The organism is Mycobacterium sp. 012931 (genome assembly GCF_000419295.1).
GTDB lineage: Bacteria > Actinomycetota > Actinomycetes > Mycobacteriales > Mycobacteriaceae > Mycobacterium > Mycobacterium marinum.
This window is the reverse complement of sequence record NZ_AOPX01000001.1, coordinates 5,073,158-5,188,500: the sequence shown is the minus strand read 5'-3', so window position 1 is coordinate 5,188,500 and position 115,343 is coordinate 5,073,158. Positions and strand designations below refer to the sequence as shown.

The following is a 115,343-nucleotide window of genomic DNA, read 5'->3' as shown; positions in this document are numbered from 1 at the left end:
CCGAGATCGCCTCGCGGGCGCATCTGGAAGCCCTGGGACCGGCGATGCGCCGTGCGCTCACGACGGCAGGCATCGTGCGGCCCGACGTCGTCGCCACCACCATCGGGCCGGGGCTGGCGGGTGCGCTGCTGGTGGGGGTGGCCGCGGCCAAGGCGTATGCGGCTGCCTGGGGAGTGCCGTTCTACGCGGTCAACCATCTGGGCGGACACCTGGCCGCCGACGTGTACGAACACGGACCGCTGCCCGAGTGTGTGGCGTTGTTGGTCTCCGGCGGGCACACCCACTTGCTGCATGTGCGTTCGTTGGGCGAACCGATGGTCGAGCTGGGGGCCGCCGTCGACGACGCCGCGGGCGAGGCCTACGACAAGGTGGCGCGGCTGCTGGGGCTGGGCTATCCGGGCGGCAAGGTGCTCGACGACCTGGCGCGCTCCGGCGACCCCGATGCCATCGTGTTTCCGCGCGGCATGACCGGGCCGTCCGACGATCCATGCGCGTTCAGCTTCTCCGGTCTCAAGACCGCGGTGGCGCGCTACGTGGAGGCCCATCCAGATTTTCGGCCGGCCGATGTCGCGGCCGGTTTCCAGGAAGCCGTGGCCGACGTGCTGACTCGTAAGGCGGTGCGCGCGGCCACCGGCCTGGGGGTATCGACCCTCCTGATCGCCGGGGGTGTGGCGGCCAATTCACGATTGCGCGAGTTGGCAACCCAACGTTGTAGCGAGGCCGGCTTGACGCTGCGTATCCCCAGGCCGCGGCTGTGCACCGACAACGGCGCCATGATCGCCGCGTTCGCCGCGCATTTGGTGGCCGCGAAGGCGGCTCCCTCGCCGCTGGATGTGCCCAGCGACCCCGGCTTGCCGGTGGTCAAGGGCAAGGTCGGCTGATCCCGGTGCGGCCGCGGCGGCGGTGCGGAATACGCCGTGGGCGAACCGACACGCGAGAAGCACCGGGGCGCCCTTGAGTGCTAGCACTCTCATGTATAGAGTGCTAGGTGGCAGTCGGACGACCCCTGCGCCGGCACCCGCGACGACGACGCGAGGGCACGGACGGATGCCGAATCACCTGATAATTCGGACGGTTCGGGGCGCGCCCCGGACCGGCCGAAAACTCCGGTCCGGGCGAATAGTCCCGGATCCGAATCAAGATAATCCGGGGCGACAGCACCGGATCCGATCGAATTAGTGGAGGGCTCCAATCGTGGCGAAGGTGAACATCAAGCCACTCGAGGATAAGATTCTCGTGCAGGCCAACGAGGCCGAGACCACGACCGCGTCCGGTCTGGTCATTCCTGACACCGCCAAGGAGAAGCCCCAGGAGGGCACCGTCGTCGCAGTCGGCCCCGGCCGCTGGGACGAGGACGGCGAGAAGCGGATCCCGCTGGACGTGGCAGAGGGTGACACCGTCATCTACAGCAAGTACGGCGGCACCGAGATCAAGTACGGCGGCGAGGAGTACCTGATCCTGTCGGCGCGCGACGTGCTGGCTGTCGTTTCCAAGTAACCCCGTGTACCGCCCCGGCGATCCCCGTGTTCAAGCGCGGGTGATTTCCGGGGCGGCATGCGTTAGCGGACTAGCTGGGCATAAGGAGCCTGATGAGCAAGCTGATTGAGTACGACGAAACTGCGCGCCGCGCTATGGAGGCGGGCGTGGACAAGCTCGCCGACACGGTACGGGTGACGCTGGGCCCGCGTGGTCGGCATGTGGTGCTGGCCAAGTCGTTCGGTGGCCCCACCGTCACCAACGACGGCGTCACCGTGGCCCGTGACATCGACCTGGAAGACCCGTTCGAGAACCTGGGCGCCCAGCTGGTGAAGTCGGTGGCCACCAAGACCAACGATGTCGCCGGCGACGGCACCACCACCGCGACGGTGCTGGCCCAGGCGCTGGTCAAGACCGGCCTGCGGTTGGTCGCCGCCGGAATCAACCCGATCGCGCTGGGTTCGGGAATCGGCAAGGCCGCCGACGCGGTGTCGGAGGCCCTGCTTGCCTCGGCCACGCCGGTGTCGGGCAAGGACGCCATCGCGCAGGTCGCCACGGTCTCCTCGCGCGACCAGCTGATCGGTGATCTGGTCGGCGAGGCGATGAGCAAGGTCGGCCACGACGGTGTGGTCAGTGTCGAAGAATCCTCGACGCTGGGCACCGAGCTGGAGTTCACCGAGGGTGTCGGTTTCGACAAGGGATACCTCTCGGCCTACTTCGTCACCGACTTCGACGCTCAGCAGGCTGTTCTCGAAGACCCGCTGATCCTGCTGCACCAGGACAAGATCAGCTCGCTGCCCGACCTGCTGCCGTTGCTGGAGAAGGTCGCCGAATCGGGCAAGCCGTTGATGATCATCGCCGAGGACATCGAGGGCGAGGCGTTGGCGACCCTGGTCGTGAACTCCATTCGCAAGACGCTGAAGGCGATCGCGGTCAAGTCGCCCTACTTCGGCGACCGGCGCAAGGCCTTCCTGCAAGACCTGGCCGCGGTGACCGGCGCCGAGGTGGTCAACCCCGACGCCGGCCTGGTGCTGCGGGAGGTGGGCCTGGAGGTGATGGGCTCGGCGCGGCGCGTCGTGGTCAGCAAGGACGACACCATCATCGTCGACGGCGGCGGTGCCCCGGAAGCGGTCGAGGCGCGGGTGAATCTGCTGCGCTCCGAGATCGACAGAAGTGACTCCGAGTGGGACCGCGAGAAGCTGGGCGAGCGGCTGGCCAAGCTGGCCGGCGGCGTGGCCGTCATCAAGGTTGGTGCCGCCACCGAGACCGAGCTCAAGAAGCGCAAGGAAAGCGTCGAGGACGCGGTCGCGGCGGCCAAGGCTGCCGTCGAGGAGGGCATCGTGGCCGGGGGCGGGTCCGCCCTGATCCAGGCTCGCAACGCGCTCAAGGACTTGCGTGCGTCGTTGTCGGGCGATGAGGCGGTCGGCGTGGACGTGTTCTCCGAGGCACTGGCCGCGCCGCTGTACTGGATTGCCACCAACGCCGGTCTGGACGGTTCGGTCGTGGTCAACAAGGTCAGCGAGCTTCCGGCCGGACACGGTCTGAACGCGGCCACCCTGACCTACGGCGACTTGGCTGCCGACGGCATCGTCGACCCGGTCAAGGTGACCCGCTCGGCAGTGCTCAACGCGTCATCGGTGGCACGTATGGTGCTGACCACCGAGACGGCGATTGTCGACAAGCCGGCCGAGCCAGAAGACGATGGCCACGGCCATCACGGCCACGCGCACTAGCCGCAGGCATCCGAAACACCCCCGGTCCTTCGCGGCCGGGGGTGTTTTCGTGTCTGAGGCTGAAGGGGCGCTCACGCGAGATTGCCTCGGGCACGCGAGACTTAATCCCTTGCGAGCATCTACGGCGTGTTGTCGCGGAGGTTTAAGTGTCGCGGGCTGGCTGAACCGCGGCTAACCGGCCATGCACAAAACAGTCAAATCTAGGTGCTCGATGGTGCAGGAGTGTGCGCCCGCGGGCTACCGTGAGTGAGTGCTGTGGCAAGGTCCGTCCCCGCGGGTGGGTGAGCTGATCCGGCAGGGGGCGAAAGCCGTACTGGACGGTTCTCAGCAATGGTTGGACGAGTACGACCGGGTGACCATGGCGGCCAACCCCGCCATTGCCGATGATCCCGTCCTGGCCGAAGCGACCCGCCACAGCATCCGCTCCAGCCTGATTCACTGGGCCGCGGCCAACGTGAGCAACCCCGGTGCTCCGGTCGCGCCCAATCTCGGCCCCGAGCCGCTAAGCATTGCCCGCGACATGGTGCGCCGCGGCCTGGACCCGTTCACGTTTCGGATCGCGCAAACGGTGGGCTGGCGGTTGTGGATGGGCGTCGCCTTTGGGTTAACCAGCGATCCCGACGAACTGCGCGAGCTGTTCGAGGTGACCTACCGGTCGATCAGCGAGTTCGTCGAGGCCACCTCTGCCGGCATCGCCGCCCAGATGCAGCGCGAACGTGACGAACTGGCTCGCGGCACACACGCCGAACGACGAGAAGTCACCGCTTTGATCCTCGACGGTGCGCCGATCAGCCGCCAGCGCGCCGAGGCTCGATTGGGATACGCCCTCAACCGCACACATACCGCCGCCGTCATCTGGAGTGACGAGCCCGATGGCGACCTGAATCGGCTCGACCGGGTCGTCGACGCCTTCGGCCGCGCCGCCGATTTTGCGCGGCCGCTGACCGTGATCGCCGGCGCGGCCACCCGTTGGGTGTGGGTGGCCAATGCGGCTAACGCCACCCTTGACGTCGAACAGGTTGAGCAGGCGGTCCGAGACGTTCCCGGAGCGCGAATCGCCATCGGCGCCGCCGCGACGGGAATCGAGGGCTTCCGGCGCAGCCATCTGGAGGCGCTAACCACCCAGCGGATGGTGGCCGGGCTGAATTCTCGCCAGCGAGTCGCGTTGTTTGCCGATATCCAGTTGATCGCCTTGATTGCACAAAACCCCGAAGCCGCAAATGATTTCATCAAGAACACGCTCGAGGATTTCGAGTCGGCCGGTGCTGAGCTGCACAAGACGGTGCTGACCTTCGTCAATGAGCAGTGCAGCATCGGGCGCACCACCAAGGTGCTCTACACGCATCGCAACACCCTGCTGCGCCGACTCGACCGCGCTCAGCAACTGTTGCCACGGCCTTTGGGCCACAGCAGCGTGCATGTTGCCGTCGCCCTCGAAGCGCTGCAGTGGCGCGGCAATCCGCCCGCCTAGGCGATTCTGGTTTCGGGGGAGGGGGAGCCGGGACGACTAGTGTCGTCCCATCCCACCCATTCCGCCGATCCCGCCCATCCCGGCGTGCCCGCCGGCGGCGGTGGGTCCTGCGATTCCGCCGGGCCACCCCGGGGTTCCGGGCGCGCCAACTTGGGGCCCATACGGTCCATACGGTTCGCCGGGGGCGGGAGGTCCACCCGGTCCCCCGGGGCCACCCCATCCACCGGGTCCGTACACGCCGCCCGGGGTGCCTGGCGGCGGCGGCCCATTTTGGGCAGGCGCCGTGGTTGCGGGCACCGGGCTGATCACGCATTGTTGCGCCACGTTGTCCCAGGTCCACCCCGACATGCAGTTGTGGTCATCGGCCCGGCTGATCGCCGGTGCGCCGAGTCCGATCACCGGCGCCGCAGCGAATGCGAACGCGAATGCGGCGATCGCGGCGCCGCGTCGTTGAAAGTTCCTCATCGGGGTTCTCTTTCTGTCGCTATCTGGTCCGACCGGGTTCCGTCGCCCGGTGAAGTGCTTGATGCTCTCCATGATCAACGGCCCAGCGCCGCCTACCAAGGTGCAAAAACGACCAAATTGCGGGTATGGGTGGTGCAGAAGTGTGCGCGGCGGTGCCCGGTGATGTCGGCGGCTGCCGCCGGGTTATGCGCGTGCGTTGACGGCCGCCTGCCGCGATCTCGTCGAACCGAGGCGGGTGCGGGCTTCTAGCTACCCGGAACCGGGATCAGGACTTGATGGCCAGCTTGCTGAGGCTGAACAGGCCCGAGTTGGCGGTGCCCCAGTTGAAGAAGCCAGAGTTGAAGCCACTGACCTGACCCGCCGCGAAGGGGCCGATGGCCTCCGAGTAGCCGGTGTTGAAGAAGCCCGAACTGACGCCAACCTCGAATGCCGTTCCGACCGCGGTGTTTCCAAAGCCCGACACGCCGTGACCATAGCTGCTCTCGTCTGCCGCGTTTCCGAATCCTGAGACGCCGTAACCGGTGTTGAAGAATCCCGAGCTATCCGTTGCGGTGAGGCCGACCTCGCAGGCGTTGGTGGCGTTACCGATGCCGGTGTTGACATTGCCCGCGTTCAGGAATCCGGTGTTGATGTGGCCCGAGTTGCCGATGCCCGTGTTGACCTCGCCCGAGTTCAAGAAGCCCGTGTTGAGGTTGTTCCCGTTGAATCCACCGGTATTGATCGAGCCCGCGTTGCCGAAGCCGGTGTTGAGCAAGCCGCTGTTGCCGAAGCCGGCGTTTCCGCTGCCCGCGTTCCCGAACCCGAGGTTGCCGGTGCCGGAGTTGCCGACGCCAAAGCTGTTGAGCTGGCCCGGGAACACCGAATTGGTGCCCGAGCTGAAGGCGCCGATGTTGCCGTCGCCGGAGTTGAAGAAGCCGATGTTGTTACTGCCCGAGTTACCAATTCCGATGTTGCCGCTACCCGTGTTCAGGCCGTCGAAGTGGAACTGGCCGGCCGCCGTGTCGTAATACGCGCCCCCGACACCCAGGGTAGCGCGGCACCAAAGATCATCAACCCAGCTCACAAGCCTGCTAATCAACAACGCCGGAGCCCTGCCCCGACACTGACCAAATTGTTGCCATTGAGTCCGAACCCGATGTTGCCAATACCGGTATTGCCGCCGCCGATATTGCCGTCTCCGGTGTTGCCGAGGCCGAAGTTGCCGTTGCCGGTATTACCGATACCGATGTTGTTCTCGCCGGGCGTCACGTGGAAGGTGAACAGGTTGGGATTGGAGAGGTCTGCGGGGCCGGCGTTGCCGAAGCCGAAGTTACCGGTCCCGTTATTGCCGAAGCCAAAGTTGAAGTTGCCGATGTTTCCGGCGCCGAGGTTGTTGTTGCCGTTGTTTCCGCCGCCGATGTTGTAGTTCCCCGACTGCGGGGGCACCAGTGCGCTGTTTCCCTCGCCGCTGTTGCCGACGCCGATGTTGCCGATCCCGGTGTTGCCGCTACCGAGGTTCGCATTGCCCTTGTTGCCCAGCCCCAGGTTCGGCAGGCTCTGCAGTATCTGTTGCAACCCGCTCGGCAGGCTTGCCGCCGCGGATGACGCCCCGCCGTGGTAGCCGACCATCGCGGCGACATCCTGGGCCCACATCTGCTCGTACTGGCCCTCGGCGGCCATGATTGCGGGCGCATTGAGCCCGAACAAGTTGGTTCGAATCAGCTGGACGAACACGTTGCGGTTGGCCAACACCTCCAGCGGATGAATCATCGCGGCGCGCGCGACCTCAAACGCTCCGGCCACCGCTTTGGCCTGGGAGACCGCCCCTGCGGCTTGGGTTGACGCCGCGCTCAATAACTGCGCGTACGGGGTGGCCACGGCGTTCATCGCCGCCTTGGCCGCGCCGTGCCACGCGTCGCTGACTAAACCCGAGGTCACCGATGAGAACGATGATGCCGCCGTGCCGAGCTCGGAGGCCAGGCCCTCCCAGGCCGCGGCCGCATCAAGCATCGGGGCCGATCCGGCACCGGAGAACATTAAGGATGAATTGATCTCCGGCGGCAACATTGCAAAGTTCGTCATGGTAGACCCCTACCTGTAGCGTTTGCTGCTCTGGAAGCGACTGTGTCGCCGTGCAATCGAGCAATTCGCCACGAATGCTACGACGTTGTCTTCTTCGATATTGGCCTTTTGGCCAGAATTCCGATCAAGGTTGATCGGTCGATCTGGCACGTCAATTATGCTGAGCGCGCGCCCACAGGCGAGCAAATGGCACCCCTTGATGCGACGCCCACCTGAGGCTTCGCGGGGCGCCGGCCGGGTCGGCCCGGCCTTCGAGCGCTTCCGCGGATTTCCGGGTAACCCCTCGCGCCACAACATGACTCGTCGAGAGAGGGTGCTCCAGCCGGTCGCCGGGCAAGGGTGCGCAACAATGCGAGCGTGCGCGGCCGCGCCGGCGGGTTGTGCAGGGTGGGAGACGAAGTTCGTCCCGATACCGGCCGGGGTTGTCGTCCAAGTCCTCGCTGGAGATGCGCCTCCGGATGGGTTCCGCCGGCTAGACACGGCCAAGTTCGAAGATCTGCTCGCGGTGCAATGCGTGGGGGCGCAGTCCGGCGCCCGGGCCAATCCGATCATCGCGCCAGCTGACTGAGGCTGAATAAACCCGACACGGCGATGCCGGTATTGAAAATGCCCGAGTTGAAGCCGCTGAGCACACCGCTGGCAAAGGGGCCGATGGGGTCGGTGAGACCGGTATTGAAAAAGCCCGAGCTGACGCCGGTATAGCTGGAGCCGCCCGCGGCGGTGTTGAAGAAGCCCGACATGTCGCCGCTGCGGAAACCGCCCGTGGCCGTGTTTCCGAAGCCCGAGATTCCGACCTCGCCGGTGTTGCCGAACCCCGCGGTAGCCAGGCCGCTGTCGGTGGTGGCCCCGACGCCGGTGTTCACGTCGCCCGAATTCCAAAAGCCGGTGTTCTCGTGGCCGGAGTTCCCAAAGCCGGTGTTTGTCTTGCCCGAGTTCAAAAAGCCCGTGTTGAGGTTGTTCCCATTAAATGCGCCGGTATCAATCGAGCCGGCGTTCCCGACCCCGGTGTTCAGCAGGCCGGAGTTTCCGGCGCCGAAGTTTCCCGCGCCCGCGTTCCCGACGGCGAAGTTGCCGATGCCGGAGTTCCCGACGCCAAAGCTGTTGAGGTGACCCGGCAGAACGCTGTTGGTGCCCGAGCTGAAGGCGCCGATGTTGCCGTCGCCGGAGTTGAAGAAGCCGATGTTGTTGTTGCCCGAGTTCCCGATGCCGATGTTGCCGCTGCCCGTGTTCAGGCCGTCGAAATGGAACTGGCCGGCGGCCGTGTCGTAGTAGGCACCGCCGACGCCGACCAAATTGCTGCCCAGCAGGCCGAGCCCGATGTTGTTATTGCCGTAGTTGCCGCCGCCAATGTTGCCGTCGCCGAGGTTGCCCAGGCCGAAGTTGTTGTTGCCGGTGTTGCCCATGCCGACGTTGTTGTTGCCCGGCGCCGGTTGCAGGGCGAACGGGTTCAGTCTCGACAGGTTGGCCGGGCCGCCGTTGCTGAAGCCGATGTTCCCGTCGCCCTTGTTGCCGAAGCCGAAGTTGAAGTTGCCGTAGTTTCCGGCGCCGAGGTTGTTGTTGCCGTTGTTTCCGCCGCCGATGTTGTAGTTGCCCGCGATTCCAGGTGTGATCGGGGTGTTTCCCACACCGCTGTTTCCGGTGCCGATGTTTGCGGTGCCGATGTTTCCGTTGCCGATGTTTGCGTTGCCGATGTTTCCGATGCCCAGGTTGGGCAGGGTTTTCAGCAGCTGCTGCAGACCGCCGGGCAACGCGGCTGCCGCTGACGACACCCCGGCGTGGTAGCCGGCCATCGTGGCCACGTCCTGGGCCCACATCTGCTCGTAGTGGCCCTCGGTGGCCATGATGGCCGGTGCGTTGAGCCCCAGCCAATTTGACTGAACCAACTTGAGGAACGCGCTGCGGTTGGCCGCCACGGCCAACGGATGGACCATCGCCGCGCGCGTCCTCGAACACACCGGCCACCGCCTTGGCCTGGGTGGCCGCCGCGGCAGCTCGGGTCGAGGCCGCGCCCAACAATTTCGCATAGGAGCTGGCCGCGGCCGTCATCGCCGCGCTGGCCGCGCCTTGCCAGGCATCTCCGGCCAATCCGGAGGTCACCGACGAAAACGACGATGCCGCCACACCCAGCTCCGAGGCCATGCTGTCCCAGGCCGTCGCGGCGTCGAGCATCGGTGCCGATCCCGCACCGGTGAACATCCGCAACGAATTGACCTCGGGTGGCAACATCGCAAAGTTCGTCATGGTCGGCCCCTGCCCGTATCGTTTGCTGCTCTGGCGGCGACCAGGCCGCCGTGGAATCGCAATTCGCCAGGAATGCTAGGACCGCCACCGCGATGTCAACTCGGATTTTCGTCTTTGCGCCGGGCCGGACCCAGGTTGACGGCCAGCTCTAATGAGAGTTGTGGGTGCACGGTTTCCCCGAGTGTTGGTGGCGTCTCGGGGCGAGGTTGTCTGCCGGGTAATGCCTTGTGCCACAACATGGTCGGCCTTGACCGCTGGGCAGATGAAGCAACCGATGTTGCGCGTGTTGTTCGAGGTCGCAGTAGGATGACGGCAATCAAGAGGGGGTCTACGTGACCGGTGACGCCGATGCCATCTACACCAACGGTGACATCGTCACAGTTGACGATGAGCAGCCAATAGCCGAAGCGGTCGCGGTCAAGGATGGGCGCATCGTTGCGGTCGGGGCCCACGACGATGTGGTTCGCGAACATCTGGGGCCGCACACACGGCGCGTCGATCTTGCCGGAAATACCTTGCTACCGGGATTCATCGACCCGCACAGCCACTACATCAATGCACTGACGGTGGCCAACCAGGTCAACGTGTTCGCACCGCCAGCCGGCCCGGCGGCAGATGTCGAGGCGATTGTCGCGGAGCTCAAGAAGTTCCGGGACGCGCGCGACATCGCCGACGGCGAGATCATCATGGCCTACGGATATGACGAGACGGTCATGCCCGATGGACGCACACTGCATCGCGAAGACCTCGACGCGGACTTCCCGAACAACCCGGTGCTGGTCGGGCACGTATCCCTGCACGGGGCCGTGCTCAATTCCGCGGCGATGCAAAAGTTTGGCATCTCGGCGGACACCGAAACGCCGCCGGGCGGGGTGATCGTGCGCAAGGAAGGTTCCACCGAACCCGACGGCCTGATCGTGGAAACCGCGTTCCTGCCGATTTTCGCTTCGCTGCCCAAGCCCACGCCGGAGCAAGAGGTGCAATGGAGCATTGCCGGTCAACTGCTGTACGCGGCGGTCGGTATCACCACCGCGCACGAGGGATTGACCCACGCGGCCGACATTGCCTTGCTGCGGCGGGCGGCCGCCGGTGGCGCCGACCTCATTGACGTCATCGCGTACCCGTTCATCCTCGAACTCGACGAGGTACTGCCGGAAAATCCGGCCGACACATTCGGGACGTACCACAACCGGCTCAAGCTCGGCGGCGTGAAAATCACTCTCGACGGCTCGCCGCAGGGCCGAACCGCGTTCTTCACCACCCCCTACCTGGCCGATGGGCCCGGCGGCGAAAAGAACTTGTCCGGCGAGCTGCCCTTCTCACAGGAGACCGTCAACGGGTGGTTCAAACGGGTTTACGACCTCGGTTTGCCGCTGAACATCCACGCCAACGGAGATGGGGCGATTGACGTCCTGCTGGCCGCGCATGAGTACGCGGCCGCCGATGACCCCACCAAAGACCGCCACACCACGGTGATTCATTCCCAGTTCGTGCGGCGGGATCAGCTCGCGAAGTATGTCGAGTACAACCTGATTCCCTCACTGTTCACCGAGCACGCGTTCTACTTCGGCGACACCCACGTGCGGCTGCGCGGCAAGGAGCAGGCCCATTTCCTCAGCCCGATGCGGGCCGCCATCGACATGGGGCTACGTCCGACCAACCACACCGACTTCAACGTCACGCCCCTGGACCAGATGTTCGTGTTGTGGACGGCGGTCAATCGCGTCTCGCGCAGTGGGGAAGTCATTGGGGCGGATCAGCGCGTAACAGCGCTCGAGGCGCTGAAGGCGATCACCATCAACGCCGCATATCAGTACTCCGAGGAGCAGTCCAAGGGTTCGATCACGGTGGGCAAGCTCGCCGATCTGGTGATCGTGGACAACAATCCACTGACCGTGGATCCGATGAAGTTAAAGGACATCGCGGTCCTCGAGACCATCAAAGAGGGGCGCACGATCTATCGCGAGCCCGCGACGCAGTCGTCGTAGGCCCAGGCCGCGATAGCGGGCCAACCCGGGGGAGAGCCGGGACGATCAGGCAGTGCGGCGGATCCCCCGAGTGCGTCCGATGCCGCCCTTGAGCAGCAGGTCACGCTCGGACTCGGACAAACCGCCCCAAACGCCGTAGGGCTCGCCCACATCGAGTGCATGGGAGCGGCACTCTTCGATCACCGGGCAGCGCCGGCACATCTCTTTGGCGCGCTGTTCGCGTTGCATGCGGGCCCGGCCGCGCTCGCCGTCGGGGTGGAAGAACATCGATGAGTCGACACCGCGGCATAGGCCCTGCAACTGCCAGTTCCAGATGTCGGCGTTGGGCCCAGGTAGCTGCTCTGGCTGTGGCATTGCTGATTCCCTCTCTGCACGGCACACCCGAGGTTTTAGGTTCGCGACTCGCGAGTTGTGCACTGACTTTTCAGAGGCGTCAACGATGACTACCCGAACAAAGGTAAACGCTAGGGGCGTTGCCGAATTTCCGTCAATAGCCACCGTTGCCCGTGAAATACCTGGGCGTTGGATGAGAATTAACTCCGCGTTCATCTGCCTCGCATTTGTGGACGACAAAGCGTGCTAAGAAGACGACCTAGATATCCCGATTCCCCCAGGTCACTGGCCTACTGTGGGCTACCTGTAATTATTCTGAAGATAGCTGTGAGTAATACTGCCGTAACATGGAAAGCACAAACTTTTTACCATTGACGTCGAGTGGATGGTCGAATATCACAGTCTTGTTCGGCACTCGAGGCGTACCGCGTGCCTTTACCATATTCGCTCGAGCGCTTGTCATCCAGGTGAGTCGTGTTGCGCAGGTCGCGGACGCCGCCGGTCGCCCCGGGTGCCGGCATTGTCGGGGCGCCAACACCTCCGATAACTTCAAGGATCAATGGGCGCATGTGTGGGGCCCGGCATCACCGAGAGCGATGATCGAAACTTCGCGGTCGTCGCGTCGGCGATCGAGTCAACGCTCGACGATGCCGCGTTCGGAAGTAGGCCAGACCGCTGGCCGCTGCCTGCGGCGATCACGCCGCGTCAGCTGTGGCTGCGTGCCGTCGCCGCCGGCGGCCAGGGCCGCTACGGCAGTGCGTATAGCGATCTGGCGCTGCTGCGGCGCCGGGTGCCGGCCGATCGCTGGTCCTCGCTGGCACACAGCACGCACGCGTCATTTCTGCGCCAGCTGGGGTGGCACACGCGGGCGCGCCGTTGGGACGGTCGTGCCCTAGCGCTGGCCGGTGCCGATCCCGAGGCCGCAACCGATGCGCTGGTGGGCCTTGCTGCCGACGCGCTGGGTGTCGGCCGCTTCGCCGCGTCGGCGGCGCTGCTGAGTCGTGCCGACACCGTCGTCGTCGCGCAATTGCCGCCCCAGGTGGCCGACCGGCTGGCGGTGCGCCGCTGCTGGGTCGGGGCGGAGCTGGCCATGTTCTCCGGCGACGGCCGTACCGCGGTGGGTCTTGCCGAGCGGGGGGTCGAGCTGGCTCGCACCAGCGGCGGTGCGTCGGCCAGGCATCGGGTCAAAAGTGATGTGGTGCTGGCGGCGGCGTTATGCAGCGCCGGCGTCATCGATAAAGCGCGCGTGATCGGCGAGGCGGCCCTCGACGATGCCGGACGGCTGGGGCTGATCCCGCTGCGCTGGGCGCTGGCTTGCTTGCTGATCGATACCGAAAGCGTCACGCTTCCGGTAAGTCAGTTGCGCGAGATTCGCGATATCTGCGCAGATCAGGTGTGGCGCGCCGGTGGAACCTGGCGTCCCGCTTGAATTGCTTTTCGACCGTTATTGTCAATCCGTTAGCTAGCCCCGTTAGTTAGCCCGGGATGTGTCCGGTTCGTAACGTTGGAGATATCGCCGTCGATGACAATTGAAGGGGAACGTCTCGACGCTGTGGTTGCGGAGGCCGTGGCAGGAGACCGGAACGCGCTTCGGGAGGTGCTGGAGACCATTCGTCCGATCGTTGTGCGGTATTGCCGAGCTCGCGTCGGCACGGTCGAGCGCAGTGGCCTCTCAGCAGATGATGTGGCACAGGAGGTCTGTTTGGCCACCATTACGGCGTTGCCGCGCTATCGGGACCGAGGGCGCCCCTTCTTGGCCTTTCTGTACGGCATCGCGGCACACAAGGTTGCCGACGCGCATCGCGCCGCCGGGCGCGATCTTGCCTACCCGGCCGAATCGGTTCCAGAGCGCCGATCCGCCGATGCCGGTCCCGAGCAACTCGCCATCGAGGCCGATTCGGTCACCCGGATGAACGAATTGCTCGAGATACTGCCGGCCAAACAGCGTGAAATTCTGATTTTGCGCGTGGTTGTCGGTCTGTCCGCCGAGGAAACCGCGGCCGCTGTGGGTAGCACCACCGGGGCGGTCCGGGTGGCCCAGCACCGCGCACTTCAACGGCTCAAGGACGAAATCGTCGCGGCGGGTGACTATGCCTGAATCTGGATTTACTCTCGGCGACCAGCCGGGGTTGGACGAGGTGGCTCGCACCGATCTGCTTCTCGATGCGCTCGCCGGCCGCGAACGGTTCAGCCTCAACGATCCCGACGATGACGCGCTGGCCGCCCTGATGGGCGAATGGCGCGACGACCTGCGCTGGCCGCCGGCCAGCGCGCTGGTGTCGCAGAATGAGGCCGTTGATGCGCTGATCCTGGGGCTTTCCGAACGCCGCCGGTCGCGCCGCGCGTGGGCAGCGATCGGCTCGGTTGCGGCGACATTGCTGGCATTGAGCGGGCTTGGCGCCGTGGTGGCCGACGCCCGTCCCGGCGACCTGCTCTATGGCCTGCACGCGATGCTGTTCAACGAGCCGCGGGTCAGTGAAGACCAGATCATGTTGTCCGCCAAGGCCGATCTCGCCAAGGCCGAGCAGATGATCGCGCAGGGGCAATGGGACCAAGCCGAGAGCCAGCTGGCCGAGGTCAGCAGCACCCTGCAGACCGTCAACGACGGCAGCCGCCGACAGCACCTGCTAAACGAGCTGAATCAGCTCAACACCAAGGTCGAAAAGCGCGATCCGAATGCGACTCTGCCAGCTGGCGGGCCGCCAGAGTCCGGGCCCACCGGGGTGCTCGCACCGCAGGTTCCTCCGGGCAACTCGCTGACACCCCTGGCTCCGGAAACGGTGTCGCCCGTGCCGCCGAACGAATCGGGCGCACCGGAATCGGCACCGGCGCCCAGTGCGTCGCCAACCACGACGGGGGCCAAGCCGTCGGCATCGCTACCGCCCGCGGGCGCGACCGCGACCAGTCCGGCGCCCACGTCGGTCCCAACGCCGCCCGTTTCGGCGGTTGTCTCAGGCGAGACGCCCGCCGACACGTCTGTGGTGGCGCCTGGCTCGCCGGCGGCCGCCGGCGTTGCGGCACCGGGGCTGGCTAAGTCGGCAGCACCCGGCGACGCGACCAACCCGGGAAGTCCGGTGGTTCAAACGTCCGGACAGCCAGAACCGGTGGAACCCGCACCAGCAGGCCCAGTTTCCTGACGGGCTGGCGGGGGCGCTCAGTAGCGGATACGGCTCGCGTCCAGCCGTTGCAACACTCGCTCAGTGGCGGTGGTGGAACCCGTCCGCGTCGGATGTCGCTTCGTTGAGCGAGGCATCGGCGTAACCGCGGCAGTAATCCCAGGTGACGTAAGCGTCCGGCTCGGGGTCGTAGGCCGGCTCGTGTGGGCGGACGGTGCCGTCGATCAACAACTGCAGCAGGTTCGCGCGCAGCATGTCCCAGTCGTGATAGTGATCCTGTTGACACTCGTCGCAGCACACCACGAGTCCACGGATTCCCTTGTGGGCCAACAACGCCTCGTACACCGCGAGATCGGCCAGATCGGCCTCCACCGCCATCCGCTCTTGCTGATCCAGCGGCTGGCCGGGTTCTACGGCTTCCAGGGCTGCCGACGGATCGCAGGGGTCGTCGGCAAAGGGATCGGGCGGCAAACCCGGCGGGAGGTGGTCGCGCACCCCCCTAGCCTACGCAGGCAGGCAGCCATCGCGCCAGAAATTGCGTGGGCGCGCCTTGCGGTCTGTTTTGGACTCGCGCCACACCCCAAGCTGCGGCTCGGTCACAGTCTGGGAGCCGATAGGATGGGTCTTTCACTCCGCCATGCGTATGGAGGCCCCACCGATGTCCCGTGGCATGTCCCACTTGGAAGACAGTTCCGACCTGGTCGACAGCCCCTACATGCGCGATGCCCGTGTTGGGGACCTGTCCGGCGACTCGGTGCCCACCGGCGGCGACGATCCGCACAAGGTGGCGATGCTCGGGCTGACTTTCGACGACGTCTTGCTACTGCCGGCCGCCTCGGACGTGGTGCCCAGCACCGCTGACACGTCCAGTCAGCTCACCAAGAAGATCCGGCTCAAGGTGCCGCTGGTCAGCTCTGCGATGGACACCGTCACCGAGTCCCGGATGGCGATCGCGATGGCCCGGGCCGGCGGCATGGGGGTGCTACACCGCAACCTGCCGGTGGCCGAGCAGGCCAGCCAGGTCGAGACGGTCAAGCGCTCGGAGGCGGGGATGGTCACCGATCCGGTGACCTGCCGGCCGGACAACACCCTGGCCCAGGTCGACGCGTTGTGTGCCCGGTTCCGCATTTCTGGCCTGCCGGTGGTCGACGACGCGGGTGCGCTGGTGGGCATCATCACCAACCGGGACATGCGCTTCGAGGTCGACCAGTCCAAGCAAGTCGCCGAGGTGATGACCAAGGCCCCGCTGATCACCGCGCAGGAGGGGGTCAGTGCGTCGGCGGCCCTGGGCCTGTTGCGCCGGCACAAAATCGAGAAACTGCCGGTCGTCGACGGAAGCGGCCGGTTGACCGGGCTGATCACGGTCAAAGACTTCGTCAAGACCGAGCAACATCCGCTGGCCACCAAGGACAGCGACGGCCGGCTGCTGGTGGGCGCGGCCGTCGGTGTCGGGGGCGACGCCTGGGTCCGCGCCATGATGCTGGTGGACGCCGGGGTCGACGTGCTGATCGTCGACACCGCGCACGCCCACAACAGGCTGGTGCTCGACATGGTCAGCAAACTCAAACTCGAAGTCGGTGAGCGGGTCGAAGTGGTCGGCGGCAATGTGGCCACCAGGTCGGCGGCCGCGGCCCTGGTCGACGCCGGCGCCGACGCGGTCAAGGTTGGCGTGGGCCCGGGGTCGATCTGCACCACCCGGGTGGTGGCCGGTGTCGGCGCCCCGCAAATCACCGCGATCCTGGAAGCGGTCGCGGTGTGCCGGCGGGCGGGCATCCCGGTGATCGCCGATGGGGGGCTTCAGTACTCCGGTGACATCGCCAAGGCGCTGGCCGCCGGTGCATCGACGGCCATGCTGGGGTCACTGCTGGCCGGTACCGCCGAGGCGCCCGGTGAACTGATCTTCGTCAACGGCAAGCAATACAAGAGCTATCGCGGTATGGGTTCCCTCGGTGCCATGCAGGGCCGGGGCGGGGCGAAGTCCTACTCCAAGGACCGCTACTTCGCCGACGATGCCCTGAGCGAGGACAAGTTGGTACCCGAGGGCATCGAGGGCCGGGTGCCGTTCCGCGGCCCGCTGGCCTCGGTGATCCATCAGTTGACCGGCGGTTTGCGCGCCGCGATGGGCTACACCGGCTCGCCCACCATCGAGGTGCTGCAACAGGCGCAGTTTGTCCGTATCACGCCCGCTGGCCTCAAAGAGGGCCATCCGCACGACGTCGCCATGACCGTCGAAGCGCCCAACTACTACGCACGCTGACGGCAGATGATGGTTGAAATCGGCATGGGCCGCACCGCCCGTCGCACCTATGAACTCAGCGAGATCAGCATCGTCCCGTCGCGCCGGACGCGCTCGTCCAAGGACGTCTCCACGGCCTGGCAGCTCGACGCATACCGGTTCGAAATTCCGGTGGTGGCGCACCCGACCGACGCCCTGGTGTCCCCGGAGTTCGCCATCGAGCTCGGCCGCCTGGGCGGGCTGGCGGTGCTCAACGGGGAAGGTCTGATCGGTCGGCATGCCGACGTTGCGGCCAAGATCACCCAGCTCGTCGAGGCCGCCAGCAAGGAACCCGAGCCGACGGCGGCGATCCGGCTGCTGCAGGAGCTGCACGCGGCACCGCTGGACCCCGGACTGCTGGGTGCGGCGGTGGCACGGATTCGCGAAGCCGGTGTGACCACCGCGGTGCGGGTCAGCCCGCAGAATGCTCAGGCGCTCACGCCGGTGCTGGTGCAGGCCGGCATCGACCTGCTGGTCATCCAGGGCGCCATCGTCTCGGCCGAGCATGTTTCCAGCGATGGCGAACCGCTGAACCTGAAGACCTTCATTTCCGAGCTCGACATCCCGGTGGTTGCCGGTGGCGTCCTGGACCACCGCACGGCCCTGCACCTGATGCGGACCGGGGCCGCCGGGGTCATCGTCGGCTATGGGTCCACCGAGGGGATGACCAGCAGCGACGAGGTGCTCGGCATCAGTGTGCCGATGGCCACCGCGATCGCCGACGCCGCCGCCGCACGGCGCGAATACCTCGATGAGACCGGCGGCCGCTACGTGCACGTGCTCGCCGATGGCGACATCCACACCTCCGGCGAGCTGGCCAAGGCAATCGCCTGTGGCGCCGATGCGGTGGTGCTGGGTACGCCGCTGGCCGAGTCCGCCGAGGCGCTCGGCGAGGGCTGGTTCTGGCCGGCCGCCGCCGCGCACCCGTCATTGCCGCGCGGGGCATTGCTGCAGATCGCGATGGGCGAGCGGCCGTCGCTGGAGCGGGTCCTCAATGGGCCCTCCGACGACCCGTTCGGCACCCTCAACCTGGTCGGCGGGTTGCGCCGATCGATGGCCAAGGCCGGTTACTGCGATCTCAAAGAGTTCCAGAAGGTCGGTTTGGCAGTCGGCGGCTGACGCCACCCGCATCGGCTGGAGCGCCCGGACGCACTCGCCGATCGGTCTCGTCACCGATGGTCCGCGCAAACCACCAACATTGGGCTGGTATCCGAGTATGGTCCGCAGTTAGCGCAATGGGCTGCGGCCAGCAAACAAGCTCGTGCGCCGACGGCTCGGTTCCGGGAAGGGACTGCTGAAATGAACTTTCCGATGTTGCCCCCCGAGATCAATTCGGCGCGGATGTTTGCTGGTGCCGGGTCGGGGCCGATGTTGAGCGCGGCCATGGCCTGGGATGGGCTGGCGGTCGAGTTGGGATCGGCCGCCGAATCGTTTGGCTCGGTGACGTCGGGGCTGGTGGGTTCGTCGTGGCAAGGGGCGGCGGCAGCGGCGATGTCGGCCGCTGCCGCGCCCTATGTGAGCTGGCTCAATGCTGCGGCGGTGCGGGCTGGTGAGGCAGCGCTTCAGGCCAAAGAGGTGGTCAGCGCGTTTGAGGCCGCGCGGGCGGCCATGATCCATCCGTTGGCGGTTGCGGCGAATCGAAATGCGCTGGTGCAGCTGGTGCTGACGAACTTGTTCGGGCAGAACGCCCCGGCGATCGCGGCGGCCGAGGGCAGCTATGAGCAGATGTGGGCCGCCGACGTCGCCGCGATGCTGGGCTATCACGGCGGGGCATCCGCCGCGGCGTCGGGATTGGCGTCGTGGCAGCAGGCGCTGCAGGGGCTGGCCGGCCCGGCCGCGTCGGTCATCCCGGGTTTGAGCATTGGCAACACCGGCGTGGGAAACCTGAGCATCGGCAACATCGGCGACTTCAACCTGGGCGGTGGAAACGCCGGCAACCTCAATCTGGGCGGCGGAAACACCGGAAATGCCAACCTGGGTAGCGGGAACAACGGCTTCTTCAACCTGGGTAGCGGTAACACCGGCAACACCAACTTCGGCAACGGTAACCGCGGGAATCTGAACTGGGGCAGCGGAAATCTAGGCAACGCAAACGTGGGCTTCGGAAACTTTCTCGGCCAGGGAAACTTCGGCTTCGGAAACCGCGTCGGCGATGCCAACCTGGGCAGCGGCAACCTTGGCAACGCCAACTTCGGCAACGGAAATCTTGGTGACACCAACCTGGGTAGCGGTAACAACGGCTTTTCCAACGTGGGCTTTGGCAACCTCGGCAGCAACAATCTGGGCTTCGGGAACAACGGCGACAACAACATCGGCTTCGGCCTGACCGGAAACAACCAGGTGGGCATCAACTTCGCCGGACTCAACGGCGGCATCGGAAACATCGGCTTGGGCAACTCCGGTGACAACAACGTGGGGTTCTTCAACTCGGGCAGCAACAACGTGGGTTTCTTCAACTCCGGGGATCGGAACTTCGGTTTCGCGAACGCGGGTGACACCAACACGGGCTTTTGGAATGCCGGCCGGGTCAACACCGGCTTCGGTAACGGGGGCAACTTCAACCTCGGGTTTGGTAATGGGGGTGCCGCCAACGTCGGCGTCGGCAACGTCGGCGTCGGCAACGGCGGTGGCGGCAACCTGGGCTTCGGGAACTCGGGCACCGAGAACACCGGCAGCTTCAACTCTGGCGGCGACAATGGCCCCAACGGCGGAAACACCGGCAGCTTCAATTCCGGCTACGTGAACACCGGCTTTTTCAACTCCGGCTCCACCAATACGGGTCTGTTCAACGCGGGCAGCGTGAACACGGGCATCGGCAGTCCCGATACCCAACCGGGTTCGATCTCGGGTTTCGGTAACACCGGCGCGGGCGTCTCGGGCTTCAATAACTCGGGGGACGCCACCTCGGGCTTTATGAACGTCGCCACAACCTTCGGTTTTACCTCGGGAATCAACAACGTGGGCGACTACCAGGTGGGCCTGTTCAACACGGGCTTTGGCAACGCGGGAATCGCCAACTCGGGCAACGCCACCTTCGGCATCGCCAACTCGGGTGCGTTGAGTTCGGGCATCTCGAACTCGGGCACCAACAGCTCGGGCGGTTTCAACACCGGCGATGACCAGTCGGGTTTCTTCAACTAGGCGCGGCCGCACCGGCGTGCGAATAGCGTGTAGTGAAGTATCGGGTGCCCCGTAGCGGATCGAATGTAAAGAAGGTCATACTGCAGCCATGAAGCCGGATTACGACGTCTTGATTATCGGTTCGGGTTTCGGGGGCAGTGTGAGTGCGCTGCGCCTGACGGAGAAAGGCTACCGGGTCGGCGTGCTGGAGGCCGGCCGGCGCTTCAGTGATGCCGAATTCGCCAAGACATCCTGGGATCTGCGCAAATTCCTGTGGGCGCCCAAGCTGGGTTGCTACGGCATCCAGCGCATCCACCCGCTGAAAAACGTGATGATCCTGGCCGGCGCGGGGGTGGGCGGCGGATCGCTGAACTATGCCAACACGCTCTACGTTCCGCCGGACCCATTCTTCAACGACCAGCAGTGGAAACACATCACCGACTGGCGCGACGAGCTGATGCCGCACTACCAGCAGGCGCAGCGGATGCTGGGCGTGGTGAAAAACCCGACGTTCACCGACGCGGACCGCATCGTCAAGGAAGTCGCCGACGAGATGGGATTCGGTGACACCTGGGTGCCCACCCCGGTCGGGGTGTTCTTCGGTCCCGACGGCACCAAGACGCCGGGCAAGACGGTGCCCGACCCCTACTTCGGCGGTGCCGGCCCCGCGCGAACCGGCTGCACCGAATGCGGCGAGTGCATGACCGGCTGTCGCCATGGCGCCAAGAACACCCTGGTAAAGAACTACCTTGGTCTGGCGGAATCGGCTGGTGCCGAGGTGATTCCGATGACCACGGTGAAGGGCTTCGAGCAGCGGCCGGACGGGTTGTGGGAGGTTCGGACGGTTCGCACCGGCAGTTGGGCACGACGGGACCGGCGTACCTTCACCGCCTCGTACCTGATCTTGGCCGCCGGTACCTGGGGGACCCAGCATCTGCTGTTCAAGATGCGCGACAAGGGCAAGTTGCCCAGGCTCTCCAAGCGGCTGGGCGTGCTGACCCGAACCAACTCCGAATCCATCGTCGGCGCCGCGACGTTGAAGGTGAATCCGGACCTGGACCTGACCCACGGGGTGGCGATCACGTCGTCGATTCACCCGACGCCGGATACCCACGTCGAGCCGGTCCGCTACGGCAAGGGCTCCAACGCGATGGGGTTGTTGCAGACGCTGATGACCGACGGTTCCGGTCCCAGCGGCACCGACGTGGCGCGTTGGCGCCAGCTGCTCGACCAGGCCGGGGAAAGTCCGCGCAGGATGTTCCGGCTGATCAACCCCCGGCAGTGGAGCGAGCGCACGGTGATCGCGCTGGTCATGCAGCACCTGGACAACTCGATCACCACGTTCACCAAGCGCGGCAAGTTGGGCATCCGCTGGTATTCCAGCAAGCAGGGGCACGGCGAACCGAACCCGACCTGGATCCCGGTCGGCAACCAGGTGACCCGCCGCATTGCCGAGAAGATCGACGGGGTGGCCGGCGGTACCTGGGGTGAGTTGTTCAACATCCCGCTGACCGCGCACTTCCTGGGTGGTGCGGTGATCGGCGACAACCCCGACAGCGGGGTCATCGACCCGTATCACCGCGTCTACGGCTACCCGACCATGTTCGTGGTCGACGGTGCCGCGATCTCGGCGAACCTTGGTGTCAACCCCTCGCTGTCCATCACCGCACAAGCCGAGCGTGCCGCCTCGCTCTGGCCCAACAAGGGCCAAAACGATGAGCGGCCGCTGCAGGGCGACGGCTACAGTCGGCTGTCCCCGGTTCAGCCGGAACACCCGGTGGTGCCCGCCGACGCGCCCGGCGCGCTGCGCTGGCTGCCCATCGATCCGGTCAGCCGGGTCAGCAGCGCGGGCTGACGCCGGGCGGCGCGCAGGCCGGCGGCTAGCCGGCCAGCGCCAGCGGCGCTCCGCTGATCACTCGGCTGCGCTGCCCGTGCACGTCGACCGGAACGTCGCCCATCAGCGTCACCCGGTGCAACAGCCGATGCTGGTCGTCGTAGTCGTCGATGGCCCGATGCTGGGTTGCCCGGTTATCCCAGATGGCCACGTCACCTGATTCCCAATTCCAGCGGATGGTGTTCTCTGGCGAGGTGATTCGCCGTTGCAGCAGTTCGAACAGCGCGCTCGATTCCTGGCTGTCCAGACCGACGAAACCGCGGACGAAGTCGCCGGCCAACAGCGTGCGTTCGCCCGTTTCGGGGTGCACCCGCACCACCGGATGTTCGGTGCGGAAATCGGGTTTCTGGAATGCCTGCCGGAACGCCTGTTGGGTGTCGGTCAATGCCTGGACCGCCTCGTTGGCCACGTAGTCGTAGCGGTTGGTGTGCAGTGCCCACAGGTTCTCCACGAGGCACTTGAGCGGTTCGGGTAGTTCGGCGTAGGCCGTCGCGGTGTTTGCCCACAGGGTCGACCCGCCGTAGTTGGGCAGAGTGACCGCGCGCAGGATCGAGGCCGCCGGATAGTTCGCGGCGAAGGTGACGTCGGTGTGCCAGCGGTTGGCCTTGCCCCACTCGGAGTTGATCGGCGTGATGATCGGCGCATCGGGCAGCGCGGCCGCCGCGGCCGGGTGGCCGATCGGAGTGCCCAACAACCCGGCGAACTGGAGTTGTTGCTGGTCATCGAGGTGGTGTTGGTTGCGGAAGAAGATCACCTTGTGCTCGAGCAGTGCCGCGCGGATCTGGTCGACGGCGGCCGCGTCGAGATCGGCTCCCAGGCTCACCCCATCGACTTGGGCGCCTATCCGGCTGCCGAGCTTCTTGACTGTTATCAGGTCTGTCATTGCTGTTCCTTAAGCAAACGTAGGGTGTAGTCAGTTGACTACATCGGCTAGTGTAGTCGTGTGACTACAGGTTCGGCAATCCGTTCTCGAAAGACCCCCACCGGACGGGAAGAGGTAGCCGCGGCGGTGCTGGAAGCCGCCGCGGATCTGTTCGCCGAGCGGGGCCCGGCGGCGACGTCCATCCGCGATATCGCGGCCCGGTCAAAGGTCAACCACGGGTTGGTGTTTCGCCACTTCGGCGCAAAAGAACAACTGGTCGGGGCCGTCCTTGACTACCTGGGCACCCACCTGACGGAGCTGTTGCGTGCCGGGACACCCGCCGATGACCTCGAGCGGGCGCTGGATCGGCAGATGAGAGTGTGGGCGCGCACCCTGCTCGACGGATATCCGGCCGAGCAGCTGCAGACGCGCTTTCCCAACGTCGCCGAGCTACTCGGCCAGGTGCGTGTCCATCACGGCGACGACACCACCGCGCGGCTGGCGGTCGCCAATGCCATCGCGCTGTGCCTGGGCTGGCGCCTGTTCGAACCCATGCTGCGCTCGGCGACCGGTCTGGACGAACTGGCCGACGCCGATCTGCGGCAGGCGGTGACCGATGAGGTCGCGCGCATCATCGAGCCCTCAGGTCGCGGTTGACGCCCACACCTTGGCAGCCATGTTGCGCCGGTGCACCGGCTCACGGCCCGGCGGCTGTGGCGGTGGCGGCAATAGCGGCTTGTGCTTGTGCACCGAAATGGTGGTCGGCTTGGTCGAGCTGAGCTCGAGATCCTTGCCGGCATGGCGGATGGTCAGTTCCGCACCCGGCCCGTCGCGCAGGGTGAAGGTGACGGTGGAGTGGTTGGCGTCGACGGTCAGCCGGTAGCCGCGCCAGCGCAGCCGGAACCGCAATCGCGAAATGCCGTCGGGCAGTTGCGGATCGATGGACAGGATGCCCTCGTCGTCGCGCAGGCGGCCGAAGCCGCCGACCAGCGCGGTCCAGGCCCCGGCCAGCGACGCCATGTGCAGGCCGTCACGGGTGTTGCGGTGCAGATCGCGCAGGTCGATCAAGGCCGCCTCGTAGGCGTAGTCGTGGGCCAGCTCCAGGTGACCGACGTCGGCACACATCACCGCCTGGGTGCACGCCGACAGCGACGAGTCGCGCACCATGCGACGCTCGTAGTAGTCGACATTGCGGGCCTTCTGTTCCGCGGTAAACGCGTGGCTCTGCCACTGCATTGCCAGCACCAGGTCGGCCTGCTTGATTACCTGGGTGGGGTAGAGGCGCACATAGGCCTCGTGCAGTAGCAGCGGGTAGGTCGTATTGGTTTCGAAGTCCCACTCGGCCAGGGTGGTGAACCCCTCACACTGCTGGTGTACGCCCAGCTCTTCGTCGTAGGGGATGTTCACCGCGTCGGCCGCATCCCGCCAGGCCGCCATCTCTTCGGTGGTGACACCCATGTCCTGGGCGGCCTCGGGGTGGCGCAGACAGGCGTCGGCCGCGGTGATCAGGTTGTGGGCCGCCATCAGATTCGTGAAGACGTTGTCTCGAACGATCGCCGTGTACTCATCGGGGCCGGTGACCCCGTCCAGGTGCCAGATACCGTGGCGGTCGTGGTGCCCGAGCGAGATCCACAGCCGGGCGGTCTCGATCAAAACCGCTAGGCCACAATCCTTTTCCAGCGAGTGATCGCCGGTGACGGTGCGGTACCGCTCGAATGCCATGGCGATGTCGGCGTTGATGTGCCAGGCGGCCGTTCCGGCCGGCCAGTAGGCAGAGCATTCCTCCCCGCGGATGGTGCGCCAGGGAAAGCTCGCCCCGTCCAGACCGAGCTCGGCCGCGCGCTCCTTGGCGAGGTCCAACGTCGAGGCCCGCCACCGCAATGCGTCGGCCACCGCGTGTGGTGCCGTATAGGTCAGCACGGGCAGCACGAAGCCTTCCGAGTCCCAGAAAGCGTGGCCGTCGTAGCCGGTTCCGGTGAGCCCCTTGCTCGGGATCGCCCGGCGCTCGGCGCGGGCGCTGGCCTGCAGCAGGTGGAAAAGCCCGAACCGTACCGCTTGCTGGCACTCCGGGTCGCCCTCCACCTCGACGTCCGCGCTGTCCCAGAATTCGTCGAGGTAGGAGCGCTGCGTGTCGATCAGTCCCTGCCAACCGCTGTAGCGGGCACCGTGCAGTGCCCCGGCGACCTGGTCGCGCAGCGCGGGGCGCGAACGCAAACTCGACCAGCCATACGCCAGGTACTTGACGATGCGCAGTTTCTGTCCGGGCCGTAGTCCGCAGATCACCGTGGTGCGGGCCAGGTCGGGACGTGCGTCGGTGGTGATCTCGACCCGCCCGGGCACCTCGACCTCGTGGTCCATCGCGGCGGCCATCATCAAGGCACTGCTGCGGGTGCGGTGCATCAGCAGCGCTCCGCACTCGGTGTTCTCGTGGTCGACGGCCTGCAGCGGGTGCTCCAGGATTGCCGACACGCGCGGGTCATCCGAGGTTTCCGGCTGGTCCTCGTTGGTGACCAGTTCGGACTGCACGGTTATCCGGGCGAAATCGTCGACGGCCTCCACGGTGTACTCGATGGCCGCGACGCTGCGATGCGACAGCGATACCAGCCGGGTCGATACGACCTTGACCTGCTTGTCCGCCGGCGAGCGCCAGTGGGTGCTGCGGGTCAGTGTCCCGGCACGCAGATCGAGAACGCGCTCATGGGAGAGCAATTCGCCATAGCGCACGTCGAAGGGTTCGTCGTCGACCAGCAGTCGCAGGATCTTGCCGTTGGTGACGTCGACGACGGTCTGGCCGGCCTCCGGGTAGCCGTACCCGGCTTCGGCATAGGGCAGCGGGCGGATCTCGAAAAACGAGTTCAGGTAGGTGCCCGGCAGGCCGTAGGGCTCACCCTCGTCGAGGTTGCCGCGCAAGCCGATATGCCCGTTGGACAGGGCGAAGATCGACTCGGACTGGGCCAGCAGATTCAAGTCCAGCCGCGTCTCGCGAACCTGCCATGGTTCGACGGGAAAGGCTTCTTCGCTGATCATGATTGCAGCAGTTCGGCGAGATCGGTTATTACGACGTCGGCGCCGTTGCGCCGCAAATCTTCGGCCTGGCCCACTCGGTCAACACCCACCACGTAGCCGAAGTTACCGGCTCGACCGGCCTGCACGCCCGAAATTGCGTCCTCAAACACCGCCGCCGCATCCGGGGCGGTGTCGAGCAGCTGCGCTCCCCGCAGGTAGGAGTCGGGAGCCGGCTTGCCCGCGATGTGTTCCTCGCGCAGCCTCACGCCGTCCACCCGCTGTTGGATGAACCGGCTCAGGCCGGTGATCTCGAGCACGTCGCGGGTATTGGCGCTCGACGACACCACGGCGATGCTCAGGCCCGCGGCCGAGACTGCCTCGAGATAGCGCCGGGAACCCTCGAACACGTCCACGCCGTCCTTCTTCAGCACCTTTTGGAACATGTCATTTTTGCGGTTGCCCAGGCCGTACACCGTTTCGAGGTCGCCGGGATCATCGGGACTGCCGTCGGGAAGCTGGATACCCCGGCTGCTCAGAAAGGAGCGCACCCCGTCTTCTCGCTTCTTGCCGTCCACATACTGCCGGTAGTCGGCGGCTGGGTCGAAGGGGACGAACTGCCCGCCCGTGCGCTCGGCACGCTCGGAGAGGTATGCGTCGAACATGGCTTTCCAGGCCTTGGTATGGACGCTGGCGGTGTCGGTGAGCACACCGTCCAGGTCAAACAGACAGGCGCGGACCTTCTCTGGGAGACCCAGCACGGGGGACCTCGCTTCCGGGTTGTTCGGGCGCTACCAGTTCACCATGCCCGCTCGGGTACCGCGCAGGGTTACTGCCCACCGGTGTACCAAACGCGGCCGCTACGTGCAGGTGCGTCGCGTCGGCTTCGGGCGCTCGCGCAGGTCACTGGTGCAACGATCCGGAAAAGCCCGGAAATGCGTTGTCTGGTGGGGTCAGGCGGCGAGGGCGGCCAGGCGCTGCAATGGCGTGCGATCGAAGTAGACGTCATTGCGGCTCAGTCGATCGCCGTGCGTCAAAGCCAGATCCATGCCGTCGATCTCGACCTCGGTATCACGACCGATGAACCGAAAGCTGGCCCGCCAGAGCACCGCGGCGCCGTCCTCGTGGCGCAGGGGATAGGCCTCTCGCAAGGTCCAGTGCATCCGCCAGCGGTCGAAAAGCTTCGTCAAGTAGTGGCGCAGGGCCTCAGGCCCCTCCACGAAGCCGCGGGTGTTCGGGTCGCGATAGCGAACGTCGGCGGTGTAGCAGCCGACGACGCGGTCCACTTCCTGGGTGTTCCAGGCTTGCAGGAGCCGCTCGGCCAGCTCGATGGCCTGTTCTCGGTGCATGGGCACTCCTAGAGTAATTCTCTAGTTTTCTAGAGTGTTACTGCTAGCAGCATGGCCGCCACCCGGACAACCACCCGTGCCGGCGGTGATCGGCGCGCGGCGATCATCGAGGCCGCGCTGAATCGGTTTCTCAGCCAAGGCATCGACGCCACCGCACTGCGGCAGATCCAGCGCGATGCCGGTGTCAGCAATGGCAGTTTTTTCCACCATTTCCCGAGCAAGGAAGTGCTGGCGGCGGCCGTCTACGTCGACTGCGTAACGCGTTACCAGCAGGCGTTGCTCAAGGATCTGGCGCGCTACCCGGATGCGGAGTCGGCGGTGCGCGGGATTGTCGGCATGCACCTGAGCTGGTGCACCGAGCACCCGGAGATGGCGCGATTTCTCATCACGATGACCGAGCCCGCCGTGCACCGCGCGGCCGCCGACGAGCTGAGGTCGCACAACGAGCGCTTCGCGACCGCCGTGCAGACGTGGTGGCGCCCGCACGCTCACTACGGGGCGCTACGCCCCCTGAGCCCGGCGCACAGCCAGGCGCTCTGGCTGGGACCGGCCCAGGAGTTGGTGCGGGCCTGGTTGCTCGGCAACCTCGCCGCCCCCCGAATGCCGCTGACGCGGCGATCCTTGCCGACGCGGCGTGGTTGTGCCTGCGGGCCGGCCCGGCCGGTTAGACCTGCGCGAGTGCCGGCTCGGTCTGTGCTGGTGTCGGTTGCCCGGCCCGGGCCGGCAGTAGCCAGCCGACAACGATCGCCGCTGCCAGTGCGATGCCGGCGCAAACCAGGGTTGCGACCTGCAGGCCGTCCAGGAACGCATGATTGACGGCGTCGCGTACCCCGGCGGCCGGTCCGGCCGGCAACTGGTCGATCACCTTGTGCGCCACCGCCATCGAACCTTTCATGGCCGAACGCACGTCGGACGGGAGGGTGGCCAAGGCCGACGCCGAGCCGAGCTGGCCGGAGTAGACGGATGCGAAGACGCTGCCCGCGATGGCGACGCCGAGGGTGCCGCCGAGTTCGCGGGTGGTGTCGTTGACCGCCGAGCCGACTCCGGCCCTGTCGGCCGGCAACGATCCCATGATCGCCTCGGTGGCCGGCGCGGTGGTGAGGCCCAGGCCACCGCCCAGCAGCAGCATCTGCAGTGCGATCTGGGTATACGGGGTTGTCGCATCGGCCGTGGACGCCCACGCCAGCGCGGCGGCGAACACCGCCAAGCCGGCGGCGACCACGGCGGTGGTGCCCACCCGTTCCACCAGGCGGGGTCCCAGGATGGCGGCCAGTGCAATCGAGAGGGCGACCGGTAGCAACCGCACCCCGGTCTGCAATGCCGTGTAGTCCTTGATGAATTGGAAGTACTGGGTGATGACGAAGATGAACCCGAACAGCGTCAAAAAGCCCGCGGTCACCGCCAGGCTGCCACCGGAGAACCGGCGGTTGGCGAACACCGATACGTCCAACATCGGATTGCTGCTGCGCCGCTCCCACAGCGCGAATCCCACCAGAACGATTGCCGCCGCGATGAAGCCGCCGCTGGCGCGGGTGCTGGTCCATCCCCAGTTGGGCGCTTCGATGATGGTGTAGACCAGCGCCGTGATGCCGACCGCGGACAGCATCAGGCCGGGAACGTCGACGCGGGGTGCCGCCGGGTCGCGGGAGGTCGGTACGAACAGGATGGCGCCGGCCATGGCTGCGACCGCAATCGGAACGTTCACCAAAAAGATCGAGCCCCAGGAGAAGTGTTCGAGCAGCCAGCCGCCGGTGATCGGTCCGACGGCGACCCCGACGCCCACCATGGCCGTCCACAGCCCGATCGCCTTGGCGCGCGGAACCGGGTCGGTGAAGATGTTGGTGATCAATCCCAGCGTGGTCGGAAAGATGACCGCGGCTCCGACGCCCATGGCGGCGCGCGCCGCAACCAACGTATCCGCCGAATTCACCTGTGCGGCAAGGGCGGAAGTGAGCGCGAACAAGATGAGGCCGGCGCTGAGCCAGCCTCGCCTGCCGTAGCGGTCGCTAAGGCTGCCGGCCGACAGCAGCAGTCCCGACATGACCAGGGTGTACGCGTCGACGATCCACTGCAGTTGTGCGGTATCTGCCCCCAGTTCGCGCGACAGCGTGGGCAGGGCGACGTTGACGATGGTGGCGTCCACGCTGATCACGAAGACGGATAGGCAGATAACGGCAAGCGCGAGGATCGGGTGATCCCGGAAGACGGGCTGAATACGCATGGACAAAACGATAAAGCTGATAGACAAATAAATCAAGTAGAAATTTGAATAAAGTGTCTACGGTGGTACCGTGACGCAGTGTCTGCCCGCAACTACAACCAGAACTGCCCCATCGCTCGCGGGCTCGACATCTTCGGGGAGCGGTGGACCTTGCTGATCCTGCGCGAGTTGGTCGGCGGGCCCCGCCGCTACGGCGACCTGCGCGCCGAGTTGGCCGGCATTGCCACCAACTTGCTGGCGCAGCGACTCGCCGAGCTCCAAGAGCGCGGGCTCGTCGACCGAACCGAATTGCCCCCGCCGATCGGGCGGACCGTCTACACCCTCAGCGACGGCGGCTGGCGGCGGGTGTTGCCGGTCTTGCAGACCCTCGCGTGGTTCGGCCTGGACCTCATTGATCCGATCGACGACTCGAGCGTGGTTTCGCCGTTGAACGGCTTCCTCGCCGGAATCCTGCTGGGCTTCGACCCGGCCCGCGCCCCGGGGTTGGCTGCGACCTACCGTGCCGAGATCGACGGGCGCCGTTTCGAGTTCGCGGTGGAGCGCGGTCGCCTCGGGCCCGCCCGCGGGGCCCCGACGGTGACGATCAGCGCCGCTGCGCTAGACCTTGTCACGGCCCGTTTGGGGGCTGACGAAGCCACCCGAAAAGCGGCCCTGGGGCGGATCGACTTCGATGGCGACCCCGGCGCCATCGACGCGCTGTGCACCGCGTTTTCGTTGTCGGGGAATTCGCCGCGAGCCAGGGGCGCCGACGGCCGGTCCTAGTGTCGGGAATCGGTGCCGGCGGGTGAGGCAGCACCGGTCGGCGAACCCGCTGGTGCTCAGCCTCTAGACTGATTGCCCGTGGCAGAACCCGTTGACCTCGATGTGGCTGGACCGGTGGGCCGGCCGGTGTTGGTGGTGGATTTCGGTGCGCAGTATGCGCAATTGATCGCCCGCCGGGTCCGGGAAGCGCGGGTGTTCTCGGAGGTGATCCCGCACACCACCTCGATCGAGGAGATCAAGGCCCGTGACCCGCTGGCGCTGGTGCTTTCCGGGGGGCCGGCCAGCGTGTATGCGCCGGGCGCTCCGCAGCTTGATCCGGCGCTGTTCGACCTGGGTCTGCCAGTGTTCGGTATCTGCTATGGCTTCCAGGTGATGGCACAGGCGCTCGGCGGAACGGTCGCTCATACCGGGACCAGCGAGTACGGCCGGACGGAGCTGAAAGTCCTTGGCGGCGACTTGCATTCAGACTTGCCCGACATCCAGCCGGTCTGGATGAGCCACGGTGACGCGGTCACCGCGGCCCCGGACGGATTCGAGGTCGTGGCCAGCAGCGCCGGTGCCGCGGTGGCCGCCTTCGAGAACCGGGAGCGACGCCTGGCCGGGGTGCAATATCACCCGGAGGTGATGCACACCCCGCACGGGCAACAGATCCTCGGCCGGTTTCTGCATGACTTCGCCGGGATCGGCGCCCGGTGGACCCCCGCCAATATCGCCAATGCGCTGATCGAGCAGGTACGCACGCAGATCGGCGATGGCCACGCCATCTGCGGACTGTCCGGTGGGGTGGATTCCGCGGTGGCCGCGGCGCTGGTGCAACGCGCCATCGGTGACCGGTTGACCTGTGTCTTCGTCGATCACGGGTTGTTGCGTGCCGGCGAGCGTGCGCAGGTGGAGCGCGACTTCGTGGCCGCGACCAAGGCCAATCTGGTCACCGTCGACGTGGCCGACACCTTCCTGGCGGCCCTGTCGGGTGTGACCGACCCCGAGGGCAAGCGCAAGATCATCGGTCGCCAGTTCATCCGGGCGTTCGAGGGCGCGGTGCGCGATGTGCTGGATGGCCGCGACATCGAGTTTCTGGTGCAGGGCACGCTGTATCCGGACGTGGTGGAATCCGGCGGAGGCAGCGGCACCGCCAACATCAAGAGCCACCACAATGTCGGCGGTCTGCCCGACGATCTGAAGTTCACCCTGGTCGAGCCGTTGCGGCTGCTGTTCAAGGACGAGGTGCGCGCGGTCGGGCGGGAGTTGGGTCTGCCGGAGGAGATCGTTGCGCGCCAACCTTTTCCGGGGCCGGGCTTGGGCATCCGGATCGTCGGGGAGGTCACCGGGCAGCGGCTGGACACGCTGCGTCGCGCCGACTCGATCGCGCGCGAGGAGTTGACCGCGGCGGGCCTGGACAACCAGATCTGGCAGTGTCCGGTGGTGCTGCTGGCCGATGTCCGCTCGGTCGGAGTGCAGGGCGACAACCGCACCTACGGGCATCCGATCGTGCTGCGGCCGGTGTCCAGCGAGGACGCCATGACCGCTGACTGGACCCGGGTGCCCTTCGAGGTGCTCGAGCGCATCTCGACCCGCATCACCAACGAGGTGCCCGAGGTCAACCGCGTGGTGCTGGATGTCACCAGCAAGCCGCCGGGCACCATCGAGTGGGAATAAGAGTGGGAATAAGAGTGCCGCGACACTTAACCGGTTGCGAAGACGCGCCGGCGCGAGTCGCGGTGGTTTAAGTCTCGACGAGTTCGCGCCTGCCGTAGGTGATGGTCGCGGCGCGCCAGCAGCCCCCGGCCTCGTTGACGAGCCGACGTGCGATATCCACATCATCGTTGCCGGCGACCAGGATCAGGGTGTGGTCGTCAGTGCTGATCGATCCGCCCAGCAGTCGGTCCCGGGCAACCGCATCTGCCATCAGCGCCTGGCCCAAGCGCGGGGCATCGATGTCCGGCACGTCAATGGTGAAGGCATTCGCCGCCGCGGGCGCACCTTGCGGTAGGTATTCGAAGGTCAGCACAGATCCCTGGTCGAATTGGTTGCGCAGCGCCTCGGCGACGTTGTGCAACGTGGGTGCATCGACAACGCACACGTGGAATTCGCGCGAGCGTTCGTAGGTGTTCTGGTGCAGCTCGTCTGACCACAGCACCCCATTGACCAGTCTCGATCCCGTCATCGCCGCACCGTTTTGCGCGATCGTGGCGGCAGCTTGCATCTCGAACAGCTGCAACTGGTCGTGCGATTGGCTGGAGTCGGGATCGGTGCTGACGGCGGTGTTGTTGGTGGCGAATATCTCCGCCGGCCGGCATGCTGGTTCCTCGCCTCTGGCGGGGCCGGCGCCACCCAGGAAGACGAGCCGCCGCACGCCACCAAGAGCGCCGCCAGCGCTGAGAGGGTTCTTCGGGACCGCACAATGCAGCGTCTCATGGGCGTTTGAGGGCTGTCTTGACGGGGTTCGTGGCCCCGGTGTTTACTCGACTCTATCGAACATACTTTCGAAAATGCTCGGTTGGAAAGTCGGTAGGAGGCCTGTCATGACCACGGCTTTGGCCTCCGATCGGCGGCACGAAAACCGCGCTGAACAGCTGGAATCGCTGCGTCGGCAGATCGCCGTGTTGTCCGGGAAGCCGGCTGGGAAAGCCGTCGAGCCTTCCGCTGACCCGCTGGCGATTCCGGCTGGGGTGGCTGGGGTGGCCCTGCCCCGGGGCACGGTAGCGGTGCTGTCCGGGGCCCGGTCACTGCTGCTGAACATGGTGGCCGCGGTGACGGCGGCCGGTGGCAACGCCGCCATTGTCGGCCAGCCGGATATCGGACTGCTCGCCGCCGTGGAGATAGGGGCCGATCTGAGCCGGCTCGCGGTCATCCCGGATCCCGGAACGGATCCGGTGGAGGTGGCGGCGGTGCTCGTCGATGGCATGGACCTGGTGGTGCTCGGCCTTGATGGCCAGCGGGTGTCACGGACACGGGCGCGGGCGGTGGTGGCCCGGGCCCGTCATAGAGGTTGCACCCTGCTAGTCACCGACGGTGACTGGGAGGGGGCACCGACGCGGTTGGAGGCCCGGGTTTGCGGCTATGAGATCACGGTGGGTAACCGGGGCGCGCCGACACCGGGATTCGGGCGCATCAGCGCCGTGCGGTTACAGGTCAGCGGGATATGTGCGGGACGATCGATCGGCCGGGTGCGAACGGGGTGAGTTCGGGTGAATTCAGGGCCCCCTTCCCGAGTGTTGGCGATCTGGTGCATGGACTGGCCCGCCGTCGCGGCCGCGGCCGCCGCGGATCAGCCCGTGACGGCGCCGGTCGCGGTTACTTTGGCAAACCGGGTGATTGCCTGCTCGTCGACAGCACGTGCGGTTGGAGTGCGGCGCGGGCTGCGGCGCCGGGAGGCGGCGGCCCGTTGCCCGCAACTGCACATCGCGACCGCCGACGCCGACCGTGATGCTCGCTTCTTCGAAGGGGTGGTCGCGGCGGTAGACGATCTGGTGCCCCGCGCCGAGGTGCTGCGTCCCGGGCTCCTGGTGCTGCCGGTGCGAGGAGCGGCGCGATTCTTCGGTTCTGAGCAGCAGGCGGCCGAGCGGTTGATCGACGCGGTGGCCGCCGCCGGCGCCGAGTGCCAGGTCGGGATTGCCGATCGGTTGTCCACCGCGGTCTTCGCCGCGCGGGCCGGGCGTGTGGTGGAACCGGGACACGATGCACGGTTTCTGTCGGCCCTTTCGGTCCGTCAGCTCGCCGCCGAGCCGAGCCTGTCCGGACCCGGGCGTGACGAACTGACGGATTTGTTGTGGCGGATGGGGATTCGTACCGTCGGACAATTTGCCGCGCTCTCCCGCACCGACGTCGCTTCCCGGTTCGGCGCTGACGCGGTGGCCGCACACCGGTTCGCCCGCGGCGAGCCCGAACGCCTTCCCTCCGGGTGCGAACCACCGCCGGAACTCGGGGCGGTGCTGCGCTGCGATCCGCCGATCGATCGGGTCGACGCCGCGGCATTCGCCGGCCGGGCGCTGGCCAGTGAGCTGCACCAGGCGTTGCTGGCCGCCGGAGTGGGGTGCACCCGGCTGGCCATTCACGCCGTCACCGACAGCGGTGAAGAGCGCACCCGGGTGTGGCGGTGTGCCGAGCCGTTGACCGAGGAGGCCACCGCGGACCGGGTGCGCTGGCAGCTGGACGGATGGCTGAGCAGTCGCAACGCCAGGGACCGGCCCACCGCGCCAGTGACGCAGTTGCGTCTGCAGGCGCTCGAAGTGGTGTCCGCTGAAGCGCTGCAGTTGCCGTTGTGGGGTGGTTTGGGCGAAGAGGACAGGCTTCGGGCCCGTCGCGCGCTGGTACGGGCGCAAGGCCTGCTCGGTCCGGAGGCGGTTCAGGTGCCGGTGCTGTCCGGCGGTCGCGGGCCGACCGAGCGCATCACGTTGACCGCGCTGGGCGATGAGCCGGTGCCGCAGGCCGATCCGGGGCAGCCCTGGCCAGGGCAGTTACCCGCGCCCTCGCCGGCGGTATTGCTCGACGACCCGGTGGAATTGCTTGATGTCCAAGGAAATCCGGTACGGGTAACCAGCCGGGGGATGTTCTCCACTGCCCCCGCGAGACTGGTCGTCGGCGGCCGTGATGACCGGCTGCACTGGTGGGCCGGACCTTGGCCAGTCGACGAACGGTGGTGGGACCCCGATCTCGGTAAAGGCCGCACCGCCCGCGCCCAGGTGCTGCTGGGGGACGAGCGCGCGCTACTGCTGTGCTATCGGCAGCGGCGGTGGTACCTCGAAGGGAGTTACGAGTGACACCGCAGACCAGTCTTAACCGTGTCCAGCGTGACGCCGGTGTGAAAATCCGGCCGTAGTCTCGCAGCCAGTTCACGCTCGGCGCGCGAACGCTGCGACTCGTTGGATGAACCTCTCGAAGAATACGGCCGGGTCGACGCTGACCCCGATCCGCGCGTTGGGAGGGTGCTTCCCCGACCGGTCGGCAACCGTCATGCCGCGCGTCGGAATATCCGCCAACACCACGTCCACCGTCGCCACCTGGGTCGTCACCAGCTGCGGGTCGAGTGCAATCGCGGCCGCCAGCGGATCGTGCAGATACGCCAGATATCCAAATCCGCGGTCCCGGTGGGACTCGAAGTAGAACCGCATCGCGTCCTGGATCACCCGGGTCAACGCGGACGGGCCGGCGGCGCAGGTCAGCCTGGCGAGGATGTCCGGTGTCATCGCAACCTTGCGGGTCAGGTTCAAGCTGCACACGATTGGAAGTCGTTGTTGCCCTGTCCAGGCCGCGAACACCTCGCTGGCGGCCTCCGGGTCCACCCTGATGTTCCAGTCGGCCCCGACATCGTTGCCGTCCGCGTCGAACATCCCGCCCATGATCACCAGCCGGCTCAGCATCGCCGGCAATGCGGGTTCGGCGCGCAGCGCTCGCGCCAGGTTGGTCAGCGGTCCGGTGACCAGTCCGGTCAGTTTTCCGCGATAGGCGTGTGCCATTCGCACCCAAGCCGCCGCGGCGTCATAGGTGGCCAGCTCCCGGTTGGTCGGGGGTAGCTCGGCATACCCTAAACCTTTGGGGCCGTGCGTGTTTGCCCGATGCGGCCACTGCCCGGTTAGTGGTTGGTCGGCGCCTCTTGCCACCGGTATGTCACCGGCCCGGCACAGTTCGAGCACACCGAGGTTGTTCGTGCACACTTGATCGACCGAGGTGTTTCCACCCGTCGATGCGATGCCCACCAGATCGGCGTCGGTGCTGGCCAACAGATATATCAACGCCAGCGCGTCGTCGATGCCGGTGTCGGCGTCGACGAACACGGGGTTCACCGCGGCAACGATACGCCGCGGCCGGGCCGGAATCGGGAGTCCGCTTACCAGTGCACGCCGGGTGCCAACCGAACGAGCCGTTTGACGGGTCTGGGGATCCGCATGCCCGTCACGGCTAGGGCCGGCCGCTTGGGGCGGCGCACCGGCCGGTGCTCCTGAGCGTCATTGAGCGGCGAGATTCCTCGTGCTGCAGCAGAATCCGGGTAGCCCAGATAGAGCTGATGCAGAATCCGCCGGGACAGTTTCGGTGCGACGTAGTTGCCGACTTCGGCGAGCGTGCCCAGCGGGGTATCGATTCGCGCCGGCTTCTCGACGAGTCCGCGCACCACCATGGCGGCCGCGTGCTCGGCACTGATCGCGGGCGTCGGGTTGAGCCGTCGCGACGGCACGATCATCGGGGTGGCTACCAGAGGCATGTGGATGTTGGTGAAGGTGACGTGGTCGGACAGCGTCTCGGAGGCGACCACGTCGGCGAACGCGTCCAGCGCCGCCTTGCTGGGCAGATACGAGCTGTACTTGGGGTTGCGAGCCTGCACCCCGGCGCTGGAAACGTTGACGACATGCCCGAAACGTCGTTCGCGCCAGTGTGGCAACAGCGCCAGCACCATCCGGACCGCGCCGAAATAGTTGACGGCCATCACCCGTTCGTAGTCGTGCAAGCGGTCGGTGGAGTTGACCACCGAGCGGCGAATCGACCGGCCGGCGTTGTTGACCAGGTAGTCGACATGTCCGAAGCGGCCCAGGATGTCTTTGACGGTGTGTTCGACGGAGGTGGAGTCGGTGATGTCGCAGGTGAAAGCGTAGGCCTGGCCGCCGCCCGCGCGGATCTCGGCGACCAGTTGGTCGAGCGCGTCGGCGTTGCGGGCCAACGCGAATACGCATCCGCCCCGTTGCGCGACCGCGAGCGCCGAAGCTCGCCCGATGCCGCTGGATGCCCCGGTGATGATGACGTGCCGGCCCACCAGCGGGCCCCTTGGATCGTCGCGGAGGGCACGGTCGGGGTCAAGGTGTTGGGCCCAATAGCGCCACAACTTGGGGGCGTAGCCGGCGAAGTCGGGCAGTCGCACACCGCTGCCGCGCAACGCTTTCTGCGTTTCGTCGCTGATGAAGGTGGGCTTGAGGTCCAAGACGTCGAAGATTTCGGAGGGAATCCCCAGCTGGGTGGCCGCCATGTTGCGCAGCACCTTCGCGCGGCCCCGTGCCTTGAGCACCGGGGTGACCACCGAGCCGGGGAGTACCCCCCGCGCCGGGGGCAGTCCGGCCTCCTTGGTCACTGCTTGGTAGATGCCGCGCAATCCCACCGATTGTGGTGCGGTCAGATGGAAGGTCCGCCCGTTCGGGAATGCCATGTTGTCCTCGTGGATCAGGGCGACGAGCGCATCCACCACGTAGTCGACCGGGACGATGTTGGTGCGTCCGGTGTCGGGCAACAGGATCGGGGTCAGTGACGGCAGCGCGGCCAGCCGGGCCAGTACGCCGAAGAAGTAGTACGGGCCGTCGATCTTGTCCATCTCGCCGGTGCGTGAGTCGCCGACCACGACCGCCGGGCGGTAGATGCGGTACCGCAGCCCGGTGCTGGAGCGCACCAGCAATTCGGCCTCGAACTTGGTCCGGTGGTACGGACTGGGCAGCTGCTGGCCGACGTCGAAGTCGGCCTCGGTGTACTCGCCGGCGAAGTCGCCGGCCACGGCGATCGACGACACGTGGTGCAATGTCGCGTCCAGTCGCCGGGTCAGCTCGATCACGGCGCGGGTTCCATCGACGTTGGCGGCCCGCTGTTGGTCCTCCCCGGCGGTGATGTCATAGACCGCCGCGCAGTGCACGACATGGTCGATCTGCCCCAGTTCGGCGCTGATCTGCTCGGTCACCGGCAGCTCAGGTAACTCGCCGACCAAGGGTTTGACCCGATCGCCCCAGTCGGTGGCGAGGCGTTCGAAACGACTCAGCGATTGGCGCCGTACCAGGACCCACACCCGTGCGTCGGCGTCGCTCTGTAGCAGACGGGACACGACGCGGCGCCCAATAAACCCGGTACCGCCGGTAACGACATACCGCATGCAGCCATGGTGGCGGCCGCGGCCGCACCCGTCAACCGGTCAGCCGAAGTTACGGATGCCGTCCCAGTCCACCAGCTTCCAGCCGGTTGCCGGATTGCCGCTGATCACCACGCGGCCGATGTTCGGTAGGGGATGGGTGTTGAGCAGGTTGGTCTTGGGGTTTTTCACGTTCATCAGCGTCCACACCATGATCGCCGTGCCTTGGGAGAACACGACCGGCTTGTTGTGGCCGCCGTCGTAGATCTTGCGGATGGCGCCGGTGAATCGGCTGTTGAAATCGCTGCCCGAGGTTGACCCGGGGATGCTGGCTTCGACGTTGCCGTCGATCCAGCTGACCGGCGCCACCATGTAGGTGCGGTCGGCCATCGAATCGGGTTTGCCGTTGTACCAGCCGGCATCGATGGACTGCAGGCCCGGAACGATCTCGGCTTGCTTGCTCAACTCTCTGGCCAGGGGAGCGGCGGTCTGCTGGGCGGCCTCCATCGGCGATGTGTAGATGCTGTCGAATTCGCTGCGCCCAAACTGATGGGTCAGCTGCTGCGCTTGATCTTTACCGTCGGAGCTCAGTCCGGTTCCAGGCAACTCGGTAGCGATGATCCCCTCGGCGTCGGCCTGCGATTGTGCATTGCGAATGAAGGTCAGCGTGATGCTGCGGGCCTGGGGGCTTCCGCCGCCGCAGGCGCCGAGCAGCATTGCCGTGGCGAGTAGAGCTAGGACTTTGGAGGTGTTCCAGATCATGCTGCGCTTGGACATGGCGATAGCCTGCCCTGCCGACCGCACCGGTGGGAAGGGTTTGCGATGGTTGACTGCAGAAAAGGCTCGAATTTCCCAATCGAGAGGAGACCCGCATGGCGATCGATCCGGGTGCCGTTGGCGCGACGACCGAGCCGATGTCGTTCGAGTGGAAAGACCGGGAGACGCTGCTCTACGCACTGGGCGTCGGCGCGGGTATCGACGACTTGTCGTTCACCACTGAGAACAGCCACGACATCGCGCAGCAGGTGCTGCCAACCTACGCGGTGATCTGTTGCCCGGCATTCGGGGCGGCGGGCAAGATCGGCACGTTCAACCACGCCATGCTCTTGCACGGCTCCCAGGGCATCCGCCTGCATGCGCCCCTGCCCGCCGCGGGAAAGCTGTCGGTGGTCTCCGAGGTTGCCGACATCCAGGACAAGGGCGAGGGCAAGAACGCGGTCATCATGCTGCGCGGCCGTGGCACCGATCCAGAAACCGGAACCCTGATCGCCGAGACGTTCACCACGCTGGTCATTCGCCAGGCGGGCGGGTTCGGGGGAGTGCCGGGTGAGCGTCCGGCCGCACCGGAAATTCCCGATCGCGAGCCTGATGCCCGGGTTGTCCTGCCGACCCGGGAAGACCAGGCACTGATCTACCGGCTCTCCGGCGATCGTAATCCGCTGCACAGTGACCCCTGGTTCGCCAAGGAATTGGCTGGGTTCCCCAAGCCGATTCTGCACGGGCTGTGCACCTACGGCGTGGCGGGGCGGGCGCTGGTGGCCGAGCTGGGCGGCGGGGTGGCCGCCAACATCACCTCGATCGACGCGCGGTTCACCAAGCCGGTGTTTCCCGGCGAAACGCTGACCACGCTGATCTGGCGCACCGAGCCGGGCAAGGCGGCGTATCGCACCGTGGTGGCCGGCACCGATGGGTCCGACGCCCGGGTGGTGCTCGATGACGGTGCGGTGGAATACGTGCAGGGCTGAGTCGTCAGCCGTTTCACCCAAGCGTCGACAGCTGGCTCGCCAGCCGTCCGGTGAACTCGGCAACCCGAGCCGGACTCTCGAGCGCGAACAGTGCGGCGGTGGCGCGATCGCCATCTTCGTTGTGCCGCACCATGATCGCAACGCCATTGGGGCCTACCGTGTCGAACGCGTCCTCGTCGGTGATGTCGTCACCGAGATAGATCGGCACCAGGGGAGCGGCCCGCTGATCAGGCAGGTGATCGATTACCCAGCGCAGCGTCTTGCCCTTGTCCCAGTCGATGTCCGGGTGCAGTTCGATCACCTCGCGGCCGGTCGTCACCCGCAGCCCGTCGCGCTGGCCCGCGGCACGCACCACCGCAGCGATCTCGCCCACCCGGTCGCGGGCGGCATTGCGGTAGTGGGTGGCCACGCCGAACCGCTTGTGCTCCACCATCACCCCGGGGATGGACCCGAGCCGGTCGCGAAGCTGGGCGGCCGCCTGTTCGAGCACCGGTATCGCCGCCGCGGCGGCCTCGTTCTGGTGATGCGTTCCGTCCGGCGCGGTCAGCTCGAACCCATGACTGCCCGCATACCAGATTCCGGGCAGTCCCACGCGTTGGGATACGTCGGCGAGGTCGCGGCCGCTGAGTATCGCTACCGGACACTGCGCGGCCAACTGTTGCAGTGCCGCCACGGCGCCGGCCGTCGGCGTGGCCGCATCCGGATCGTCGACGATCTCGGACAACGTGCCATCGAAATCGAAGAAGACCGCGGGCCGCGGCACGGTCAGGCCGTCGGGTCGTCCGAGTGCCTGCAATGCGTCGGGAAGCTCGGACATGTGCCGGTCGCCGGCGCGCACCCGCACCTCGTCCAGATCGGCGAGGACGGTGTCGGCGCCGTGGTCAGGTAGCGCGTCGCGGTGCCCGGCCTGGTCCACCCCGATCACCAGCGCGAATCCGCTGTCGCGGGCGGCGGCTACGCTCGCCGCGTCTGCGGTGATGACCACGCAGCGGCCGGGCCGCGCGCCGACGCGGTCGGCCGATTCGGTCAGGGCCTGGATCGCGGCGTCGTGCCCGCCACCGCCGGAGGCAAAGGTGGCGGTGCCGACGCGGGCTTGCTGAAGTTGCCGGACCAGTGCTTGTGTCGAGTTCAATGCGGTGTCGAACAAGACGGCATCATGGCGGCGCGGGTCGATGGTGACCGACATGATCCCACCTTCTCATGGTGGGCAATGCCGTCTCTTACGGGTCGCTTCGGGTCAGCGTCGCACCCGGGCCGGCGACACCAACGTCCGCCCCGCCACCCCGCCGGGCCGGCTACGGTGCCTGCGCTTGCGGCGATCTTTGCCGAACAGCAGAACGGAGTCCTGGCTGAGTGCCACCAGCTGCGCCATCCCCCGTTCGATACCGGCGGCAAGCTGTCGCAGGTCGGTCGCGGCCTGGTAGTCGGCGGTGATACCGAATACCAGCTCGTCGTCGTAGCAGAGCACGGCAACTCCGGTGCTCAGCTGCAGAGCAGTCGGCGGGATCGGCAGCACCTGCTCCATCGGTTGTCCCATCAGCTGGAGCCGGTGGCGCGGCGCTGGTGCATCGGTTGCCAGCGTCACGACACTTCGCTGGGGGAGACGTACCAAGGTCTGAATAGCTTTGGTGCACAATGCAAGAGGCGTGTAATCGGCAAGACTGGCGGATTTTGTGCGGACCGCGGCCGGGGCCGGGTTCAGCTGGCTGTGCACGGTGCGCAGTCGGGTGATCGGGTCGTTCTGGTCGACCGGCAGGTAAGGCAGCAGGGCCGAGATCTGGTTGGCGGGTTTCTCCAGCGTGCGCAGTGAGTCGGCGCGGGGCTGTTCACCGCGGTGCAGCAGCATCGTCCGAAAGCCCTCGCTGATGGCTGCCAGCGCAACATCGTTGGCGGTTACCCCGAACTTGCGGCACACCCGGTCCACGTCGGCGAGCGCAAAGCGAACCGCGGTGTAGTGGCGCATGGTGATCGGCGAATCGGCCGACGACAACCACATCGTGGGCCAGCTGACGGCACGCGCGGCCGCCTTGACGATGTCTGTGGCCAGGGAGTCCGGCCAGCTGCGCGCGCCCGCATCTGAATCCGGAACCGGTTTAACGGCAACATGATTTGCGCCGGTGTGGTCGGCGTCGTCGCAGAGTCTGGTCAGGATCTGGACCGCCAAAATACCGTCAGCCATGCTGTGGTGGAGCTTGAGCAGGATCGCCCACCGATTGTGCTCGAGGCCCTCGATTACCCAGCATTCCCAGAGCGGACGGTCCAAGTCGAGGGGGCGTTCCAGGGCGTGTGCGATGGCCCGAAACAGTTCCGCTTCGTCGCCCGGCCCGGGCAGCGCCGCCCGTTGGATGTGCGCGTCAAAATCGAATTCGGGTTGGTCGATCCATTGCGTCCGCAGCACCTGCGCGTGCCGGGGGATTCACCTAAGCCGCTGTGCCAGAGTCGTTTTGAGAAGTTCGAAGTCGGGAACGGCGCCGTTGATCACGGCGACTGCGCCGATTGCCAGGCTTGCGTCCCAGTCCGGTTCTTGGGCCCTGCGCAGGCCAGCGTCCAGTGTCGTCAATTGTGCTATCACAAGTCCCCACCCGTCAGTTTGTGAATCAGTACCAGTATCTGTCCCGATGCGTTGGGCGCGATAGGCCTGCCAGGTTAAGAACGTGTTTTTCAGTTAAAGATGTGTTTAACGGCGGTGATATGTCTCACTTTTATGCTGAGCGATCGCTCGCTCCAACCCCCCTCGGCATTCGAACATATTTTCGATAAGCTGTGGGTGTGGGCTGGGGCAATGGCCCGCCGAGTTGGGCGGAAATGGAGCGGGTGCTGGATGGCAAGCCGCGTCATGCCGGCGTGCCGGATGCGGCCGGCCCCACGGCCGAGGCCGGGTGGGACGGTCCGTTGTCGCGCAAGCGCGAGACGTATGCGCCCAAGCCGGACGCCAACCGGGTCGACTCGTCCATCGCATACGCCGAGTTGCATGTGCATTCGGCGTACAGCTTTCTCGATGGCGCCAGCACGCCGGAAGAGTTGGTCGAGGAAGCTGCCCGCCTGGATCTGCGCGCCCTGGCGCTGACCGATCACAACGGCCTGTACGGGGCGGTGCGGTTCGCCGAAGCGGCCAGCGGGCTCGGCGTGCGCACCGTGTTCGGTGCCGAGCTGTCGCTGGGGCCGGAGGCCCGCACCGAGCAGCCGGATCCGCCCGGACCGCATCTACTGGTGCTGGCCCGAGGTCCGGAAGGCTATCGGCGGCTGTCACGGCAACTGGCCGCGGCGCATCTGGCCGGCGGTGAGAAGGGCAAGCCATGCTACGACTTCGACTCGCTGACCGAGGCCGCGGGCGGGCACTGGCACATCCTGACCGGATGCCGGAAAGGTCATGTGCGCCAGGCCCTTCGTCAAGGTGGGCCGGATGCGGCGGAGCGGGCGCTGGCCGATCTGGTGGACCGGTTCACGGCCGGCCGGGTCAGCGTCGAGCTAACCCACCACGGTCACCCGCTCGACGACGAGAACAACGCGATGCTGGCCGGGCTGGCGCCCCGCTTTGGTGTTGGCGTCGTTGCCACGACCGGGGCGCATTTCGCCCATCCGGCGCGCAGCCGGCTGGCCATGGCGATGGGGGCCATCCGGGCCCGCCAGTCCCTGGACTCCGCGGCCGGGTGGCTGGCGCCGCTGGGCGGGTCGCATCTGCGCTCCGGCGCGGAAATGGCCCGGCTGTTCGCGCAGCGGCCCGACGTGGTGACCGCCGCCGCCGAACTCGGCGAGCAGTGCGCGTTCGGGCTGGCGCTCATCGCGCCGCGGCTGCCGCCGTTCGATGTGCCCGACGGGCACACCGAGGACAGTTGGTTGCGGTCGTTGGTCATGTCGGGTGCCCGCGAGCGCTACGGTTCGACCGAGCGGTCGCCGCGGGCCAGGAAAGCTTACGCCCAGATCGAGCATGAGCTGAAAGTCATTGCACAACTGAGCTTCCCGGGCTATTTCCTGGTAGTACACGACATCACCCAGTTTTGCCGACGTAACGACATTCTGTGCCAGGGCAGGGGATCGGCGGCCAACTCCGCGGTCTGTTATGCCCTCGGTGTCACCGCTGTGGATCCGATAGCCAACGAGCTCCTGTTCGAACGCTTCTTGTCACCCGAGCGCGACGGACCGCCCGACATCGATATCGACATCGAGTCGGATCAGCGGGAAAAGGTCATTCAGTACGTCTACAACAAATATGGCCGGGACTATGCCGCTCAAGTCGCCAACGTCATCACCTACCGGGGGCGCAGCGCGGTGCGCGATATGGCTCGCGCGCTGGGCTTCTCGCAGGGCCAGCAGGATGCCTGGAGTAAACAGATCGGCCACTGGAACGCGACGCCCGACGATGTCGAGGGCATTCCCGAGCAGGTGATCGATCTGGCAGCCCAGATTCGGAATCTGCCACGGCATATGGGTATTCATTCCGGTGGCATGGTGATCTGCGACCGCCCGATCGCCGACGTGTGCCCGGTGGAATGGGCGCGCATGGCCGATCGCATTGTTTTGCAGTGGGATAAAGACGACTGCGCGGCAATCGGGTTGGTGAAGTTCGACCTGCTCGGGCTGGGCATGCTCTCGGCTCTGCATTACGCGAGAGACCTGGTGGCCGAGCACAAAGGCATCGAAGTGGATCTGGCCCGGCTGGACCTTTCCGAACCGGCGGTGTACGAGATGCTGGCCCGTGCCGATTCCGTCGGTGTGTTCCAGGTGGAGTCACGGGCTCAGATGGCCACGTTGCCCAGACTCAAGCCCCGAGTGTTCTATGACCTGGTGGTAGAGGTCGCGCTGATCCGGCCCGGGCCCATTCAGGGCGGGTCAGTACACCCCTACATCCGGCGGCGCAACGGTATCGACCCGGTCGTCTACGAGCACCCGTCCATGGAATCGGCGTTGCGTAAGACGCTGGGAGTGCCGCTTTTCCAAGAACAGCTGATGCAGTTGGCCGTCGATTGCGCGGGCTTCTCCGCCGCCGAGGCCGACCAGCTGCGGCGTGCCATCGGATCCAAGTGCTCGACCGAGCGCATGCGCCGACTGCGCGGCCGGTTCTACGACGGTATGCGCGCGCTGCATGGCGCCCCGGACGAGGTGATCGATCGGATCTACGAAAAGCTGGAGGCGTTCGCGAATTTCGGTTTCCCCGAAAGCCATGCACTGTCCTTCGCGTCGCTGGTGTTCTATTCGTCGTGGTTCAAGTTGCACCACCCCGCGGCGTTCTGCGCCGCGTTACTGCGGGCTCAGCCGATGGGCTTCTATTCACCACAGTCGCTGGTGGCCGACGCCCGCCGGCACGGTGTATTGGTGCACGGGCCCGATGTCAATGCGAGCCTGGCACACGCCACTCTGGAGAATGCCGGAATGCAGGTCCGCCTCGGTCTGGGAGCCGTCCGCCATATCGGAGATGACCTCGCCGAAAGTCTGGTCGCGGAACGAAACGACAACGGGCCGTTCGCTTCCCTGCTGAATCTGACATCGCGAGTGCAGCTCAGCGTGCCGCAGACCGAAGCGCTGGCGACGGCTGGAGCGCTGGGCTGTTTCGGGATGTCGCGGCGGGAGGCGCTGTGGGCGGCCGGGGCCGCGGCCACCCAACGGCCGGACCGGTTGCCCGGGGTGGGCTCGTCATCGCACATCCCGACGCTGCCGGGAATGAGTGAGCTGGAGTTGGCCGCCTCCGACGTGTGGGCCACCGGCATCTCCCCGGACAGCTACCCGACCCAGTTTCTGCGAGCAGACCTGGACGCCTTGGGGGTGTTGGCCGCAGCTGCGCTGCTCTCGGTGCCCGACGGGGAGCGGGTGCTGATCGCCGGCGCGGTGACCCATCGACAGCGACCCGCGACGGCCCAGGGGGTGACGTTCATCAACCTGGAAGACGAGACCGGGATGGTCAATGTGCTCTGTACGCCGGGGGTGTGGATGCGGCATCGCAAACTGGCGAATACGGCGCCCGCACTGCTCATCCGTGGTCAGGTGCAAAACGCCAGTGGCGCAGTCACCGTCGTGGCGGAGCGGATGGGGCGCATCAGCCTGGCGGTCGGCTCGCGTTCCCGTGACTTCCGCTAGTGCGCCCGAACGTGCGCAGAATGCCCGCCAAAGCGGCGTGTCGTTGTGCAGACCCGCACCTTGGCGAGTCGAACCTCAGCCCGTCGGCGTCGTCCACACTCGGGTCGGGGTGATCTTGAGTCGGGTGCTGTAGGAAGCCATCGCTTCGGTCAGACCGAACTTCGCGGCATCGTCGCGGTACTTGGCCCAGTACGGCTCGTCTTCGCGGCAGTCGACATCGGTGGCTGCCACGTCAGCCGTCCCGCCGACCACGATGATGCCCCCGCCGTTGCCGTCGGAATAGAGATTCAGGCTGACGTGGGGGCGCTGCAGGATATGGGCGACCTTGGCCGCCTTGGGCATCGAGTACACCGTGAGGTCGGCTCCGTCGAAGTAGAACCAGATCAGTCGCGGCACTGGCTGTCCAGATTTGGCGACGGTGGTCAGCCGCCCGTAGTGGTCGGAGGCCAGCCTGCCAGAAACCTCTTGAGTCAGTTCGATACCCATGAAGCTGAATATAGGGGGGTAATCTCCGCGACATGACCCTCAACCTGTCCGTCGACGAAGTCCTGACCACGACCCGCTCGGTCCGCAAGCGACTCGATTTCGACAAGCCGGTGTCGCGCGAAGTGTTGATGGAATGCCTCGATCTGGCGCTGCAGGCGCCCACCGGTTCCAACTCGCAGGGTTGGCAGTGGGTGTTTGTCGAAAATGCGGACAAGAAGAAGGCGATCGCCGACGTCTACCTGGCCCGGGCCCGCAGCTACCTGAGCATGCCGGCACCCGAGTACGCCGAGGGTGACACTCGGGGTGAGCGGATGGGCAAGGTCAGGGATTCCGCGACCTACCTCGCCGAGCACATGCATGAGGCGCCGGTCCTGATGATCCCGTGCATCCAGGGCCGGGAAGACAAATCGCCGTTGGGCGGAGTGTCCTTCTGGGCCTCGCTGTTTCCGGCGGTCTGGAGCTTTTGTCTGGCGCTACGGTCCCGCGAATTGGGCTCATGCTGGACAACACTGCATCTGCTGGCCGACGGTGAGCGGCAGGTAGCCGACGTCCTTGGCATCCCCTACGACGACTACAGCCAGGGCGGGCTGTTCCCGATCGCCTACACCAAAGGCACCGACTTCCGCCCGGCCAAGCGGCTGCCCGCCGACCGCCTGACGCACTGGAACAGCTGGTAGTCGGCGCCGCGTCAGCCCGGGTTGCCGTCGGCGCCGCGGGCGCCGTCGAAGGCGGGGCCCCCGAGGCCGTCGGCACCGCGGTTGCCATCAGACCCTTGACCGCCACCGGTGCCCGGATCGCCGCCCGCGCCGAAGGCGCCATGCAGACCGCCGTCACCGCCGGTACCGCCGTCACCGACGGTTCCGGTGACGCCCTGTGCGCCGCTCAGTAGCCCGCCGCGGCCACCGCTGGCTCCCTGGCCGCCGTTGCCGCCGTCGCCACCCGTGCCGCCATGACCGGCATCGCCGCCCGCCCCGCCATCGCCACCGAATGCCGCTACCGCGCTCGTGGCGTTGCCGCTATGGGCGCCGGCGACGCCGGAACCCCCCGCGCCACCGGTGCCGCCCATGCCGCCGACACCGCCCTGTCCGCCAGCACCGCCGTCGCCGATCAACCATCCGCCGTCGCCGCCGGCGCCACCGTCACCGCCGGCTCCGCCATGCCCACCGGTGCCGCCGGCACCGCCATCACCGCCGGTGCCGCCGTGGGCCCCGTACAAGGTGGAGGCCGCGCTGTCGTTGTTGGAGCCGGTAAAGCCGGCGGCTCCGCCGTCGCCACCGATGGCACCGTTACCGCCGGCATCACCGGCACCGCCGGCGCCACCGGCGCCACCGGCACCGCCGGCGCCACCGGCACCACCGTTGCCGATCAGCCAGCCGCCGCGTCCTCCCGCGCCACCAGAACCGCCCCCGCTGCCGGCTAGGCCGTCCGTACCGGTGCCGCCGGTGCCGCCGGTGCCGCCGTTGCCTCCGTTGCCCCCGATGGCGACACCGTTGTAGGAGGCGGCGACGCCGGCGACACCACTGGTGCCACCGTCGGCACCGCCCTGGCCGCCTTGCGCGCCGTTGCCGCCGTCACTGGCGGTCGCGGTAAGGCTGGTGACGGGTTGGGAGGCGGAGCCGCCGGCCCCGCCATTTCCACCGGTGACACCGGCTCCGCCGGGAGTGCCGTCGGTGCCCGGGGTCGCGGAGACGGTGTTGGTGGCGGCGTCGTAGATGTTGGATCAGTCCGGCGTTGCCGCCGTTGCCGCCGGCGGCTCCGGCGGTGGCGCCGTTGTTGAAGCCGGCACACCGCCGTTGCCGTAGAGCAGGCCGCCGGCGCCGCCGTTGGGGTTGGTGGCGGTGCCGGCGGCGCCGTCACCGATCAGGGGGCGGCCGAGCAAGGTTTGGGTGGGCGCGTTGATCAGGCCCAGGGCGTTTTGTTCCACGGTCTGCAGGGGTGAGGCGTTGGTTGCCTCGGCGCCGGTGTAGGCGCTCGCGCCGGCGGTGAGCGCTTGGGCGAATTGGTCGTGAAAGGCCATCAGCTGGTTGGCGAGCCGTTGATAGGCCTGGCCGTGGCCGGAGAACAGGGATGCCACCGCCGTCGATATCTCGTCGGTGCCGGCGGCCAGCAGGTTGGTGGTGGGAACCGTTGCGGCCGCATTTGCCGCGCTCAGCGCCCGGCCGATGTTTGCTACGTCAGCCGCCGCAGCCGATACCGCCTCGGGGAATACCGCTATTGACGACATTGCTGTCCTTTCGGGACGTCACATCCGGAGCCGGAAATTTCCCGCACGGTAAGGCGGTTGGGGGCACCCGATTGCCCTTACGGGATTTCTGCAGCTGATTGGCAGAAAACTCACAGGTCGGCGGATGGCGGAGCGTCGAAGTCCGGCCGGTTGCAGCCCGGTCTGCCTCGTGACGTGCCGCTAGAGCGCTCCCGGGTAGCCGTGCTGCCGCCACGCCTCATACACCGCGACGGCCGCGGCGTTGGCCAAATTCAGCGAGCGCCGGCCCGCCAGCATGGGGATACGCACCTGTTGGGTGATATGCGCGTCGGCCAGCGTCGCCGCGTCCAGGCCGGTGGGCTCGGGCCCGAACATCAGCACATCGCCGGGCCGGAAGTCGACGTCGGAGAACGTGACGCTGGCCCCGGCGGTGAAGGCGAACACCCTCGCCGGTAGCAGTGCGTCCCACGCCTGCGTGAGGGAGCCGTGGACGGTGACTGAGGCCAAGTCGTGATAGTCGAGCCCGGCTCGCCGGAGTTTGGGCTCGGACAGATCGAAGCCCAGCGGTTCTACCAAATGCAGCTCACAGCCGGTCGCGGCCGCGGTCCGGATGGCGTTGCCCGTGTTGGGGGCGATGCGAGGCGAGTAGAACAGCAGCTTGAACACAACACGCCATCCTTCCGCTAAGCCGGCCGCCCACGCCCAGCGCTCGCACCCGGGCGATAATGCTCGCATGGTCGAGCAGAGCATCTGGATGCAGAAGGTTGCTGCCGATCCCGGACATTCGCGCTGGTATATCGAGCGGTTCCGGGCCATGGCCCGCGCGGGCGAAGACCTGGTCGGCGAGGCACGCCTGGTGGACTCGATCGCGCCGCGCGGTGCCCACATTCTTGACGCGGGCTGCGGCCCCGGCCGGTTGGGTCGTCATCTGGCCGCGGCCGGTCACCGGGTGGTCGGCGTGGACGTCGATCCGGCGCTCATCGAAGCGGCCGAGCAGGATTATCCCGGCCCGCAGTGGCTCGTCGGCGACCTCGCCGAGCTTGACTTGCCCGCGCGCGGCATTGCCGAGCCGTTCGACGTAATCGTCTCCGCCGGCAACGTGATGACATTCCTGGCCCCGAGCACCCGGGCTCGAGTGCTCGGCCGGCTACGTGCGCACCTGTGCAGCGACGGCCGAGCGGTGATCGGCTTCGGCGCGGGCCGCGACTACGCGTTCGCCGACTTCCTCGACGACGCGCAAGCCGCCGGGTTGGTGCCCGATCTGCTGCTATCCACCTGGGATCTGCGACCGTTCACCGATGACTGCGACTTCCTGGTCGCGCTGCTTCGCCCGGCCTAGGCTCCGGCGGCCCGCGGGCCTGTTGCGGCCGAGGTTATCTGCTCGGTAACAATTATGGAGACCACGGCTCTGGGCTGTCATACTCGTCGAATTGCCAGGCGTTGCTTGGCGCCCAGCTGTTCGGGCGGGCGAAATTAAGCGGGAAGTTTGCATGGTTCTCTGGTTTGTGCGAGCAGGACACATCGGGGCTGCGGCCGGTAGCACGGCCGTAATCCCATGACAATGTTTGCCCGCCCGACCACACCGGTCGAGGCGGCCCCCGGCGCACCCGTTGCCAGCGGCGCCGAATCTGCTCCACCCAAACGCCCGCCCGCCTGGTCGTTGGGCAACTGGCCGGTGGGGTGGAAGGTCGTCGCCATCGCGGTGGTGCCGCTGCTGCTGGCGATGGTGTTGGGTGGATTGCGGATCCATGGCGGGATGGCCAACTCCAGCGGTCTGCGGCTGGCGGATGCTCGTGCCGACGTCATACCGGCCATCACCAAGTACATGTCGGCACTCGATGTCGCGTTGCTGGCCAGTTCCACCGGACGCGATGTCGAGGGACCCAAGAAGAACTTCGCGGCCCGCAAAAACGAGCTACAGACCAGGTTGGCGAACACCAACGTGCTCAGCGACGTTCGCTCCGGGGTCAACTCCGTGCTGAACGGCGGGCAGGCGCTGCTGGACCAGACGCTGGCCAACACCAGCAGTTTGCGCGATCGCGTCACGGCCTATGTGCCGCTGCTGCTGACGGCAGAGGACGCCATCAACGCCTCGGTACGCGTCGACAACGAGCAGATCCGGGCCGAAGTTCAGGGTTTGAGCAGGGCCGTCGGCGCCCGCGGGCAGATGACCCTGCAAGAAATCCTGGTGACTCGCGGCGCTGAAGCTCCCGAGGCGCAGTTGCGCAACTCGATGATCACCCTCGCCGGCACCGAACCTTCGACGCTGTTCGGAATGACCGAGGTGCTCGGCGTCGGTTCACCGGACGCCAAGACCCTGCACCAGCAGATGGTGACCCGGATGGCGATCATCTCGGATCCGGACAGCGTGCTGGCGGGTAACCCCCAGCTGCTGCAGTCGATCCAGATCACCCGCGGGATCGCCGAGCAGGTCATCAACGACGCCACCGAGTCGGTCACCAAGGCGGTGCAGGCCAGGGCCAGCGCTCGGCGTGACGCCGCGATTCGCGACACCGTGTTGGTGTTGGGCGCCATCCTGGTCGCGGTGGTCGTGGTGCTCCTGGTGGCGCGTGCGTTGGTCCGGCCGCTGCGCCAGCTGCGCGACGGTGCGTTGAAGGTCGCTCACACCGACCTCGAGGGTGAGATCGCGAAGGTGCGGGAGGGCGCCGAGCCGATTCCGGAGCCACTGCCGGTCTACACCACCGAGGAGATCGGTCAGGTCGCGCACGCGGTCGATGAGCTGCACGCCCAGGTCTTGGTGCTGGCGGGGGACGAGGCGCGACTGCGATCGCTAGTCAACGACATGTTCGAGACCATGTCGCGGCGCAGCCGGTCCCTGGTGGATCAGCAGTTGTCGCTCATCGACGGGCTGGAGCGCAACGAGGAGGATCCCGACCGCCTCGACACCCTGTTCCGGCTGGATCACCTGGCCGCTCGGCTGCGTCGCAACAGTGCGAACCTGCTGGTGCTGGCGGGTGCGCAGATTTCGCGTGACCACCGTGAGCCGGTGCCGCTGTTGACAGTGATCAGCGCCGCCGTCTCCGAGGTCGAGGACTACCGGCGCGTCGAAACCGGGGGAGTGGCCGACTGCACGGTGATCGGTGCCGCGGCGGGTGCCGTGATTCATCTTCTCGCCGAGTTGATCGACAACGCGCTGAACTATTCGCCGCCGACCGCGCCGGTTCGAGTATCGGCGGTGCGTGGCAGTGAGGGAGGGGTCCTGCTGCGGATCGCGGACTCCGGGCTGGGCATGACCGAGTCGGATCGGCGCATGGCCAACATGCGACTGCACTCCGGTGGCGAGGTGACTCCCGCCAACGCTCGACACATGGGCCTTTTTGTGGTGGGCCGGTTGGCTGCGCGGCACGGGATTCGGGTGGGGTTGCGCGGCCCGTCAACCGGGGAGGCCGGCGGCGGCACCACTGCCGAGGTCTACCTGCCGCGGACCGTCTTGGTGGACGGCCAGCGGCCGGGATCCGCGGCCGGTCAGCCGCCGCAGCGGAGCGCGTTTGTGGTCAGACCTCCGAGTTCGGAGCCTGCCCCCGCGCCGGATGCCGCCGGGTCCGCGCCCACCGGCGACAGCACCGCCGTCCCACCGCTTCCCCCGGTCAGTTTGCTGCCGCGGCGCAATCCCGGATCTAGTGGCATTGCCGACGTCCCCGGCCAGCAGCCCGAACAACAGCAGCCGCCACGGCGCCGCCGTGAGCTGAAGACACCCTGGTGGGAAACCGCGCAACCCGCGGGGCGACCGGAACAAGCGGCGCCGCAACAATCCGACACCGCCGCATTTTTTGCCAGGCGATCGCCGGCCGCCGGCGCGGGGCCCGATGAACCGGCACCTTCGGTCAAACCCGGGCCGCAGTCGGCACCGGCCGACCCCGTCCGCGACGACTCGATCTACCAAAAAATGTTGTCCGAGATGACCAGTGATCCGCATGAGCTGGCCAATAGCGCCGACCTGGATTGGCGGTCGGTATGGGACCGCGGCTGGTTGGCGGCCGCCGAGGCCCAGGAAACACCGGTGCAGTCCCGGACGGATCACGGCCTGCCGGTGCGTACCCCGGGTGCTCGGCTGGTGCCGGGTGCCGCCGACTCCGACGAGCCCACTCAGGACGAGGCGGATCGGCCGCCGGCGTCCGACCGCGGACTACCACCCGATCAGCCCGCCCAGCACACGGCCGCCATGCGTGACCCCAATGCGGTTCGGGCATCCATGAGCAGTCATTTCGGCGGTGTGCACACTGGACGGGCACATGCCCATAGAGCCAGTCAGGAACCGGATCAACAATGAACACCCGTTTGTCGGACAGCCCGCTGGACTGGCTGGTGTCCAAGTTCGCCCGTGAGGTTCCCGGGGTGGCACACGCCTTGTTGGTGTCGGTCGACGGTCTTCCCGTCGCCGCCAGCGAGTACTTGCCGCGCGAGCGCGCCGACCAGCTGGCCGCGGTGGCTTCCGGGCTGTCCAGCCTGGCCAGCGGCGCCGCCCAGCTGTTCGAGGGCGGACAGGTGCTGCAATCGGTGGTCGAGATGCAGAACGGCTTTCTGTTGCTGATGCGCGTCGGTGACGGCTCGCATCTGGCGGCGCTGGCGGTGACCGGATGCGACATCGGCCAGATCGGATACGAAATGGCGCTGCTGGCCGAGCGGGTCGGCAGCGTCGTGCAGTCCTCCCGCCGCGCGAGGCCCGCGCCGCAATGGACAGACGCGACCCGCCGCTAGCCGCGCCGGAAGCCGCGCGGGAGGCCAGCCTGGTCCGCCCGTACGCGCTGACGGCCGGCCGTACCGGAACCGACATCGACCTTCCGTTGGAAGCGCCGGTGCAGACATCGCGCGCGGGTCTGGCGCGCCGGTGGCAACCCAGCGACGTGCGGGGCAGGATTGTCCAGTTGTGCCTCACCAGTCCTTCGGTGGCGGAAATCTCCGCCCGTCTGGATCTGCCAGTGGGTGTCGCGCGAGTCTTGGTGGGTGATTTGGTCACCTCCAATTACCTTCGGGTGCATGCGACCTTGACCGAGCGTTCGACCCGCGATGAGCGCCACGAACTCATAGGAAGGACCCTGCGTGGCCTTAAAGCACTCTGAGGCGCACTCTGCGGCGCGCGGCACCGCATCGACGAAGATCGTCGTTGCGGGCGGATTCGGGTCCGGCAAGACCACGTTCGTCGGCGCGGTTTCGGAGATCATGCCGCTGCGCACCGAGGCGATGGTTACCGATGCGTCGGTCGGTGTCGACATGCTCGAGGCCACCCCGGACAAATGGACCACGACAGTCGCCATGGACTTCGGCCGCATCACCCTGGGCGAGGACCTGGTGCTCTACCTGTTCGGGACCCCGGGCCAGCGCCGGTTCTGGTTCATGTGGGACGACCTGGTGCGCGGCGCTATCGGCGCGATTGTCCTGGTCGACTGTCGTCGGCTGCAGGACAGCTTCGCCGCAGTGGACTTCTTCGAGCACCGCAACCTGCCATTCCTGATTGCGATCAACGAATTCGACGGTGCGCAAAAGTATCCCGTTGCCGAGGTGCGCAAAGCGCTGATGTTGCGGGCCGAGGTACCGGTGATCACCGTCGACGCCCGCGACCGCAGGTCAGCCACCGACGCGCTGATCGCGCTGAGCGAATACGCATTGGCCAGCCTGACAGCAGCAGGCGGCCAGCGTCCTTGAAACCGCAAGTGGAGCATTGGGTCGACTGCGAATTCACCGGCCGGGACTTTCGCGACGAGGATCTGAGCCGGCTGCGCACCGAACGAGTTGTGTTCAGCGAATGCAACTTCGGCGGAGTCAATCTCACCGAATCCGAACACCGAGGGTCAGCGTTTCGCAACTGCAGCTTTGAGCGCACCACGCTGTGGCACAGCACATTTGCCCAATGCAGCATGCTGGGCTCGGTGTTCGTCAGCTGCCGGATGCGGCCGTTGGTTCTCGACGAGGTCGACTTCACCCTGGCGGTGCTCGGCGGTAACGACCTGCGGGGCGTCGATTTGAGTGGCTGCCGGTTGCGCGAGGCCAGCCTGGTCGAGACCGACTTGCGCAAGAGTGTGCTGCGCGGCGCCGACCTACGTGGGGCACGCACCAACGGCACCAAGCTCGACGACGCGGATCTGCGCGGTGCGAACCTGGACCCGTCGTTGTGGCGAAGCGCCTCGTTGGCGGGTGCGCGTATCGACGTGCCGCAAGCGTTGTCCTTCGCCTTGGCGCACGGCCTTCGCCTGGACTCGTGACCTCACCGGACGGCCCGGGGCCGTCCTTGGGGCGAGCGCACGAAACGCCAATGGGTGCGAGTCGCCACTGCCGGACACCGGTTCATCTCAATTTTGAGACGTGCTCCGGCCGCCCGGATGTGAAACATGGTTGTCCGCAGCGAAAGTCTGACCATTACGAGGACGCGGAGACCGTGGCGCAACGTGCGGGATCCTCAAGTTCTTTCACATCGCTTGACAGTGTCAATCCTGGTGCGGTTAACTCCATACGCATGGGGATTGGGGTCGTTGCAGGTTTGTTCGGGAGCTGCTGGAATGCATTCTCCCGTAGTGTCTTTGGGCTTTACCACCGGGTGTTGGCGTGGGCGATTCACGATGACGGTTTCGCCCCGGTGTGGATACGGGGCCCCGCGCACCACTGATCCGAATCGCGGCACCCGCAATTCGACTCAACGGGGCGTCCTGATGTGTTGCCCACCCTACGGGCACTGCCCGCTCGCCTGGCCTAGCCGGAAACGCCGCCAGACATTTCGCCGGAATCGGTTGTCGCCCAGACCCGATCGGCTCCGGCGCGGTGGTTCGGAAATCTCGTGATCTCGAGCGTAGAGCCGCTCGAAGGTAGTGCTGGCGGCGCCACACTCCAACCGCAGAGAAATGAGCAGATATGTCGAGACCGACAGCCAAAGATCGGACGGCCGCCGAGGCCGTCATGTGCGCCATACAGGCCAACCCGGCCACCGACGCGGTGCGCTTTTTGCCCCGAGGTGAGGGGCCCGGCACGGTGATCAGCTACGAAGGGCTGCACGCGCGCGCCGCCCATCTGGCGGCGGTGCTGCAGGCGCGGGGGGCGCAAGGCGAGCGGGTGATCCTGGCCAGTCGCGACAACATCGAGATGACAGCGGGGCTGGTCGCCTGCCTGTACAGCGGCGCGGTAGCGGTGCCGGTGCCGGTTCCGAATATGAACAAGTCGGGGCCGGCATTGCTGCGACTGCAGGCCATTGCGCGAGATGCACAGGCGCGCGTCTTCTTGACCGACCTGCCGTCGGTGGACTCTCAATCAAACGTGCGCACTCTGCCCGACGGGCTTTCGGAGCTGACCTGGCTGAACACCGACGACGCCAGCGCCGACCGGGCCGACTGGCAACCCCCGCGGTATGCGCCCGAGAGCGCGGCGCTGCTGCAGTACACCTCTGGCTCGACCGGGCAGCCCAAAGGGGTGATGCTCACCCAGGCCAACTTGCTGTCCAATGCCCACCAGATCGAGCGGCATTGGGAACAAGACCAAAATGAGTTGCTTGTCTCCTGGCTCCCTCAGTATCACGACTTTGGGCTGATCTTCATGGCGCTACAAGCGCTCTATCTGGGGGCCACGTTGGTTTCGATGCCCCCCTCCGCCTTTGTGCAGGACCCGCTGCGTTGGCTTCGCTGCCTCACCCAGTACCGCGGTACCAACAGCGGCGCGCCCAACTTCGCCTTCGATCTCTGCGTGGAGCAAAGCACGCCGGCTCAGCGCGAGGGGCTGGACCTGCGTAGCGTCAAGGCGTTGAACTGCGGCGCTGAGCCGGTGCGGGCGGAGACGATGCGCCGTTTCCTGGCCGCGTTTGCCCCGTTCGGGCTGCGGCCGGATGCCCTTCGGCCCGGTTACGGTCTGGCCGAAGCCACGGTGTTCGTGACCGGCTGGCGCGGGCCCGCAGTCAAGACGTTGACGCTGGACCAGCGCCAGCTCAACGAGGGCCGGGTCGTGGAATGTGACGTTGCCGCAACGCCTTTGACGGAGGTCGTTTGCTGCGGTCCGGCGGGCCCCGAAGTGGAGCTGGCCATTGTCTCGACGCAGACCCAACAGCCATGCGCTGCCGACGAAGTGGGCGAGATCTGGGTGCGGGGGCCCAATATCAGCCGGGGCTACTTCAACGGTGCCGGCGCAAGCCAAGACTGCTTCGGCAACGTCGCGGGCCAAGGACAGTACTTGCGTACGGGCGACCTGGGTTTTGTGCAAGATGGCGACCTGTACGTGACGGGTCGGCTGAAGGACCTGGTGATCGTGCGCGGAGTCAACCACTACCCGCAAGACATCGAATTCTCGGTCGAGCAATCCCACCCCGCGATCCGGCCCGGATACTGCGCCGCCTTCACGCTGGAGGTCGATGGTGAAGAGCGACTGGGCGTCGCCGCGGAAATCGCGGCAGACGATCCGGCGCAAGACACCCTGGAAAGTGCGATGGACTCGATTCTTCAGGCCATTATCGGCCACCACGAGGTGGTGCCCTACCGGCTGGTTCTCTTGGCCCGCGGCGCCATTCCCAAGACCTCCAGTGGCAAGATCCAGCGGCAACTGTGCAAACAGCTGCTGTTGATCGATCAGCTGCCGATTCTCGGCGACCGTGTCAGTACCGCGACGATATCGCCGACGCCGCAGCAACCTGATGGTGGCGCGCGATCGCCAAAGTATCGCGCGATGGAGCAGTACCTCCTCGAGCTGTTGAATCTGAGTCCCGAAGAACTGGAGAGCGGCAACAATCTAGCCGCCTATGGTTTTGATTCCATCGATGGCGCAGCTTTGGCTAAGAAAATCAAGGCTGACTGGGACATTGAAGTCCCGATGGAAATATTGCCGCTCCTGACCATCAGAGATCTCGTGGATACGCTCGCCAACTAGTCAATTAGAAATCACACATCTTCTCCAGGAGGAATCGATGGCGCAGATCCGCCACCAAGATCCCTACGATGTCGTCGATGAAATACTCACGGATGCGAAAAATCGCGGTGTCATGTACTTTGTCACCGACACCGACGTTCCCATCGAGAGGCATCTCGAAATTGGTGTACGCAAATTACTGAACTTTGGCACCTGCAGCTACATGAGCCTGGGGCAGGATCCGAGGTTAAAGGAGGCGGGGTTCGCCTTCTTGGATCGCTATGGCCTGCAGTTCTCGGTATCACGCGGCTATTTGTCTGCGGGTATCAATGAGGTTTTAGAGCACGACCTGAGCAAAATCTATGACGACAAACCCGTCCTGGTCTATTCTTCCACCTCCGCCTGTCATATCTCCATCTTGCCGACGCTTCTTACGGCCAACGATGCGATAATCCTCGATCAAAGCGTCCACTTCAGTGTGCAGCACGCGGCGAATATTGCGCGAGCTAAAGGCGTTCCGGTCGAGATGATTCGGCATAGCAATCTCGACATGCTCGAGGACAAGCTGAAGGAATTTGGCAACAAGCGCCGCCAAATCTGGTACCTGATCGACGGCGTCTATTCCATGTACGGTGATGTCGCGCCCATGCTGAAACTTCATGAATTGATGCATGAGTACGAACAGCTGCATCTCTACATCGATGATGCGCACGGGATGAGTTGGTATGGCACCCATGGGTCCGGACGTGTTTATGGTGACTTCGGCATGCACCCGCGCACCATCGTTGTCTCCACTCTGGCCAAGGGTTTCGGCTGTACCCGGGGGATTTGCGGTCTTCCCCAATGCCGAGGCACAACGTAAGGTGCGGATGTTCGGGGGGCCGTTCAGCTACTCACACCCGTTGTCACCACCGGTGACAGGGGCCGCGATCGCCTGTGCCCGCATTCATCTCAGCGGCGAAATCTACGATATGCAGCGGGCGTTGGCGGACAATATCAGCCGCTGCAGTGCGCTGCTCCAGGAATACGACCTTCCGATTCTCTCCGATACACATACGCCGATTAATTTTGTCTGTGTCGGTACCCCGAAGCTGGGCATTAATGTGGTCAAGCGGATGCTCGATGATGGCTACTACTGCAACCTCAGTACATTTCCCGTGGTTCCGGTCAAGAACACCGGACTGAGATTCACCATCCAGCGGCAGCTGGAGCCCGATGACATTGAGCAGTTTGTTGCGGCGGTCGCACGGAATTTTCGGGCCGGTTTGAAGGACGAGTGCGTGAGCGAAGCGGACGTTCGGCGACAATTCGGTCTGGAGCCGCCGACGCACAAGATCAATGGGGCATCCCATGCCCATTCGACGCGCGAAACTACGCATCGACTGGACCATGCCACGAGCATCCGAGAAATTGATGCTGACGAATGGAACAGCCTGCTCGCCAGTGCGGGCATTTTTGACGCCGCCGGTTGCCTGGCATTGGAGCAGACGTTTGGTGGCCGAACACGGCCAGAAGAACGCTGGGACTTCGACTACTTTATTGTGCGGGACGGTTCGGGGCGGCCGTTATTGGCGACGTTCTTTACCACCTCGGTGTATAAGGATGATATTTTCGCCCAGGCCTCGATCTCGGCCCAGGGCTCCGGCGTTCCCTGGATCTCGGCCCAGATCGAGGAGAAGCGGAAACAGGATCCGATGTATCTCACCAGCCGGACGATGGGCATGGGGTGCTTGCTCTCCGAGGGGCAGCATCTCTACGTGGATCGCAGTCGCGAGGATTGGCCGGAGGTAATCCGATTTCTCCTCGGTCACGTGCTCGTGCGGCAGCGGGAACGCAACGCTACGGCGCTACTGCTACGCGACTTCGACGCTGCCGACGATGATATCCGTCAAGTGCTTACCGACGGAGGCTTCGTGAAGATTGATATGCCCCTGAGTAACGCCATCGAAAACATGCGATGGGAGACCCGCGATGAGTTTCTGCAGGCGCTGCCGAGCACGCGCAGAAGACGGCACATGCGGCAGGAGTTCATTCCGTACGAGCATATGTACGAAGTGGAGACGAAATCCGAGTTGTCGCCCGAGGAGCAGGAGTGGGCATACCGCCTGTATCTGAACGTGGCGAAGCGCAACTTGAGCATCAACATATTCCAATATCCGTCGGACATCTTGAAATCGTTGGTGGCGCAAGAAAATTGGGAATTCGTAGTGCTACGTTTTTACGCGGACTACGATGACCGGGCGGAACGTCTTCCAGTAGCTGTTTCGTGGAATTACCGCGGCAAGCTGGGCTATCACTGGGTAATTGTGGGAATCGACTACGAATACAATCGCAAATTCGGCGTTTACCGCCAGGCCATGTACCAGACGGTGCGGCGTGCCCGATTGCTCGGGTACGAGCACGTCAGCTTGGGACTGTCGTCCGACGAAGAGAAAAAGAAGGTCGGGGCGGATCAGACGGAAAAGGTGGCCTACTATCAAACCCGGGACACGTTTGCCATGGATGTAATGGCGGCGATGGCCGCGGTTACTCAGTAATATCATGCCAAGATCCGGATGCCCCCCTCAATTCGACGCCGTGGTGATTGGTAGTGGCATTTCTGGCAGGCCCTGGCATTTCTGGTCTGACCGCAGCCATCAACTTGCAGCGCAATGTCATTCGCACTCTCGTCGTCGAGCGTCGCGAAGTTCCCGGCGGGCTGTGCGGGACGTTCACCCTGGACGGATATGAGTTCGTCACCGGTTGCAACGACTTCGGTGGAGGATTGGTCCGCCACCTCGAGGAGCTGGGCGTCGGCACGGAGTTCCGCACGCCCGCGGCGCGATTCCATCTCGGCGAACACCGCATTGAAATGCCGCCAACCCTGCCAACCCTGGCAACGGTGGCCCGGCGCCTGCCCGCGCTTTTCTCGGCATTCCGAACCGTACGCAAGGGCCCGGGCCGAACGCTTGGCCAACTGATCGACGGCGCAGTTCAAGACTGGCTTCTGATGGCGGCCGCTGCTATCCTCGCGTATGCGCTGCTGCGTTCCCCCGATGACCTGACGGTCGAGCAGGTGGGCCAGGCCTACTCCAAACAATTCGGCTACCGCTACCAGAAGAGCTATACCGCGGTCGGCGGACCGGCCGCGATGATCGCGGCCATGTTCCAACGCTTCGAGGCGCTCGGAGGCGAGCTGTGGCTTGGTTGTCACAGCACGCAAGTCGAGCGCGTCGGGGCCGAAAAGCGCGTTCATACCTCGGACGCCTTGGTCCCTGTGCGAGTCGTCCTATCCAGTGCCGGGCGTTGGAGCGAGTTCCCGAAAACCACCAAGGCCGGGATGGAGTTCGCGGTGCTGCTTTTTGCGGTTCGCAAAGGCTTTACCTATCCCCGGGGTTATCACACCATCGCCTGGCTGCAGCAGGACATCGGCGAAGAACTCCGCAAACTCGATGCCGGGCAACCCATTTCGCGGCCAAGCTTTCACATCTTTCGATCCGATCTGCCGCAACCGCGCGACCACTACACGATCAACGCCTTCATTCCACTACCACGGGGTGAGGGTGATCCATCCGCGCGGCGACGCCAGGACTTGTCCGCCCATGCCGTGGCAACGATCGACAAAGATCTGCCCGGATTCAAGGACGCGCTGATGTATCAGCGGTTCCTGAGCCCAGTCGAGTACGCGAGCCGACTCGGCCTGCACAGTGCGCCGAGCCCCTTTGTCCCGCCCACCGGCTTTGCCGGCCTACCCAGCTACGACGCGGCGCGCGACACCTATTTCATCGGTACCTCAGTCGGTCCCGCCGGCGAACACGCCGGCGCGGCGTGCCTGTCCGGAAAGATGGCGGCGGATCTGGCCATCAAGCAGTTGCGCCGATGAGGATCTGCATCGGATGGGCTGATGCACTAGGCGACTGTGCTGCTCACCGCTTGAGCCGGATGCGCCACCACACCACCGCCGAGTAGACTACCGACAGCGCGGCAAGCATCGCCATATCGAACAGCCATGCCGTCGTCGAGTGCGTCCAGTGGCTGTCCTCGGGGCTCATCGAGCCGGGCACCAGTTCCCGCAGATTCACCGTGGCCGCCGACGCGGCGTAGCCCCAGCGGGCGGGTGTCAGCCACGACAGCTGGTCAAGAAAGATCCGATCGGTCACCGGCACGACACCGCCGGCGAGGACCAACTGGAGCATCAGCGACACCACCAGCAGCGGCATGATCTGCTCGTTCGAGCGCGCGATCGGGGACAGCAGCAGTCCGAGAATCGCTGATGCCATGCAGGTCGCCGCGACGGCGGTGAACAGCTCGAAACTCGGATTGCCGAGCAGTACCGCCGGTTGCGTCGGCGCGCCCTTGCCCAGCAACACGATGCCGGTCGCGATCGCCGCCTGGGCGACGGCAAACGCACAGAACACCGACACCTTGGCGCTGAGGTAGGCCTACGTCGACAAACCCACGGCCTGCTCGCGACGGAAGATGGCGCGTTCACCGATCAGGTCGCGGATGGTCAGCGCGGTACCCATGAAGACCGCGGCAATGCTGAGCAGATTCAGAATTTGGGCGGCTTCGTCGGGTGTCTGACTGGTCGCGTCGGCAATGCCGAACCCGGTGTCACCCGGAACCGTCAGCGACAGCGCACCCAGAATGAACGGCAGGATAGCGAGGAAGGCGAAGTAGGCGCGGTCGGCGATCACCAGCCGAACCTGTCGGCGGGTGATGGTGGAGAACTGGCGCCGCACGCTGGTGTGGGCGGGCGCACCGAGGTCGGTGGGCGTCTGCGGCTGCGCGGGTGCTGCGGCGCGGTGCTGGGCCAGGAAGCGGCGATTGGCCTCGTCCGGATCGGCGCCCACCTTGGCGAAGATGTGGGCCCAGTTGGTGGTGCCCATGGCTGGGCCGATCTGATCGGGCGGACCGAGAAACGCCGTCTTGCCCCCCGGGCGCCATCAGCAGCACCTGATCGCAGATATCGAGATAGGTCAGCGAGTGCGTGACCACCAGCGCCACCCGCCCGGCGTCGGCGAGTTGCCGCAGCATCATCATGACTTGCAGGTCCAGTGCCGGGTCCAGGCCGGAGGTCGGCTCGTCGAGGATCAGTAGCGATGGTCCGGTGAGCAGCTCGAGTGCCACCGACGCGCGCTTGCGCTGTCCGCCGGACAGCTTGTCGACTCGGGTGTCGGCGTGCTGGGTGAGCCCCAATTCGTCGAGCACACCGGCGACGACCTGGGCGCGGTCCTCTTTGCTGGTGTCGGGTGGCAACCGAAGCTCGGCGGCATAACCGAGGGCCTGGTTGACCGTGAGCTTTCGGTGCACGACGTCGTCCTGGGGGACCATCCCGATCCGGCTGCGCAAGGACGCGTAGTCGGCGTGGATGTTGTGGCCCTCGAAGGTGACCGTGCCAGAGCTGGGGCTGGTGTAGCCGGCGATGAGCCGCGACAGGGTGGTCTTGCCGGCCCCGGAGCCGCCGATCACGGCGGTCAAGGTACCGGGTCGGGCGGTCAACGAAATGTTTTCGAGCAGCCCGTTGCCGTTGATGCTGAAGTTGACCGCGTTGACTTCGAGTCCGCCGGCGCGGGTGGCCACCTGGGTGTGGCGCGCCAGGGTGCCCCCGGTGAACGCGAGGTCGACGTTGCCGATGGTGACGATGTCGCCGTCGCTGAGGATCGCTGACCCGACGCGGATTCCGTTCACGAAGGTGCCGTTGATGCTGTGCGCGTCGCGGATCTCGGTGCCGATCCGGGTCGGTGTCGAAAACGCGTGATGGCGCGACGCCAGCACGTCGGAGACGACGATGTCGTTGCTGGCAGCGCGGCCGATCGAGATGGTGTCGGCAAGCGCGGGCGCAAGGCCCGAGTCGGCGCCCAGGACGTCGACCGTTCGGTCCGGGTAGTGCGAGGCGGTGGTGTGCGCACCTGGGCGGGCGGGCGGCGGGAGCAGCGGTATGGCGCTGGTGAGCTGGGCGCTGGCGACCGGGTCGGGTGGACGGTCGGGCGGCGGGGACGGCCAGCTGGGACGGCTGGGATAGCTGGGCGGCCCTGGCCGGTACCCAGGCCCCGAGGGGGGGGATGGGCCGCCCGACGGCGGCCGGTCGGCTGGGGCGACTCCAGGCATGGTCTCCGGCGGCGGCAGTAGCCCGATCACCCCCTGGTGATGTCCCACCTCGAACGTGATGCGCGGCCCGTCGGCTCGGCCCAGGTTCATGGCCAGCCCGTCACGGATGTCGATCAGCGGGACCCGACGTCCGTCCACATATATCCCGCTTTGCGAATTGTTGTCGATCGGGACCCAGCTGCCCTGCTCGAAGCGCAGCAGCAGGTGCGCGCGGTCGATGAGCGGATGCGCGACACGCAGGTCGGCGTGCAGATCACTTCCGACGATCACGTCGGGGCCGGCGGCAAAGCTGCGCTGCGACGGGCCCGACCGGACCGTCAGCACCGGCCGCTGAGCTCGCGTCATCACTTCACCCTAGTTGTGCGGGTGTCAGCGCCGCTTGAGCCGAATCTTCCACCACACGATGGCGGTATAGGCGATCGACAACACCGCGAGCATGGCCATGTCGAACAGCCATGCGCTGGCCTTGTGGTCCCAGTGCTGGTCCTTCGGGTCGGTCGGGCCCGGCACCAGCCGGTGGGTGTCGATCGTCGACGCCGACGCCGCAAAAGCCCACCGGGCGGGCGTGAGCCAGGACAACTGGTCGAGCAGGAAGCGGTTGGTCACCCAGATCATGCCGCCGGAGAACACCAGCTGAGACATGATCGACACCACCAGCATCGGCATGATCTGGTCCTGGGACTGGGCCAGCGACGACAGGGCCATACCGAGCAGCGCCGAAGCGACGCACGTGGCGGCGACGGTGACGAACAGCTCGAATCTGACATCACCCAGCAGCACCGGGTCCGACAGCGGTTTGCCCCAGCCGACCACCGAAATCGTGGTGGCGATCGCCGCCTGAGTGACCGCAAAGGCGCAGAAGACCACGATCTTCGCGCCCATGTAGGCCGCCGTCGACAAGCCGACAGCCTGCTCTCGTCGGAAGATGGGACGCTCTCCGATGAGGTCACGGATGGTCAGCGCGGTACCCATGAACACCGCGCCGACATTGAGCATCACCAGAATCTGGTCGGGCTGGGCGGGATTGTTGCCCATCGGGTCCGACATGCCGTACCCGGTCTTGCCGCGCACGGTGAGGGTCAGTGTGCCGATCAGGAAGGGCAACAGCGCCAAGAACACCGTGTAACCCCGGTCGGAGATCACCAGCCGAATCTGGCGACGGGCCACCGTGGAGAACTGGTGCAGCACGTCGGTGTGCACCGGTTCGCCCAAGTCGACCGCCGGGCTGGCCTCGGACGGAAAGGCCGGCTGCTCCTGCTTCTGTTCCAGGAAACGGCGGTTGGCTTCGTCGGGGTCGGCGCCCACGTTGGTGAAGATGTCGGCCCAGTTGGCGGTGCCCATGGCCTGGCTGATTTCGCTGGGCGGGCCCAGAAAGGCCGTCTTGCCCCCCGGTGCCACCAGCAGAAGCTGGTCGCACACGTCGAGGTAGGCAACCGAGTGCGTCACGATGAGTACCACCCGACCGGCATCGGCCAACTGGCGCAGCATCAACATCACCTGCCGGTCCAGTGCGGGGTCCAAGCCGGTGGTCGGCTCGTCGAGAATCAGCAGTGACGGTCCAGTGAGCAGTTCCAGTGCCACCGACGCACGCTTGCGCTGGCCGCCGGAGAGTTTGTCGACGCGGGTTTCGGCGTGCTTGGTCAGTTCGAGCTCTTCGAGAACCTGGGCGACCACCTGGGCGCGGTCCTCTTTGCTGGTGTCGGGGGGAAGCCGTAGTTCGGCCGCGTAGCCGAGTGCCTGGCTGACGGTCAGCTGGCGATGCACCACATCGTCTTGCGGAACCATTCCGATCCGGCTGCGCATGGACGCGTATTCGGCATGGATGTTGTGGCCTTCGAAAGTCACCGTGCCCGAGCTGGGACTGGTATACCCGGCGATCAGCCGCGACAGCGTGGTCTTGCCGGCCCCGGACCCACCGATGATGGCGGTCAGCGTGCCGGGGCGCGCGGTCAGCGAGATGTGGTCGAGCAGCTGTTTTCCGCCGTCGACGGTGAAACAGACCGATTTGACCTCCAGGCCGCCGCTGCGGGTGGCCGCCTCGGTGCGGCGGATCAGGGTGCCGCCGGTGAACACCAGGTCGACGTTGCCGATGGTGACGACGTCGCCGTCGCTCAAGACCGCCGAACCCACCCGGACCCCGTTGACGAAGGTGCCGTTGACGCTGTGCGCGTCACGGATCTCGGTGCCCAACGGTGTCAGGGTCAGGAATGCGTGATGTCGCGACGCCAGAACGTCCGGGATGACGATGTCGTTATCGGTGGCCCGGCTAATGGTGACCGAGCCGGCCGGCCGCTCGGCGCCTCCGGACCTGGGTAGCAGCGCATGGAACATCTTGGTCGCGAGGTTGGCCACCTCGGGAGGCTTGGTGGCCTGCTGCGGCGGTTGCGGTCCGGGACGCGGTGGTGGCGGGGGGAAGTTCGACGGTGGTGGGGGTGCCGGGCTGGCGGGATACCCGGTGGGGCGCCACGGGGCCGAGCTACTCGGGTACATGGGCTGGCCCGTTCTGGCCGGACCGGGCGGTGCAGCCCCGGGGTGAAACCGCGCGGTCGGCGGCGCCTCGTGGCTGGTATGGCTTCCGGTCGATGTCGGCCCAAGCGCAACGGGGTGCTGACCGGAGGGGCGGACCATCGAAGGGGTGACCCGCATCGACTCGGTTTGGGGTGGGCGTCCCGCCATCCCCACGTGCCGCCCCACCTCGAAGCTCAGGAGCGGACCGTCGGGGTTTCCGATGTTCAGGCTCTGGCCGTCATAGATCTCGACCATGGGTACGCGACGGCCGTTGACGAACGTCTCGTTCAACGAATTGTTGTCGATCGCCAGCCATCGGCCCTGATCGAAACGCAGGAGGAGATGAGCACGCGAGATCAGCGGATGGGTGATCCGCATATCGGCGCGCAGGTCTCGTCCGACCACCACGTCGTGGCCCGCTGCGAAGGTGCGTTCTGATCCGTCGCAGCGAACGGTCAGCGCCGGCGGCGCAGGCTGAGGCATCGCATCAACTTTAGCCAAGCTCCCTTGTTACCCTGCTCCGCCGCGCTCACCGGAAACACCAGCATCCGCGCCGCAATGGGCCTGATACGGGTTGTCGCCGGCCGACCGAGCCTTCCGGCGCCTGCGCTTTGCTCACCGCAACCCTCGACGGGCAGCGATGGACAGGGCGGCTTGTTGTTCGGCAGCGGCGGTGGCACACCCATGCCGGGCAGTCTCATCGGCGGCACCGGCGGCACCGGCGGCACCGGCGGCGCCAGTGCCGGCAATCCGCCGGGAAGCCCCGGGGAAGATGGGAATGCGGGCATTGTCGGTGCCGGTGGGCTGTTGATCGGCGGGTAGGGCGAGCAGCACCGATTTCCTTGCCGGCACCCGACACGGATCGGGTCATCGGCTCAGTCCGGCGCCCCGGTGACCACACAGCGGGTGCGGCTGTAGATGGTCGGCATGCACTGGTTGCAGTGCGTGCAAGCCGAATGCACCCGGTTGCCTTCGGCGGCGATCCGGTTGATCAGATCCGGCTCGGCCAGCAGGGCACGTGCCATCGCGACGAACTCGAATCCCTCCGCCATGGCCAGATCCATGGTCTCGGGGTTGGTGATGCCGCCCAGCAAGATCAACGGCATCGACAACTCAGAGCGAAACAGCCGCGCATCCCGCAGCAGATAGGCGTCCCGATAGGGGTACTCCCGCAGGAACTTCTTGCCCATCATGCGCACCCCCCAGCGCATCGGGGGTTTGAAAGCGGCGGCGAACTCCTTGACCGGCGCATCGCCGCGGAACAGGTACATGGGGTTGACCAGCGAACTGCCCGCGGTCAGCTCGATCGCGTCCAGCCCACCGTCTTCTTCGAGCCATTTGGCGGTTCTCAGCGACTCCTCGGTGCTGATGCCGCCGCGAACCCCGTCGGCCATGTTGAGCTTGGCGGTCACCGCGACATGGCTGATCCCGTCCTTGTCCAGGGCGCCGCGGACGGCCCGCACCAATCCACGCGCGACCTTGGCCCGGTTCTCCAGCGAACCACCGAACTCGTCCGCGCGTCGGTTGATCAGCGGAGAAAGAAAGGAACTGGCCAGGTAGTTATGGCCCAAATGGATTTCCACGGCGTCGAAACCCGCCTCGACCGCCAACCGGGCGGCGTTGGCGTGCGCGGCCAGCACGCCGTCGATGTCATCGCGGGTCGCCCTCTTGGCAAACCGCATCGCGATCGGATTGAAGAATCGCACCGGGGCCAGGGCGGTCGCCTTGTTGGAACGGGCGTCGGCCACCGGGCCGGCGTGCCCGATCTGGGCGCTCACCGCCGCGCCCTCGGCGTGGATCGCCTCGGTGAGTCGGCGCAGCCCCGGCACCGCTTCCCGGCGCATCCAGATCTGTTCCCCGCTGGTGCGCCCGCCGGGGGAGACCGCGCAATAGGCGACGGTGGTCATGGCGATCCCGCCCGCGGCGGGTTGGCGGTGATATTCGATCAGATCGTCGGTCACCAGCGCATTGGGTGTCCGGGCCTCGAAGGTCGCCGCTTTGATGACGCGATTGCGCAGCGTCAGCGGGCCGAGCTGGGCGGGGCTGAGCACGTCCGGCGTGGGGGACATAAGGGCGAGCGTAATGGCGATCGCAAGCGCCGCACCCGGGTTTGCCGGCCGGGTGGCGCGGGGTCAGCCTGACCGGGCCCCGATGCGCTCATGCCAGACTGTCTGGCGTGGGCGCAATAACGCTGGATGGCAAGGCCACCCGCGACGAGATCTTCGTCGATCTCAAACAGCGGGTCTCGGAACTGAACGCATCGGGCCGCACACCCGGGCTGGCCACCATCTTGGTCGGTGAGGACCCGGGGTCACAGGCCTATGTGCGCGGCAAACACTCCGACTGCGCCAAGGTGGGCATCACATCGATCCGCCGCGACCTGCCGGCCGACATCTCGACCGCCACGCTCAACGAGACGATCGACGAACTCAACGCCAACCCGGACTGCACGGGCTACATCGTGCAGTTGCCGCTGCCGAAGCATCTGGACGAGAACGCCGCACTGGAGCGCATCGACCCGGGCAAGGACGCGGACGGCCTGCACCCCACTAACCTGGGCCGGCTGGTGCTCAACACACCGGCCCCGCTGCCCTGCACCCCGCGCGGCATCGTGCACCTGCTGCGCCGCTACGACGTCCCGATTGCGGGGGCACATGTGGTGGTGATCGGCCGGGGCGTGACGGTCGGGCGCCCCTTGGGGCTGCTGCTCACCCGCCGCTCGGAGAACGCCACGGTTACCCTGTGCCATACCGGAACCCGCGATTTGCCCACACTGACCAGGCAGGCCGACATCATCGTCGCCGCGGTCGGGGTGCCCCACATGTTGACCGCCGACATGGTGCGCCCCGGTGCCGCGGTCGTCGACGTGGGCGTGAGCCGAGTCGACGGCAAACTGGCCGGTGATGTGCATCCCGACGTATGGGAGGTCGCCGGCCACGTCTCGCCCAATCCCGGCGGCGTCGGACCGTTGACCCGGGCGTTTCTGTTGACCAACGTCGTAGAGCTGGCCGAACAGCGATGACCGTGCGGGATTTCGCCGGGCGCGCGCTGCGCGCTCAATGGCCAATCCTGCTGGTCGGGCTGATCTTCGCGGTGGCGTTCGCGCTGGCCGGGGCAAACTTCTGGCGCCGAGGTTCGTTGTTGATCGGAATCGGTGTGGGTGTGGCCGCCGCGCTGCGGTTGGTGTTGTCCGACGACCGGGCCGGCCTGCTGACGGTGCGCAGCAAAGCGACCGACTTCATCACCATGACCTCGGTCGGCGCCGCGATGGTCTACATCGCGTCCACGATCGATCCGCTTGGTACCGGCTGAGCCCTAGAACCCGGGTACGCCCGGTACGCCGGGTATGGCCGGCACCCCCGGAATGCCCTGCAGGGGGAGATTGCCGCTGGTCACATTGGCCATCACCGACGGGCAGTACATGGAAATCGCGATACTGGTGAAGGTAGCCGCCATCTCCGGAGACATGCCGCTACCGCCGGCGACGACCTTCGACGCCGCCGAATTGAAGGATCCACCCGGCTCGGACAGGACCGGGCACACACTTCGGCCCAATGCCTCCGTACCTCCCGCGTCGCCGTAGTTGACCCCGGCCGCGTTCAACGCGTTGATGAACGCGTCGTCGACGGAGTCGGCCTCAGCCGGCGCCGCGAGCGCGGCAGAAGCGGTCAGCAAGCCCGCGGCCCCCGCCAGCAGCCGAACGGTCAATGGTTGGTAGCGCCATGCCCTCATGCTTGCTCCCATCGGATTTGGAGCGCACCAGGGCCATCCGGGCACACTCAAGCAACCTCAGAAACCTTGCTCGCTCGTTGTCACATTTCGAACACGATGCCGTAAAAGTTTGCGCTCTATGTGTATTGGATCTCGGCCGGTATCCCAGCCTTCCGGTAGGTGATGGTGTTGCAACGACACGATCCCGTCACGGCGTGACGCAACACGTGATGCGGCAGTGCGGTTGGCCGCGCGGTGTATAATAATGCGGCCCATGATTTCTCGCCAGACGTTTCTTCGCGGCGCCGCCGCAGCGACGGCGGCCGGGTTGGGTTCGGCCCTATTCGGATCCGCACGTGCTGTGGCCGAACCGGTCAGTGGTTGGAGCGCTTTGGCGTCCTCCATCGGGGGCCGGGTGCTGCTGCCGAGCAACGGCGCCTCATTTACTTCCGGCAAGCAGGTTTTCAACTCGCTCTACAACAACTCGAACCCGGCGGCGGTGGTGACAGTCACGTCGCAGGCCGACGTGGAGAAGGCGGTCGCGTTCGCGGCCGCCAACAAGCTCAAGATCGCCCCGCGCGGCGGCGGACACTCCTACATTGGCGCGTCGACCGCCGTCGGTGCGATGGTGATCGACCTGCGTGGGCTGCCGGGCGGAGTGAATTTCGATGCCGGCAGCGGAACCGTCACGGTGCCCGCCGGGGTGAGTCTGACCGACGTGCACCAGGTGCTGGCCGGCGCCGGCCGGGCAATTCCGACCGGCAGCTGCCCGACCGTGGGTGTGGGCGGCTTGGCGCTCGGCGGCGGAATGGGCGCCGACTCCCGCCACGCCGGCCTTACCTGCGATGCGCTGCGGTCGGCTACCGTCGTGTTGCCCAGCGGAGAAACGGTGACCGCCTCCGCGGAGGATCATCCCGATTTGTTCTGGGCGTTGCGCGGTGGTGGGGGAGGGAACTTCGGGGTTACCACGGCGATGACGTTCGAGACGTTCCCGGTCGCCGACTCCGATGTGGTGCGCGTCGACTTCACTCCTTCGTCGGCGGCGCAGGTGCTGGCCGGCTGGCAGACCTGGCTGGCAGCGGCCGACCGCGACACCTGGGGCCTGGTCGACATGTCGGTAAGTGCCGCACAGGCCAATTGCCATGTGCTGGCGACATGTCCGGCGGGTGCGGGGCGGGGAGTGGCCGACGCGATCAAGTCCGTTGTCGGTGCGCAGCCCACCGGCATCGAGACCAAGACGTTCAACCACATGGAATTGGTGAAGTACCTGGCCGGCGGCAGCTCCGCGAGTTCACCGCGTGGCTTCGTGGCCGGATCCGATGTCATCGGCACCGTGAATTCCGCTGCAGCACAAGCAATTGTCGCGGCGGTGGGGAAATGGCCGCCGGCGTCGGGGCGGGCGTCGGCGCTGGTCGACACGCTTACCGGAGCGGTGGGTGACATCGACCCGACCGCTACCGCCTTCCCATGGCGGCGTCAGTCGGCGGTCGTGCAGTGGTATGTCGAGACGCCCAGCAGTGGGCAAACGGCCGCTGCCACCAAATGGATCAACTCCGCACACCAAGCGGTGCAACAGTTCTCGGTCGGCGGCTACGTCAACTATCTGGAAGCCAACACCGCGCCCTCGCGATACTTCGGGTCGAATCTGTCTCGGTTGACCCAAATCCGCCAGCGATACGACCCCAGCCGGTTGATGTACTCCGGACTCAACTTCTGACGGCTACCCCCTCGGGATCGGGCCGCTCGGGGGGGCAGCAGACGGGGTTGGTGACCCAGTAGCCGCCGGTGGGGGGACGGGTTTCACCGGCGAAGCCGTAGAGGTTGGCTGGGTGCGGTTTGCCAGTCGTGGCCGTACGCCCGGCCTGCGGTGCGCGCCACGCCCGGTGCGCGGGCGGCTTTCGCTGGGCCGATTTGGTTCTCCGAACGGTCTATCCACCCGTCGGATCATCCCCTAACGTCTTAGCTGTGCTCGACCACTCGATTTCCGCAGTGTTGCGGGAACGTGCCAGTCTGCGGCCCAGCGAGACCGCATTCACCTTCATCGATTACGAACGGGACTGGGCGGGGATTGCGGAAACTCTGACGTGGTCACAACTGCATCGGCGGACGTGCAACGTCGCGCGGGAGCTCAAAGCCTGCGGGGCGACCGGGGACCGCGCCGTGGTGCTGGCGCCGCAGGGACTTGACTACATCGTTGCGTTTCTCGGCGCACTGCAGGCCGGTCAGATCGCGGTTCCGCTCTCGGCTCCGCTGGGCGGGGCCAGCGACGAGCGCGTTGGTTCGGTGTTGCGCGACGCGTTGCCCTCGGCCATTCTCACCACGTCCCCGATCGCCGGCGACGTCGCCGAGTGCATCACGTTGACGCCGGGGGAGCGCGCGCCCTCAGTCATCGAGGTTGACCTGCTGGACCCCGACTCCGGGCAAGGACCCGCCGCCGAGTCCGACAGCGGGTCAGACATTGCGTATCTGCAGTACACCTCCGGGTCGACCCGGACGCCGGCGGGCGTCGTGGTCTCGCACAGAAACCTTCTGGCCAATGTCGAACAGGGCATGTCCGCCTATTTCGGCGACCACGGGCGCGCTGCCCCGCCCGACACGACCGCGGTGTCGTGGCTGCCGTTTTTTCACGACATGGGCTTGATGTTCGGAATCATCATGCCGCTGCTGGAGGGATTCCACAGCGTGCTCACCAGCCCGATATCGTTCTTGCAGCGCCCGGCCCGGTGGATGCAGTTGCTGGCCAGCAACTGTCAGGTGTTTTCGGCAGCACCGAACATCGCTTTCGAATTGGCGGCACGAAAGACATCAGACGACGACCTGGCCGGGCTTGACCTCGGCGGCGTGCGCAACATTCTCAGTGGTGCCGAGCGGGTACAACCCGCGACGCTGGCGCGCTTCGCGCAGCGGTTCGCCCGCTTCCACCTTCATCCCAGGGCACTACGGCCGTCATACGGGCTCGCGGAAGCCACCGTGTTCGTGGCAACCCGCGAATGGGGCCAACCGCCGGTGACCGTTTACTTCGACTCCGACGAACTGACCGCCGGCCACGCGAAGCGGTGCGCAACCGGGACCGGTACGGCGCTGATCAGTTACGGCGCAGCGCAATCGCCGACGGTACGCATCGTCGACCCGCAGACCGCCACCGAGTGTCCGGCCGGCGTGGTCGGCGAGATCTGGGTGCACGGCGACAACGTCGCGGCCGGCTACTGGCACCGGCCCCAAGAGACCGAACGCACCTTCGGCGCAACGCTTGTCGGCCCGTCGCCGGGCACACCACCGGGACCTTGGCTGAGAATCGGAGATTTGGGCGCCTTCTCCGAAGGAGAGCTGTTCATCATCGGCCGCATCAAGGATCTGCTGATCATCTACGGGCGCAACCACTCACCCGACGACATCGAGGCGACGATCCAGGAGGTCACTCGGGGCCGCTGCGTGGCGATAGCGGTTCCCGATGACGGCGGCGTCGAGAAGCTGGTTGTCATTGTCGAATTCAAGACGCGGGAGACGTCGCACGAGGCCACGATGCACCGAATGGGCGTCGTCCGCCGTGACGTCATCGCCGCGATATCGAAGACACACGGTCTCAATGTGGCGGATCTCGTTCTGGTGCCGCCCGGTTCGATTCCCCTGACCACAAGCGGCAAGGTCAGACGACGGGAGTGCCTGCAGCGGTATCTGCACGACGAGTTCACCCGCTTGGACGGGCAGCTCCGCGAACCCGGGCCGCGGGTGGCCGATGCCGCGGCTGCGGATGCGGACGCCGGGGCCGACTCAGGGTTGGTGCAACGGCTGCGGCTGCTGCGCCACCAGCAACATGACCTGCTGGTGGGGGTGGTGTGCGCGCAGGCGGCGACGGTTTTGGACTATCCCAGCCCCAACGACATCGACCCCGAGTGGGCGTTCCAGGACCTGGGATTCGATTCGGTGAAAGCCACCGAATTGCTTGACCGTCTGCAAACGGTCACCGAGTTGACATTGCCGCCAACCCTGGCTTTCGACTACCCCACGCCGGTCGCCTTGGCCACCCACCTGGGCCAGCTGTTGAGCGGATCGGTTGCGGTGGCCGCGCCGGTGCAGCCTCGGGTGAGCACCGATGAGCCGGTGGCCGTGGTGGGGATGGCGTGTCGGTTCCCGGGCGGCGTGGATTCGGCTGCGGCGCTATGGGATCTGGTCGCCGGCGGCACCGAGGCGGTGGGGGAGTTTCCGGCGGACCGGGGCTGGAACCTGGCGGAGTTGTTTGATCCCGATCCGGATGTGGTGGGCAAGACCTACGCCCGCGCTGGATCGTTTGTGGCCGACGTCGCCGGATTTGACGCCGAATTCTTCGGTATCTCGGCGCGGGAAGCCCAAACCATGGATCCCCAGCAGCGGTTGCTGCTGGAAGTGTGTTGGGAAGCGTTGGAAACCGCCCAGATTGATCCGGCCGCGTTGCTGCGCTCGAAGACCGGGGTGTTCGTCGGAGCGTGGTCACAGCAATACGGGAGGGATACGGCTTGACCGGTCTGTCCACCAGCGTGGCTTCCGGTCGTGTCGCCTATGCGCTGGGTTTGCAGGGGCCCGCCATCACCATCGACACGGCGTGCTCTTCGTCGCTGGTGGCCGCGCATTTGGCGTGTCAGTCCTTGCACACCGGAGAGTCGACTCTTGCCCTCGCCGGGGGCGTCACCGTGATGACCACGCCGGCGGTGTTCACCGAGTTCGCCCGGCAGCGCGGGCTGGCCGCAGATGGGCGCTGCAAAGCGTTTTCCGCCGCCGCCGATGGCACCGGCTGGGGCGAAGGGGCCGCGGTGCTGGTGCTGGAACGGCTCAGCGATGCAAATCGCAACGGCCACCCGGTGTTGGCGGTCATCGCCGGATCGGCGATCAACCAAGATGGCGCCTCAAACGGTTTGACCGCCCCCAGCGGGCCCGCTCAACAACGGGTCATCACCCAGGCCGTCGCCAACGCGGGTGTCGGGCTCGATGAGGTTGATGCCGTGGAGGCCCACGGCACCGGCACCACGCTGGGCGACCCGATCGAGGCCGGAGCCTTGATCGCCACTTACGGCGCTGCACATCACCCAGACCATCCACTGTGGCTGGGATCGATTAAATCGAACATCGGCCACACCCAAGCCGCAGCTGGTGTCGCCGGACTGATCAAGATGATCGCGGCCCTCAACCACGACAGTCTGCCGCCGACCCTCAACGTTGATCGCCCCAGCCCGCACGTCGACTGGTCGGCCGGCACCGTCCGCGTCCTCACCGAGCCGGTGCCCTGGCCGGTCACCGATCATCCCCGTACCGCGGCGGTGTCCTCGTTTGGAATCAGCGGCACCAACGCACATCTGATCCTGCAACAGGCCCCCACCCCGTCGAGCGGATCGCCTGAGCCGGCCGGTCGGCCCCAGCACGGTGCCGAACTCGGGCTGCCCATGTGGCCCGTTTCGGCGCGAACCCCGGCAGGGTTGGCTGCCCAAGCCGAACGGCTGCACCAACACCTGCTCCGCCATCGGGACCTCGATCTCACCGACGTGGGCTACAGCCTGGGCTGCACCCGCACCCACCACCCGCACCGGGCTGTCGTGACGGTGCCGGCCGCGAGCCCCGATCCCCGGGCTGAGCTGTTGGCGGCACTGCAGGCGTTGGCCGCCGGCGACCCGCACCCTCAACTCGTCCAACACCACCTACGGTCGACATCGGCGGGAAAGACCGTATTCGTCTTCCCCGGCCAGGGCGGCCAATACCCGGGCATGGCCGCCGAGCTATACCGCCGTCACCAGGTGTTCTCCCGTGCGCTTGACGAGTGTGATCAGGCTTTGTTCGGCTGGACAGGCTGGTCGGTAGGTGCCGTGGTGCGCGGTGAGCCCAGCGCCATGGCGCTGGAGCGGGTCGATGTGGTCCAACCGGTGTTGTTCGCGGTCATGGTGTCTTTGGCCCGCACCCTGATCAGCTACGGGATCGAACCGGACGCGGTGATCGGACATTCCCAGGGCGAGATTGCCGCGGCCTATGTCGCCGGGGTGTTCACCCTCGAGCAGGCCGCCAAAATCGTGGCACTGCGCAGTGCCGCCCTCGCGGATCTGTCCGGGACCGGGGGGATGGCGTCGGTGTTGCTCGGCGCTGACGAAGTGGCGGCGCGGCTGCGGCCTTACGGTGACGCGCTGACGGTCGCTGCGGTCAACGGCCCCACCCACACCATCATCAGCGGTGATCCCCCCGCGATTGAGGCGTTCGTCGCCGCCGGTGAGGTCGATGGCATCCAGATCCGTTCCATCACCGTCGATTACGCCTCACACTGCGGACAGGTCGAGCCGGCGCGCGAGCGCCTACTCGGCGAGTTGGCCGGGTTGACCCCGGCGCCGGGACGGATTGCCTTGTATTCCACCGTGCATGGCGTCACGTCGGACCAGCCGTTGGACACCACCACGATGACCGCCGACTACTGGTACGCCAACCTGCGACAACCGGTCCGCTTCTACGACAGCATCAAAGTTCTGCTGGCCGCTGCCGAGCAGGTGTTTGTGGAAATATCCCCGCACCCGGTGCTGGCCCCGGCCATCACCGACACCTTGGCCGCCAGCAACGGGCGACGCCCCGGCTCGGTGGTGATTCCGACCCTGCATCGCGAGCGACCCGACCTGGACGCCCTGACTACGACGCTGGCGCGGTTGCAGGTTCATGGTCGTAGCCCGGCCTGGCCGGTGGTGTATCCGCACGCCCGCCCGGTGCCGCTGCCGACGTATCCGTTCCAGCACCATCGGTATTGGCTCACAACGGGACCGGGCAATGACGCGGCTGGTCTTGGTCTGGATCGCATCGGGCATCCATTGTTGGGGGCGATCACCGCGTTGGCGGACCGAGACGAGGTGATCGCCACTGGCCGGTTGGCTCTTGGTGTGCAGGGCTGGCTTGGCGCTCACCGGGTGGGCGATGTGGTGGTGCTGCCGGGCACCGCCTTCGTCGACATGGCGTTGGCGGTCGGGGATTACGTGGGGTGCCCGGCCGTTGCCGAACTGGTGTTGCACGCCCCCCTGGTGCTTGCCGAAGACACGCCGACCGATATCCAGATCGGCGTGGCCGGCGCCGATGGGGGTGCACGGCGCGCGTTCAACGTCCATGCCCGCACCGGTACCGGCCACCGCGGCGAGACGGGGTGGGTGTTACATGCCAGCGGAATCCTGGCCGCCGAACCAGCCGCTGCCGGCCAACCTCCCATGGCGGCCTTGCCGGTGACGGAATTCGATGTCGCGGACTTCTACCAGCGGCTGGCCGACCGCGGTCTGCACTATGGCCCTCCGTTCTGCTCGGTGCTCGGGATCGGCCACGAGCCGGCCGACCCCGACCACATCTACGCCGAGGTGGCCCTGCCCGCCGGAACCGACATCACCGGCTACGGAATCCACCCGGCTCTGCTGGACGCCGCGCTGCATCCGATGGCCGCCGCCCTGGGCGCCGGGGCGGACTCGGAGTCGGCGGCGGTCCGGCTTCCGTTCGTCTTGAGCGGGGTCACCCTGCATGCGACCGCGGCCACCCGGCTGCAGGTGTGGCTGACCCGCAGCAGTGCCGACACCTTCACCCTGTACGCCAGCGATCCCGCCGGCGCGCCGGTGATCAGCATCGACACGGTTGTTGTGCGGGCCCTACCCGACCTGGCGACTCTCACCCCACCCACGACGGCGACGTCATCCGGGCGGGGCTTGTGGGAGCTGGCCTGGCCACCGCTGTCCTCGGCCGGCGCGCCCGGTGCCGCCGCCGTGGCCGAGCCGCCGGCGTGGGTGGTGGTTGCCGAAGATCCCGATGCCGTCTCGGCTGGTCTGCGCAACGGCGTCAGGAGCCCCGATTTGGATGCCGTGCGGCCATGTCCCCCGGTGGTGATTTGGTCCTTGTCCCCGCCGGATCTTCGCGGCGATGACGATGCCGTCATGTCGAGCATGCATTCGCTGACCCGACACGCGTTGGCCGCGGTTGCGGCCTGGTTGGCCCGCCCCGACACGGCCGAGACGGTGCTGGTGGTTCTGACCTGTCGCGCGGTGGCGATCAACGCCTCTGAGCGGGCGCCGAATCCGGCTCAGGCAGCGGTGTGGGCGCTGCTGCACAGCGCCCAAAGCGGGCACCCGGGCCGGATCCGGTTGGTCGACACCGACCACGCCGCCAGCAGTACCGACACGCTGCTACAACTGCTGGGCAGCTGCACGGGTACGGGCGGTGAACCCCAGCTGGCCCTGCGCGCCGGTGTCGCTCACATGCCCCGGCTGGCCCCGGCCCGGGCGTTGACCCCACCCCCACCCCGCACTGGCGGCTAATCGCCAGCGGTAGCGGGGATTTGGCCGACCTGACCCTGGCCCCCACCCCCGCACCAGCAGAACTGGGGCCCGGCCAGATCCGAGTGCAGATCCGCGCTGCGGGCTTGAACTCCGATGATGTGGCGGTCGCGTCAGCCGCGACCAGCCACCGCGACGCTGGTGGTGAGGGCCAACAAGACCACCAAGGGCTTGGGGTGGAAGCTGCCGGGATCGTCATCGACACCGCCGGCGATGTCGACGACTTCGCGCCGGGGGATGCGGTGATGGGGATCTTCCCCAATAACGCATTCGCCCCCACCGCGGCCACCGATCACCGCGCTGTGGTGGCGATCCCGCCGGGCTGGTCCTGCCCCCAAGCGGCCTCGGTCCCGGTCGCGTTTGTGACCGCATACAGCGCTCTGATCGATATCGCGGCGCTCCGCGCCGGACAGCGGGTGCTCATCCACTCCGGCGCCGGTGCGGTTGGCCGGGCCGCGATCCGCATTGCGCAGCACCTGGGTGCCGAGGTGTTCGCGACCGCCGATCCCGCCGAGCAGCACATCCTGCGCGGGTTGGGCATTCCCGAGGATCACATCGCTTCCTCCCGCGCCCGGGACTTCGGCGACACCTTGGCCGCGGCCACCGGCGGGCGCGGGATGGACGTGGTCTTGAACGATCTGCGCGGCGATCTTGTCGATGCGTCGCTGCGGCTACTGGCCGCGCCCGGGTGCTTTGTCGAGATCGCCAGACGCGACATCCGGGAAGCCACCGACGTCGCACAAACCCATCCCGGCCTGAGATACGTCGTCTACGACATCAGCACGGCCACGCCCGAACGGCTGCAACGCACCTGGGCCGCGGTGAGCGAGCTGATCAATGCCGCGGTCATCGAGCCCCCGCCCGTGACGGCCTACGGGCTGCTGCGCGCTCGCCAAGCGTTTCGGGATATCAGCGAGGCCCGGCCTACCGGGAAAATCGTGCTCATCGCCCCTGCGGCACTCGACCCGGCGGGCACCGTGTTGATCACCGGGGGCACCGGCATGCTCGGCGGCCTGTTCGCCGAACACCTGCTCACTCACTACGGTGTGCGCCGGCTGCTGTTGACGTCCCGACGCGGCCCCAGCGGCGTCGGGGCGGCCGAGCTTGCGGAGCGCCTGAATGGGTTGGGTGCCCAGGTCACCATCAGCGCCTGCGACTGTGCCGACCCCGCCCAGTTGGCGGCCCTGATCGACTCGATTCCCACCGAGCACCCGCTGACCGCGGTCATCCATGCTGCCGGAGTGCTCGACGACGCGGTGACGAGCCAACTCACCGCACAGCAGCTCGACACCGTGCTGGCCGCCAAAGCCGATAGCGCCTGGCACCTACACCAGTTAACCGCCAACACCGAGCTGGCCGCGTTCGTGTTGTTCTCCTCTGCCGCCGGGGTCCTGGGGGCCCCGGGACAGGCCAACTACGTCGCGGCCAACGCCGTCCTGGACGCCCTGGCCCGCGAGCGCGGGCCAGGAGCCACCAGTCTGGCCTGGGGGTATTGGCAGCCCTCCTCGGGGATGACCGGCCACCTCGATGCCCGCGATCAAGCCCGCCTGACCCGCAGCGGCATGGTCCCGATCACCACCAGCGCGGGTCTGGCTCTCTTCGACGCTGCCCTTGGCGTGCAGCACCCCAATCTGATCCCGGCCCCGCTGAGCACCCGAGCGCTGGCGGCCCTGGCCCGCGAGAGCAGCCTGCCCCCGATCTTCTCGGCGCTGATCAGCACCCGGCCCCAAGCCGCCATGGCCGACTCACGCGCGCTCGGCGCCCGGCTGGCGGGACTGACCCCCGAGCAACAACACGCCATGCTGACCAAACTGGTCCTCACCGCCACCGCGGCGGTGCTGGCACACCCGGACCCGGCCGCCATGGACCCGGACCAGCCGTTCAAAGACCTCGGTATCGACTCGCTCAGCGCGCTGGAACTGCGCGGAGCCCTGTCGGCCCAATCCGGAGTGGACCTGCCGGCCACTCTCATCTTCGACCACCCCAGCCCCGCCAGCGTTGCCGTCCACCTGGCCGACCTGCTCAGCGTCGCCGCGGTGCCCGCGGCCGCGGCGGCTCAGGTCGGCAAGCGTGCCGCCGAGCCGGCCGACGATAGGCTCGCCTACCTGGATCAAGCGGCATTCCTCGGGCTGCGGGCGGGCTACGGCTCGCTGATCCAGATGATTTGGATCTACGACCGGGCCGTCGATGTCGAGGGGTTGCGGCGTTTCCACCGCAATCTCGGATGCGGGTTGTTGGGACGCCGGATCGAGCGGTCTCCGTTGCCGTTCGCGCGTGATCGCTGGGTCTCGGCTCCGGTTTCGCAGAAGATCGACTTCGCCACAACGCCACGACGGCGCGCAGATGTGGGCGCATGGGCCGATGAGCGGGCGCGCCTGCCCATCGATCCGGAGTGGGGGCCGGGCTGGCATCTTGGCGTCGTTGGACTCGATGACGGCGGCACCGCGGTGAGCCTGGTGGCTTCGCACACGATCGCCGACGCGATCGCTTTCGGCCAGGCGGTGGTCAATGCGGCCGAGGGGAGGACCCAGGATCTGGGTTATCCGGCTGCGGGGTCGCGCATCCTCCGGCGGGCGCTGCGCGAGGATCTCCGGCAAACCGTCAATGAGCTGCCCAAGATCGCGCACGCGTTCGGCGGTGTGGTTCGTCGGCTTCGCCGCGATCGCCAGGAACTGCAATCCTCGATCAAAGCGGCCCCGCCGCCGCCGCGGATGGCCGGTGGCGACCATTCCGTCGAGGTGCCTGCCGTGACCGCCTACATCGACCTGGCGGACTGGGATGCGTGCGCCAAAAGGCTTGGTGCGAAGAGTAACTCGCTTGTGGGAGGGGTTGCCTGCAGACTGGCGGCGAGGGTTGGGCGGGTTCAGGGCGACGGAACGGTCACCCTGCGCATTGTGGTGTCGCTTCGCACCCAAGACGACACCCGTGGCAACGCACTGACGGCCGTTGACGTCGCGGTCGACCCGGCACACGCGGCGACAGACCTCAGGGAGATGCACGCCAAGATCACCCGGGCAATCCTGGAAGGGATGGAGGATCTCGACAACGAGTTCTTGGCGCCGCTGCCACTGGCGGCGATAACTCCGAGGTGGGTGGCCAGGAGGCTGGTTGGGATGGCAGCGGGTGGCCCCACTCTCCCCGTCACTTGCTCCAATGTCGGTGACGTGCCTCCGGCCGCCAACCGGCCCGACGGCACCGATGCCGACTTCGCCTACATCAGACTGGTCGAGCCCGATATCGCCAAAAGCGTGCTCGAGGGCACCGGTGGACGAATGCTGCTGGCTTCGGGGCGGGGCCGCGGCAAGATGTGCATCGGAATCTCTGCGTATCTTGTCGGTCATTCCAACACCAAAGATGAGCTGCGCGAGGTCGTTTCACGTACCTTCGCCGAATTCGGTCTGAATGCGGAGATCGACTGTTAGCGGGCGGGGCCATTGCGCGGCTTGGGAACTCCGCTGACGCTAGCGCCCACGCCCCGGCAGACCGACATGCCCCGGGTTCACCTTGACGTTGGGCAGGTTGATGTTCGGCACGCTGACGTTGGGCACGACTTGTTCGACCGAGTTGAGGTTTGGCACCTTGGCGTCGATGTCCACCGACACGCCCGGGATGCCGAGGTCATCGAGGGGCAGGTCATGGATCGGGGCCGAGCTCGGTTGGATGTGCGGTGAGCTGGCGGGAAAGGCGGCCAGGGTCGCCGCCACACCAGCGGCGGCAGCCGCGAGGATGGTGCAGAGATAGATACGCCTGAGTTGCATGGCGGTTTCCTTCCGACGGGGCCGGGCTGGGGTGCCGGCTCGCGACGACGGGCGACTCGGCTTACTGGCACCGGTCCTTGAAGTCGACCACGGGCTGACGGATGCCGTCCAGGTCGGCTTTCACGTCCGGGTTGGCATTGAGGTAATTCTGCACGTTCTCACGCATTGCATCGCGTTCCTGCCCCCTGAGCCCGGTGAAGAATTCGTTGACATCGGGATGGGTGAACAGATAGGTCGAGGTCGCGGCGGCAACGCCGGCGGAGATGCCGGCCAGGTCGGCGGTCGTGCAGTTGGGTGGGGGATCGGCGACGGCGATCGCCGCGCTGCCCAGCAGCATCGCGGCGCCCAGCGCCCCGGTTGCGATCCCAACCGCGATCGTGCGGTATCCGGTAGGGGCTGCGAGCGACATGGCTGCCTCCTCGGGTTTGTCGAGCACTGCGATCAAGTTCATCGCGCAGACCAGCTGCCTGACGAGGGCCGAAAGTCCCATGCTGGTCGCGAGGCCGGCCGGAGGAGGCGGCCGGGATCTTCGTGTCGGTGCTGCCTGGCTAGGCGGCCAGGGTCGCGCTCACGCACACCGTGACGTACGGCAATGCCAGACCGGCCGAGTTGGCCAGCGCCGGATGCGTGGCCAACAGCTCACGCACCTGATCGAGGGTCTTGGTGCGGACCTCGGCCGGTGAGGTGATGCAGTAGCTGCGCGATGCGACCAAGTCGATCAACGCTTGCGGGGTCAGGTAATTGGTCCACTCCACGTGATGGCGCGCCACACCCGTGAACGGTTCGGGCAGCGTGACTTTGTCGCGCACCGGGTCGCTGTCGCGCCCGATGATCCGGCCCAACTCGCGTACCCAGCCGAGCCGCTCGTCGCGGGTGTTCCACACCAGTCCCAGCCGGCCGCCGGGCCGCAGCACCCGGGCCACCTCGGGGATCGCCCGCGCCGGATCCACCCAATGCCAGGCCTGGGCGACCAGAACGGCATCAACGCTGTTGTCTTCCAACGGTATCTCTTCGGCGGTACCCAGCAGCGCCAGCGTTCTCGGCAGCGACGCGCGCAGCACCTCGAGCATCTCGGGAATGGGGTCTACGGCGACCACATCGAGTCCGCGTTCGACCAGGCGGGTCGTCAACTTGCCGGTCCCCGCACCAAGATCGAGAACATCGCGCGCCCCTGCCGGCAGCAGCCAGTCGATCGCTTCGGGTGGATAAGACGGGCGGCCCCGCTCGTATGCGGCCGCCGCCGAACCGAACGACAGCGATGGGTCCTGGGCGGACCCGCTCACCATGGACGCGAGCTTCGGTCTTCGGCCAATCGCAGTGTCTTGTGGATCAATTCACCGACGGCCTCGGACTCCACCAGAAACCCGTCGTGGCCACGGATGGAATCGACGACCTCCAGCCCGGCGCATCCGGGCAACAGATCGGCCAGCTCCTGCTGCAACCGCAGTGGGTAGAGGCGATCGGAGGTGATGCCACCGACGACCACCGGGACCGGGCACCCCCGCAGCGCAGCGTGTATCCCGTCCCTGCCGCGGCCGACATCGTGTCTGTTGAGAGCCTCGGTCAGGATCACATAACTACCGGCATCGAAGCGGGCCAGCAGCTTGTCGCCCTGATGTTCCAGGTAGCTCTGGATCGCGTAGCGCCCGCCGTCCGCGGGATCCTCGCCGCCCTGACCGTCGTTGGCGAACCGGCTGTCGAGTTCGATCTCGCCGCGGTAGGTCAGGTGTGCGAAACGGCGGGCGACCTTCAGCCCGGCTTCGGGCTTGCAGCCGGTCTCGTGATAGTCGCCGTTTCGCCAATTCGGGTCAGCCTTGATGGCTGCGATTTGCGTTGTCTGAGTGCCGATCTGGTCAGCGGTGGCGCGCGCACCCACCGCCAGCAGCAGCGCCGAGCGCACCCGATCGGGATGGCCGACAATCCACTCCAGCGCGCGGGCGCCGCCCATGGATCCGCCGACCACGGCGGCAACCTGGGTGATGCCCAGCGCCGCCAGGGCGGCCATGTCGGCTTCCACCTGGTCGCGCACCGAGATCAAGGGAAATCTCGAGCCCCAGGGTTTTCCGTCCCGGGCAAGTGAGCTGGGGCCGGTGGAGCCGCGGCAACCACCCAGCACGTTGGTGGCTACCGCGCACCAACGGTTGGTGTCGATCGGCGCGCCCGGGCCGACGATCCCGTCCCACCAGCCCGGGGTGGAATGCCCGGGGCCGGCGGGGCCGGTGACGTGCGAATCACCGGTGAGCGCGTGCAACACCATCACCACGTTGTCGCGGGTGGGGGACAACTCGCCCCAGCGCTGCAACGCGATGCAGACGTTGTCGATGACCGCACCGCTTTCCAGGCGCAGTGACCCGATATCGACCAGGCGCACTTCGCCTTCGGCGGGCAGTGTTTGGGTGGGCACGTCGGAGATCGTCACGTCGGTGCTCCTCAGATGGCTGCTACTGCCTGTGAATCGCCGCTGAACTTGCGTGCCGCGGCGAACCCGAGCTCCAGGTCGGCCAGGATGTCTTCTATACCCTCGATGCCCACTGCTAAACGCACCAGTCCCGGACTGACGCCGGTGGACAGCTGCTCGGCCGGGCTCAGCTGGGCGTGGGTGGTCGATGCCGGATGGATCACCAGCGAGCGCACATCGCCGATGTTGGCGACGTGGCTGTGCAGTTTGAGCGCATTCACGAATGCTTTACCGGCCTCGACGCCGCCGGCCAACTCGAACGACAGCACCGCCCCGGTTCCCTTGGGGGACAGCTTCTTTGCCCGCTCATGCCACGGCGAACCGGGTAGTCCGGCGTAGTTGACCGTGACGACGTCCTCGCGGTCGGCCAGGAACTCTGCGACGCGCTGCGCGTTGGAAACGTGCCGTTCGATCCGCAGGCTCAGAGTTTCCAGGCCCTGGGCCACCAGGAAGGCGTTGAACGGCGAGGCCGCCGACCCCAAGTCGCGCAGCAGCTGGACGCGTGCCTTGAGGGCATAGGCCGGCGCGCCCAACTCGGCAAACACCACGCCGTGGTAGCTGGGGTCCGGTGTGGTGAATTCGGGAAAACGGCCCTGCGTCCAGTCGAATGTGCCGCCATCGACGATCACACCCGCGATCGCGGCGCCGTGCCCGCCCAGGTACTTGGTGGCCGAGTGCACGACGATGTCGGCGCCCTGCGTGAACGGCCGAATCAGGTACGGCGTGGCGATGGTGTTGTCGACGATCAGCGGTATCCCGTTGCGGTGGGCGACTTCAGCAACCCCGGGGGTGTCGAGCAGGTCGATCTGCGGGTTGGAGATGGTCTCACCAAAAAACGCCTTGGTGTTGGGCCGCACCGCCGCCTGCCACGAGTCCAGGTTGTCGGGGTCGTCGACGAAGCTGACCTCGATCCCCAGCTTTGCTAGCGAGTAATGGAACAGGTTGTAGGTGCCGCCGTAGAGGCGGGGGCTGGACACGATGTGATCGCCCGCGCCGGCCAGGTTGAGGATGGCGAAGGTTTCCGCGGCCTGACCGGAGGACAGGAACAGCGCGGCGACCCCACCTTCGAGCGCGGCGATGCGCTGCTCGACCACATCGGTAGTGGGGTTGCCCAGCCGCGTGTAGATGTTGCCGGGAACCTCCAGGCCGAACAAAGCGGCAGCGTGCGCCGTGTTTTCGAAGGTGTACGAGGTGGTTTGGTAGATCGGCAGCGCCCGCGCGTTGGTGGCGGAATCGGGCTGCTGGCCGGCGTGGATCTGCTTGGTTTCAAATGACCAATGCGCGGTCGGATCTGCGTCAGTGCTGGTGTTTTCGGCGCTCATGAGGCTACTTTCCCTGTCTGCTCAGGGGCCCGTCATGGCGGACCCGCGCTTGCCGTGTAGCCGACTGTGGCTACTCAACCTGGTCATCACCCGGGGCACCCCACCGCGGTTGGAGGGTTGCCGGCCAGCAAGCCGGGGCTTGACGCTGGCGCTCATGACCGATCTGAAGCCTACCGTATCGCGGCTTGCTCGTGCCAACTCTCTGGGCGGGCGGCATCGCCGTCGCATGCCCCGAGCCTGCGAACAGCCCTTGTAATCTGGGCGGATGAGCAACCGCTCGCCCAAACTCACAGCGCGGGAGGAATTGGGCTCAGATGTCTGGTGAACCCAAGATCACGGTCAGCGGCCCGGTCGTGGAACTCGACGGCGACGAGATGACTCGCGTTATCTGGAAGCTCATCAAAGACCGGCTGATTCTCCCGCATCTGGACGTGAAGCTGCTCTACTACGACTTGGGTATCGAGCACCGGGACCGCACCAACGACCAGGTGACCATCGACGCGGCGTATGCGATCAAGAAGCACGGTGTGGGCGTCAAGTGCGCGACCATCACCCCCGACGAGGCCAGGGTCCGGGAATTCAACCTCAAGAAGATGTGGCTGTCGCCGAACGGGACGATCCGAAACATATTGGGGGGCAAGATTTTCCGTGAGCCCATCGTGATCTCCAACGTTCCGCGGCTGGTTCCGGGCTGGACCAAGCCAATCGTCATCGGCCGCCGCGCATTCGGCGACCAATACCGCGCGACGAACTTCAAAGTCGACCGGCCGGGCACCGTGACGCTGACGTTCACACCCGCTGACGGCAGCGAGCCGATCGTGCACGAAATGGTGTCCATCCCCGAGGACGGCGGGGTGGTGATGGGCATGTACAACTTCAGAAAATCCATTCAGGACTTCGCTCGGGCGTCTTTATTCCTATGGCCTAAACGCCAAATGGCCGGTGTACTTGTCCACCAAGAACACCATCCTGAAGGCCTATGACGGCATGTTCAAAGACGAATTCCAGCGAATCTACGAAGAGGAGTTCAAGGAGCGGTCCGATGCCGAAGGCCTGACCTACGAGCATCGCTTGATCGACGACATGGTTGCTGCCTGCCTCAAATGGGAGGGCGGCTACGTCTGGGCCTGTAAGAACTACGACGGCGACGTCCAGTCAGACACGGTGGCGCAGGGCTACGGATCGCTGGGACTGATGACGTCGGTGCTGATGACGGCTGACGGCAAGACTGTGGAGGCCGAGGCCGCCCACGGCACCGTCACGCGCCACTACCGCCAGTACCAGGCCGGCCAGCCGACCTCCACCAATCCGATCGCCTCGATCTTCGCCTGGACGCGTGGCCTGGCGCACCGCGGCAAACTGGACAACACCCCCGAGGTCGTTCAATTCGCGCAGACGCTGGAAGACGTCGTCATCAAGACCGTGGAGAGCGGAAAGATGACCAAGGATCTGGCGATCCTGATCGGTCCCCAGCCAGGGGATGCGGTCCTTCCCGCAGATCACCAGATGCGCCGGGACGGCATTTTCGGCGAGCTCGCGCAGACCGCGCAGCAGTAGCGCCTTGACCAGCAGCTGAAGGTAGGCGGGGCAGTGCGCGACGTCATCGATGCAGCCGAGCAGTTCGGCGTCGCTGACGCCGTCGGGCGACGCGCTGATCGCGTAGGTCGCCAACCGGCGGCTAAACGGCAGGCGCATCACCCGCGGCCCGAGCAGCCAAGCCAGCGCTAGCAGCGGGATGCCCATGACGAACTTGATGATCACCTCGAACTTGGCCGGGCTCCACCGCGTCCAGCCACCGGCGGGTGCGATGTCGGTGACACTGCGCGCGCGCCCCCGGCGCTCGAGTTCGAATGCGACCCAGCCGCCCAGTGAATTGCCGACGATGTGGGCGCTGTCCCAGCCCAATTCGTCCATCTGACGTTCGACGTGATCGGCCAGCACCGCCGACGACAGGAACCAGGTACCGGCCCGCGGCCCGCCGTTGTGGCTGGCCATGGTCGGGGCAAACACCTCGTAGCGGCCGGTGTCGGCCAATCTCTGGGCCACTTGCTCCCACACCGCCTGGGACAGCAGGGAGGGGTGCAGCAGCAGCACCGGTTCTCCTGAGCCCAAGTGGATCGGCGCACGGGTCGGCGCCGAGGGTGAAGGGCCAAGCAGACGTCTCATATCACCGACAGTACAAGGTGGTACCGGCGGTATCGCAAGTGTCTGCGAATCGCCGAAATTTGCGCATGAAAGGATCGGGGACACCATGAGCACCCCGACCGGATCCCGCCGGATTTTCTCCGGCGTGCAGCCAACTTCTGACTCACTTCACCTCGGTAATGCGCTGGGCGCCGTCACCCAGTGGGTTGCGCTGCAGGACGACCACGACGCGTTCTTCTGCGTCGTCGACCTGCATGCGATCACCCTCCCGCAGGATCCCGAGGCGCTGCGGCGCCGCACGCTGGTCACCGCCGCGCAATACCTGGCGCTGGGTATCGATCCCGCTCGCGCCACCATCTTTGTGCAAAGCCACGTGCCGGCCCACAGTCAGCTGGCCTGGGTGCTGGGCTGCTTCACCGGTTTCGGACAGGCGTCTCGGATGACGCAGTTCAAAGACAAGTCGACGCGCCAGGGCGCCGATTCCGCGACGGTCGGCCTGTTCACCTACCCGGTGCTGCAGGCCGCTGATGTGCTGGCCTACGACGCGGAGCTGGTGCCGGTGGGGGGGGACCAACGTCAGCACCTGGAACTGGCGCGCGACATCGCGCAGCGGTTCAACGGGCGCTTCCCGGACACCTTCGTGGTGCCCGACGTCCTCATCCCCAAGATCACCGCCAAGATCTACGACCTGCAGGATCCGACGTCGAAGATGAGCAAGTCGGCCAGCACCGACGCCGGGTTGATCAGCCTGCTCGACGCGCCGGCGGTGTCGGCCAAGAAGATTCGCTCGGCGGTGACCGACAGCGAACGCGAAATCCGCTACGACCCCGAGGCCAAACCCGGCGTTTCGAACCTGCTGAGCATTCAGTCCGCGGTCAGCGGCGTCAGTATCGACACCCTGGTGGACGGCTACGCGGGACGGGGCTACGGCGATCTGAAAAAGGACACCGCCGAGGCCGTCGTCGCCTACGTCAGCCCGATCAAAGCCCGTGTCGACGAACTCACTGCCGATCTCAGCGAACTCGAGACGGTGCTCGCGGCAGGAGCCGAACGGGCCCACGACATCGCGAGCAAGACCGTGCAGCGTGTCTACGATCGGTTGGGTTTTCTTCCGCAACGGGGGTAAGTGTTTGACCACGACGACTGAGCCGGCCAAACCAGGAACTTTGGATAGGCTGCGAGCCCGGTATGGGTGGTTCGACCACGCGATGCGCGCCGCCAAGCGATTCAATGAGCAGCGCGGCGGCTTCTTCGCCGGAGGTCTGACCTACTACACGATTTTCGCGTTGTTTCCTTTGCTGATGGTCGGTTTCGCCGTATTCGGCTTCGTGCTGGCCAGCCATCCCGACCTGCTCAAGACGATTGACGGCAAGATCCGGGAGTCGGTCTCAGGGGCCTTGAGTCAACAGCTGGTCGGGCTGATGAATTCGGCGATCGATGCGCGGGCATCCGTCGGCCTGATCGGCCTGGCGACCGCGTCATGGGCGGGCTTGACCTGGATGTCGCACCTGCGGGTGGCGCTCAGTGAGATGTGGGCTCATCCGGTCCAGCGGGTGGGCTACGTGCGCACCAAGCTCTCCGATCTGACCGCGATGATCGGCACATTCCTGGTGACCATGCTGACAATCGCGCTCACCGCACTGGGCCACCTCAGGCCGATGGCCACGGTGCTGAGCTGGTTTGGGATACCTGAGCTTGCGATCTTCAACGTGGTCTTCCGACTGATTTCGATACTGATATCGGTGCTGGTGGCTTGGTTGATGTTCACCTTGATGATCGCCCGGCTGCCGCGGCAGCCGGGCCGTCTGGGCACCTCGATGCAGGCCGGTCTGATGGCCGCCATCGGATTCGAACTGTTCAAACAGGTGGCGTCGATCTACCTGCGAACGGTGCTGCGCAGCCCGGCCGGCGCCGCGTTCGGGCCGGTGTTGGGGTTGATGGTGTTTGCCAATGTCACCGCCTATCTGGTGCTCTTCGCCACCGCGTGGGCGGCCACCAAAGATCCATATTCCGAACATATTGAGCCACCCGGCCCCGCGATCATCAGCCCGCGCATACAGGTCGAGGAAGGCCTGGGGGTGCGGCAGACGGTGGCCGCGCTGATCGCGGGCGCCGTTGGAGCGCTGACGATATCGCGGCTGTTCCGCCGGCGCCGCTAGTCCTCGACGGCCTGCCACTCGCCGTTGGCCATCACCGCGGCCACGCGCAGATCGCGATCGAGCACAACGAGATTGGCGTCAAAGCCGGCCCGCAGGCTGCCCCGTCGTGCCAGCCCGACGGCGCGCGCCGGGGTCGCCGAGGTTATCTGCACCGCGGCGGCCAACGCCCCGGCATCGAGTGCGGCCCCCGCCCCAGCCCGAAATGCGGCGCGAAAGAGCCGGTCCATGGTGGCCGTGCTGCCCGCGATCGTCGGGGTGCCACACACCCGCGCCACGTTCGACTCGACCTCAATCGGCACCGATCCCAGACGATATGTGCCATCGCCACATCCGGCCGCGGCTATCGCGTCGGTGACCAACGCGACCCGGTCGGGGCCGACGGCCTCGATCACGGCCGCCACCACGGCGGGATGGACGTGTACCCCGTCGGCGATCAATTCGAGCGTCACCGCCGGGTCCTTCAGCAATGCCAGGGCGGGCCCGGGCTCGCGGTGGCCCAGGGGCGCCATCGCGTTGAACAGGTGAGTGGCGACGGTGGCACCGTGGCCGATGGCCTGGCAGGTCTGCTCGTAGGTCGCATCGGTGTGCCCGAGGGCCACCACCACACCGGCGGCCAAGAAGCGCCTTATCGTGTCGGCGGATCCGGGCAATTCCGGGGCCAGCGTCACCATGCGGATGGTGCCGTTGGCGGCCGCCAGCAGCGCATCGATTTCGGCGGGGTCCGGCGCACGCACTTGGGTGTGGTCGTGCGCGCCGCACCGTGCGGGGCTCAGCCACGGGCCCTCCAGATGGATGCCTGCGATGGTGCCCGAGCGGCCCGAGCTGATGGCTTCGGCCAGCTTGGCTACCGCCGAAAGCAGTTGCGCGGGTGCGGCGGTGACCAGGCTGGCCAGCATCGTGGTGGTGCCGTGGCGCAGGTGAAACTCGCTGGCTTGGATCAAGGCCCGGCCACCGGCGTCGGCGTCGGCGAACGACGCGCCCGCTCCGCCGTGCACGTGGATGTCGACGAACCCCGGCACCACGATCGAGTCCGGGAAGTCGAAGTCGGCCAAAGGCGCTGTGCCGGTGCCGCAATCCGCGATTTTGTGGCCCGCCGTCCGTATCCAGCCGGGTCGGCAAAGTTCTCCGTCGATGACCACAGACCCGGCACAGATGAGGGTCACGGAGCTTCCGTCAGCTTCTCCGGCCAGCGTCCGCCGTTCTCCCAGAAGTGCCGAATTTCCTCGAGCTGGCGGCCCTTGGTTTCCGGGGCGTAGCGGTAGACGACGCCGAACGCCACCAGCGCGAGCACCCCGAATACGGCGAACGCTCCCGAACCACCGAGTGAATGCAACATGGTGAGGAAGACGGCGGCAACGATCGCGTTCGCGATGAGGTTGGCGGTCAGCATGGTGCTCGACCCGATGGAACGTAGCCGGGTGGGGAAGCTTTCGCTGGCGTAGACCCAGCCCAGGGAGCCAAAGCCCATCGTGTAGCCGATGATGAACAGCAAGATGCCTGCGAACCCCAGTATCGCTGCGCCCTGTCCGCGGGCGAACACGGCCATCAGCGCGACGTCGGCAACGATCATGATGGCGATGCCCGACAACAGGATTGGCCGACGGCCCACGCGGTCCACCAGCAGCAGGGAGGTGATCACGGCCGCCACACCGGCGATCTGAACCAGCGCCGGCAATCCCAGGAGGGCGAAATCGCCAGTGAAGCCCATGGCTTCGAAGATCCGCGGACTGTAGTAGATGATGGCGTTGATCCCGGTGATCTGGATCAAGAAGCCCAGCGTGATCACAAAGATGGTGGCGCGCAGAAAGGGCGGTCGCAGCATTTCGGACACGCCGCCGCTACCTTCACTCAACGCGGTGCCGATCTCGGCCAGTTCTTCCTCGACATCGGCGGCGGGGTCCACCCGCAGCAGCGCCGCGCGGGCCTCCTGGATGCGGCCCTTCATCACATACCACCGGGGCGTGTCGGGCATGCGGATCAACAAGGGCAGCAACAGCATTGCGGGGACGGTGGCCAGTCCCAGCATCCAGCGCCAGCTGTGCGTACCGGCCAGCAGGTACCCGGTGAGATAGCCGACGATGAGTCCGCTGACGGTGGTGAGTTGGTAGACCGTGAGCAGCGATCCGCGCACCGCGGCCGGAGCGGATTCCGCGACATAGACCGGCACCACGACAATCGAGACGCCGACGGCCAGACCCAGCAAGAAGCGCGCCGCCAACAGCATCGGTAGCGACACCGACAGCGCGCCCAGCACCGCGAACATCGTGTAGGCGACGAGCAGCATCACCACCGACTTTTTGCGCCCGATCGCATTGGCCAGTACGCCGGCGCCCAGCGCTCCCACGATCTGACCGATCACCACCATCGTGGTCAGCAGCTCCTGCTGGTGGGTGCTCAGGCCGAATTCTTCGGTGATGAACAGCTGCGCGCCGGCGATGATGGATAGGTCGTATCCGTAGATGAGCCCGACGCTGGCCGCGGTCAGCGCGACCAGGATGCCCCGTTGCACGTCCGTGCTCAGCCGGCTGTGGCCTGGACCGTGGGCGGCTCAGCAACGCTGCCCGGATCGGTGAAAGCAAAGCCGAATTGGCGGCGGCCGGTGCGAATTGCTTCGCCATCCCGGCTTGAGCCGGCATCCTCGCAAAGGGCAGTCATCCCGATACCGTGACACAGCAGCCGGGGCTAATCAACAACCCGTCGGCCGTGAATTTCAGTGCTGCGGCCGGTTGTTCAGCGAGCGCGCGACCAGCATCAAACCGAACACGATGATGGCACCGATCACCGCGACACCGACTCGCACCGGCAGGGCGTCGGCCGATGACACCAGCCCGGCGGCCTGAGCGTCGGCGAGGCGGCGCGCTTCGGGAGTTTCCTTGGGGGCCACCAGGCTGGGATCGGGTTCGATCAGCGAACCGATCTGGGTGCCCTGGGCGGTGCTGAACCCGTAGTCCAGCAGGTGCGCGGCCTGTTCCCAGGGGGCGATCGGCTGGCGAGTTCCGTGTAGCAGCACCGCGAACAGGCGCCGGCCGTTGTGGTTTGCCGCACCAACGAAGGTCTGGCCGGCGTCATCGGTGTAGCCGGTCTTGCCGCCCAGCGCGCCCGGGTAGTTGTACAGCAGGTGGTTGTCGTTCTCCAGCTCGTAGCCGGGATGTTCGCCATGGCCGGGGAAGTCGAAGGTGCGGGTCGCGACGATGTCGGCGAAGATCGGGTTCTGCCAGGCGTATCGGTAGAACAGGCCGATGTCATAGGCCGAGGTGCTCATGCCGGGCCCGTCCAAGCCTGATGGGGTGGCGACGCGGGTGTCGCGGCCACCCAGCTTGGCGGCCAGCATGTTGATCTTTTCCAGCGCCGTCTGCATGCCGCCGAGTTGGATGGCCAGCGCGTGTGCGGCGTCGTTGCCCGAATGCATCAGCAGACCGTGCAGCAACTGGTTGACGGTGTACATGCCGCCGGCGTTGACGCCGACCTTGGTGCCTTCGGCCGCCGAGTCGTCGTTGGTTCCGGGCACGGCCTTGTTTTGGTTCAGCTCCTTGATGGAGACCATCGCGACCAGGACCTTGATGATGCTGGCCGGGCGGTGCCGGGCGTGCGGATCGCGGGCGGCGATGATGGCGCCGCTATCCAGATCTCCCACCAGCCAGGCTTCGGCGGAGACATCGCCGGGTACCGGCGGGGTGTCCGGCGCCGCGATGATCCCGCAGCCTCCCAGCGCGTTGCCGCCGACCGGCGCCGAGGGCACCGCCAGCGGCAGGGGAGGTTCGCCGGCCTGGGGGACCTCCGACGAGTCCACCGCGGGCGGGGTGGTGACCCGATATGGGCACTCCTGGGCTCCGCTGTTCGCTTCGGCATTGGGCTCGGCCGACGCCGACGGCAGGGCGGCGGGCATGCCCACCACAGCCGGCCCGGCCGCCATGAAAACGGCTGCGGCCAGGCACGATGCGGCGCGTAATAGGTACATCGTTGTGCAGATTAGGCGATCGCCGCCTCGATCCGGGGGAGCCGCGCTGTTACGGATGTGGCGGAAGTTATAAATAGTTATTTGACAGTGTCAGAAAATGGTATGACACTGTCAAATAACTATAGAATCGTTACTGACTCTCTCCGAATTCGCCGCGGCGGCTGGCTTGGCCGTGCAGGCATCTGGCGCCGTGCCCGACAATCGCCAGGCCAAGCCGATACCGGCGGAACGGATGATCCGCTACTACACCGCGCGCGGGTTGCTGCCCCGTCCCGGAACCCGCGGACGCGCGCTCACCTATGGCCGGACTCACCTGTTGCGGCTGGTGGCGATCAAGCGGTTGCAGGGCCAGGGCCTGTCGCTTGGGGAGATCGCCGAGCGTCTGGAGGCGCTGTCACCGGCGGAGCTGGAGTCGCTGGCGGCTATCCCGCCCAGCGCGATGCCGCCCGGCCTGGGCGACCCGGAGACGACCACCGAGTCCAGCCGCGCCGCCGGCCGATTCTGGCGAGAGGTCCCCGAACCCATCGCCACCCAAGCCGTCGCCGACGGGTCGGCCGAGCATCCGAGCGTCACCGATCTGCGGGCCATCCGGCTCTCCGACACCGTCACATTGCTGATCGACGGCCATGCGTACCCGTTGCCCGAGTTGGAGAGTCTGCGTCGCGCGGCCGCTCCGCTGCTGGATCTGCTTACCGCCGCCACCAACGGCGCCGACGGTGCCACCAACGACGCCCAGGAAAGGATTCGCCATGAGCGTTGAGTTACTGCCACTGATCACCTCCGAACCCGCGGCGCCCGCTGCCACGGGTGCACCCACCTGCGGTGAGCTCAGCGCGGCCGATGGCCGCCGGCTGCCGCTGAAGGCGGTGAGTGTGCAGACCGCCGTGGTCGGCATGACCGCGACGTCAACCGTGCGCCAGCGCTTCGTGAACACCGGCGATACCGCGATCGAGGCCACCTATGTGTTCCCGCTGCCGGCGCGCGCGGGTGTCACCGACTTTGTCGCCGATCTGGCGGGACGGCGCGTGGTCGGCGTCCTCGAGGAACGCGGTCAGGCGCGCGAAGACTACGAGCAGGCGCTGGCCGCCGGGCAGCGCGCGGCGATCGTGGAAGAGGACCGCCCGGATGTCTTTTCGGTGCGGGTCGGCAATCTCGGGCCGGGCGAGCAGGCCACCATCGAGATGTGCCTGACCGGCCCGCTGGCCTTCGAGGACGGCGAGGCCACCTACCGATTCCCGCTTGTGGTCGCGCCGCGCTACACCACCGGCCACCCGGTGGGCGGGGACCAGACCGGTTCCGGGGTGGCCCGCGACACCGATGCCGTACCGGACGCATCGCGGGTGACACCGCCGCTGCTCACCGACGCCGACGAACGTCCCGATCTGCAGATTTCCCTATCGGTGGACGGTGCCGGCCTGCCCGTCTCGGACCTGCGGGCCTCGCTGCCGACCGCCGTGCTGGCGCCCGCGGCCGACGGCCTGGCCCGGCTGCGCGTCGAGTCGGGTGCGCGGGCCGACCGCGATTTCGTGCTGCGTTTCCGCCTGGACCAGGGCCGGCTGTCGTCGTCGGCGCTGCTGGTTGCGGACGCGGCCGGTGCGGATGCCACCGATGCCGAAGAAGGCACCTGGTCGCTGACCCTGGTGCCGCCGGCCGAACCGTCCAGCGCCCCACGCGATGTGGTGGTCGTGCTGGATCGCTCCGGATCGATGGGCGGCTGGAAGATGGTCACCGCCCGGCGCGCGGCCGGGCGCATCGTCGACATGCTCGATGTCGGTGACCGGTTTTGTGTGCTGGCCTTCGACGACCGGATCGAAACGCCGCCGGCGATGCCGGATGGGCTGGTGCCAGCCAGTGACCGCAACCGGTTCGCCGCGTCCTCGTGGCTGGGTTCGTTGCGCAGCCGCGGCGGCACCGTCATGGCGCAACCCCTCACCAATGCCGTCGAGATGCTCGCCGACTCTGGCGAAGACCGGCAGGCCAGCGTGGTCTTGGTGACTGACGGCCAGATCAGCGGGGAAGACCACCTGTTGCGGTCGCTGGCGCCCGCGGTGGGGCGAACCCGGATCTACTGCGTGGGTGTCGACCGTGCCGTCAACGCCGGCTTCCTGGAGCGGCTGGCCGGATTGGGCAGCGGTCGAGCCGAGCTGGTCGAGTCCGAAGACCGCCTGGACGAGGTGATGGCCCGACTGGCTCGCACCATCGGGCGCCCGGCGCTGACCTCGATCAGGGTGCGCGCCGAAGGATTCGAGGCCATCGAGGACACCGTCACCCCAGACCGGGTTCCCGACGCCTTCGCCGGCGTGCCATGCGTGATCTCCGGGCGCTATCGCGGGCCCGCCGCCGACGCCGCGCTGCACGTGGAAGCCGACGGGGCCACCGGTCGCTACACCGCGACGGTGACCGCCAGGCCGGTGACGGATGCCCTCGCGGTACAGACGATCTGGGCTCGCTCGGTGGTCCGCGATCTGGAGGACGCCTACGCCTGCGGTCGCGGCACCGACGAGCTGGAACAGCGGCTGGTCGCGCACTCCATCCGGTTCGGGGTGTTGTCGCGGTTCACCGCGTTCGTGGCCATCGACCCCGAACGGTCCGAGGCCGGGCCGATCGCCGAGGTCATGCAGCCCGTCGAGCTGCCGTCCGGGTGGGCGCCGGTCACTGGCGGCTTCGTCGGGGCGGTCGCCGCCGTTGCCCGCGGCGGGGCTGCCGGCCCGCCGATGGTCTTGCCGGCCGCCGCCCCGATGCCCACCGCGGAGTCTGCTCCGGTGCCCTCGCTGCGGGATCTGCTGCGGCGGGTGGAGATGGGCATCGGTAGCGACGGCGCCGAACTCGACCCGGAACTCGACGACGTCTGGTCGGCGTTGACCGTTCATCGCGACCGGGCAACCGATCCGGTGTTGGCTTCGGCGCTCACGGTGCTCTGTGATGCCCTCAACCGCTACCTGTGCACCGCCACGAAGGAAAACGCCGAGCAGGTGAAGACCGCCCTCGAGGTGGTCACGCAGGTTGTCGATGCGCGCCTTCCCAAACATCGGGGCCGGCTGGTGAGCAAGCTGCGGTTCTGGGAGTAGATGGGGCAGTGGCGGGGTTGCTAGCCCAGCCCGGCGTTTCCATTGGCGCCCAGCAGGGTGCCGCCGGTGCCACCGGTGCCGGGGTCGCCGGTGGGTGTGCCGTCGGTGTCGGTGCCGGCGTTACCGCCGTTGCCTCCGTCACCGATCAGGCCTGCGTCGCCGCCGTCGCCGCCCTCGCCACCGGTGCCTGTGCCGCCGCCGGCATTGGCTTGGCCGCCCTGGCCGCCGGCTCCGCCGACGCCCAACAGTTCTCCACCGCTGCCGCCGGCCCCGCCACCCCCCCGTTGCCGTTGCGGGAGATCCCGCCGGTGCCCCCGGCACCGCCGTTGCCTAGCCAGCCGGCGTCACCACCATGTCCACTGGCACCGGCGGGGCCGCTGACGCTAAACGCGCCAGCTCCGCCGGCCCCGCCGCTGGACCACAGCAGCCCGGCGTGACCCCCCTGCCCCCCGTTCCCGCTCGCGGCGACGGCGAACCCGCCGGGCCCGCCGATCCCGCCGCTACCGAACAAGAATCCGGCATTCCCGCCGGCCCCGCCCGTTCCGCCCGTGGATGTGACGTCGAAAGCACCAGATCCACCGGTGCCACCGGCTCCGCCGGCCCCACCGAGCAATCCGGCGTCCCCGCCGGCGCCGCCAATCCCCCCGCCAGCGAGAGCGGCAGGTGTGGAAGGACTTACGCCGAGTCCGCCGGCGCCACCGTGGCCTCCACCGGCGCCGACCAGCCCGGACAACAGCCCGCCTGCCCCGCCGTTCCCGCCGGCCCCCCCGAACCCGGGATTGCCCAAGCCGGCCCCGCCGGCGCCGCCGTTCCCGCCGGCCCCGAACAGCCCGCCGTTGCCCGCGTCCCCGCCGTTGCCGCCCGTAGCTCCGTTGAAGGTGGCGGCGCCGCCGGTGCCGCCGGTGCCGCCGTCTCCGGATAGCCAGCCGCCGGCTCCGCCGGCTCCGCCATTACCGGTGGTGGATCGCGCACCGGCCCCGCCGGTGAGCCGCCCGCTCCGCCGTCGCCGAGCAGCCAGCCGCCGGGGGTGCCGTCGGCGCCGCTGCCGGCGGGTGCGGGGGTGCCGTTGCCGATTAGCGGCCGTCCGGTCAGGTCCTGGACGGGGGAGTTGATCGCCACCAGCGCCTGCTGCTGGGCGACATGGATGGGTGAGGTGCTGGTGGGGGCGTTGTATCCGTCCAGCCCCAATAGCAGCCCGCCGATGCCTCCGGCGCCGGTAGTGCCGGTGGTGGGGCCGGTTCCTCCGATGCCGCCGTTGCCGCCATTGCCGACTACCACGGCATTGCCACCGGTGCCACCGGCACCTCCGCCAGTGGGGCCGTGCCCGCCTGCGCCGCCGGCACCGCCATTGCCTAGCAGTGTCCCGCCGGTGCCGCCGCCACCACCGTCACCGCCACTCCCGATGTTGGCGGCTCCCCCGGTGCCCCCGGCGCCGCCGTCGCCCAGCCAGCCCGCACCACCCCCCGCACCACCCTCGCCCCCGGTCTCGCCGAAGCCGCCGGTACCGCCGGCGCCTCCGTTGGAGAACAACAGTCCCGCATCCCCACCGGACCCACCCGCACCACCGGCACCGCCGTACCCGCCGGTGCCGCCGGTGCCGCCGCTGCCGAATGCCCACCCGCCATCACCACCGGCGCCTCCCGCGCCCCCGGAGCCACCGCCGAAGGTGTCCCCACCGTCGCCGCCGGCGCCCCCCGGTCCGCCGAGCAACCCGGCATGGCCGCCGACTCCACCAGCGCCACCATCAAACGCTCCGTACCCACCGGTACCGCCATGGCCGCCACCGGCACCGACGACACCGGACAGCACCCCGCCGGCCCCGCCGGTTCCTCCCACACCGCCAGTCCCGCCGTTGGAAAGTCCGCCAGCGCCGCCTACTCCGCCACCGCCCAACAGTCCGCCGGCGCCACCGGCTCCGCCGGACCCGCCATCCCCCGGCGCCCGAGAACCCGCCGGCTCCGCCGGCTCCGCCGGTCCCCATCAGCCAGCCTCCGGCCCCACCGGCGCCCCCGTTTCCGCCGTCCCCGTTGAAGGTTCGGCCGCCGGCTCCGCCGGCGCCGCCGGTACCCCATAGCCCGGCCGCCCCGCCGTTGCCTCCGGCCATGCCGGGTGCTCCCGAGCCGCCGGCTCCGCCGTCACCGAGCAGCCAGCCGCCCGCGGCGCCGTTAGCTCCGGTGCCCGGGGCGCCGTTGGCGCCGTTGGCGCCGTTGCCAATCAACGGGCGTCCGGTCAACGACAACACGGGTGCGTTGATCGCCGCGAGCAGATCCCCAGACACCACCTGGGCTGGATTGGCCAACACCGCCGCCGCGGCGGCCTCGGCGCTGGAATAAGAGCCCGCCCCGGCGGCCAGGGCCTGGGCGAATCGCTGCCCAAGCGACTGAGCCTGGGCGCTGGCGGCCTGGTAGGCCTGCGCGTGGGTGGAAAACACCGCCGCGATCGCTTGGGATACCTCATCTTGCGCCGCGGCCAGGACCTGTACGGTCGGGGCGGCCGCGGCCGCGGTGGCCTCACCCAGCGCCGAGCCGATCCCGGCCACCTCGCTGGCGGCCGAGCCCACCACTTCAGGTACTGCGATCACAAACGACATTCCCGAAACCTCCGACAGGGTCAGCACCACCGAGCAAACGGCCGGTCACCGGTGACATCTTCGTTAATTAGCACCCTAGAGCGGACCGGGCCGCCGATCGTGGCTATCGCCAAAGTCATTGTCTTGATCCTTTTTTCGTCTGGACCACGGTGCGGACTTCGTCCTCGGCGAGGCGGCTCGCGCCTACCGCAATGTCCCTCCGCGGGGCAGCAGGGCCCGGCTATTGCGCGGCTGGCAAACAGGCCGAAGCTGGCCGTTGCGGTGCCCAGTGCCGGGGTTCTGGGAGCGTTACACTCGGGTGATGGCTGTGCTTGGGGCGCAGGCGGCGTCGACATTCGAGTCGCTGCGACCGCATCTCATGTCGGTCGCCTATCGGCTGACTGGAACCGTCGCCGACGCCGAAGACATCGTGCAGGAAGCCTGGTTGCGCTGGGACGCGGCACCGGGCCGCGACGACGTGGCCGACCTGCGTGCTTGGCTGACCACCGTGGTCAGCCGGCTTGGCCTGGACAAGTTGCGTTCGGCGGCCCGGCGGCGCGAGACCTACACCGGGCATTGGCTGCCCGAACCGGTGGTCACCGGGCTCGGGGACGCGGGGGCGCTGATCCGCTGTCGGCGGTGGTCGCCGCCGAGGATGCCCGCTTTGCGGTCATGGTGGTGTTGGAGCGGCTCAGCCCGGATCAGCGGGTCGCGTTCGTGTTGCACGACGGGTTCGCCATGCCGTTCGCCGAGGGGGCCGGGGTGATCGGGGCCAGTGAGGCCGCCGCGCGCCAACTGGCATCGCGGGCGCGCAAGGCCGTGGCGGCGGCGCCCCCGCCTCGGCCCGACCCCACCCACGACGAGGTGGTTGGTCGGCTCATGGCGGCCATGGCCTCCGGTGACCTGCATTCGGTGGTGTCGCTGCTGCATCCGGATGTGACCTTCACCGGTGACGCAAATGGCCGCGCCCCCACCGCGGCTCGGGTGATCTGCGGCGCGGACAAGGTGGCCCGGTTCATGCTCGGCCTGGCTCGGCGCTACGGCCCAGCGTTCTACACGGCGAATCAGTTGGCCTTGGTCAACGGCGAATTGGGTTCCTACACACTGGGCACGGCCGGCGACGGCGGGCATTGGGCGATGTTGCCGCGCATCACCGCGATGACAGTGCGCGACGGAAAGGTATGCGCCCTTTGGGATATCGCCAACCCGGACAAGTTCAGCGGTTCACCCCTGCGCGACCTCGTCGGCTAGTCGCGGCGGCGCGCCCCGCCTGACCGGCATGGCAGCCGATTTTTCGCGCGTGTAAAGGCTTGGCTGAAAGCCGAAACTTCGCCAAACCGCTGGCTAGCCTGAGCTTTCTGTACCTAGCCAACAGTGCCTGCGCGGAGGTCGGCGATGTCATACGTTCTAACGATTCCCGACGCGCTGACCTCAGCGGCCAGGGATGTGCGGGGAATCGGCGCGGCGCTGGACGCAGCAAACCTGACGGCGGCGGTCCCGACCGCAGGGGTGCTGGCCGCGGGTGCCGATGAGGTGTCGGCGGCGGTCGCGGCGGTGTTTTCTGCCCATGCCCAGGACTATCAAGCGCTCAGCGCCGAGGCGACGCAGTTTCAGAGCCGGTTTGTGTCGGCGCTCAGCAATGCCGGAAGCGCCTATGCGGCCGCCGAGGCGGCCGCCGCGTCGCCGTTGGCCACCGTGCAGGAGGACCTGCTGGCTGTGATCAATGCGCCGACCCAAGCGCTGTTGGGGCGCCCGCTGATTGGCAACGGTGCCGACGGGATGGACGCCAATCCGAATGGCGGGGCGGGCGGGTTGTTGTACGGCAGCGGCGGTGCCGGCGGCGATGGCGGATCGGGCGCCGCAATTTCCGCAGGCGTGGTCGCAGGTGCCGGCGGAGCGGGCGGGGCCGCGGGGTTGTGGGGCTCAGGAGGGGCCGGTGGTGCCGGCGGGGCCATGACCGGCGGCGGCCAAACCGGCGACGGTGGCGCCGGCGGGGCGGGCGGCCACGGCGGCTGGGTGCATGGCAATGGCGGCGCTGGGGGCGATGGCGGGCTTAGCAACAGAGGCGGCGGCGGCACCGCCGGTGCCGGGGGAGACGCCGGGCTATGGGGCGCCGGCGGGTCCGGCGGGGCCGGTGGGAACGCCCAAGGTTCGACCGGCAACGTGTCCGGGCCCGGCGGGGCCGGCGGTGCGGGCGGCCACGGCGGGTCGTTGTATGGCGACGGTGGTGCTGGTGGGGCCGGCGGGTACGCCACTGCCCAGCACGCCGGCGGCATCGGTGGTGCCGGCGGCTCAGCGGGGCTGATCGGCGATGGTGGGGCCGGTGGGGCCGGCGGTCGTGGACCGACAAGTGCCACTGTGCAGTCGGGCGGGGCCGGTGGGGCCGGCGGGTCGCTGTACGGCGCCGGCGGGAATGGTGGGGCCGGTGGCGACGGCGGCTCCGGCGGTCAACCAAACGATCAAGATGCCGGGAATGGAGGCTACGGGGGGCCGGCGGTGCCGGCGGTGCTGCCGGGTGGTTCGGTGCCGGCGGAAATGGTGGGGCCGGCGGGGCCGGTGGTGACAGCTACGGCGCCGACAGCGGCATCGGCGGACGCGGCGGCGCTGGTGGCGCAGCCGGATTGCTGTCCGGGGCTGGCGGGGCTGGCGGGGCCGGCGGGTCCAGCTCGGGCGGGAACGCAAATGGCGGGGCCGGCGGCGCCGGCGGTGCCGGCGCCCTCGGGGGCCTGCTGAACGGGGCTGGCGGTAACGGCGGCGCCGGTGGGGCCGGCGGCAACGGCGGGGACATCAGTCCTCTTGCGGGCGGTAACGCTGGAAATGGTGGTGTCGGCGGGTCCGGCGGGGATGCCGGTCTGTTCGGTTTGGGCGGAGCCGGCGGGTCAGGCGGCGGCGGTGGGGACAGCGTCGGGCTGCAGAGCGGAGCCGGTGGCGGCGGCGGGGCCGGCGGTGATGGTGGTTTGCTCAACGGCACTGGTGGTGCGGGTGGCGCCGGTGGCGACGGTGGTAGCGCGCTTTCCGGCGGTACCGGGGGTAATGGCGGGGCGGGTGGGGCCGGCGGGGACGCCGAGCTGACCGGAGATGGCGGCAGCGGGGGAGCCGGTGGCGATGGCGGAAGTCCCGGTGGCACCGGCGCGGCCGGCGGGGCCGGCGGGGACGGCGGGCAGCGCGGCGGCAGCCCCGGCGCACCGGGTGCCACCGGCGTCTGACTGCGCTTACCTCCCGAACTGCGGCTCGGCGGTGGCCCATGGCACGCGGCAGGCGTCACCGGAATTGAAGCCCTGCTCGGTGATGCCCAGCGCGGCGTTCATCCGCGCCCGCATGTTCTCCAAGCCGATCTGATAGGTCAGCTCGACCACTCCGGCGTCACCGAAGCGGCTCCGCAGCTCGGCCACCTGCTCGTCGGTGACGGTGTGCGGGTCGGTGGTTATCGCCTCGGCATAGGCGATAGCGGCGCGCTCGTCGTCGCTGAACAGCGGTGACGTCGCGTACTCGTCGATGTCCTCGAGCCGGTGCACGTCCAGGCCGTCGAGGCGCTGCAGCATCGATCCGAAGTCAACACACCATGAGCAGCCGATTTGGCGCGCGGTCCAGAACACGGCCAGTTCTCGCACGCCGGCCGGCAGCGTCCGTGACGCTCGCTCGACCATGGTTTCGTGCACGGCATTGGCAACCAGCAGACGCCGGTGCTGTGCCACCACGCTGAATGGCTCGGGAACTTCGCCGAGGCGCCGTTTGGCTATCCGATAAAGGGCGCCGACCAGCAGGCCGGCTCGCTTTGGGGGCAAGGGTTCGATACGGGTTTTCTGTGTCATACCCCTCAGACGAGACGGGCCGCCCGAATGTGACAGGCCGGCGCGGCGGCGCTCCAAGAATCTGCCAAGAATTCATCGAGGACTGTGCCGGAGCCTCGGGTCATGTCGTACTCGTATTTCGCGGAGCTGCCCCGGCTCGAGGACATCGAGCCCAGCGCACACACCAACGTGTTGGTCGCACACTCGCGGGTGGATCAGTCGCGCATACGAGCCGCGGTCGACACGGTCTTCGACGCTCATCCCGCCCTCGGCACCATGTTGGAACCCCGGGTGGATACCTGGACGTCTCGGCCCGGCGGCGGCTGGGGTTGGGCGGTGGAACCCCCGGGCGCGGCGGTGGCAGAGGTGGTCGCACGGCATCGGTCCAGCTTCGACATGTGCACCGGCCGGCTGTTCGCTGCGTCGCTATTTCCCGGGGCACCCGAGCGGTTGGTGCTCACCGCCAGCCAACTCTGCATCGACGGCCCGGGGTGGCAGTCGGTGGTCGACGAGTTGGTGCGCGAGTGTGACGGGGACGTCCTAAGGTCTGAAACGTCGAACGCATGAGGTAGCCAGCGCCGTGCGTTGGTGCGTGCCGGAGCGGCTCCGATACCCCGGGGCCAGTTGCGTCACTTGCCCGTTGGCCGCGCCATCCCAAGCATTCTAGAATGAAATTCTAAAATGTACTGCGGGCGAGACCGCCGCGTCTACTCTATTGATTAATCAACAAAGTGACCGGATGGCTCCGGTGAGTAGCTAAGACGTCCTGGAGGTCCCGAATGGGGTATGTGGTTGCCGCGCCGGAAATTTTGTCGGTCGCCGCGTCTGATCTGGCAAACATCGGGTCGATGCTTCAGGCCGCCAACGCGGCCGCGACAACCCCGACCGTTTCGGTGCTGTCGGCGGCCGCCGACGAGGTATCGGAAGCCATTGCGGAGCTGTTTGGCACCTACGCCCGTGACTATCAGGCCATCAGCGCACAGGCGGCTGGGTTTCACGCCGAGTTTGTTCAGGCCGTGAACGCGGCTGCCGAGTGGTATTCGGCCACCGAGGTCGCCAACGCGTCGCCACTGCAGACTCTGCTGGGAGCGGTCAACGCGCAAACCGAGGCCATGATCGGGCGCCCATTGATCGGCAATGGCGCCGACGGGACAGCGGCCAGCCCGAACGGCCAGGCCGGCGGGCTGCTCTATGGCAACGGCGGAAACGGCTACAGCCAAACCGAGGGTGGGCTAGCCGGTGGTAGGGGTGGTGGCGCGGGACTGATCGGCAACGGCGGTGCCGGCGGTGCCGGTGGCGCGAGTGCGGCTGGCCCGGGCGGCGCGGGCGGTGCCGGCGGCTCCGGCGGGTGGCTCTACGGCTCCGGAGGGTCCGGCGGGTGGGGCGGGAACAGCGTCACCGGTATCGGCGGAAACGCCGGGGCCGGTGGAAACGCCGGACTGTTCGGCAACGGCGGATTGGGCGGAAACGGCGGGAACTGGCTCAGCGGGGCGGCCGGTGCGGGTGGTGTCGGCGGCAACGGTGGCTGGCTGATCGGCAATGGTGGCGCCGGCGGCGCCAATGGGGGTGACGGGGGCAGCGCCGCGGGACTGTACGGCAGTGGCGGCCAGGGTGGGGATTCCGACGTCGATGGAGTCGCTGGGGGTCGCGGTGGCAACGGTGGTTGGTTGATCGGTCAGGGCGGTGCCGGCGGTGTTGGTGGTGTGGACGGTGACGGTTGCGGCGGGGGCAACGGCGGGTTGATGCTTGGCCGCGGTGGTGCGGGCGGTGTTGGTGGTGTTGGCGGTGACGGCGGTTTTGGTGGTAGCGGCGGGCTGGTGTTCGGCCTCGGTGGTGCGGGCGGTGCTGGTGGTGTTGGCGGTGACGGCGGCGCTGGCGGTAGCGCCGCGCTGCTGTTCGGTTGGGGCGGGGACGGGGGTGTCGGCGGCACCGGGGTAGCGGGGGCGGCCGGTGCGGTGGTCGCTGACCCCGGTGCTACGGGCTCGAGTGGTCTCAGTGGGGGTGACGGCGGTGTCGGTGGCGCCGGTGGTGCGGGCGGTGACGGTGGTGCGGGCGGTGCCGGTGGTCGTGGGGGTGCGCGCGGACTGTTCGGGCTGCACGGCAGTGCCGGTGCCGGTGGTATCGGTGGTGACGGTGCCCTGGGCGGGGCTGCTGGTGATGGTGGCTCCGGCGGCAACGGCGCCGCGGGACCGACGGGCGGTGACGGTGGTGCCGGCGGTGCCGGTGGCGATCCCGGCGCGGGCGGCAAGGGGGGCATTGGCGGTGACAGCGGCAACGGCACCCATGCCGCTAGCGGTGCCACCGCCGGTGATGACGGCACCGGAACGCCGGTGCGACCGGTGGTGCCGGCGGGGCCGGCGGCGGCGGCGGTGGTGCCGGCGGGGACGGCGGCAGTGGCGGCACGCATGCCGGCAACGGCGGAGATGGTGGCATCGGCGGCAAGGGCGGGGCCGGCGGTCTTGGCGGGCACGGCGCCACCGGTGCTGCCGGTACGCAGGCCGGTGCCAATGGAGACGATGGTGGCGATGGTGGCGTCGGCGGTGCTGGTGGTTCCGGCGGTGCCGGTGGGGCTGGCGGCGGTGCGGTAGCGGCTGGCTATGTCTCCGGCGGTCATGGCGCGGGCGGCGTTGGCGGTGACGGAGCGCTGGGCGGGGCCGCCGGTGACGGTGGTGCCGGGGCCGCCGGTAGCGCGGCGGTCAACGATGGCGCCGGTGGCGCTGGTGGCGCCGGTGGTGATCCCGGCGCGGGCGGCAAGGGGGGGCATTGGCGGTGACAGCGGCAACGGCACCCATGCCGCTAGCGGTGCCACCGCCGGTGATGACGGCACCGGGAGTCGGCGGATCCGGCGGCGATGGCAGTGCTGGCGGCAGCGGTGGTGCCGGCGGGGACGGCGGCAAGGGCGGCGCCGGTGCCGGCAACGGCGGCGATGGCGGGGTCGGCGGCAACGGAGCGGCCGGCGGCAACGGCGGGGACGGCGCTGACGGCAAGTTGATGTCGGTCCACAACGGCGCGGGCGGTAACGGTGGAGACAGCGGCGCTGGTGGCTCCGGCGGCAAGGGCGGCAACGGCGGCACGGCGGCGGCGGGCACCCAGGGTCATGGCGGCAACGGTGGTAACGGTGGACTGGCCGGGACTGCTGGTGACGGCGGAGACGGTGCCACCGGGGTACCTATGACTCGAGGCTGATCGGCGGGGGAGACGGATCCGGAGGGGGGACATATGGTGTCGACCCCACGGGCGGCGCCGGCGGCTCCGGCGGTGACTCCGGGTATAACGGGGCCGGCGGCGCGGGCGGAACCGGTTCCGGCATCAGTTTCAGCGGCTCGACCACGCTCACTGCAGGCAGTGGCAACGGCGGCAACGGCGGGGCGGGCGCTGATTCCGGATGGTCGGCCAGTTCCCCCAACGGCGGTGACGGCGGGGTAGGTGGCGATGGCGGGCGGCTCGGCAACGGCGGCACCGGTGGGGCCGGTGGAGCCGGGAGGGTCGGTGCCGAGGGCAGCGGCGGGCTCGCCGCGGGCGATAGCGGCGGCGCTGGTCAGGCCGGCGGGACCGGCGGGACCGGTGGCGCCGGCGGCAAGGGCGGTTCCGAGTTCGGCAACGGCGGTAACGGCGGGGCGGGCGGGGCCGGCGGCGACGGCGGTGTTGGCGGCACTGGCGCCGACGGGACGGTCGGCAACACGCTGTCGAACGATATCGGCGGCGGAACTGGCGGTGACGGCGGGACCGGCGGGGCTGGCGGGTCTGGCGGAGCTGGCGGGAAAGGGGGCACCGCGGCAGCAGGTCATGCCGGCGAACAGGGCCACGGTGGGGTGGGAGGTGACGGCGGGACCGGTGGCATCGCCGGCAACGGGGGCGACGGCGCCAATGCCGTCAACCCGGGCCAAGCCGGTGGGGCCGGTGGTAACGGCGGCGATCCCGGCGCCGGTGGTGCTCTCGGCAAGGGAGGCGCGGGCTCCGTGAGAGGTGCGTCCGGCGTCTCAGGCGCCGCCGCCGATCACGGCGGCAACGGCGGCAACGGCGCAACCGCCACTACTGCCGGGGCCGCCGGTGGCGCGGGCGGCGCTGGTGGCAACGGCGGCCTGGTTGGCGACGGCGGCGACGGTGGAAACGGAGGTAACGGCGCCAGCGGCGTGGCCGGCGCTGCGGGCGCGGATGGCTCCGTCGGTCGCCCAACGAACGGCGAAGACGGCGGCACCGGCGGGATCGGCGGTGCCGGTGGCAACGGTGGTATGGGCGGAAGCCTCGCAGGTGATGGGGGCTCCGGCGGTACCGGCGGCACGGGCGGGGTCGGCGGCCGGGGCGCCGATGGTGGCGATAATTCGGCCGCCGGTGCCAGCGGTGTATTCGGAATGGCGGGCGGTGCCGGTGGCACCGGCGGTGCGGGCGGGGCCGCGGGTGCGGCACCGGTCGGCGACGCGGGCAGCTTGGGTGCCGGCGGGGTCGGTGGAACCGGCGGCCAGGGCGGCGACGGCGGCAACGGCGGCAACGGCGCCAACGGGCAAACGGGTGGATACATCCACGGCGCTAGTGGCGGTAACGCTGGCGCCTCCGGTGCAGGGGGTGCGGGCGGGAGTGGCGGCGCTGACAGTAACGGAGCCACAAGTGCCAACGGTGCTACCGGCGCGGCGGGTACCTGGGGCAACGGTGGGAACGGCGGAAACGGCGCCGACGGTGCCGGCGGCGAGGCCGGCGGACGTGGGGGGCGTGGCGGTGACAGCCTGTACGGGACAGCGGGCGACGGCGGCGCCGGCGGCCGGGGCGGCGACGCCTATGCCGGCCACAACGCCGGAAATGGCGGAAACGGCGGGGTCGGCGGGGCCAGCAACGTCCACTCGGGCGATGGCGGTAGGGGCGGTGCCGGCGGCACCGGCCTACCAGGGGTCCCGCCCCCATTTGGGAGTGGCGACTACCTGGCCGGTAGCGGCGGGAACGGTGGTAATGCTGGTGCTCTGGGGGTCATTCCGGGTGCGCAAGGCGAATACGGCGGCGCCGCCAATGGCATCGATGGCGGCGGCGGCGGTGCCGGTGGCTTCGGCATCTCCCTATCTTGAGACGGACCGGCTCAGCGGGAGAACAGCAGCGCCCGCTTGACTTCCTGGATCGCCTTGGTCACCTCGATGCCGCGCGGGCAGGCCTCGGTGCAGTTGAACGTGGTGCGGCAGCGCCACACGCCGTCGACCTCGTTGAGGATGTCGAGTCGCTCGGCGGCCGCCTCGTCACGGCTGTCGAAAATGAAGCGGTGCGCGTTGACGATCGCCGCCGGGCCGAAGTAGCTGCCCTCGTTCCAGAACACCGGGCAGCTGGTGGTGCAGCACGCGCACAGGATGCACTTGGTGGTGTCGTCGTAGCGGGCGCGGTCGGTGGGGCTCTGAATGCGCTCCCGGGTGGGCGGGTTGCCGCTGGTGATCAGATAGGGCTTCACCGCGCGATACGCGTCGAAGAACGGCTCCATGTCGACCACCAGGTCTTTTTCCACCGGCAGCCCACGGATCGGTTCGACGGTGAGGGTGAGCTGTTTGCCCGATTTCTTGGGCAGCAGGTCACGCATCAGCACCTTGCAGGCCAGCCGGTTCACGCCGTTGATCCGCATGGCGTCGGAGCCACACACTCCGTGTGCGCAGGAACGTCGGAAGGTCAGGGTGCCGTCCAGGTAGCCCTTGATGTAGATGAGCAGGTTCAGCAGCCGGTCACTGGGCAGGCACGGCACCCGGAAGCTCTGCCAGCCGCCGGTCGATGCGAAGGCCTCGGGGGCATCCGGGTTGAACCGCGCGATCTTCACCGTCACCATCACCGCACCGTCCGGAACCGGCGGCAACGGTGGGGCCAGCGAGTCGGTGACGTCGTCGGAGGAGGCCCTCTCAGTGTCCAAAGACATCAGTACTTCCGTTCCTTGGGTTCGTAGCGGGTCTGCACGACGGGTTTGAAGTCCAGCCGGATGTCGCTGAGCAGGTCGGTGCCTTCTTTGTAGGCCATGGTGTGGCGCATGTAGTTGACGTCATCGCGGTTGGGGTAGTCCTCGCGGGCGTGCCCGCCGCGGGACTCCTTGCGGTTCAATGCGCCGACCACGGTGACTTCGGCCAGCTCCAGCAAAAAGCCCAGTTCGATGGCTTCCAGTAGATCGCTGTTGAACCGCTTCCCCTTGTCGTGCACGGTGATGCGGGAATACCGCTCCTTGAGCGCGTGGATGTCGGTGAGTGCCTGTTTGAGGGTTTCCTCGGTGCGGAACACCGCGGCATTGTTGTCCATGGTCTGCTGCAGGGCACCGCGGATGTCGGCGACGCGCTCGTTGCCGTGCTCGGACAGGATGTCGGCTACCCAGCTGACCACCATCGAGGCCGGCTCCGCCGGCATGTCCACAAAGTCGTGCCCGCGCGCGTAGCGAGCCGCGGCGATACCGGCCCGGCGGCCGAACACATTGATGTCCAGCAGCGAGTTGGTGCCCAGCCGGTTGGCGCCGTGCACCGAGACGCAGGCGCACTCACCCGCGGCGAACAGGCCGGGAACGACGTGAGTGTTGTCCCGCAGTACCTGTCCGGTGACGGTGGTGGGGATGCCGCCCATCACGTAGTGGCAGGTCGGATAGACCGGCACCAGCTCGTGCACCGGGTCCACCCCCAGATAGGTGCGGGCGAACTCGGTGATGTCGGGCAGCTTGGCCTCCAGCACGTCCTCGCCCAGGTGGCGGACGTCGATGTAGACGTAGTCCTTGTGCGGACCGGCGCCGCGGCCCTCCAACACTTCCAGCACCATCGAGCGGGCGACGATGTCGCGGGGCGCCAGGTCGACGATGGTGGGGGCGTAGCGCTCCATGAAGCGCTCGCCTTCGCCGTTGAGCAGCCGGCCGCCCTCGCCTCGTACCGCCTCGGAGATCAGGATGCCCAGGCCGGCCAGGCCGGTCGGGTGGAACTGATGGAACTCCATGTCCTCCAACGGGAGTCCCTTGCGGAAGACGATGCCGATGCCATCACCGGTCAGCGTGTGCGCGTTCGAGGTGGTCTTGTACATCCGGCCCGAACCGCCGGTCGCCAGGACGATGGCCTTGGCGTGGAAGATATGAATGTCGCCGGTCGCCAGCTCGTAGGCGATGACTCCGGTGGCGACCGGACCGCTCGGGGTCTCGGTGAGCGCGAGATCGAGCGCATAGAACTCGCTGAAGAACTCCACGTCGTGCTTGACGCAGTTTTGGTACAGCGTCTGCAGGATCATGTGCCCGGTGCGGTCGGCGGCGTAGCAGGCCCGGCGCACCGGAGCCTTACCGTGGTCGCGCGTGTGCCCGCCGAAGCGGCGCTGGTCGATGCGGCCCTCGGGGGTGCGGTTGAACGGCATCCCCATCTTTTCCAGGTCGAGCACCGCGTCGATGGCCTCTTTGCACATGATCTCGACGGCGTCCTGGTCGGCGAGGTAGTCGCCGCCCTTGACGGTGTCGAACGTGTGCCATTCCCAGTTGTCGTCTTCGACGTTGGCCAGCGCGGCGCACATGCCGCCCTGGGCCGCGCCGGTGTGACTGCGGGTCGGATACAGCTTGGTCAGCACCGCGGTGCGGACCCGCGGACCCGCTTCTACCGCCGCACGCATGCCGGCACCGCCCGCGCCGACGATCACCACGTCGTATCGGTGTTGCTGGATCAAGGCTTGCCTTTCCGGACTTTCTGGACTTTCAGGAGATGTTCGCGTCGAACGTCAACAGCACGTAGCTGCCTAGGGCCAGCGTGAACACGATCGACACCACCAGCAGCGAATTCAGCCAGAATCGAGTGGAATCCTTGCGGCTGTAGTCGTCGATGATGACTCGCAGCCCGTTGCCGCCGTGCAACTGTGCCAGCCACAACAGCAGCAGATCCCAGGTCTGCCAGAAGGGGGACGACCAGCGCTGCGCCACGTAGTTGAAGTCGATTCGGTAGACCCCGTTTTCCCACATCAGCCCGATGAACAAGTGCCCCAGCGCCAGGAACACCAGCACTACGCCGGAGAATCGCATGAACAGCCAGGCGTATTTCTCGAAGTTGGGCATGCCGGCGCGGCGACGCGGCGAACGTGGATTGTCCAGGCTGGCGGGCCGGTCGTGGCTGCGCTGCAACACCGGAGCGTGCTCGCCCCGGCCGAGCTGGTGGTCTGGGGCGCTCATAGGAAGTGCTCCGCCATGTGAATGCCCAGCACCACCGCCGACGGCACCAGGATCAGCAGCCAGGCCACGCCGACGACCGCCAACATCAGCCGCTGATAGCGCGGCCCCTCTGACCAGAAGTCGATCAAGATGATCCGGATCCCGTTCAGTGCGTGGTAGGAGACCGCGATCACCAGCCCGAATTCCATCAGGCCGACGATCGGTGTCTTGTAAGTGTCGATTACCGAGTTGTAAGCCTGTGGGCTCACCCGCACCAGGGCGGTGTCCAGAACGTGGACAAACAAGAAAAAGAAAATGGCGGCGCCGGTGATGCGGTGCAGCACCCACGACCACATTGCGGGATCGCCCCGATACAGGGTGCGTGGCGGTCGCCTTTTACGGGAAGATCCCGGCGCCTTTTTCGCGGCGGCCGGATCCACGCTTGTCACCGTTGTGCTCACCTTTTACTGACCCCTTCCAAGCCCTTCAAGCACCCCTAAAAGCCCCTCAAAACCACGGTCGAACAGCTCTTGTCGGGCAATTGAGCTTATCTTGACCGCGATGCGCGCGATACCGCACTCTGCGATCCAGATCATGTGTCGGCTACCGGGAGTTAGGGTGACTTACCTGAAACAGGCCATCGTCGAGCGGGGTTGGGAATGCCCGATATTGATTGGAAACAATTGCGCGACAAAGCAACTCAGGTTGCGGCCGGGGCTTATGCACCCTATTCGCGGTTCCCGGTCGGTGCCGCCGCGCTGGTCGACGACGGCAGGGTCGTTACCGGGTGCAATGTGGAAAATGTCTCATACGGGCTTGCCCTGTGCGCGGAATGCGGTGTGGTGTGCGCCCTGCATGCCACGGGTGGGGGTCGGCTGGTCGCGCTGGCATGTGTCGACGGCCGCGGAGCACCGCTGATGCCGTGCGGCCGGTGTCGCCAGCTGTTGTTCGAGCACGGTGGCCCGGAGCTGCTCGTCGACCATCTCGCCGGGCCTCGCCGGCTCGGCGATCTGCTGCCCGAACCTTTCCACGCCGACCTCACCGGGGAACCAACTTGACCGACTTCGAGTTCGATGCACCGACGGTGATCCGCATCAAGCGTGACGGCGGTCGGCTGTCCGATGCCGCTATCGACTGGGTGATCGACGCCTACACCGAGGGCCGGGTCGCGCCCGAACAGATGTCGGCGCTGCTGATGGCGATTGTCTTGCAGGGCATGGACCGAGGTGAGACCGCCCGGTGGACATCGGCGATGCTGGCGTCGGGCCCGCGGTTGGACTTCTCCGATCTGCGCGCGGGCGGTGCGCCGTTGGTGACCGTGGACAAGCACTCCACCGGCGGGGTGGGGGACAAGATCACGCTGCCGCTGGTGCCTGTCGTCGTCGCCTGTGGGGGCACTGTCCCGCAGGCGTCGGGTCGTGGGCTCGGCCACACCGGCGGCACCCTGGACAAACTGGAATCCATCAGTGGATTCACCGCGACGCTGTCCAACCAGCAGGTGCGTGAACAGCTTTGCGATGTCGGCGCCGCGATCTTCGCCGCTGGTGAGCTGGCGCCCGTCGATGCCAAGCTGTACGCGCTGCGCGACATCACCGGCACCGTGGAATCGCTGCCGTTGATTGCCAGCTCGATCATGAGCAAGAAGCTGGCCGAGGGGGCGGGCGCGCTGGTGCTGGACGTGAAGGTCGGCTCGGGAGCGTTTCTGAAATCCGAAACCCAATCACGTGAATTGGCACACACCATGGTCGAGCTGGGCGCGGCACACGGCGTGCCCACCCGAGCGCTGCTGACCGACATGAACTGTCCGTTGGGCTCGACCGTCGGCAATGCGCTCGAGGTGGCCGAGGCGCTGGAGGTGCTCGACGGCGGTGGGCCGCCCGACGTGGTGGAACTGACGGTGCGGTTGGCAGCCGAGATGCTCGACCTGGTTGGGATCGATGGCCGCGACCCGGCCGAGACGCTGCGCGACGGCTCCGCGATGGACCGGTTTCGCCGGCTGATCGCGGCCCAGGGGGGAGAGTTGGCCAAACCGTTGCCGATTGGTGCGCATTCGGAAACCGTCCGGGCCGGCCGCGGCGGCACAATGGGCGACATCGATGCGATGGCGGTGGGGTTGGCGGCATGGCGGCTCGGCGCGGGCAGGTCCCGCCCCGGCGCACGGGTCCAGCACGGCGCTGGCATTCGGATCCATCGGCGACCGGGGGAGCCGGTGGCGGCCGGTGAGCCCTTGTTCACGCTCTATACCGACACCCCCGAGCGGTTCGGCGCCGCGGTAGCCGAGCTGGCCGCCGGCTTCAACGTCGCTGACAGCGCGCCGACCACTCGGCCTCTCATCATTGATCGGATCAGCCGATGACAGACATGCCGACGCTAGACGCAATCCGGCAGGCGCCCAAGGCCCTGCTGCATGACCACCTCGACGGCGGGTTACGTCCGGAAACCGTGCTCGACATAGCCGGCCAGGTCGGGTACGACGGCTTGCCCTCCACCGATGCCGGGGAGCTGGCGAGTTGGTTTCGCACGCAGTCGCACAGCGGCTCGCTGGAGCGCTACCTGGAGCCGTTCTCGCACACCGTCGCGGTGATGCAGACGCCCGAAGCGCTGTATCGGGTCGCCTACGAGTGTGTGGAAGATCTGGCCGCCGACGCGGTGGTCTATGCCGAGATTCGTTTTGCGCCAGAACTACACATCAATCAGGGATTGACCTTCGACGAGATCGTCGACGCGGTGTTGGCGGGCTTTGCCGCCGGCGAACGGGCCTGTGCCGGTGCCGGGTGTCCCATCAAGGTGCGCCTGCTGGTCACCGCGATGCGACACGCGGCCATGTCGCGCGAGATTGCCGAGCTGGCGATCCGGTTCCGCGACAAAGGGGTAGTGGGCTTCGACATCGCCGGCGCGGAAGCCGGCTACCCGCCGTCGAGGCACTTGGACGCATTCGAGTACATGCGGGACAACAACGCGCGCTTCACGATTCATGCTGGTGAGGCGTTCGGTCTGCCGTCCATCCACGAGGCGATCGCGTTTTGCGGAGCGGACCGGTTGGGTCATGGGGTGCGGATCGTCGACGACATCGAGGTGGGTCCCGACGGCGATGTGAAGTTGGGCCGGCTGGCGGCAATCCTGCGGGACAAGCGGATTCCGTTGGAGCTGTGCCCCAGCTCCAACGTCCAGACCGGAGCGGTGGCCAGCATCGCCGAGCACCCCTTTGACCTGTTGGCCCGCAGCCGATTCCGGGTCACCGTCAACACCGATAACCGGTTGATGAGCGACACATCGATGAGCCAGGAGATGTACCGCCTGGTGGAGACGTTCGGCTACGGGTGGAGCGATATCCAACGCTTCACGATCAATGCCATGAAGTCGGCGTTCATTGCTTTTGACGAGCGCCTGGAGATCATCGACGAGGTGATCAAGCCGCGGTTCGCGGTGCTGATCGGCTAGCCGGGCGGCTACCCGCCGGAATTGCCGAACACCAGTCCGCCGGACCCGCCGGCACCGCCGACTCCGTCCTGTCCGTCGTTTCCGGCCGGGATGTCGGGCGGACTGTCGGGCCCGCCGGCCCCGCCGGTCCCCGCCGCTCCGCCGGAGCCGCCGGAGCCGATGACCTGTGCGGCTCCGCCGTTTCCGCCGTTTCCGCCGTTGCCGCCGGTGCTACCCGGGTAAAAGCTGGCCGTTCCGGCTCCGCCCGCGCCGCCGCTACCGCCGGAGCCGTAGAGCCATCCGACCGTGCCGCCGGTGCCGCCGGCTCCGCCAGTGCCTCCGAGCAGACCGTCGACCCCATCCGGGGTACCCGCTACTCCACCTTGTCCGCCGGCCCCGCCGTTGCCGATCAACCATCCGGCGGCGCCGCCGGTGCCGCCGCTGCCGCC

76 protein-coding genes, 14 pseudogenes and 1 riboswitch (2 of these 91 running past the window's edge) are annotated in these 115,343 nt (G+C 67.2%); of the genes and pseudogenes, 51 read left to right on the top strand and 39 right to left on the bottom strand.

Going from position 1 to position 115,343, the window contains the following annotated elements; all coding sequences use genetic code 11:
- The 4 genes from tsaD to MMSP_RS22650 form a co-directional block, all read left to right on the top strand.
- A protein-coding gene (tsaD, locus tag MMSP_RS22665) for a tRNA (adenosine(37)-N6)-threonylcarbamoyltransferase complex transferase subunit TsaD (protein ID WP_036426877.1) crosses the window boundary here: on the top strand, positions 1-881 show its 3' portion. It extends 151 nt beyond the left edge of the window; only the last 881 of its 1,032 coding nucleotides appear in the window; its start codon lies off the left edge, out of view; the stop codon is at positions 879-881.
- 313 nt (positions 882-1,194) lie between these two features.
- A complete protein-coding gene (gene groES / locus MMSP_RS22660) occupies positions 1,195-1,497 on the top strand; it encodes a co-chaperone GroES (RefSeq protein WP_011739140.1) in 303 nt (100 codons plus the stop codon).
- Between the two features lie 92 nt (positions 1,498-1,589).
- A complete protein-coding gene (groL, locus tag MMSP_RS22655; RefSeq protein WP_012393010.1) occupies positions 1,590-3,209 on the top strand; it encodes a chaperonin GroEL in 1,620 nt (539 codons plus the stop codon).
- A gap of 250 nt (positions 3,210-3,459) precedes the next feature.
- Positions 3,460-4,680: a CdaR family transcriptional regulator gene (locus tag MMSP_RS22650; RefSeq protein ID WP_020788506.1), complete on the top strand. Its 1,221-nt coding sequence runs from the start codon at positions 3,460-3,462 to the stop codon at positions 4,678-4,680.
- 36 nt (positions 4,681-4,716) lie between these two features.
- On the opposite strand, the gene MMSP_RS22645 is transcribed toward MMSP_RS22650, so the two are convergent.
- The 3 genes and pseudogenes from MMSP_RS22645 to MMSP_RS22635 all read right to left on the bottom strand — a co-directional run bounded on the left by MMSP_RS22645 (position 4,717) and on the right by MMSP_RS22635 (position 9,447).
- Positions 4,717-5,145 (bottom strand): hypothetical protein, encoded by a 429-nt coding sequence (locus MMSP_RS22645; RefSeq protein WP_020788505.1) that lies wholly within the window; start codon positions 5,143-5,145, stop codon positions 4,717-4,719.
- Between the two features lie 265 nt (positions 5,146-5,410).
- Positions 5,411-7,206: pseudogene (locus tag MMSP_RS22640) on the bottom strand (PPE domain-containing protein).
- 548 nt (positions 7,207-7,754) lie between these two features.
- Positions 7,755-9,447, bottom strand: a pseudogene (locus tag MMSP_RS22635) (PPE domain-containing protein).
- Between the two features lie 332 nt (positions 9,448-9,779).
- On the opposite strand from MMSP_RS22635, the gene MMSP_RS22630 reads away from it, so the two are divergent.
- The gene (locus MMSP_RS22630) at positions 9,780-11,435 is read left to right on the top strand and encodes an amidohydrolase (protein ID WP_020788500.1); all 1,656 of its coding nucleotides are present in this window, start codon (positions 9,780-9,782) and stop codon (positions 11,433-11,435) included.
- A 45-nt stretch (positions 11,436-11,480) separates the two neighbouring features.
- Here MMSP_RS22630 and whiB3 read toward each other — a convergent pair whose 3' ends face one another.
- Positions 11,481-11,789 carry a redox-responsive transcriptional regulator WhiB3 gene (gene whiB3, locus MMSP_RS22625; protein ID WP_012393017.1) on the bottom strand — a complete coding sequence of 103 codons (309 nt, stop codon included), beginning with the start codon at positions 11,787-11,789 and terminating at the stop codon, positions 11,481-11,483.
- A 550-nt stretch (positions 11,790-12,339) separates the two neighbouring features.
- Between whiB3 and MMSP_RS22620 the strand changes: the two genes are divergently transcribed.
- From MMSP_RS22620 to MMSP_RS22610, 3 genes are all read left to right on the top strand, one after another.
- Positions 12,340-13,197, top strand: a complete 858-nt coding sequence (locus MMSP_RS22620) for a hypothetical protein (RefSeq protein WP_020788499.1) — start codon at positions 12,340-12,342, stop codon at positions 13,195-13,197.
- 93 nt (positions 13,198-13,290) lie between these two features.
- Complete coding sequence (gene sigD, locus MMSP_RS22615; RefSeq protein WP_015354741.1) at positions 13,291-13,866, top strand: ECF RNA polymerase sigma factor SigD; 576 nt, start codon at positions 13,291-13,293, stop codon at positions 13,864-13,866.
- Complete coding sequence (locus tag MMSP_RS22610) at positions 13,859-14,905, top strand: anti-sigma-D factor RsdA (protein WP_051153722.1); 1,047 nt, start codon at positions 13,859-13,861, stop codon at positions 14,903-14,905. Before sigD ends, MMSP_RS22610 begins: the two co-directional genes overlap by 8 nt.
- A 60-nt stretch (positions 14,906-14,965) precedes the next feature.
- Here the strand turns inward: MMSP_RS22610 and MMSP_RS22605 are convergent, their stop codons facing one another.
- The gene (locus MMSP_RS22605) at positions 14,966-15,379 is read right to left on the bottom strand and encodes a DUF5319 domain-containing protein (protein ID WP_012393020.1); all 414 of its coding nucleotides are present in this window, start codon (positions 15,377-15,379) and stop codon (positions 14,966-14,968) included.
- Positions 15,380-15,542: 163 nt separating this feature from the next.
- Here MMSP_RS22605 and guaB point away from each other — a divergent pair, with 163 nt between their 5' ends.
- From guaB to MMSP_RS22585, 4 genes are all read left to right on the top strand, one after another.
- On the top strand, positions 15,543-17,141 hold the full coding sequence (guaB, locus tag MMSP_RS22600) for an IMP dehydrogenase (protein ID WP_020788497.1): 1,599 nt from the start codon (positions 15,543-15,545) through the stop codon (positions 17,139-17,141).
- Between the two features lie 9 nt (positions 17,142-17,150).
- Positions 17,151-18,278, top strand: a complete 1,128-nt coding sequence (locus tag MMSP_RS22595; RefSeq protein WP_036427498.1) for a GuaB3 family IMP dehydrogenase-related protein — start codon at positions 17,151-17,153, stop codon at positions 18,276-18,278.
- 180 nt (positions 18,279-18,458) lie between these two features.
- A complete protein-coding gene (locus MMSP_RS22590) occupies positions 18,459-20,300 on the top strand; it encodes a PPE family protein (RefSeq protein ID WP_020788495.1) in 1,842 nt (613 codons plus the stop codon).
- Between the two features lie 88 nt (positions 20,301-20,388).
- On the top strand, positions 20,389-22,134 hold the full coding sequence (locus MMSP_RS22585; RefSeq protein ID WP_011739155.1) for a GMC oxidoreductase: 1,746 nt from the start codon (positions 20,389-20,391) through the stop codon (positions 22,132-22,134).
- A gap of 25 nt (positions 22,135-22,159) precedes the next feature.
- Here the strand turns inward: MMSP_RS22585 and MMSP_RS22580 are convergent, their stop codons facing one another.
- Entirely contained in the window at positions 22,160-23,056 is an 897-nt protein-coding gene (locus MMSP_RS22580) for a TauD/TfdA family dioxygenase (protein ID WP_011739156.1), read from the bottom strand.
- Positions 23,057-23,116: 60 nt separating this feature from the next.
- Here MMSP_RS22580 and MMSP_RS22575 point away from each other — a divergent pair, with 60 nt between their 5' ends.
- Positions 23,117-23,692: a TetR/AcrR family transcriptional regulator gene (locus tag MMSP_RS22575; RefSeq protein ID WP_011739157.1), complete on the top strand. Its 576-nt coding sequence runs from the start codon at positions 23,117-23,119 to the stop codon at positions 23,690-23,692.
- Here the strand turns inward: MMSP_RS22575 and MMSP_RS22570 are convergent.
- The 3 genes from MMSP_RS22570 to MMSP_RS22560 all read right to left on the bottom strand — a co-directional run bounded on the left by MMSP_RS22570 (position 23,678) and on the right by MMSP_RS22560 (position 27,387).
- On the bottom strand, positions 23,678-26,062 hold the full coding sequence (locus tag MMSP_RS22570; protein WP_015354747.1) for a glycoside hydrolase family 65 protein: 2,385 nt from the start codon (positions 26,060-26,062) through the stop codon (positions 23,678-23,680). The genes MMSP_RS22575 and MMSP_RS22570 overlap by 15 nt on opposite strands.
- Complete coding sequence (locus tag MMSP_RS22565; RefSeq protein ID WP_020788494.1) at positions 26,059-26,799, bottom strand: beta-phosphoglucomutase family hydrolase; 741 nt, start codon at positions 26,797-26,799, stop codon at positions 26,059-26,061. Before MMSP_RS22565 ends, MMSP_RS22570 begins: the two co-directional genes overlap by 4 nt.
- A 192-nt stretch (positions 26,800-26,991) precedes the next feature.
- Positions 26,992-27,387, bottom strand: coding sequence for a nuclear transport factor 2 family protein (locus tag MMSP_RS22560; RefSeq protein WP_020788493.1), 396 nt, complete (start codon positions 27,385-27,387; stop codon positions 26,992-26,994).
- Between the two features lie 51 nt (positions 27,388-27,438).
- Between MMSP_RS22560 and MMSP_RS29050 the strand changes: the two are divergent.
- Positions 27,439-27,570, top strand: a pseudogene (locus MMSP_RS29050) (TetR/AcrR family transcriptional regulator); the annotation flags it as partial.
- A gap of 481 nt (positions 27,571-28,051) precedes the next feature.
- On the opposite strand, the gene MMSP_RS22550 reads toward MMSP_RS29050, so the two are convergent.
- Positions 28,052-29,608 carry a DHA2 family efflux MFS transporter permease subunit gene (locus tag MMSP_RS22550; protein ID WP_020788491.1) on the bottom strand — a complete coding sequence of 519 codons (1,557 nt, stop codon included), beginning with the start codon at positions 29,606-29,608 and terminating at the stop codon, positions 28,052-28,054.
- A gap of 78 nt (positions 29,609-29,686) precedes the next feature.
- On the opposite strand from MMSP_RS22550, the gene MMSP_RS22545 reads away from it, so the two are divergent.
- Positions 29,687-30,370 (top strand): helix-turn-helix domain-containing protein, encoded by a 684-nt coding sequence (locus tag MMSP_RS22545; RefSeq protein ID WP_020788490.1) that lies wholly within the window; start codon positions 29,687-29,689, stop codon positions 30,368-30,370.
- A 78-nt stretch (positions 30,371-30,448) separates the two neighbouring features.
- On the top strand, positions 30,449-32,026 hold the full coding sequence (gene guaA / locus MMSP_RS22540; protein ID WP_020727355.1) for a glutamine-hydrolyzing GMP synthase: 1,578 nt from the start codon (positions 30,449-30,451) through the stop codon (positions 32,024-32,026).
- A 67-nt stretch (positions 32,027-32,093) separates the two neighbouring features.
- Here guaA and MMSP_RS22535 read toward each other — a convergent pair whose 3' ends face one another.
- Positions 32,094-32,723, bottom strand: a complete 630-nt coding sequence (locus MMSP_RS22535) for a hypothetical protein (protein WP_020788489.1) — start codon at positions 32,721-32,723, stop codon at positions 32,094-32,096.
- A 169-nt stretch (positions 32,724-32,892) separates the two neighbouring features.
- On the opposite strand from MMSP_RS22535, the gene MMSP_RS22530 reads away from it, so the two are divergent.
- Together MMSP_RS22530 and MMSP_RS22525 are read left to right on the top strand one after the other, a co-directional pair.
- Positions 32,893-33,552, top strand: a complete 660-nt coding sequence (locus MMSP_RS22530) for a hypothetical protein (RefSeq protein WP_020788488.1) — start codon at positions 32,893-32,895, stop codon at positions 33,550-33,552.
- A gap of 48 nt (positions 33,553-33,600) precedes the next feature.
- Positions 33,601-35,130, top strand: coding sequence for a DNA polymerase Y family protein (locus MMSP_RS22525; protein WP_020788487.1), 1,530 nt, complete (start codon positions 33,601-33,603; stop codon positions 35,128-35,130).
- 72 nt (positions 35,131-35,202) lie between these two features.
- On the opposite strand, the gene MMSP_RS22520 is transcribed toward MMSP_RS22525, so the two are convergent.
- From MMSP_RS22520 to MMSP_RS22510, 3 genes are read right to left on the bottom strand one after another with little or no spacing between them, the layout of a single operon-like run.
- The gene (locus MMSP_RS22520) at positions 35,203-36,153 is read right to left on the bottom strand and encodes a nucleoside hydrolase (protein ID WP_015354755.1); all 951 of its coding nucleotides are present in this window, start codon (positions 36,151-36,153) and stop codon (positions 35,203-35,205) included.
- A 44-nt stretch (positions 36,154-36,197) separates the two neighbouring features.
- A complete protein-coding gene (locus MMSP_RS22515) occupies positions 36,198-38,210 on the bottom strand; it encodes an SDR family oxidoreductase (RefSeq protein ID WP_020788485.1) in 2,013 nt (670 codons plus the stop codon).
- 39 nt (positions 38,211-38,249) lie between these two features.
- Positions 38,250-38,963 carry a histidine phosphatase family protein gene (locus tag MMSP_RS22510; protein ID WP_020788484.1) on the bottom strand — a complete coding sequence of 238 codons (714 nt, stop codon included), beginning with the start codon at positions 38,961-38,963 and terminating at the stop codon, positions 38,250-38,252.
- A 95-nt stretch (positions 38,964-39,058) separates the two neighbouring features.
- On the opposite strand from MMSP_RS22510, the gene MMSP_RS22505 reads away from it, so the two are divergent.
- Positions 39,059-39,931: a MaoC/PaaZ C-terminal domain-containing protein gene (locus MMSP_RS22505; protein ID WP_020788483.1), complete on the top strand. Its 873-nt coding sequence runs from the start codon at positions 39,059-39,061 to the stop codon at positions 39,929-39,931.
- Between the two features lie 13 nt (positions 39,932-39,944).
- Here MMSP_RS22505 and otsB read toward each other — a convergent pair whose 3' ends face one another.
- Positions 39,945-41,117: a trehalose-phosphatase gene (gene otsB / locus MMSP_RS22500; RefSeq protein ID WP_020788482.1), complete on the bottom strand. Its 1,173-nt coding sequence runs from the start codon at positions 41,115-41,117 to the stop codon at positions 39,945-39,947.
- Between the two features lie 51 nt (positions 41,118-41,168).
- Positions 41,169-42,500: pseudogene (locus MMSP_RS22495) on the bottom strand (wax ester/triacylglycerol synthase domain-containing protein).
- Positions 42,501-42,700: 200 nt separating this feature from the next.
- On the opposite strand from MMSP_RS22495, the gene MMSP_RS22490 reads away from it, so the two are divergent.
- The gene (locus tag MMSP_RS22490; RefSeq protein ID WP_036427496.1) at positions 42,701-46,003 is read left to right on the top strand and encodes an error-prone DNA polymerase; all 3,303 of its coding nucleotides are present in this window, start codon (positions 42,701-42,703) and stop codon (positions 46,001-46,003) included.
- 75 nt (positions 46,004-46,078) lie between these two features.
- Here MMSP_RS22490 and MMSP_RS22485 read toward each other — a convergent pair whose 3' ends face one another.
- Complete coding sequence (locus tag MMSP_RS22485) at positions 46,079-46,489, bottom strand: TIGR03667 family PPOX class F420-dependent oxidoreductase (protein ID WP_020788478.1); 411 nt, start codon at positions 46,487-46,489, stop codon at positions 46,079-46,081.
- 32 nt (positions 46,490-46,521) lie between these two features.
- Between MMSP_RS22485 and MMSP_RS22480 the strand changes: the two genes are divergently transcribed.
- Positions 46,522-47,166: a nitroreductase family protein gene (locus MMSP_RS22480; protein ID WP_020788477.1), complete on the top strand. Its 645-nt coding sequence runs from the start codon at positions 46,522-46,524 to the stop codon at positions 47,164-47,166.
- 11 nt (positions 47,167-47,177) lie between these two features.
- On the opposite strand, the pseudogene MMSP_RS29645 reads toward MMSP_RS22480, so the two are convergent.
- Both MMSP_RS29645 and MMSP_RS22470 read right to left on the bottom strand, forming a co-directional pair.
- A pseudogene (locus MMSP_RS29645) lies at positions 47,178-48,713 on the bottom strand (PE family protein).
- A 180-nt stretch (positions 48,714-48,893) separates the two neighbouring features.
- Positions 48,894-49,358, bottom strand: a complete 465-nt coding sequence (locus MMSP_RS22470; protein ID WP_012393046.1) for a tRNA (cytidine(34)-2'-O)-methyltransferase — start codon at positions 49,356-49,358, stop codon at positions 48,894-48,896.
- Positions 49,359-49,425: 67 nt separating this feature from the next.
- On the opposite strand from MMSP_RS22470, the gene MMSP_RS22465 reads away from it, so the two are divergent.
- The 10 genes from MMSP_RS22465 to MMSP_RS22425 all read left to right on the top strand — a co-directional run bounded on the left by MMSP_RS22465 (position 49,426) and on the right by MMSP_RS22425 (position 61,389).
- Complete coding sequence (locus tag MMSP_RS22465) at positions 49,426-50,031, top strand: bifunctional 2-polyprenyl-6-hydroxyphenol methylase/3-demethylubiquinol 3-O-methyltransferase UbiG (protein WP_011740750.1); 606 nt, start codon at positions 49,426-49,428, stop codon at positions 50,029-50,031.
- Between the two features lie 216 nt (positions 50,032-50,247).
- Positions 50,248-52,983 (top strand): ATP-binding protein, encoded by a 2,736-nt coding sequence (locus MMSP_RS22460; RefSeq protein WP_036426873.1) that lies wholly within the window; start codon positions 50,248-50,250, stop codon positions 52,981-52,983.
- Positions 52,980-53,411 carry a serine protease inhibitor gene (locus MMSP_RS22455; protein ID WP_011740748.1) on the top strand — a complete coding sequence of 144 codons (432 nt, stop codon included), beginning with the start codon at positions 52,980-52,982 and terminating at the stop codon, positions 53,409-53,411. Before MMSP_RS22460 ends, MMSP_RS22455 begins: the two co-directional genes overlap by 4 nt.
- Positions 53,387-53,773: a DUF742 domain-containing protein gene (locus MMSP_RS22450; protein ID WP_036426872.1), complete on the top strand. Its 387-nt coding sequence runs from the start codon at positions 53,387-53,389 to the stop codon at positions 53,771-53,773. The genes MMSP_RS22455 and MMSP_RS22450 overlap by 25 nt, the downstream gene beginning before the upstream one ends.
- Positions 53,754-54,356, top strand: coding sequence for an ATP/GTP-binding protein (locus tag MMSP_RS22445; RefSeq protein WP_020788472.1), 603 nt, complete (start codon positions 53,754-53,756; stop codon positions 54,354-54,356). The genes MMSP_RS22450 and MMSP_RS22445 overlap by 20 nt, the downstream gene beginning before the upstream one ends.
- Positions 54,357-54,364: 8 nt before the next feature.
- Positions 54,365-54,913, top strand: a complete 549-nt coding sequence (locus MMSP_RS22440; RefSeq protein WP_020727342.1) for a pentapeptide repeat-containing protein — start codon at positions 54,365-54,367, stop codon at positions 54,911-54,913.
- Positions 54,914-55,556: 643 nt separating this feature from the next.
- Positions 55,557-57,548 (top strand): AMP-binding protein, encoded by a 1,992-nt coding sequence (locus MMSP_RS22435; RefSeq protein ID WP_020788471.1) that lies wholly within the window; start codon positions 55,557-55,559, stop codon positions 57,546-57,548.
- A 37-nt stretch (positions 57,549-57,585) separates the two neighbouring features.
- On the top strand, positions 57,586-58,389 hold the full coding sequence (locus MMSP_RS29030; RefSeq protein ID WP_020788470.1) for an aminotransferase class I/II-fold pyridoxal phosphate-dependent enzyme: 804 nt from the start codon (positions 57,586-57,588) through the stop codon (positions 58,387-58,389).
- A gap of 7 nt (positions 58,390-58,396) precedes the next feature.
- A complete protein-coding gene (locus MMSP_RS22430; RefSeq protein WP_235065817.1) occupies positions 58,397-60,064 on the top strand; it encodes a bifunctional aminotransferase class I/II-fold pyridoxal phosphate-dependent enzyme/GNAT family N-acetyltransferase in 1,668 nt (555 codons plus the stop codon).
- 53 nt (positions 60,065-60,117) lie between these two features.
- Complete coding sequence (locus MMSP_RS22425) at positions 60,118-61,389, top strand: NAD(P)/FAD-dependent oxidoreductase (RefSeq protein WP_235065816.1); 1,272 nt, start codon at positions 60,118-60,120, stop codon at positions 61,387-61,389.
- Positions 61,390-61,432: 43 nt separating this feature from the next.
- Here the strand turns inward: MMSP_RS22425 and MMSP_RS22420 are convergent.
- Positions 61,433-63,962 (bottom strand): annotated as a pseudogene (locus tag MMSP_RS22420) (ATP-binding cassette domain-containing protein).
- 24 nt (positions 63,963-63,986) lie between these two features.
- Complete coding sequence (locus MMSP_RS22415) at positions 63,987-66,608, bottom strand: ATP-binding cassette domain-containing protein (RefSeq protein ID WP_020788465.1); 2,622 nt, start codon at positions 66,606-66,608, stop codon at positions 63,987-63,989.
- 24 nt (positions 66,609-66,632) lie between these two features.
- Between MMSP_RS22415 and MMSP_RS27675 the strand changes: the two genes are divergently transcribed.
- The gene (locus MMSP_RS27675; protein ID WP_051153720.1) at positions 66,633-66,947 is read left to right on the top strand and encodes a hypothetical protein; all 315 of its coding nucleotides are present in this window, start codon (positions 66,633-66,635) and stop codon (positions 66,945-66,947) included.
- Positions 66,948-67,000: 53 nt separating this feature from the next.
- Here MMSP_RS27675 and MMSP_RS22405 read toward each other — a convergent pair whose 3' ends face one another.
- A complete protein-coding gene (locus MMSP_RS22405) occupies positions 67,001-68,194 on the bottom strand; it encodes an NADH:flavin oxidoreductase (protein WP_020788463.1) in 1,194 nt (397 codons plus the stop codon).
- A 107-nt stretch (positions 68,195-68,301) separates the two neighbouring features.
- Between MMSP_RS22405 and MMSP_RS22400 the strand changes: the two genes are divergently transcribed.
- Together MMSP_RS22400 and MMSP_RS22395 are read left to right on the top strand one after the other, a co-directional pair.
- Complete coding sequence (locus MMSP_RS22400; RefSeq protein ID WP_020788462.1) at positions 68,302-69,147, top strand: bifunctional methylenetetrahydrofolate dehydrogenase/methenyltetrahydrofolate cyclohydrolase; 846 nt, start codon at positions 68,302-68,304, stop codon at positions 69,145-69,147.
- A complete protein-coding gene (locus MMSP_RS22395; protein ID WP_011739583.1) occupies positions 69,144-69,437 on the top strand; it encodes a DUF3017 domain-containing protein in 294 nt (97 codons plus the stop codon). The genes MMSP_RS22400 and MMSP_RS22395 overlap by 4 nt, the downstream gene beginning before the upstream one ends.
- Before the next feature lie 3 nt (positions 69,438-69,440).
- Here MMSP_RS22395 and MMSP_RS22390 read toward each other — a convergent pair whose 3' ends face one another.
- A complete protein-coding gene (locus MMSP_RS22390; protein ID WP_020788461.1) occupies positions 69,441-69,857 on the bottom strand; it encodes a DUF732 domain-containing protein in 417 nt (138 codons plus the stop codon).
- A gap of 244 nt (positions 69,858-70,101) precedes the next feature.
- Between MMSP_RS22390 and MMSP_RS22385 the strand changes: the two genes are divergently transcribed.
- A complete protein-coding gene (locus MMSP_RS22385) occupies positions 70,102-71,553 on the top strand; it encodes an FAD-binding oxidoreductase (RefSeq protein ID WP_020788460.1) in 1,452 nt (483 codons plus the stop codon).
- Positions 71,554-71,801: 248 nt separating this feature from the next.
- Positions 71,802-81,561 (top strand): annotated as a pseudogene (locus MMSP_RS29980) (fatty-acid--AMP ligase).
- Between the two features lie 39 nt (positions 81,562-81,600).
- On the opposite strand, the gene MMSP_RS22375 reads toward MMSP_RS29980, so the two are convergent.
- The 5 genes from MMSP_RS22375 to MMSP_RS22355 all read right to left on the bottom strand — a co-directional run bounded on the left by MMSP_RS22375 (position 81,601) and on the right by MMSP_RS22355 (position 85,677).
- Positions 81,601-81,897, bottom strand: coding sequence for a hypothetical protein (locus MMSP_RS22375; protein WP_011739587.1), 297 nt, complete (start codon positions 81,895-81,897; stop codon positions 81,601-81,603).
- 61 nt (positions 81,898-81,958) lie between these two features.
- Positions 81,959-82,306 carry a heme-binding protein gene (locus tag MMSP_RS22370; protein ID WP_015354773.1) on the bottom strand — a complete coding sequence of 116 codons (348 nt, stop codon included), beginning with the start codon at positions 82,304-82,306 and terminating at the stop codon, positions 81,959-81,961.
- A gap of 139 nt (positions 82,307-82,445) precedes the next feature.
- Positions 82,446-83,183: a class I SAM-dependent methyltransferase gene (locus MMSP_RS22365; protein ID WP_011739589.1), complete on the bottom strand. Its 738-nt coding sequence runs from the start codon at positions 83,181-83,183 to the stop codon at positions 82,446-82,448.
- A complete protein-coding gene (locus MMSP_RS22360) occupies positions 83,177-84,316 on the bottom strand; it encodes a homoserine O-acetyltransferase (protein ID WP_020788455.1) in 1,140 nt (379 codons plus the stop codon). Before MMSP_RS22360 ends, MMSP_RS22365 begins: the two co-directional genes overlap by 7 nt.
- 11 nt (positions 84,317-84,327) lie before the next feature.
- Positions 84,328-85,677, bottom strand: coding sequence for a bifunctional o-acetylhomoserine/o-acetylserine sulfhydrylase (locus tag MMSP_RS22355; RefSeq protein ID WP_012393065.1), 1,350 nt, complete (start codon positions 85,675-85,677; stop codon positions 84,328-84,330).
- Positions 85,678-85,717: 40 nt separating this feature from the next.
- Positions 85,718-85,837: riboswitch (SAM riboswitch) on the bottom strand.
- Positions 85,838-85,991: 154 nt separating this feature from the next.
- Here MMSP_RS22355 and MMSP_RS22350 point away from each other — a divergent pair.
- Positions 85,992-87,150: pseudogene (locus MMSP_RS22350) on the top strand (NADP-dependent isocitrate dehydrogenase); the annotation flags it as partial.
- 6 nt (positions 87,151-87,156) lie between these two features.
- Here MMSP_RS22350 and MMSP_RS22345 read toward each other — a convergent pair.
- Positions 87,157-87,771, bottom strand: a pseudogene (locus tag MMSP_RS22345) (alpha/beta fold hydrolase); the annotation flags it as partial.
- A gap of 157 nt (positions 87,772-87,928) precedes the next feature.
- Between MMSP_RS22345 and trpS the strand changes: the two are divergent.
- Complete coding sequence (gene trpS, locus MMSP_RS22340) at positions 87,929-88,948, top strand: tryptophan--tRNA ligase (protein WP_020788453.1); 1,020 nt, start codon at positions 87,929-87,931, stop codon at positions 88,946-88,948.
- A gap of 4 nt (positions 88,949-88,952) precedes the next feature.
- Positions 88,953-89,981 (top strand): inner membrane protein YhjD, encoded by a 1,029-nt coding sequence (yhjD, locus tag MMSP_RS22335; protein WP_036426871.1) that lies wholly within the window; start codon positions 88,953-88,955, stop codon positions 89,979-89,981.
- Here yhjD and nagA read toward each other — a convergent pair.
- The 3 genes from nagA to MMSP_RS22320 all read right to left on the bottom strand — a co-directional run bounded on the left by nagA (position 89,978) and on the right by MMSP_RS22320 (position 93,939).
- Entirely contained in the window at positions 89,978-91,144 is a 1,167-nt protein-coding gene (nagA, locus tag MMSP_RS22330) for an N-acetylglucosamine-6-phosphate deacetylase (protein WP_020788451.1), read from the bottom strand. The genes yhjD and nagA overlap by 4 nt on opposite strands.
- A complete protein-coding gene (locus MMSP_RS22325; RefSeq protein ID WP_011739596.1) occupies positions 91,141-92,490 on the bottom strand; it encodes a sugar porter family MFS transporter in 1,350 nt (449 codons plus the stop codon). The genes nagA and MMSP_RS22325 overlap by 4 nt, the downstream gene beginning before the upstream one ends.
- Before the next feature lie 201 nt (positions 92,491-92,691).
- On the bottom strand, positions 92,692-93,939 hold the full coding sequence (locus tag MMSP_RS22320; RefSeq protein WP_012393072.1) for a D-alanyl-D-alanine carboxypeptidase family protein: 1,248 nt from the start codon (positions 93,937-93,939) through the stop codon (positions 92,692-92,694).
- Positions 93,940-94,129: 190 nt separating this feature from the next.
- Between MMSP_RS22320 and MMSP_RS22315 the strand changes: the two genes are divergently transcribed.
- On the top strand, positions 94,130-94,699 hold the full coding sequence (locus MMSP_RS22315) for a MerR family transcriptional regulator (protein ID WP_020727327.1): 570 nt from the start codon (positions 94,130-94,132) through the stop codon (positions 94,697-94,699).
- On the top strand, positions 94,689-97,007 hold the full coding sequence (locus MMSP_RS22310; protein WP_020788450.1) for a VIT domain-containing protein: 2,319 nt from the start codon (positions 94,689-94,691) through the stop codon (positions 97,005-97,007). The genes MMSP_RS22315 and MMSP_RS22310 overlap by 11 nt, the downstream gene beginning before the upstream one ends.
- A gap of 20 nt (positions 97,008-97,027) precedes the next feature.
- Here the strand turns inward: MMSP_RS22310 and MMSP_RS29005 are convergent.
- Positions 97,028-99,597, bottom strand: a pseudogene (locus MMSP_RS29005) (PE family protein).
- 301 nt (positions 99,598-99,898) lie between these two features.
- Between MMSP_RS29005 and MMSP_RS22300 the strand changes: the two are divergent.
- Both MMSP_RS22300 and MMSP_RS22295 read left to right on the top strand, forming a co-directional pair.
- A pseudogene (locus MMSP_RS22300) lies at positions 99,899-100,827 on the top strand (sigma-70 family RNA polymerase sigma factor).
- 144 nt (positions 100,828-100,971) lie between these two features.
- Positions 100,972-102,782: pseudogene (locus tag MMSP_RS22295) on the top strand (PE family protein).
- Between the two features lie 6 nt (positions 102,783-102,788).
- On the opposite strand, the pseudogene MMSP_RS22290 reads toward MMSP_RS22295, so the two are convergent.
- Positions 102,789-103,421: pseudogene (locus MMSP_RS22290) on the bottom strand (carboxymuconolactone decarboxylase family protein); the annotation flags it as partial.
- A 69-nt stretch (positions 103,422-103,490) separates the two neighbouring features.
- On the opposite strand from MMSP_RS22290, the gene MMSP_RS22285 reads away from it, so the two are divergent.
- From MMSP_RS22285 to MMSP_RS27255, 5 genes are all read left to right on the top strand, one after another.
- A complete protein-coding gene (locus tag MMSP_RS22285; RefSeq protein ID WP_020788443.1) occupies positions 103,491-103,934 on the top strand; it encodes a hypothetical protein in 444 nt (147 codons plus the stop codon).
- 212 nt (positions 103,935-104,146) lie between these two features.
- Complete coding sequence (locus MMSP_RS22280) at positions 104,147-105,955, top strand: PE family protein (protein ID WP_084472630.1); 1,809 nt, start codon at positions 104,147-104,149, stop codon at positions 105,953-105,955.
- Between the two features lie 181 nt (positions 105,956-106,136).
- Positions 106,137-106,553 (top strand): hypothetical protein, encoded by a 417-nt coding sequence (locus MMSP_RS27265; RefSeq protein WP_161628250.1) that lies wholly within the window; start codon positions 106,137-106,139, stop codon positions 106,551-106,553.
- 246 nt (positions 106,554-106,799) lie between these two features.
- On the top strand, positions 106,800-107,330 hold the full coding sequence (locus MMSP_RS27260) for a hypothetical protein (RefSeq protein ID WP_235065921.1): 531 nt from the start codon (positions 106,800-106,802) through the stop codon (positions 107,328-107,330).
- Complete coding sequence (locus tag MMSP_RS27255) at positions 107,327-108,421, top strand: hypothetical protein (RefSeq protein WP_084472626.1); 1,095 nt, start codon at positions 107,327-107,329, stop codon at positions 108,419-108,421. Before MMSP_RS27260 ends, MMSP_RS27255 begins: the two co-directional genes overlap by 4 nt.
- A gap of 11 nt (positions 108,422-108,432) precedes the next feature.
- On the opposite strand, the gene MMSP_RS22265 is transcribed toward MMSP_RS27255, so the two are convergent.
- From MMSP_RS22265 to sdhC, 4 genes are read right to left on the bottom strand one after another with little or no spacing between them, the layout of a single operon-like run.
- On the bottom strand, positions 108,433-109,245 hold the full coding sequence (locus MMSP_RS22265; RefSeq protein WP_020788440.1) for a succinate dehydrogenase iron-sulfur subunit: 813 nt from the start codon (positions 109,243-109,245) through the stop codon (positions 108,433-108,435).
- Entirely contained in the window at positions 109,245-110,999 is a 1,755-nt protein-coding gene (gene sdhA, locus MMSP_RS22260; protein WP_020788439.1) for a succinate dehydrogenase flavoprotein subunit, read from the bottom strand. Before sdhA ends, MMSP_RS22265 begins: the two co-directional genes overlap by 1 nt.
- A gap of 28 nt (positions 111,000-111,027) precedes the next feature.
- A complete protein-coding gene (locus MMSP_RS22255; protein ID WP_012393082.1) occupies positions 111,028-111,495 on the bottom strand; it encodes a succinate dehydrogenase hydrophobic membrane anchor subunit in 468 nt (155 codons plus the stop codon).
- A complete protein-coding gene (gene sdhC / locus MMSP_RS22250) occupies positions 111,492-111,914 on the bottom strand; it encodes a succinate dehydrogenase, cytochrome b556 subunit (RefSeq protein WP_084472624.1) in 423 nt (140 codons plus the stop codon). Before sdhC ends, MMSP_RS22255 begins: the two co-directional genes overlap by 4 nt.
- Before the next feature lie 219 nt (positions 111,915-112,133).
- On the opposite strand from sdhC, the gene MMSP_RS22245 reads away from it, so the two are divergent.
- From MMSP_RS22245 to MMSP_RS22235, 3 genes are read left to right on the top strand one after another with little or no spacing between them, the layout of a single operon-like run.
- A complete protein-coding gene (locus MMSP_RS22245) occupies positions 112,134-112,532 on the top strand; it encodes a cytidine deaminase (protein ID WP_012393084.1) in 399 nt (132 codons plus the stop codon).
- Positions 112,529-113,830 (top strand): thymidine phosphorylase, encoded by a 1,302-nt coding sequence (locus MMSP_RS22240; RefSeq protein ID WP_020788438.1) that lies wholly within the window; start codon positions 112,529-112,531, stop codon positions 113,828-113,830. The genes MMSP_RS22245 and MMSP_RS22240 overlap by 4 nt, the downstream gene beginning before the upstream one ends.
- Positions 113,827-114,915 (top strand): adenosine deaminase, encoded by a 1,089-nt coding sequence (locus tag MMSP_RS22235; RefSeq protein WP_012393086.1) that lies wholly within the window; start codon positions 113,827-113,829, stop codon positions 114,913-114,915. The genes MMSP_RS22240 and MMSP_RS22235 overlap by 4 nt, the downstream gene beginning before the upstream one ends.
- Before the next feature lie 8 nt (positions 114,916-114,923).
- Here MMSP_RS22235 and MMSP_RS26405 read toward each other — a convergent pair.
- Positions 114,924-115,343: pseudogene (locus MMSP_RS26405) on the bottom strand (PE family protein); it runs 1,691 nt beyond the window's last position.

Excerpts from the sequence above, each read along its gene's own strand:
- MMSP_RS22395 (WP_011739583.1), top strand. The coding sequence starts at position 69,144 with ATGACCGTGCGGGATTTCGCCGGGCGCGCGCTGCGCGCTCAATGGCCA.
- MMSP_RS22455 (WP_011740748.1), top strand. The coding sequence starts at position 52,980 with ATGAACACCCGTTTGTCGGACAGCCCGCTGGACTGGCTGGTGTCCAAG.
- MMSP_RS22310 (WP_020788450.1), top strand. The coding sequence starts at position 94,689 with ATGAGCGTTGAGTTACTGCCACTGATCACCTCCGAACCCGCGGCGCCC.
- MMSP_RS22645 (WP_020788505.1), bottom strand. The coding sequence starts at position 5,145 with ATGAGGAACTTTCAACGACGCGGCGCCGCGATCGCCGCATTCGCGTTC.
- MMSP_RS22530 (WP_020788488.1), top strand. The coding sequence starts at position 32,893 with ATGACCACGGCTTTGGCCTCCGATCGGCGGCACGAAAACCGCGCTGAA.
- MMSP_RS22385 (WP_020788460.1), top strand. The coding sequence starts at position 70,102 with ATGCGGCCCATGATTTCTCGCCAGACGTTTCTTCGCGGCGCCGCCGCA.
- MMSP_RS22590 (WP_020788495.1), top strand. The coding sequence starts at position 18,459 with ATGAACTTTCCGATGTTGCCCCCCGAGATCAATTCGGCGCGGATGTTT.
- MMSP_RS22320 (WP_012393072.1), bottom strand. The coding sequence starts at position 93,939 with ATGTACCTATTACGCGCCGCATCGTGCCTGGCCGCAGCCGTTTTCATG.
- MMSP_RS22570 (WP_015354747.1), bottom strand. The coding sequence starts at position 26,062 with ATGATCAGCGAAGAAGCCTTTCCCGTCGAACCATGGCAGGTTCGCGAG.
- MMSP_RS22610 (WP_051153722.1), top strand. The coding sequence starts at position 13,859 with ATGCCTGAATCTGGATTTACTCTCGGCGACCAGCCGGGGTTGGACGAG.
- MMSP_RS22435 (WP_020788471.1), top strand. The coding sequence starts at position 55,557 with ATGTCGAGACCGACAGCCAAAGATCGGACGGCCGCCGAGGCCGTCATG.
- MMSP_RS22585 (WP_011739155.1), top strand. The coding sequence starts at position 20,389 with ATGAAGCCGGATTACGACGTCTTGATTATCGGTTCGGGTTTCGGGGGC.
- MMSP_RS22370 (WP_015354773.1), bottom strand. The coding sequence starts at position 82,306 with ATGTCGCTCGCAGCCCCTACCGGATACCGCACGATCGCGGTTGGGATC.
- MMSP_RS22480 (WP_020788477.1), top strand. The coding sequence starts at position 46,522 with ATGACCCTCAACCTGTCCGTCGACGAAGTCCTGACCACGACCCGCTCG.
- MMSP_RS22355 (WP_012393065.1), bottom strand. The coding sequence starts at position 85,677 with ATGAGCGCCGAAAACACCAGCACTGACGCAGATCCGACCGCGCATTGG.
- MMSP_RS22460 (WP_036426873.1), top strand. The coding sequence starts at position 50,248 with ATGACAATGTTTGCCCGCCCGACCACACCGGTCGAGGCGGCCCCCGGC.
- guaB (WP_020788497.1), top strand. The coding sequence starts at position 15,543 with ATGTCCCGTGGCATGTCCCACTTGGAAGACAGTTCCGACCTGGTCGAC.
- MMSP_RS22450 (WP_036426872.1), top strand. The coding sequence starts at position 53,387 with ATGGACAGACGCGACCCGCCGCTAGCCGCGCCGGAAGCCGCGCGGGAG.
- MMSP_RS22560 (WP_020788493.1), bottom strand. The coding sequence starts at position 27,387 with ATGCACCGAGAACAGGCCATCGAGCTGGCCGAGCGGCTCCTGCAAGCC.
- MMSP_RS22595 (WP_036427498.1), top strand. The coding sequence starts at position 17,151 with ATGGTTGAAATCGGCATGGGCCGCACCGCCCGTCGCACCTATGAACTC.
- otsB (WP_020788482.1), bottom strand. The coding sequence starts at position 41,117 with ATGTCGGTCACCATCGACCCGCGCCGCCATGATGCCGTCTTGTTCGAC.
- MMSP_RS22550 (WP_020788491.1), bottom strand. The coding sequence starts at position 29,608 with ATGCGTATTCAGCCCGTCTTCCGGGATCACCCGATCCTCGCGCTTGCC.
- MMSP_RS22510 (WP_020788484.1), bottom strand. The coding sequence starts at position 38,963 with ATGTCCAAGCGCAGCATGATCTGGAACACCTCCAAAGTCCTAGCTCTA.
- MMSP_RS27260 (WP_235065921.1), top strand. The coding sequence starts at position 106,800 with ATGGCGGGCGGCTCGGCAACGGCGGCACCGGTGGGGCCGGTGGAGCCG.
- MMSP_RS22580 (WP_011739156.1), bottom strand. The coding sequence starts at position 23,056 with ATGACAGACCTGATAACAGTCAAGAAGCTCGGCAGCCGGATAGGCGCC.
- MMSP_RS22365 (WP_011739589.1), bottom strand. The coding sequence starts at position 83,183 with ATGGTGAGCGGGTCCGCCCAGGACCCATCGCTGTCGTTCGGTTCGGCG.
- MMSP_RS22390 (WP_020788461.1), bottom strand. The coding sequence starts at position 69,857 with ATGAGGGCATGGCGCTACCAACCATTGACCGTTCGGCTGCTGGCGGGG.
- MMSP_RS22375 (WP_011739587.1), bottom strand. The coding sequence starts at position 81,897 with ATGCAACTCAGGCGTATCTATCTCTGCACCATCCTCGCGGCTGCCGCC.
- MMSP_RS22505 (WP_020788483.1), top strand. The coding sequence starts at position 39,059 with ATGGCGATCGATCCGGGTGCCGTTGGCGCGACGACCGAGCCGATGTCG.
- MMSP_RS22430 (WP_235065817.1), top strand. The coding sequence starts at position 58,397 with ATGTTCGGGGGGCCGTTCAGCTACTCACACCCGTTGTCACCACCGGTG.
- whiB3 (WP_012393017.1), bottom strand. The coding sequence starts at position 11,789 with ATGCCACAGCCAGAGCAGCTACCTGGGCCCAACGCCGACATCTGGAAC.
- sigD (WP_015354741.1), top strand. The coding sequence starts at position 13,291 with ATGACAATTGAAGGGGAACGTCTCGACGCTGTGGTTGCGGAGGCCGTG.
- MMSP_RS22285 (WP_020788443.1), top strand. The coding sequence starts at position 103,491 with ATGTCGTACTCGTATTTCGCGGAGCTGCCCCGGCTCGAGGACATCGAG.
- MMSP_RS22255 (WP_012393082.1), bottom strand. The coding sequence starts at position 111,495 with ATGAGCGCCCCAGACCACCAGCTCGGCCGGGGCGAGCACGCTCCGGTG.
- MMSP_RS22515 (WP_020788485.1), bottom strand. The coding sequence starts at position 38,210 with ATGCGGTATGTCGTTACCGGCGGTACCGGGTTTATTGGGCGCCGCGTC.
- groL (WP_012393010.1), top strand. The coding sequence starts at position 1,590 with ATGAGCAAGCTGATTGAGTACGACGAAACTGCGCGCCGCGCTATGGAG.
- MMSP_RS22465 (WP_011740750.1), top strand. The coding sequence starts at position 49,426 with ATGGTCGAGCAGAGCATCTGGATGCAGAAGGTTGCTGCCGATCCCGGA.
- MMSP_RS22235 (WP_012393086.1), top strand. The coding sequence starts at position 113,827 with ATGACAGACATGCCGACGCTAGACGCAATCCGGCAGGCGCCCAAGGCC.
- MMSP_RS22265 (WP_020788440.1), bottom strand. The coding sequence starts at position 109,245 with ATGTCTTTGGACACTGAGAGGGCCTCCTCCGACGACGTCACCGACTCG.
- MMSP_RS22415 (WP_020788465.1), bottom strand. The coding sequence starts at position 66,608 with ATGCCTCAGCCTGCGCCGCCGGCGCTGACCGTTCGCTGCGACGGATCA.
- trpS (WP_020788453.1), top strand. The coding sequence starts at position 87,929 with ATGAGCACCCCGACCGGATCCCGCCGGATTTTCTCCGGCGTGCAGCCA.
- MMSP_RS22405 (WP_020788463.1), bottom strand. The coding sequence starts at position 68,194 with ATGTCCCCCACGCCGGACGTGCTCAGCCCCGCCCAGCTCGGCCCGCTG.
- MMSP_RS29030 (WP_020788470.1), top strand. The coding sequence starts at position 57,586 with ATGGCGCAGATCCGCCACCAAGATCCCTACGATGTCGTCGATGAAATA.
- MMSP_RS22485 (WP_020788478.1), bottom strand. The coding sequence starts at position 46,489 with ATGGGTATCGAACTGACTCAAGAGGTTTCTGGCAGGCTGGCCTCCGAC.
- MMSP_RS22245 (WP_012393084.1), top strand. The coding sequence starts at position 112,134 with ATGCCCGATATTGATTGGAAACAATTGCGCGACAAAGCAACTCAGGTT.
- MMSP_RS22280 (WP_084472630.1), top strand. The coding sequence starts at position 104,147 with ATGGGGTATGTGGTTGCCGCGCCGGAAATTTTGTCGGTCGCCGCGTCT.
- MMSP_RS22525 (WP_020788487.1), top strand. The coding sequence starts at position 33,601 with ATGGACTGGCCCGCCGTCGCGGCCGCGGCCGCCGCGGATCAGCCCGTG.